Genomic DNA, 115,343 nt, shown 5'->3' on the forward strand with positions numbered 1-115,343 from the left:
GCGTTGTCAGAGAGCGATGTTCACTGATTTGGTCTCGGTGTAGAGATCGATCGCCGAGTTGCCCAGTTCGCGGCCCCAGCCGGACTGCTTGTAGCCACCGAACGGCATCGCGGTGTCGAACCCGTTGTACTGGTTGACCCAGACCGAACCGGCCTTGATGCGCCTGGCTGTCTTGTGTGCCTTGGACAGGTCTCGGGTCCAGATGCCGGCGGCGAGTCCGTAGATCGAGTTGTTGGCTGCAGCCACCACGTCATCTCCGTCGAAGGGCATTGCGGCCACCACTGGGCCGAAGATCTCTTCCTCGACGATCGAGAAACTCGGCTCGACGTCCACGAATACGGTGGGTTCGATGAAGTATCCCTCGTCACCCCAACGCTTTCCGCCGGTCAGCGCCCGTGCTCCGTCGGCAAGGCCCTGAGCGAGATAGCCACTGACCTTGTCGAACTGCTCCTGCGAGATGAGCGGGCCGAGTTCGGTGGTGGGATCGAGGCCAGGCCCGATCTTGGCCTTTGATGCAGCCTCTGCGACGGCAGCGGTGAAGTCGTCGAAGATCGGGCGCTCCACGAAGAGTCGCGTGCCCGCGACGCAGCACTGGCCGTGGTTGAACATCCATGCGGCGACCGAACCGGCCACGGCCTGCTCGAAGTCGGCGTCGGCGAACACGATGTTCGGGCTCTTGCCGCCCAATTCGAGGGAGACCTTCTTGAGATTGCCCTGCGCGGCCGCGACGATTTTCTTGCCGACCTCGGTGGACCCGGTGAACGCGATCTTGTCCACGTCCGGATGTGCCGTCAGGGCGGCGCCGGCGTCACCGAAGCCGGTGACGATGTTGACGACCCCGGGAGGAAATCCTGCCTCTTCGAAGATCTCGCCCAAAAGCAGTGCGGTCAAGGGGGTTTGTTCGGCAGGTTTGAGCACCACGGTGTTGCCGGCCGCGAGTGCGGGGGCCAACTTGAACGACGCCATCAGGAGCGGGAAGTTCCACGGAACGATGAGGCCGCATACCCCGACGGGGTCACGCAGGGTGTACGCGTGGAACTCGCCGCCCGGGACGAAGGGCATCGACACGTTGACCGTTGATCCGAAGATCTTGGTGCACAGTCCCGCGTTGTATCGGAAGATGTCGGCCGACCACGCCGTGTCGACAGCCGCGGCGATACCCGCTGATTTGCCGTTGTCCAAGGCTTCGAGCTGGCCGAATTCCTCCGCGCGTTCGGTGAGCAGATCACCGACCCGCCAGAGCAGACGTTCGCGCTCGTTCGGCTTCATCCGGGCCCATGGTCCGTCGTCGAATGCGCGCCGGGCGGCCCGGACCGCTCGGTCGACGTCGGCGGCGTCGCCGTGGGCGACGTCGGTGATGGGAGCCGTGGTGGCCGGGTCGAAGGTGGTGAAGGTCTTGCCCGACGCGGCACCTGTCCACTCACCCCCGATCAGCATCGAACGGTCGGTGGAAATGAAATCCCTTACCCGCGATGTCAATTGGGGCTCGGCAATGGCGGTCATACATTCTCCTAGCGTCAGCATGCACAGTCGTTTATGTGACTGCGGTCATAGTGCCAACGAAAGGTGGTGCCCAACTGTCCGGAATCTGTACACCCTGCCGGACGCCGAGGATCATCCTGTCGGTCGAACGAGCCTCAGTGATCGATGTCCAGTGCGCGAAGCCGGGTGTACAGCGTGCTGCGACTGATACCCAGCATCTTCGCTGCGTGGACCTTGTTGCCCTCGCTGGCCTGCATGGCCTCGACGATCGCCTGACGTTCGGCCCGGTCGCGTCCGGACAGCCGGTGCGCGCGCGTGGTGGTCTGATGGTGCGCAGGCAGGTCGGCAACCGTGATCACCCGATCCGCGCGGCGGGCGGCGTTGTCGGCCGCGGTTCGCAGAACCATCGTGAGTTCGGTCAGGTTGCCCGGCCAGTCGGACGAGAGCAGGGCCTCGCCGGCTGCCGCACCGAGCACGGCACGAGGCGCGATGCGCGACAACACGTTTCCCGCCAGAGCCGGCAGGTCGATCGTGCGATGGCGCAACGGCGCCAGATCTACCCGGCGTGGACACAGAGCGATGAGGGCGGCGACCGGACCAGGTGACTCGGGCAGCGGGGGAGCGGTCAGCACAACCGGTGGGGTCCCCTCGAGAACCGCCGTCCTGAGCGCGGACAGACTCAGCGGATCAAGAAGATGCACGTTCTCGATGAGCAGGGTGGTCTCGTCGGTTCCGGCGAGATGGCCGATCAGTCCGCCACCGCCCGAGCCGGTCACCAGGGCCGCGGCGTCCACGGCACGGACCGGGCGGTCGCCCAGCAGTTCAGCCGCGGTGCTGGTCCGTCCACTACCCGGTTCACCGGTGATCGCAGTGTTCTCCCACACGCTACGAGGTCGGTCTGTCCGCATGCCCGCGCCGGTCTGCGAGCGCGACTTACGGGCAATCGGCACGCGGGGCAGATCGAGAGGTCGCACCCGGAAGAGGGCGCCACCGGCACTGCCGGACACCCGCCGACCGACGACCTCCACGACGTTGCCCGACACCAGGGCGAGTTGCGTTCGGCGCTCGTCTGCACCCAGATCGGCGGCCAGCGCGCGAAGGGTTCCGAAGTCCGCGGACGCGAGGATGTCGGCGGCAAGGGCATTGGTCAGCAACAGATCGTCACCGACCGCGACCACGGCGACATCGCGCCGGGGCGCGACACGCTGAAACGCCTCCACCACCGCCGTCTGCCGCGCCCTCGACCCCTCCAGGAGACGCTGCTCGATATCGCCCGCGATTCGGTCGACAAACGGCGCGAACAGCGGATTGACGGTCGGTTCGAGGTTGCTCATGCAGACGATCCCCTCCAGCCGCCGGGAGACGGGATGGAGGATGGGCCGCCCATAGCAGCTGATCGTGCGGAACTGCTCGAGGAAGTGTTCGGCGGCATTGATGACGATGCCGTCCCGGATCTCGAGCGGGGTGCCGAGCGCGGTGGTGCCCATCGTGTCCTCGCTGAACTCGGCGCCGCAGACCGCGCCCACCGATTCCAGTGCCTGCTCGACCTGGACCCCGCCGAACGTGCGAGACACGAGCCGGGCATCGGCATCCACCAGCAACAGAGCCGTGTTGGACTCGGCCAATTGATGTGCGATGGCGTCGATGACCGGGCCGGCGGCCCGAAGCAACGGATGCTCGGTCGATGAGATGTCCACAGGCTGCACGTCCGGCGAATCACCTGGCTTCAGCCCACCCAGCAGCGATCGCTGCCACGACTGGGCGATGTCGGGGCGATTCGGCTGGGTGTGCGATCGGCTGTTCATCTGCACCCGCGACGCTACCCCCGCGGTAGGCGAGAGCACTGCGGAATCGGGTGCCTCGGCGGTCGATACGAGGCTGGGGCCACGGGCGGGACGTAGCTGTCGTAGGCCCATCAGGGGACAGGGCCCGACGCTTGCCGGTGCGCTCGAGTGGACCACCCGCGGGCCGACACAGGCGAATAGACTCGCCGGAACCGAGAACTGGTCTGCAGCACCGGCCCGAGATGGAGTCGTGGGAACCGCCTTGACGGATGTATTCGCCCGCTTACCCGGGGTCCGACCGCGCGGCAGTATCGCCGGGAGTAGCTGCGTCCCGACATCACCGCGGGTCTGGTGTTGACCGCGCTGCTGATCCCGGCCGGGATGGGTTACGCAGAGGCGGCAGGGTTGCCCGCGTATGCCGGCCTGTATGCCACCATCGTCCCGCTCCTGGCGTATGCGGTGGTGGGCCCGTCGAAAATCCTTGTCCTCGGGCCGGATTCGTCGCTCGCGCCCCTGATCGCCGCGGCGGTGGCGCCGTTGGCGGTGACCGGCGACCCGGAGACCGCGCTCGCCCTCGCCGGAATCCTCGCTGTCCTCGTCGGTCTCGTCTTGCTCGTCGCCGGTTTCCTTCGGTTGGGGTTCGTCACCGACCTGTTGTCGAAACCCATCCGGCTCGGATATCTGAACGCGATCGCGCTCATAGTGGTCGTCGGCCAGTTGCCGAAACTGCTCGGCTTCTCCGTCGATGCCGACAACCTGATCGAGCAGGGATGGGACACCGCGCACGCCGCACTCGGCGGCGGCATCGACCTCGTCACCGCCGCAATCGGTTTCGGCTCATTGGCGATCATCGTCGTCTTCCGGCTCTGGATGCCTCGCGTGCCAGGGGTTCTCGTGGCCGTTGTGGCAGCGATCGTCGTCTCCGCGACCCTGGGCCTCACCGATGACGTCGGGATGGTCGGCGCCTTGCCCGACGGCATGCCGTTGCCGTCGTTCGGGGGAGTCGGCTGGTCGGACGTGGCCGAACTCGTCGGGCCCGCAGCCGGCATCGCGTTGATCGCTTTCGCCGACACCGGTGTCCTGTCCCGCACGTTCGCGGCCCGCCACGGCGAAGAGGTGAACGGGAGCACGGAGATGAAGGCAGTCGGCGTGGCCAACATCGCCGGCGGCCTCTTCAGCGGCTTCCCGATCTCGGCGAGTGGATCACGCACCCCCGTGGCCGAGCAGGCCGGGGCCAAGACCCAACTCGCCGGAGTCGTCGGGGCACTCGCCGTGCTGGTCTTCGTGCTCGCGGCTCCGGGCGTCACCGCTTACCTGCCCGATGCCACGCTCGCCGCCGTGGTGATCGTGGCCGCCACCGCTCTGGTCGACGTGAGCGGCATGATCCGGATGTTCCGGATGAGCAAGATCGAGTTCGCTCTCGCGGTCGCGGCCTTCGTGGGCGTCGCGCTGGTCGGGGTGCTCGAGGGTGTACTGGTCGCGATCGGCCTGTCCTTTGTCGCCGTGGTCGCGCGGGCCTGGCAGCCCTATCGCACCGAACTCGTCCAGGTCGCCGACCGCCCCGGCTTCCACGACATCGCGCGCCACCCTGGCGGTCGCCGCATCCCGGGTCTTGTCTTGGTCCGCTTCGATGCACCGCTGTTCTTCGCGAACGGCGGCATCTTCGACGACTACGTCCGGTCGGTGGTCTCGGCGGCCGACGACCGGGTCGACTGGGTGATCGTGGCGGCCGAACCGGTGACCGGCATCGACACCACCGCGGTCGACGAACTCATCGATCTCGACACCTACCTGGCGAGCAGAGGCATCCGGCTGGTCTTCGCGGAGATGAAGGGGCCCATGAAAGACAGGCTCATCCGATTCGGCCTGGGAGACAGATTCGGTCCCGACCGTTTCCAACCCACGATCGAGGCCGCGGTGGACGCGTTCAGGGGCCGCGATGGCCGTTGAGTGCTGCTTACGAACAGGCGACAACCTGCAGGATCGTTCCGGTCTGCGGCCGTGCCGGACGATTTTGACCTGCGGTCGCACGGTCGGTAGAGTTGACCGCTGGTGCCCGGCCTCCGCCATATTCTAGATCGGCCGGGTCCATCTGCGTGCCTTCAACTGCCGCTTCGGGCAATTTCGACACGCCCGACCAAGGGGTAGGGAAGGCCACACCTGACCAGGGCGTTTGCCCCGGTGGGGCGTACTGCGGAAGAACCGATCTCATCGGACTTGCCCGGAGCAGAAACCGCAGCAGAGACGAAGAACGCCAAACAAAGGAAGAACTCTCAGTGCCAACTATCAACCAGCTGGTCCGTAAGGGCCGCCATGACAAGCCTGCCAAGCAGAAGACGGCAGCGCTGAAAGGCAGCCCGCAGCGACGCGGCGTGTGCACTCGCGTCTACACAACCACCCCGAAGAAGCCGAACTCGGCGCTCCGGAAGGTGGCACGTGTTCGTCTCACCAGCTCGGTCGAGGTGACCGCATACATCCCCGGTGAAGGCCACAACCTGCAGGAGCACTCGATGGTGCTCGTTCGCGGTGGTCGTGTGAAGGACCTCCCGGGTGTGCGTTACAAGGTCATCCGCGGCTCGCTCGACACCCAGGGTGTCAAGGCCCGCAAGCAGGGTCGCAGCAAGTACGGCGCGAAGAAGGAGAAGGGCTGATGCCACGTAAAGGACCCGCACCCAAGCGCCCCCTGATCAACGACCCGGTCTACGGCAGCCCCGTCGTGACCCAGCTGGTCAACAAGATCCTGCTGGACGGCAAGAAGTCGACGGCCGAGCGGATCGTCTACCAGGCCCTGGAACAGGCTCGTGAGAAGACCGGCACCGATCCGGTCGTCACCCTCAAGCGCGCGCTGGACAACGTCCGTCCGGCCCTCGAGGTCAAGAGCCGTCGCGTCGGTGGCGCCACCTACCAGGTGCCCATCGAGGTCAAGCCGGGCCGTGCGAACACCCTCGCGCTGCGTTGGTTGGTGACCTTCAGTCGCCAGCGTCGCGAGAAGACGATGGTCGAGCGTCTCGCCAACGAGCTGCTCGACGCCAGTAACGGTCTCGGCGCCGCAGTCAAGCGCCGCGAGGACACCCACAAGATGGCCGAGGCCAACCGGGCGTTCGCGCACTACCGCTGGTGACAACGGGCCGCCGGCCCTCCAGGCCGGCGGCTACCACAACTTTCAGGCAATACAGAGTGAGGAATTAAGTGGCACAGGAAGTGCTCAGCGACCTCAACAAGGTTCGCAACATCGGCATCATGGCTCACATCGATGCCGGCAAGACCACCACCACCGAGCGAATCCTCTTCTACACCGGCGTCAACTACAAGATCGGCGAGACGCACGACGGCGCCTCGACGACCGACTGGATGGAGCAGGAGAAGGAGCGGGGTATCACCATCACCTCCGCTGCGGTGACCTGTTTCTGGAACAAGAACCAGATCAACATCATCGACACCCCCGGGCACGTCGACTTCACCGTCGAGGTGGAGCGAAGCCTGCGAGTGCTCGACGGTGCGGTAGCGGTGTTCGACGGTAAAGAAGGCGTGGAGCCGCAGTCCGAGCAGGTCTGGCGGCAGGCCGAGAAGTACGAAGTCCCCCGTATCTGCTTCGTCAACAAGATGGACAAGCTGGGCGCCGACTTCTACTTCACGGTGCGCACCATCGAAGAGCGTCTCGGTGCCAAGCCGCTGGTTCTCCAGCTGCCGATCGGTGCCGAGGACGACTTCGACGGTGTCGTGGATCTCATCGAGATGAAGGCGATCACCTGGCGCGGCGTCGTGCCGACCGGTGCCGAGCCGACCATCGAGGAGATCCCGGCCGATCTGCTGGAGAAGGCCAAGGAGTACCGCGAGAAGCTGATGGAGACGGTCGCCGAGACCGACGAAGCGCTCCTCGAGAAGTACTTCGGTGGCGAAGAGCTCAGCATCGCCGAGGTCAAGGCGGCCATCCGTAAGCTCACCGTCACCCGTGAGCTGTACCCGGTGCTGTGTGGCTCGGCGTTCAAGAACAAGGGCGTGCAGCCCATGCTCGACGCGGTCATCGACTACCTGCCCAGCCCGCTCGACGTTCCCTCTGTGGAAGGTCACGCGGTCGGCAACGAAGAAGAGATCCTGTCGCGCAAGCCGTCGTCCGACGAGCCGTTCGCGGCGCTGGCATTCAAGATCGCCTCGCACCCGTTCTTCGGCAAGCTGACGTTCGTGCGTGTGTACTCCGGACACATCACGGCAGGCACCGGCGTGCTCAATGCCACCAAGGGCAAGAAAGAGCGCATCGGCAAGCTGTTCCAGATGCACGCCAACAAGGAAATGCCGGTCGAGGATGCCACGGCAGGCCACATCTACGCGATGATCGGCCTCAAGGACACCACCACCGGTGACACCTTGTGCGACTCGAATGCACCGATCGTCCTGGAATCGATGAGCTTCCCGGACCCGGTCATCAACGTCTCGATCGAGCCCAAGACCAAGTCCGACCAGGAAAAGCTGGGTGTCGCCATCCAGAAACTGGCCGAAGAGGACCCCACGTTCTCGGTCAAGCTGGACGACGAGACCGGCCAGACCGTCATCGGCGGCATGGGCGAGCTCCACCTCGACATCCTGGTCGACCGCATGAAGCGCGAGTTCAAGGTCGAGGCCAACGTCGGTAAGCCCCAGGTGGCCTACAGAGAGACCATCCGCAAGACGGTCGAGAAGCACGACTACACCCACAAGAAGCAGACCGGTGGCAGTGGCCAGTTCGCCAAGGTCATCGTCAAGCTGGAGCCGTTGGTGGATGCCGAAGACGGCGCCACCTACGAGTTCGTCAATGCCGTGACCGGTGGTCGCGTCCCGCGTGAGTACATCCCCTCTGTGGATGCCGGCGCCCAGGACGCGATGCAGTACGGCGTGCTCGCGGGCTACCCGCTGGTCAACTTGAAGTTCACTCTGCTCGACGGCGCCTACCATGACGTCGACTCGTCGGAGATGGCGTTCAAGATCGCCGGATCGGCTGCGATGAAAGAAGCAGCCAGGATGGCGGGCCCGGTGATCCTGGAACCGTTGATGGCCGTTGAGGTCACGACGCCCGAGGACTACATGGGTGACGTGATCGGCGACCTCAACTCACGCCGTGGTCAAATCCAGGCCATGGAAGAGCGCAGTGGCGCCCGTGTCGTCAAGGCACTGGTTCCGCTGTCGGAGATGTTCGGCTATATCGGAGACCTCCGGTCGAAGACCCAGGGCCGGGCAAACTACTCCATGGTGTTCGACTCGTACGCTGAAGTACCGGCGAACGTGTCGAAGGAGATCATTGCCAAAGCAACGGGTGAGTGATCACTCTCCCGTCGCCTCGGCGATAGCGCCACCGGCGCACAGCAGATAAGAATCGCTTGCCGGCGGGGGACGTGAGTCCCTTGCCGTGCAAGAACTAAACACCCAGTGAAACCCGGAAGATTCCGGTTCACGACAACAAGTCCAGGAGGACAATCAAGTGGCGAAGGCGAAGTTCGAGCGGACCAAGCCGCACGTGAACATCGGCACCATCGGTCACGTCGACCACGGCAAGACCACGCTGACGGCGGCCATCACCAAGGTGTTGCACGACAAGTTCCCGGATCTCAACGCGAGCTTTGCGTTCGATCAGATCGACAAGGCTCCGGAAGAGAAGGCTCGTGGTATCACGATCAACATCTCGCATGTTGAGTACCAGACGGAGAAGCGTCACTACGCCCACGTCGATGCTCCTGGTCACGCGGACTACATCAAGAACATGATCACCGGTGCAGCCCAGATGGACGGCGCCATCCTCGTGGTCGCCGCCACCGACGGCCCGATGCCGCAGACCCGCGAGCACGTGCTGCTCGCGCGTCAGGTCGGCGTGCCTTACATCCTGGTCGCGCTGAACAAGGCCGACATGGTTGATGACGACGAGATCATCGAGCTGGTCGAGATGGAGGTGCGCGAGCTCCTCGCTGCACAGGACTTCGACGAAGACGCTCCTGTCATCAAGGTCTCGGCCCTCAAGGCGCTCGAAGGCGACCCCGAGTGGGTCAAGACCGTCGAAGAGCTCATGGACGCTGTCGACGAGAGCATCCCGGAGCCGGTTCGTGAGACCGAGAAGCCCTTCCTCATGCCTGTGGAGGACGTGTTCACGATCACCGGTCGTGGCACCGTCGTCACCGGTCGTGTGGAGCGTGGCGAGGTCAAGGTGAACGAGGAAGTCGACATCGTCGGCATCCGCGAGAAGAGCACCAAGACCACCGTCACCGGTATCGAGATGTTCCACAAGCTCCTCGACTCGGCACAGGCGGGCGACAACGCCGGTCTGCTGCTGCGTGGTCTGAAGCGCGAAGACGTCGAGCGTGGACAGGTTGTCATCAAGCCGGGCACCACCACCCCGCACACCGAGTTCGAAGGACAGGCCTACATCCTGTCCAAGGACGAAGGCGGACGGCACACCCCGTTCTTCAACAACTACCGTCCCCAGTTCTACTTCCGTACAACTGACGTGACGGGCGTTGTGACCCTGCCCGAGGGCACCGAGATGGTCATGCCCGGTGACAACACCGAGATGTCCGTCAAGCTGATCCAGCCGGTCGCCATGGACGAGGGCCTGCGCTTCGCGATCCGTGAAGGTGGCCGCACCGTCGGTGCCGGTCGCGTCACGAAGATCAACAAGTAAGCAGTACAGAACAAACGGGAAAACGCCCGACCCCATCTGGGGTCGGGCGTTTTTTTGTGTGCCGGGGCCGATGGATACGTGTGACGTGGTTTACAAGTAACTCCGCCAAAGATACGGTTATAGAAATTCGTTTCTTCGGAGGTCGACGTATGCCCACCAAGTTCTCGCAGATCCCTTCCGGGAGTGGCCTCAAAGAGGTCCCCTTCTCGACGCGCAACGGCGTCATGGAGGTCCTGGCCATGCGCCACGACCCGTTCAAGCAATCGGATGAACGGCACGCCAAGTACGGGCGGGTCTCGGGTATCAACGCATTCGGGCAGAAGATCGTCATCGCTTCGGGCCCCGACGCCTGCGACGAGATCCTGATGAACAAGAAGAAAGCCTTCGCGAACGGACCGGCGTGGACCTATCTCATCGGGCCGTTCTTCAACCGTGGCGTCATGCTGCTGGACTTCGACGAGCACCGCCACCACCGGCTCATCCTGCAGCAAGCGTTCAACGCCAAGGTCTTACGCGGATACATGGACGCGATGCAGCCGATCATCCGTGACCGGGTCGCACAGTTCCCGACGGGAAAGGTGCTGCTGTTCCACGAGTTCAAGGCCCTGACCCTCGACGTCGCACTCGAGGTGTTCCTCGGGATGGAGTTGCCCAAGGACGAGGCTGACCGGCTCAACAAGGCCTTCCTGGAGACCGTGCAGGCAGGCGTCGCGGTGATCCGTAAACCGGTCCCCGGTACCCGGTGGTGGAAAGGTCTCCGCTCACGAAAGATCCTCGAAGAGTTCTTCTACAAGCACATCCCCGCCAAGCGGGCGACCGAGACGCCCGACCTCTTCTCCGTGCTCTGTCACGCCGAAAGCGATGAGGGACACAGCTTCACCGACGAGGACGTCGTCAATCACATGATCTTCGTGCTGATGGCCGCCCATGACACCTCCACCATCACGATGACCCAGATGTGTTACCGCATGGCCAAGTCGCCGCAGTGGCAGGTGCGCGCCCGCGAGCAGTCCCGCGAGCTGGGTTCGGAACTGAATTACGACGACCTCGCCGCGCTGACCGACCTCGACCTGATCATGAAGGAGTCGCTGCGGATGTGCACCCCGGTCCCGGCGCATCCCCGGATGACCGTGCAGGACACCGAGATCCAGGGCTACTACCTTCCCAAGGGGACCATGGTGACGGTGCCCAGCATGATCAATCACCTCGACCCCGAGTACTGGAAAGACCCGTGGACCTTCGACCCCGAGCGCTTCAGCAAGGAGCGGGCCGAGGACAAGGTGCATCGTATGGCGTGGAGCCCGTTCGGCGGCGGCGTGCACAAGTGCATCGGGCTGTACTTCGGCCAGATGGAGGTCAAGACGATCATGCATCAGCTGTTGCGCAACTTCGAGTGGTCGGTGCCCGACAGCTATGAGATCCCGATGAACTATGCGTCGTTGCCGATCCCCAAGGACAGTTTCCCGGTCACGCTGCGTCGGTTGTGATATCTATTCACCTCGACAGCCGGTGACAGTTGGGGCCGAGAACCGCGCCCGGGCCGGCGGGGTGAGGGTGCCACAGCATGAGCTTCTTCGGACAGGGTGGTAGTAACCGCGAACCGAGTTTCCTACGGACGTTCGTGCCGATCCTGCTGTTCACGCTGCTCTGCGGAATCGTCGGTCCGATCTTCCTGGTTGCGTATTTTCTCATCGACGACCCGCTCACCGGCTGGATGTTCTACGCGGGTCTGGGAATCACGGTCGCAGACGTGGTCATCGGATACTTTGTCGCACAGTCGCTCTACCGTCGCCGACGCAAACGGTACAACCTGGAACAGAACGGCAGGTTCGGCATCGGCGAGGTGCGCTCGGTGGACCAGACCAACGTGCGCATCAACGGACAGCCGATGATGAAGATCTCGCTGGCCATCTCCGGCGACGGCATCGCCCCGTTCGATGCGACCAAACGCGTGGTGGTGCCGTTCATGTTCTTGCCGGCTCTGCGGTCGCACAGGGTTGCGGTGCTCGTCGACACCTACTCGGGTGAGTTCGACATCGACTGGCAGCGCACAGCACTGCTGGCCGGGACGTCGCCCGCGCGCTTCACCGACACCGAAACCGGCGAGGAGTTCGATCTGTCCGGCAAGAGTGATGCCCTGATCGAGATCATGAGGGTCTTCGCCGAGAACAACATCCCGTTCGGAGGCAGGGTGGACCTGCGATCGAATCCGGTTGTGCGTGACCAGGTGATGGACATCGCGCGACGTCACGGACGTCCGGACGGGTTCGCCCAGCAGGGGCCGCCGGGCCGTCCGACATCGGGGCGTCCGGACATGAGCAAGCCGGCCGCGGCTTCGTTCACGCACCCACCGGCCGCGGCGCCCGGTCCACCACGCACGCCTGGCCAGCGGCTGGCCGAACTCGAGTCGATGCGTGCGGCGGGCACCATCAGCCTCGACGAGTACCGCGCGGTCCGTACCAGGATTCTCAACGATTTCTGACGTTTGCGTTGCTGCCGTGGGCGGAACCGCTCAGGGCTGATCTGCCCTGGGCAGCAACATCTTTCGCTTGCCCCGGGCTGGGTTCACAGTGGGGTCATGAGTGACAACTACGCACCTCCGGCCATCATCGACGACGAATTGCAATCGCGGCTCTTTCACCAACGGGTGATCGTGCTCGGCGATCAGCTCGACCAGAAGCTCGGCAACAGGCTGTGCAGCCAGCTGCTCTTGCTGTCGGCCGACGATTCACGCAAAGACATCAGCTTCTGGATCAACTCGCCTGGGGGATCGGTGCCGGCGATGCTCGCGATCATGGACGTCATGCGGGCCATTCCGAACGACGTCAGCACCCTTGCCCTCGGAATCGCCGCCAGCGCCGGCCAATTCCTGTTGTCGGCAGGGACGCCGGGCAAACGGCATGCGCTGGCGCATTCCCGGATCTTGATGCACCAGGGTTCGTCCGGCATCGGTGGAACCGCGGTCGACGTCGAGTTGCAGGCCGACGATCTGCGGCACACCCGCGACACCGTGCTGGCGTTGATCGCCGAGCACACCGGACAGCCCCCCGAGAAGATCTGGAACGACTCGCTACGGGACCGGTGGTACACGGCGGAGCAGGCAGTCGAGTACGGATTCGTGGACCGCATCGCCGACGGTGTCGCGGACATCTATCCGGCGTCGGCCCGCCCGGTTGCACTGGGGGGCGTCCGATGAGCACGTACACGGTGCCGTACGTGGTGGAGAAGACCGCAGCAGGGGAGCGTTCGATGGACATCTACAGCCGACTTCTCTCCGAGCGGATCGTCTACCTGGGCACCGAGATCGACGACGGGGTGGCCAACGTACTCATCGCGCAGTTGCTGCATCTGGAGTCCGACAGCTCGGAGATGCCGATCAACCTCTACATCAACTCACCCGGCGGGTCGCCGGCCGCGATGCTCGCCGTGTACGACACGATGCAGTTCATCCGGCCCGACGTCGCGACGACCTGCGTCGGTCAGGCCGGTGGTCCCGCCGCGGTTCTGCTCGCCGGAGGTGCGGCCGGACAACGATCCATCCTCCGGCACGGCCGAGTGGTGTTGCACCAGCCGTCGATTCAGGGTCAGGGGTCGATTCCCGACCTGATCATCCACGCCGACGAGGTGGTTCGCGTACGTGCCGAACTCGAGGAACTTCTGGCGCGGCACACGGGTAAGGACCTCGACGCCCTCCGTCACGACACCGACCGTGAGCTCATCCTGCCCGCGGCGGCCGGCGTCGAATACGGGTTGGCCGACCAGGTCCTGGAGTACCGGCCGATGCGGTGACCCCTACGGAATGCCGACGGCCAGGTCACGACGCCAGACGCAGGTGAGCACGGCCCGAAGATGAGACCGGCCGCGACACCGGGGAGGAGGTCCGGGGGAGTCCGTCCACCGCGATGGCCTGGCCGGCTGCATCGTGTGTGGCCCGCTCGATGATTGCGGCGACGCCTTTGGTGATGTCGAGAAGTGTGAGGCCGAGGGCGCCGGCGACCGCCGAGAGGATCTCCGACGACGGCTCTTTGCGTCCGCGCTCGATCTCGGACAGATATTGGGGCGAGACACCGGCTTCGGCGGCAACCCCGGTGAGGATCCGGCCCTGCTCCCCGCGGACATCACGCAGGTACGTCCCGAGGATGTCGCGCCAGAGCGGCTCGGGTTCCTGCGGTTGTTCGCGAGGCCGTGAACGGGCACGGAGGTCGGCGGACGTGGTGTCGGTGATGGTGAGACTGCGGCCCATCTACCGAACGTAGATCGACGGGCGGGCCGTTGCACCGCGAATCTGCTCAGAGCAGAAGGAGCGGTCGGTGTCTGGCCCCGGTTGCATGCAGGCACCTGTTGCAAAGCGAGAACCAAGAATTAGTTCGCGAGTGGCCACTCTCTATGTTATCGTTGCCATAGGTAGTGATGGAGGTCACACATGAGTCTGCAGGCGGACACCACGGCACCGGTCGACGACAACGGACATACGGGAGACGATGCCCCGTACGACATGGTTGTCCGCGGTGGCACCTGGTTCGACGGCACCGGTCAGCCAGGCCTGCGCCGCGACCTCGGAATCCGGAACGGCAGGGTTGTCGCCGTCTCCGCCACACCTCTGCCCGCCGGGCCCGACACGCAGCTGATCGACGCAGCCGGTCAGTGGGTGATGCCCGGATTCATCGACGTGCACACCCATTACGACGCGGAGGTTCTGGTGGCGCCGGGTCTCGGTGAGTCGGTGCGTCACGGCATCACCACCGCGATCATCGGCAACTGTTCGCTGTCCACCGTGTACACGACCCCGGTCGACGCCGCAGACCTGTTCAGCCGGGTCGAGGCCCTCCCGCGCGATCACGTGATCAAGGCGCTCGAAGGCGGCAAGACGTGGACCGATCCTGCGTCCTACGTCGCGGCCATCGAAGAACTGCCATTGGGCCCGAACATCGCCGCCTTCCTCGGTCATTCCGACATCCGGACCGCCGTGATGGGGCTCGGTCGCTCCACCGATCGGTCGCACACACCGAGTAGCGCCGAGATGGACGCCATGCTCGAGGCGGTCAACGACGCGCTCGACGCGGGATTCCTCGGGGTGTCGGGAATGACCAACCCCTGGGACAAGCTGGACGGCGACCGCTACCGATCGCGGTCACTGCCCTCGACCTATGCCCACTGGAGCGAGCGCCGCAAGATCAACAAGGTACTGCGACAACGTGATCGGGTATTGCAGACCATCCCCAACCTGAACACCAAGTACGACATCCTCTTTTTCCTCGCCGGGAGCACCGGGCTCGGCCGCAAGCCCCTGAAGACCTCGGTTCTGGCGGCCGCCGACGCGAAGTCGGACCGGTGGGTGCGGCGCATCTTCGGGCCGATCGCGACAGTGGCCAACAAATGGGGTCGGGGCGCTCTGCGCTGGCAGCATCTGCCGGTGCCCTTCCAGGTGTACAGCGACGGCATCGATCTCGTGGTGTTCGAGGAGTTCGGTTCGGGCCGTGCGGCACTGCACCTGCGCGAGGAGATGGGCCGTAACGAACTGCTGGCCGATCCCGAGTATCGGCGGTGGTTCCGCAAAGACTTCGAGAAGAAGTTCAGCTCGCGCATCTGGCATCGCGACTTCGACGATGCCGAGATCACCGAGTGCCCCGACGAATCCATGATCGGTAAGACGGTGGAAGAGGTGGCCCGCGAACGCGGGGTCCACAGCACCGACATGTTCCTCGACCTCGTCGTGGAATACGGTACGAAGTTCCGCTGGCGCACCGTGATCACCAATGACCGTCCGGAGATCGCCGACTGGTTGATCAATCAGAACGGTGTGACCATCGGCTTCTCTGACGCCGGTGCGCATCTGCGCAACATGGCGTTCTACAACTACGGGATCCGTTTGCTGCAACGCGTGAGAGACGCCGAACACGGCTCGCGCACACCATTTCTCACCATCGAGGAAGCGGTGCACAAACTCACCGGTGAATTGGGGGAGTTCTACGGCCTCGACGCCGGGTTCCTGCGTGAGGGGGACCGCGCCGATTTCGTGGTCGTCGACCCGGCGGGACTGACCGACCAGACCAAGGAATACGCTGAGGCAACCATGACCGAATTCGGGGGGATCAAGCGCATGGTCAATCGTAATGACGACGCAGTGTCTGCGACCGTGGTCGGCGGCCGGTATCTCTACGGTCGCGGCAACTTCGCGCCGGGTTTCGGCACCACGGTCCAGGCCGGCCAGTTCTTGCGTGCGGGGGCGCGCGGGACGGTACGAGAGAGGTCGACCGCGTAGATGGGAGAGGCACGCCGTACCCAGGAGCAGCGCCGGACGGCAACGATGGCGCGGCTGGTGGATGCGTGTGTGGAGTCGCTGTGCGAGCTGGGATATCAGCGCAGCACCATCAGCGAGATCTGTGCGCGCAGCGGAGTGTCCCAGGGTGGGCTGTTCCGGCATTTCCCGACTCGGCTGGACCTGGTGATCGCGGCCGCCGATTCGGTGCGTGCCCGACAGTTCGAAGCCTTTTCGCAGAGTCTGGCGCTGCTGGGAACGGGTACCTTGGCGGACTGCCTCGTGCTTGTCCGGCAAGCGTGCCGGGCGCCCATCAACGGTGCCTGGTACGAACTGCTGATCGCCGCGCGGACCGACGCGGGGCTTCGGGATCGGCTCGCCCCCTTGCTTGCCGAGTACCACGATCAGATAGCTCAGTTCGCGCGGACGGTCCCCGCCGTGCAGGGATTGCCCGACGGGCAGGTCGAACTCGTGGCGCTCACCATCGTCAATCTCTTCGATGGGGAAGCCGTTGCGGCGGCGGTCAATCCGCAGCCAGAGTTGGAGCAGCAGAGGCTCGAACTGGTACTCGGCTGGTTGGCCGGGGCGGCAGATCGGTGAATCGTTCATGACGATCCCCTCCGCGTCTCCGGTCCCGTCTTACGAGGAGATCGCAGAGTCGGCCGTGGTGGTGGCGTTGCCCATGCGCATGCGGTTTCGCGACATCACCACTCGTGAGGTGATGCTGTTCCGGGGTCCGGCCGGATGGGGTGAGTTCGGTGCCTTCGTCGAGTACGACGACGCCGAATCGGCCGCCTGGCTGGCGGCGGGTATCGAAGCCGCCTACCTCGGACCGCCACCCGCGGTGAGGGATTCGGTTGCGGTCAACGCCACCGTTCCGGCGATCCGGGCCGACCAGGTGGACGAGGTGTTGGCCCGATATCCAGGGGCGCACACGGCCAAGGTCAAGGTGGCGCAGGAGGGGCAGACGCTCGACGACGACGTCGCACGCGTGGAGGCCGTCCGGTCCCGCATTGACCATGTCCGGGTGGACGCGAACGGTAAATGGACTGTGCAGCAAGCGATCACAGCGATCCGCGCGCTCGGTGAGCTGCAGTACGCGGAGCAGCCCTGCGTCACCATCGACGAACTCGCTGCCGTCCGGGCCGCCGTCGACACCCCGATCGCGGCCGACGAGAGCATCCGGCGCGCCAGTGACCCTCTCAGGGTCATCGCCGCCGGCGCCGCCGACGTCGCCATCCTGAAGGTGGCCCCGCTCGGCGGCATGCGACGCGTGCTCGATCTCGCCGGCCGGATTCCGATACCGGTGGTCATCTCCAGCGCCCTCGACTCCGCGGTCGGTATCTCCGCCGGAGTGGCCACCGCCGTCGCGTTGCCTTCGGCACCCCCTGCCTGTGGGCTCGGCACCGGCGGACTGTTCGTCACCGACGTCGCCGATCCCTTTGTGCCAGAAATGGGTTCGCTCAGTCCCCGACTGGTCGACATCGATCCGACCGTGCTGCCCCTGGCCGGAGAGGACAGGCGGGACTGGTGGCTGGAGCGTCTGCGTCGCTGCCTGGCGGTACTCGCCGACAACTGAAAACCGCAACCGACTGTGCCTGGACACCGCCAGAAGATACAATTCTGCGAAATCGTTCCAACAGCGGAGGTTCAGCAATGTCGGTCATCCTGGCGGAGGCCCCATCGGGCAGCGGTCTGAAGTCGATCGAGGGTTCCGACACCAACGGAGCGATCCAGATCCTGAAGATGCGCCGCGACCCGTTCGCCTTCAGCGACGCCCAGCAGGCGGCATTCGGTCGTGTCTCCTTCATGAACGCCTTCGGGCAGAAGCTGGTCACCTGCCGCGGACCCGAGGCTGCCGATCAGATCCTGATGAACAAGGACAAGGCGTTCGCGAACGGGCCGGCCTGGAGCTTTTTCATCGGCCCGTTCTTCAATCGCGGTGTGATGCTGCTCGACTTCGAAGAGCACCGCCACCATCGGCTGATCCTCCAGCAGGCTTTCACCCAGCCCGTGCTCAAGGGCTACATGCAAGAAATGCAGCCGATGATCGTCGAGCGAATCAAGCAGTTCCCCGTCGGCGAGGTCAAACTGTTCAGCGAGTTCAAGGCACTCACCCTGGACGTGGCCCTCGAGGTCTTCATGGGTCTGGAACTGCCCAAAGAGGAAGCCGACCGCGTCAACAAGGCGTTCATCGACACGGTCCGCGCAGGAGTCGCGCTGGTTCGTCGGCCGGTCCCCGGTGGTCGCTGGTGGAAGGGGCTGCGGTCACGCAAAGTCCTCGAAGAGTTCTTCATGAGCCATATCGCCGCCAAGCGGGCGGGGGAGTCGCCCGACCTGTTCTCGGTGCTGTGCCACGCCGAGAGCGAGGAGGGCCACCGGTTCACCGACGAAGACGTGGTCAACCACATGATCTTCGTGATGATGGCCGCCCACGACACCTCCACCATGACGATGAGTCAGATGGCTTACCGCATGGCCAAGTCGCCCGAGTGGCAGGACCGTGCCCGCGCCCAGTCCATGGAACTCGGCGCCGAACTCGGCTACGACGACCTGGCGAAGCTGACCGATCTCGACCTGATCATGAAGGAGTCGCTGCGCATGTGCGCTCCGGTTCCCGGGCAGCCGCGGATGGCGATCAAGGACACCGAGGTACTCGGGCACTACGTGCCCAAGGGTTCGATCGTGTCGGTTCCAGGGCTGACCAATCACTACGACGCCGAGTACTGGTCCAACCCGTTCGTCTTCGACCCCGAGCGGTTCACCAAGGAGCGCGCCGAGGACAAGAAGCACCGGATGGCCTGGATGCCCTTCGGCGGTGGCGTGCACAAGTGCATCGGGTTGTATTTTGGGCAGATGGAAGTCCGGACGATCATGCACCAGTTGTTACGCGGTTTCGAGTGGTCGGTGCCGCAGGACTACACGATGCCGATGGATTTCAGCTCGCTGCCTGTGCCCAAGGACAAGCTGCCCGTCACCATGCGGCGCGTGTGATGGCGCGGTCGTCGAGTCCCACCGAAGAACGGGCATCATCGTCGCGCAAGGTGCGTAACACGGCATCGCCGCGTGAGCAAGAAGACGCCATCCTCGAGGCGGCGCGAGGCGAGTTCGAGGACAACGGCATTCGCCGTACCGGCGTCGACGACGTCGCCAAGCGCGCGGGGGTCAGCCGCAGCACCCTCTATCGACGGTTCCCGAACAAGGAGGCGCTGCTGCTCGGCGTGGCCGAACGCATCTACCTCGACGGAATGATGTTGCTCGAGCAGGCCACAGTCGGCCATGGACCGCAGGAAGCGGTCGTCGAGGCGTTCCTCGCCGGTGCGCAGTTGGTGAACAACGATCCGTTGATCCGCCGCATGATGGTCGACGAACGCGACGCACTCAAGGGCATCACCAACTCGGTGACCGGTCTGTTCATCGAAATCGTGACCGGACGGATCATGAAGACGTTGCGGGCGGCCGGCGCGAAGATGCCCGATGAGGATCTGCACGCGGTCACCGAAATCCTTGTCCGGCTGGTGATCTCGTACCTCGACACCCCGGCGATGGATGAGAGCAGATCGGAGCCCGAAGCGGTCCGTGACTACGCGCAGCGCTATCTCGCGACGATGGTGTGGTGAGGCGTCGCGTGTCGAAGGTGAACCATGTGCGTACCGAGTTGGCGGCGGTACGGGAACTGAGGCGCGCCGGTGCGATGCCGGGTGTTCGTCAACTGCCGCAGGTCGCCAGGCTGCGTCGTGCGGCAGGTGAAGCCGCGGGACCCGCGATCTATGCGGCCATCCACGGCAATCGGGTAGCGCTGATCGACCTGCAGGGGCCGGTGACGTACAGCGAATTGGCCGCGATGTGCAACGCGGTGATGAACGGCCTGGGTGCGGTCCTGCCAGGTCAGGGCCGTCCCACCGTGGGAGTGATGTGCCGCAACAGCCGCTTCGCGGTGATCGGTTTGCTCTCCGGCATCGGACTCGGTGCACGTGTGGTGCTGCTGAACACCGATCTCGGCGCCAAACAGATGGCGGAGGTGACCGCTCGCGAGAAGGTCGACGTGATCCTGCACGACGCGGAGTTCGCCGGTGTCCTCGATTTGGTCGACCACAGGGTCCGCCGGTACGTCGCCTGGGCCGACCAGGCTGAGGGTGAGCCAGGACCCGAAACACTCGACCACCTGATCGCGTCGAGCTCGACCGAACTGCCGCGGGCGCCTCAGCACCAGTCGTCGCTGGTGATCCTCACCAGCGGCAGCACCGGAGCGCCGAAGGGCGCGCCGCGCGATGGCGCAGTGTCGATGTCGCTGCCGGCCGGGTTCGTCTCCAAGATCCCGATCCGCGGCTCCGACACCGTGCTGATGTCGGCGCCGGCGTTCCACGGCTGGGGCTTGCTTGCCACGATGGTGTGCCTGCTGACCGGCGCGACCGTGGTCATGGACCGGCGGTTCCGGGCACCGGAGTCGCTGAGTCTCCTGGTCGAACACCGTTGCACCGCAATGATGGTGGTCCCCACCATGCTGCGCCGGTTCATGGACCTCGACGAGGAACAGCTCCGTCGCATCGACCACGGCCGGCTCCGGATGATCGCTTCGGGCGGCGCCAAACTCGACCCATCCCTGGTGCGTGCCGTCGCCGAGCGGTTCGGGCCGGTACTGCACAATCTCTACGGCGCGACGGAGGCTTCGTACGTCACCATTGCGACCCCTGACGACCTCGCGGCCGAACCGACCACCGCCGGGCGCCCACCGCTGGGTGTCGAAGTGGCCATCATCAGAGACGGTGCTCGGGTACCGCCGGGGGAGTCCGGGCAGATCTTCGTGCGGTCGGGCAGCCAGATCAGCAAGTACACCAACGGCACGAGCAAAGAGACACTGCACGGGATGTTGAACACCGGGGACACCGGACGTCTCGATGCCGCGGGAAGGCTGTTCGTCGAGGGCCGCAGTGACGGGATGATCATCTCCGGCGGCGAGAACGTCTTCCCCGAAGAGGTGGAACTGGCGCTCGGCAAGCATCCCGACATCGTCGACGCCGCAGTTGTTGCCGTCCCCGATCAGGACTTCGGCCAACGACTTCGGGCATTCGTGGTGCCGCGTGACGGTGCCGACGTGGCGGCCGCCGACGTGAAGACCTACATCGGTACCGAGCTGTCGCGGTCGCGAGTTCCTCGTGACGTCATCGTGGTTCCTGACCTGCCGCGTGGCGCACAAGGCAAGGTCACAAAAACCACACTCGACGCGCTGGCAGAGGAACACAACACGGCGTAGGTCGGTAGGCCGTGCTTGATGTTCTGGTTGTTGCTCGGTCTGTGGTGCGTGCGTGTGCGGGTTTCGCGAGCGGGCCCGTGGCCCCGCGTGCGACTTTCGTCGTTGCTCGGTCTGTGGTGCGAGCGTTTGCGAGTTTGGCGAGCCGTTAAACGACTTCGCGCGGCGTCCCGATCTGTAGTGCGAGCGTGGGCGAGTTTCCCGAGCTGCCCCGCGGCCCGACGTCCGATTCTCGTCGATGCTCGGTCTGTGGTGCGAGCGTGTGCGGGTTTCGCGAGCGGCCCCGTGGCCGGGCGTGCGATTCTCGTGGTTGCTCGGTCTGTGGTGCGTGCGTATGCGGGTTTCGTGAGCTGCCCCGTGGCCGGGCGTGCGACTCTCGTGGTCGCTCGGTCTGTGGTGCGTGCGTTCGCGAGTTTCGTGAGCTGCCCCGTGGCCCGACGTGCGATTCTCGTCGTTGCTCGGTCTGTAGTGCGAGCGTGGGCGGGTTTCGTGAGCGGCCCCGCGGCCCCGCGTGCGACTCTCGTCGTTGCTCCTCCCGCAGACCGAGCGTCGACGAGTCTCCCGAGCCGACCCGCGGCCCCGCGTGTGCGAATCTTGCGAACGCTGCGCTCCGCAGACCGAGCGTCTACCAGAAACCCGATCATCCACCCAGCGGGTCAGAGGTCACGTTGAGCCTGGAGTGCTTACGGCCGTAGATGAGGTAGTAGCAGATCACCACCGACACCCACAGTCCGAAGAAGACGAAGGTGTACCAGTGCAGTCCCCACAGGATGTACATGCATGCCGCGATGGCCAGAACCGGGGTGACGGGATAGAACGGGACCTTGAACGGCCTTTCCAGATTCGGCTCGCGGCGGCGCAGGATGATCACACCGAGGCTGACGACGGTGAAGGCGGTGAGCGTGCCGATCGACACCATGTCGATCAGGTAATCCAAGGGGATGAAACCGGCCATCAGTGCCACGACGACGGCCACCACAACCGTGTTGTTCACCGGCGTCAGCGTCGTGGCGTTCACCCGCGTGAAGAACTTCGGGAGCATGCCGTCGCGGCCCATCGCGAACAGGATGCGGGTCTGTCCGTACAAGGTGACCAGGGTGACCGAGAAGATGGAGATGACGGCACCCGCCGACAACACGATGGACGGCCAGGTCGACCCGGTCACGTCCTCGAGGATTTGGGCCAGGCCGGCCTCCTGGCCCTTGAACTTGTCTGCCTGCTGGGCGCCGACTGCGGCAAGCGCGACCAACACGTACACAACGATGACGGTGATCAACGCGGCCATCAGGGCCCGGGGCATGGTGCGCTGCGGGTCCTTCACCTCTTCGCCTGCCGTGGACACGGCGTCGAGTCCGATGAACGAGAAGAAGATGACGCCTGCTGCGGCGGTCACGCCGTTGGCGCCGTCGAGGAAAAACGGGCTCATGTTGTCGGTGTTGAAGGCGGAGAATGCGACCGCTGCGAACAGGGCCAGCACCGACAACTTGATGGCCACCATGACCGCGTTGGCGCGGGCGGACTCGCTGGCTCCCCGGATGAGGAGAACCGCGCAGAGGGCCACCAGGATGATCGCGGGCAGATTGACCACACCGGGGTTCTCGTCCCACGGGGCCGCGCTGAGCGCATGTGGGATCTCGGGTAGGTGGATGTAACCGAGGAGTGCGTTGAGATATTGACTCCAGCCGACGGCGACCGCGGCGGTCGCCACCCCGTACTCGAGCAGCAGACAACCTGCGACAGCCATCGCGACAACCTCGCCGAGCGTCGCGTAAGCGTAGGAATACGTCGACCCCGACACCGGCACCGACGACGCCATCTCGGCGTAGCAGATCACCGCGAGACCGGCGGCGATGCCGGCGATGAGGAATGAGATCACCACGGAGGGCCCGGCATCGGGCACGGCCTCGCTCATCACGAAGAAGATGCCGGTCCCGACGGTGGATCCGATACCGAAGCACGCCAGCTGTGTGGTGGTGATGGTGCGTTTGAGGCCGGTGTCCGCTTCCACGAGGTAGCCGGTGGGAACGGGTTTTCGGCGGAACAGGGTGGAGACGGTCAGTGGTGCTTCGCCGGCGGAGGCCGGGTTCTTGTTGACATCCATGTGGGTACCTCAGCCGGGGAAGATGATTGTGGGAACGGTCGCGGCAGCGATGATCTTCGCCGCTGTCGACCCGAGGAATACGCGTTTGACGGAGTCGCGAGGGGTCGTGCCGATGGTGAGGATCTCACCGTGCGGCCATTCGATGCCGTCGAAGGCCGCGTCCCAGTTGTCGCCGGTGCTCACCAACGTCCGGACGCTGTCGTCGATCACGTTGCGGTGCACCAGCTCTTGCATCGACGCCGCCATCTGCTCGCGCCAGGCCTGCATGATGCCGCGTTCGGCATCGAATCCGACCTCGGGCGGGAACATGTCCGCCGGCCGAACCCCGAACGTCGCCACGCGTAGCGGGACGGAGAGTCGTGCGGCGAGATCACGTGCCGAGACGACCACGTCTTCGCCGCGTGAGTCGCCGGAGTACGCGCAGGTGACACCGGTGATGGCGGTGCAACGGTAGCCCCTCGGGGCGAGCGCAAGCGGTACGGAGCTGGAGTGCATCAGGCGACTGGTGGTGGCACCGAGCGACATTCGGCCGTCGTCGTCGCCGTGTGTGGTTCCGAGCACGAGGACGTCCGCGTCCAGGTCGTCGAGAGCCGCATGCAGTGACTTGGACACCGAGCCTTCACTGATGCGGCGAAAGCTCACCGTGGTGCCCGGTGCGCGGGTCCGCAGGTGAGTTCGGGCGGCGGCCTCGGCGTCGTCGCCGTAACGCTGTGCGTACTCGGCGAACTCGGCATCGACGCGGGCCATCGATGGTGTCCTCCACGGCTTGGGGGTGGCGATCACCAATACCAGGCTGGTACCGAGCGCATCGGCGAGGCCGGACCCGAGCTCGATCGTCTCATCGCCTCCGCGCCCGGGCTGATATCCGACGACAACGGTCACTGCAGGGGCCGTGCTGGGTTCATACGTCCGCCTCTTCCGATGATCTCCACGTTCACCCCCGCAAGGAATGTAACCGACCCCGGCGCACCCTGTCGGAATGTCGGGCGGACCGTTCTTGCCGACCGACACGCGCCCGGCGGGCAGAAGCAGGACCCGGACGGTGGCGGGGTCTCTAGGATGAACCGGTGCTCAACGCCCGCGCACTGCTGTCCGCCACTCCGGCGGAAGAGCGTGCCCTCATCGCGAAGGACCGTGCTGCACGGGCAGATCTACGCGCGGCGGAGTCGGCCCTGGCCGCGCTGGAGGTGGAACTCGGCGAGCGTGACCCGATTCGATCGCCGGTGTGGTTCCGGATTCTCGTCGCTGCGGTCGCGCTGGCGGCCGTGGCAGCTGTCGCCGGCGGGTACCGATACGTCACCGCCGACAGCGGGTTCAGTGATGCCGACTACCAACGGGCCGCGCGTGAACGCGTCGAGCTGCTGCTGACTCCGGCTGCCGGCGATGCCGCCGGACGCAGCCGGAAGATTCTCGCCGGGTCCACGGGGACGTTCCGGGACGAGTTCGCCCAATCCGCCGATGCTTATACGAGGTTTGTGCAGCAGATCGGCGCCCAGGCGGCGGGAACCGTTGACGGCGTGGGTATTTCGTCGCGATCGGGCGAGCGGGCGACTCTGCTGGTCACGGCTGCGATCGCCACCCGTACCGAGGTCACCGACGATCCCGCCAACACCGATCCGGGCGGCGGACCGGACGATCGGCGGTTCCGCATCCAGGTGGACGTGGTTCCGGAGGACGGGTCCCTGAAGATCTCGGACCTGGAGTTCTTCCCGTGAGCGTCGGTGCTAAGCGCAGTTCGCCCACCGTTGTCTGGGCCGGGCTGGCGGCCGCGGTGCTCGCGGTGGTCCTGTGCGCCGGTGCTCTCACCTGGGCGTGGCAGGTTGACGGCGACGACGACCGGCTCGCAGCCAATCGCAGCCAGGCACAGCAACAGGCCGGACCGTTGGTGGCTCAGGTGTTCTCGTTCGCACCTGACACCTACGCGCAGGACCGTGAACGGGCGCGCTCACTGGTGACCGATGAGTTCGCCGAGCAATATGCGGCGTCGCTCGATCCGGCGGCGGTGCCCGACTACTCGGTGAGCTGGACGCCGATCGAGACCGGGATCTCCGACGTCGGTACCGATCATGCCGAGCTCGTGGTGTCGGCCGAGGTGGCCCAGACACGCACGGGCACGGACCCGGCGAGGTTCGTCAAGGCAGTCGAGGTTCGGCTGGAGAAGGTCGGCGGCGACTGGAAACTCGCCAGGGCGGACGAGGTGCTGTGAGCGCGCGGACCACAGCCGGCAGTGCGGAGGAGGCGGGCGGGGGCTCTACTCGGCTTCGATTTGCGCTCGAGCGTGTCGCGGAGGCGCGGGCGGCCGCCCACAGCGCTAGGTCTGCTGCGGCGCCCGCATACGCCGCGCGAGACCGACGACGCCGTGGCCGGCTCGCTTTTGCAGGCGGGTGCGCGGCCGCCGTCGCCGTCGTATTGCTGATCGCAGCAATCGTTCTCGCCGTGCAGCACCGCGCCGCCGAGCAGGACCGTGCCCGCGACTCCGCCGTCCTCGACGACACCCGATCGGCGATCGCGACCCTGCTGACGATCGATCCCGCCGAACCTCAGCGGTTCCTCGATGAGGCGCTCGCCGTGACATCCGGTGAGCAACATCAGCGGCTCGTGGACGCACGGCCCCAGGTACTCGAACTCGTCGGTCAACTCGAGGCACCCAGTACCGGCCAGGTGCTCGCCGCCGGCATCACCGGCGACGTCGACGACGACACCGCCCGTGTGTATGTCGTTGCCGAGGGCACGAACCCGGCGCTGCTCGGTGCCGGTGCGGGCCAGAATCGGGTGGCTCTGGTGGCCACCATGAAGGCCGACGAAGGTCGCTGGAAGATCGATCGGACACAGCTGCAATGACAAAACACGACCCGACCGAGCGCGACATGACCGGGCACGACATGAACGGGCCCCGCCACACCCCGCCGGCGTCGCGCCCCGAGCATCTGGGGCGGCGCCGAAAAGCGGTCGCGGCAATTCTGGGCCTCGCCCTCATCGTGCTGCTCACCATCGCCGTCGTGGGGTTCATCGGCCCGCAGACGCGAGGTGACGAACGCGAGGGGCAGCGACGCGAGATTCAAGCCGCCACGTCGGACGCGGTCAGCGCTTTGATGACGTTCACTCCGCAAACGCTCGCCGATCAGCAACAGATGGTGGGACCCCGGCTCACCGGCAGGCTGCTGCTCGATTTCCGAAGTAGAGGGCCTGCGGTGGTACTGCCGGCGGCCGTGGACCTCGGTGCCCAGATGTCGGCCCAGGTGGTGGCGACGGCGGTGAACCGGATGGACTCCGACAGCGCCCGGGTACTGGTGTTCGTCAACCAGGACATCACCGTGCCGACCGCCGACCCCGCTCAGCAGGTGGTGGCTGTCTCGCGATGGGCCGACATGCGTAAGGTCGACGGCAATTGGCTGCTCGCCGGGCTGCAACCGGTGGGACCGGGCTGAAGATGTCGAATCAATGTGCAGGCCGTATCCAGGATGTGAGGTGGCGATGAGCGCCGCGATCGTGATTGTCGGAGCCGGGCTCGGGGGAGCCCGACTGGTCGAAGATCTCCGTAATGAGGGATACGACGGGGACCTCGTACTGATCGGCCAGGAAGAGCACCCGCCCTACGACCGTCCGCCGCTGTCCAAGTCGGTGCTCATCGGCGATCAGGACCGGGTCGACCTCAAGCCGGCTGAGTTCTACGACGACAAGAAGGTGGACCTGCGCACCGGAACCCGGGTCATCGCAGTCGATCCCGCGTCGCACACGGTCACCACCGAACCGGTCGGCGGCGGCGCGGCCGAGACCCTCTCGTACGGCACGCTCGTGCTGGCTACCGGTTTGAACCCGCGCACCCTGCCGTTCGCCCGCGGGAAGGCGGGCGTGCACGTGCTGCGCACGGTCGACGACGCGCTGGCACTGCGTTCGGAAATCGACGGCGCGCGCACAGCAGTGGTGGTCGGTGCCGGCTTCATCGGCTGCGAGGTCGCCGCCAGTCTGCACACCCGAGGTCTCGACGTCACCGTGGTGGAACCGGCCCTCGCGCCCCTCGCGGTTGCGCTGGGTGAGCAGGTGGGCGCGATGGTCGGCAGGATCCACGCCGAACGCGGTGTGGAGATCAAGACCGGGATCGGCGTCTCCGACATCGTCGGCGATGACAAGGTCAGCGCCGTCACTCTCGCCGACGGCACCGAATTACCCGCCGACATCGTCGTTCTCGGCATCGGTTCGACGCCGGTGATCGACTACCTCGAAGGTTCGGGTATCGCGTTCGCCGACGGCGGGGACGGCGGTGGTATCGCGTGTGACGAGACCGGACGAACCTGTGCTCCCGACGTGTACGCCATCGGCGATGTTGCCAATTGGCGTGACGCACAGGGCAAACCGTCGCGGGTCGAGCACTGGAACAATGTCATCGAGCAGGCGGCAAAGGTGGCGTACACGATCCTCGGCACCGAGGCCGATAACCCGCGGCCGTTTGTGCCCTACTTCTGGAGCGACCAGTTCGACATCAAGGTCCAGGCACTTGGCCACCCCTCACCGGGCGACGACGTGCACGTGATCTCCGACGACGGAACCAAGTTCGTGGTCTATTACAGCCGTGACGGGCTGCTCACCGCCGTGGTCGGGGCAGGCAAGGCCGGAGCGGTGATGAAGATGCGTAACAAGCTGCTCGCCCACGCGCCGATCTCCGACGTCCTGGGGTGAGTGGACTCTGAGCTGATGGACACCGCCGGCACTGCCGAAACCCTTTCGGCCGCAGCGGTGATGGCTGCCATCGATGAGGCGGGGGATCCGGATCGGGCCGCGAGTTCGGCGAGGTTCTTCCGGACGGGACCGGGTGATTACGGCGAGGGCGACCGCTTTGCCGGCGTTCCCGTCCCGCAGCAACGCAAGATCGCCAAGAGGTTCCGTGGCCTCGACCGCAGTCAGGTGAATGTTCTGCTGGACAGCGTCATTCACGAACACAGGCTCACCGGGTTGTTCCTCCTGCGCTCGGGTTTCGAGAAAGCACAGAGCGACCAGGACCGCCGCGCTTGGGTTGACCTCTATCTGTCCGCCGTGGGCCGGGGTCGGGTGAACAACTGGGATCTTGTCGACTCATCTGCGGAATACATCCTGGGACAGTGGCTTCTGCGCTGCGACCGGGAGAGGGGCGAGCAGGACCACTCGCTGCTCGTCGGCCTCGCCGCCGACACCGACCTCTGGCGTAGGCGAGTGGCCGTGCTCGCCACCTTCGCATTCATCAGAGCCGGTGATGGCACAACGCTTCTCGCGTTGGCCCCCACGCTGCTCGATGACCGTCGCGACCTGATCCAGAAAGCGGTCGGTTGGATGTTGCGAGAGACGGGAAAACGCGTCGACCGCCGTCTGCTGATCGACTTCCTCGACCAGCATGCCGCCGAGATGGGCCGCACCGCACTGAGTTACGCCACCGAACACCTCACCGCGCAGGAGCGTGCACAGTACCGATCACTGCGGTGACGGATTCGGAAGGCGTGGGTCAGAACTCGATCTTGAGGGTGTCGGACGTGGGCCGGGCCTGACATCCGAGGATGTACCCGTCTTCGATGTCCTCTTCGTCGAGAGCCCCGACATTCTCCATCGCCACGGTGCCCTCGGTGACCGTGCACGCGCACGACCCGCATTCGCCTTCACGGCAGGAGTACGGAACGTCCAGTCCGGCCGACAACATGATGTCCACCAGTGTCCTGCTGCGGGGCCACGACAACTCGTGCACCTCGCCGTCGAGTTCGACCTCCACCGATGCGGCGTCGGCGATCTGTTCCTCGGTGAGTTCTTCGGGCTCGGAGTCTTCGAACGGGTCACCGGAGAGCGACGAGAACACCTCGGCATGCACCTGGTGGTGCGACATCCCGACCTCGGCAAGGGCCTTGTGCACCACGTCCATGAACGGACCCGGGCCGCACATGTATGCGTTGTAGGCCTTCAATGGGCGCAAGAGTGTTGCCAGCTTCTGCATCGTCGGGAGGCCCTGGACCGTCTCCAGCCAATGCACCACGGTGAGCCGTTCGGGGAACTGTTCTTGCAGCGCACGAAGTTCCGCGGCGAAGATAACGTCGTTCTCGCTGCGGTTGGCGTAACAGAGGTAGACGCGCCCGGTGCCCTTGAGCAGGGCGGACTTGAGGATCGACATCACGGGCGTGATCCCGCTGCCCGCGGCGAGGAGAAGGATCGGCGCGCCGAGATCGGCCGGCGTGAACACACCTGAGGGCGGCAGCACCTCGATCTGGTCTCCGGCGGACACGTTGTCGCAGACCCAGTTCGACCCGTAGCCATCTGCGGTGCGCTTGACGGTCACCTTGGGCTTCTCCGAAGCGAACGGGCTCGAGGCGAGCGAGTAGCAGCGAGCCACCGATCCCGTCTGATCACTCGGTATGCGCAACGTGAGGAACTGACCCGGCTTGTAGCGGAAGCGTTCGGCCGACTCTTCCGGGACGTCGAAGACCAGGGACTTGGCGTCGCCGGTCTCGTCGATCACCTCGGCCACGGTCAGCACAATGCTGCGGGTGCTGTGCGGGGACACGGTCACCGGCCTACCTCCTCGCCTGACGGCATAGCGGACGCCACGGACAAAACTGGAACACGTTCTAGTCGAGATTACCAGTGCGTCCGAGTGGCCCCAACTCGCTCGTGAGGCCCACGCTCAGGATATGGCTACCGCGCGTGAGCAGGTCGCCCAGATCGGAGTCGGGCCGGTCCAGCCACTGCTGGTACGCGGCGAGCGCCACGGCGAGAAGCATCCAGGCGACCGTCTGGGGGCCGTGATCGGAGGCGTCTGTGCCGGTGCGCATCGCGACGAACTCGGCGACCACATCGCGCCATCCGGTGTACATCAGCATCGAATGCGCCTGCAGGGCCGGAACGCTCAGCAGCAGGTGCATCCGCCGACGGTGATGTTCGAGGTGCTCGTCCGGGACCTCGTTGAAGGCGAGCAGTGCGGTTCGCAGCGCGTCGGCGACGGGCATGTCGGCGGGGAGGTCGGCGAGCAGCCTGCGCATGTCCTGCAGGTGCTCGTCGAAGTCACCCCACGCGATCGCGTTCTTGGAGGGGTAATAGCGAAACAGGGTTCGCCGGGCGATCCCGGCAGCGGCGGCGACGTCGTCGACACTGGTCTCGTCGAAGCCGACCTCGGTGAACAGGTCGATCGCGGCATCGGTGATCTTTGCCTTGGTGGTGCTCGGCCGCCGTCCGATCTGAGCGGTCACGCCGATCGCCGTCCACTGGGCACGGCTTCACCTCCGGTGCGTCTCGCTGTCGCCGGCGTGCGACATCGCCCATGGTAGATGTCGCGCAGCGGCCTGTTCCTGTTGCCTCAAAGGCTGGCCTATTGCCTCAAAAGGATCTGCCCCCCGGTGCTGATCAACTACGATTGCCCCACTTGCCGGGGCATGAAGTGAACGAGCGTTCCCTTACCTCGACGGCGTGGTCGCGGCACATCGATGCCGCTCTGAATGACAGTGGTCAGACGTGAATGGCGTTGAGAGGGAACACGATGCGTAGAACTGTATTCGAGACAGAGCACGATCAGCTGAGGGAAACAACCCGCCAGTTCATTGAACGGGAGATCGCACCTCATGCCGCACAGTGGGAACGCGAAGGCCAGGTCGACCGGTCGGCTTATCTCGCCGCCGGCAAATACGGGCTGATCGGTTTCAACCTGCCGGAGGAGTTCGGTGGTGGTGGGATGGAGGATTTCCGTTTCAACGCCGTGATCGTCGAAGAGCTGGCGAAGTTCGGGTCCGCGACGCCCGCACTGAGCCTGCAGAACGATGTGGTCGGGCCCTACATGGCCAAACTGACCAACGACGAACAGAAGCAACGCTGGCTTCCGGGTTTTGCCTCCGGCGAGCTGATCGGCGCCATCGCGATGAGCGAGCCCGGCGCAGGCAGCGACCTCGCGGGCATCAAGACGTCCGCAGTGCTCGACGGCGACCACTGGGTGCTGAACGGCTCCAAGACGTTCATTTCCGCAGGCATCAACTCCGACCTGGTCATCGTGGTCACGAGGACAGATCCGAACGGCGGGCACAAGGGCTTCACCCTGCTGGTCGTCGAACGCGGGATGGCGGGGTTCGAACGCGGCCGGAAGCTGGACAAGATGGGCCAGCACGCCCAGGACACCGCCGAACTGCACTTCACCGACGTCCGGGTGCCGGTCGAGAATGTTCTGGGTGAGGTGAACAAGGGTTTCTACCACCTGATGCACAACCTGCCCTCCGAACGGTTGTCGATAGCCATCGGTGCCATCGCCGGTGCGCGCCAGGTCTTCACCGACACGCTGCAATACACCAAGGACCGCAAAGCCTTCGGGCAGCCGATCGGAACGTTCCAGCACAACCGGTTCGTCCTTGCGGAGATGAGCACCGAGCTGGACATCGCAGAGCAGTACATCGATCGGTGCCTGGCTGCAGTGGTCGCGGGAGAGCTGACGGCGGTGGACGCGGCGAAGGCCAAATGGTGGACCACAGAACTTGCCAAGCGAGTGATCGACCACTGTGTCCAGCTGCACGGCGGATACGGCTACATGAACGAATATCCGGTTGCCAAGGCTTACGTCGACTCGCGGATCCAGACGATCTTCGGTGGCACCACCGAGATCATGAAGGACATCATCGGCCGCGACATGGGGCTCTAGTACCTGTCCTTTTGGACGGTTTTCGCAGATTTCCCGCATTGATTCGGGTCAACCCCTGGCGTTTGTGCACTGAGTGCCATTATGGTGATCGTCACACCCACTACAGGAGGTAATCCCCATGACAGCTCAGAATCCTTCGCAGGCGGACGCCACCACCGAGACCGAACTGGTCACCGAATCCCTGGTCGAAGAGGTGTCGATCGACGGCATGTGCGGCGTGTACTGACGTGACTGTCACCGACTCTGGCACCGTCAGCGTCACGGGTCGAGCAACCGCGTTCGACTCCGATCGCGCGTGGGTGCTGAACTCGTCGGTCGCACTGCGCCCCGAGCCTTTCGGGGCGCTGTTGTACCACTTCGGCACTCGTAAGCTGTCGTTCCTCAAGAACCTGACGGTGGTCGAGGTCGTGCAGTCGCTCGGTGATCACGCGAGTGCTGACGACGCGCTGGCCGCTGCCGGCATCGGCGATGCCGACCGGCACCTGTATGTCAGTGCTCTTTCTGCACTGGCTGTTTCGGGAATGATCGTCCCCAACTCCTAAGTCCGGCATGACCGCACGCGTCGCAGCCCGGCGCGTGCGGTCCGGCAAATCCCTGCCCCGGTAAGTGTTCTGTGAGGAACCCCCCATGACTTCTGTTCTCGATCGCCCCTCGGCGTCGCGTCAGCCCGTCGGCCGCCTGGTCGACCAGTTCGAAAAAGGTCTCGATGCACCGATCTGCCTGACGTGGGAGCTGACCTACGCGTGCAACCTGTCGTGTGTGCATTGCCTGTCCTCCTCGGGTAAGCGTGACCCACGTGAACTCGACACCGCGCAATGCAAGGCCATCATCGATGAGCTGCAGCGCATGCAGGTGTTCTACGTCAACATCGGTGGCGGCGAGCCGACGGTGCGGCCCGACTTCTGGGAATTGGTCGACTACGCCACCGATCATCAAGTGGGAGTGAAGTTCTCCACCAACGGCCTCAAGATCGACAAGAAGGTCGCCCAGCGTCTCGCGGCCAGCGACTACGTCGACGTGCAGATCTCACTCGACGGCGCGACCGCCGAGGTGAACGACGCAGTGCGCGGCCCGGGGTCGTATGCGATGGCGATCAAGGCGCTCGAGAACCTGCACGAGGCGGGGTTCGCCGACGCCAAGATCAGCGTGGTGGTGACACGGCAGAACGTCACCCAGCTCGATGAGTTCAAGGCGCTCGCGGACCGTTACGGCGCAACCCTGCGTATCACCAGGATGCGGCCGTCCGGTCGAGGTGCCGACGTCTGGGACGACCTGCACCCGCTACCTGAACAGCAGCGCGATCTGTACAACTGGCTCGTCGCACACGGCGAAGGGGTGCTGACCGGCGACTCGTTCTTCCATCTGTCCGCGTTCGCCGAGTCCGGCCAGGGTGCGCTGCCCGGCCTGAACCTCTGTGGCGCCGGCCGCGTGGTGTGCCTGATCGATCCCGTCGGTGACGTGTACGCCTGCCCGTTCGCCATCCACGAGAACTTCCTCGCCGGAAACATCCTGTCCGACGGCGGGTTCAAGACGATCTGGCAGCAGTCAGACCTGTTCCTCGAACTCCGCGAACCCCAGAATGCGGGCGCCTGCACCAAATGCCAGCATTTCGACGCGTGCCGCGGAGGATGCATGGCCGCCAAGTTCTTCACCGGTCTGCCGCTGGCCGGACCCGACCCCGAATGTGTTCAGGGTTATGGCGAAGAACTGCTGGCCGGCGATCGCAGCGTGCCCTCGGCCAACAAGGACCACTCGCGCGGTGTGCCGCTGACCCTGATGACACGTCCGCCTTCGCGTGACTGCGACGAGAACCCGCTGGCCGGTTTCACTCCGGCGGCCGCGTCGGCCTGCCACTGAACGGCGCGGCTTCACCCGGAGTTGCCTTCGATACCGAAGGTGGACTCCCACACCACAACCCGGCAACGACGCCGGTGAGAAAAGGAATCAACACCCCATGGTCAATCCCTGGTTCGAGAGTGTCGCCGAAGCCCAGCGGCGAGCGAAGAAGCGACTTCCCAAGTCGGTGTATTCGTCACTGATCGCCGGAAGCGAGAAGGGCATCACGGTCAACGACAACGTGGATGCGTTTGCCGAACTCGGGTTCGCGCCCCACGTCGTCGGCGCGCACGCCGAGCGGGAACTGTCGACAACCGTGATGGGTCAAGACATCTCGATGCCGGTGATGATTTCGCCGACCGGTGTCCAGGCGGTCGACAAAGAAGGTGAGGTCGCCGTGGCGCGGGCCGCCGCCGCCCGCGGTACCGCCATGGGTCTGTCGAGTTTCGCCTCCAAGCCGATCGAGGAGGTCACCGCAGTCAACGACAAGATCTTCTTCCAGGCCTACTGGCTCAACTCTCGCGAGGACATCCTCAAGCGCGCCGAACGGGCCCGCGAGGCCGGCGCCAAAGGTCTCATCGTCACCACGGACTGGTCGTTCTCGATGGGCCGTGACTGGGGCAGCCCCGAGATCCCGGAGAAGGTCGACCTCAAGGCCCTGCTGAAACTGGCCCCCGAGATCGCGATGCGACCGCGTTATGCCTGGGACTGGTTCAACAAGGGCAAGCCCATCATCCCCGACCTCACCGCGCCGAACGTGGTGGACAAGGCTCAGCAGGCACCGACCTTCTTCGGCGCATACGGGCAGTGGATGCAGACGGCGCCGCCGCGGTGGGAAGACCTGCAATGGCTGCGCGAGGAGTGGGGCGGGCCGTTCATGGTCAAGGGCATCACCCGCATCGACGACGCCAAACGCGCCGTGGACATCGGGGCCACCGCCATCTCGGTCTCCAATCACGGTGGCAACAATCTCGACGGCACCCCGGCGACCATCCGCATGCTCGGGCCGATCGCCGACGCCGTCGGCAAGGACATCGAAGTTCTCCTCGACGGCGGGGTCCGGCGTGGCAGCGACGTCGTCAAGGCGCTCGCCCTCGGTGCCGATGCGGTGATGATCGGTCGCGCTTACCTCTGGGGCCTGGCTGCCAACGGCCAGACCGGTGTCGAGAACGTCCTCGACATCATGCGCGGCGGAATCGACTCGGCCCTGATGGGACTGGGCCGCCGCAGCATTCACGACCTCACCCGCGACGACATCATCATCCCCGAGGGCTTCGAGAAGCGATTCGGCGAAACCACCTCGTAGAGCCCCGGCGCCTCCGGCAGGTCGATTCGACTAGAACACGTTACAGTTTGTTGTAACGTGGCGTGGTACTCAACCCACGTTCAGATCGACGGAGGCAGTGGCCGATATGGGAGATTTCGACGGCAAGGTCGTCTACATCACGGGCATCGCCCGCGGGCAGGGCCGCAGTCACGCGATCCGATTCGCCGAGGAAGGCGCATCGGTCATCGGGCTCGACGTATGTGGTGAGGTCACCAAGATCGGTTATCCGGTGGCCACCGCCGAAGACATGGAAGAGACCGTGCGCCAGGTCAAGGCCGCGGGCGGCAATATTCTTGCCCGCCAACTCGATACCCGTGACCTGGCGGGCCAGCAGCAGCTCGTGGCCGACGGCGTCGCCCAATTCGGCCGACTCGACTACGTCATCGTCAATGCCGGTGTGCTCACCTGGGGCAGCGTCCACGAGATGACCGAGAGCCAGTTCATGGACGTCATCGATGTCAACGTGAACGGATCCTGGAAGACGCTCAGGGCGACCATCCCGGCGATGCTCGAAGCCGGCAACGGGGGCTCGATCGTGATCATCAGCTCCGTCGCCGGGATCAAGTCGATGCCGATGCAGGCGTCCTACTCGGCGTCCAAACATGCCCTGGTCGGACTGGCGCACACAACCGCAAAAGAGCTGGGCCGCAGCAAGATCAGGGTCAACACCGTTCACCCCTACGGCGTCGAGACCCCGATGTGCATCGAGGACGCCGATGCCTTCAAGGTGTTCGAGATGCCCGAGTACAAAGCGCACTTCGAGCCGATCCTTCCCGGTATGGCCAAGTCCGGCGACATCACCGACGCGGTGATGTACCTGTGCTCCACCCGCGCCAAGTTCATCACCGCCTCCTCCATCGAGGTGGACATGGGCGCCACCAAGGTCTAATCGGCCAACCAGCCGGCGGATACGAAAACGGCCCACCCCGCACGCGGGATGGGCCGTCGTTTCGTGTGTGCGGTCGGTCAGTCCTGCCAGAGCGTGGCGGGGTCGGCTGCGGTGCGGGCCGGTGCGGCGGGTGTGTCGGGCACTGTCCGCGAAAAGCGCGGTGCCACAGAGGCTTGCATGACGCCGTCGATCTCCACCAGGGATCCACGACTGGCCAGGTGCTTGTTCTGCGGCGCCTCTTCCCAGTCGAGAACCGGCGTGGCGCACGCGTCCGTCCCATCGAAGATCGCGGTCCACTCGTCGCGGGTCTTGGACTTGAACACCTCGGCAAAGCGGATCTTCATGGCCGGCCACCGGGGCATGTCGAGTTGGTCGGGGAGTGTCTCGTCATCGGCGAGTCCCATCCCGTCGAGCAGGAGGGCATAGAACTGCGGCTCGATGGCGCCCACGGCGAAGTACTTTCCATCAGAGGTCTCGTAGACGTCGTAGAACGGGGCGCCGGTGTCGAGCAGGTTGGCTCCGCGCTCGTTGCCCCACAGACCCGTGCCGCGGAACGCCCACATCATCTGGCCGAGCACCGATGCACCGTCAACCATTGCGGCGTCGATGGTTTGGCCCTTGCCCGACTTCTCGCGCTCCACGAGCGCCGCCAGGATTCCCTGCACGAGGAACATGGATCCGCCGCCGAAGTCGCCGAACAGGTTGAGTGGTGGGGTTGGCACCTCGTCGGCCCGGCCGACGGCGTGCAACAGGCCGGTCAGCGAGATGTAGTTGATGTCGTGGCCGGCCACCTGCGACAGCGGGCCGTCCTGGCCCCACCCTGTCATCCGTCCGTAGACCACACGGGGGTTGACGGCCGCGACATCATCGGGACCGAAACCGAGTCGTTCGGTGACGCCGGGACGAAAGCCTTCGATGACGACATCGGCCTTGGCGATCAAGTTCATGATCGCCTCTTTGTCCGCAGCATCTTTCAAGTTCGCCTCGACCACCGTGCGGTTGCGCAAGAGCTGGTCGGCGACCTGTCCCTCTTTCGGAAGCTTGCCTGGGCGCTCGATCCGCACGACGTCGGCGCCCAGATCGCCCAGCATCATCGCTGCGTGCGGCCCGGGGCCGATGCCTGCGAACTCGATCACGCGTATTCCGCTCAGCGGTCCGTTCTTTGCCATGTATCGCACCTCATCGTCGAGTGGTCCACCACGCACGCCACCCGGCGGGCGCAGAGCGTCACATCCAAATACTGTCGGGTGCCAAGTAAACCAGGTGCCGAGCGAATGCTCGGGCGGCAAAGCCCTTCGGGGCGAAGCGGCAACGGTCTACCATTGTCCGAATGACACCTTCGGGCGGGCTCGGTTTCCGAAGCTGGACCGAGTTGGATGATCGGTCGGCCACGGTCCTCGTCCCGTTGGGTTCCATCGAACAACATGGGCCACACCTGCCACTCGACACCGATGTTCGGATAGCGACTGCCGTTGCCGATGCCGCAACAGGGTCGGGCTCGGAGCCATGGGCTCAGGGGGCCGACCTGATGGTTGCGCCACCACTCAATTACGGCGCGGCCGGGGAGCACGAGGGATTCCCCGGGACCATCTCCATCGGGCACGAGGTGTTGTACTCGGTGCTGGTCGAGTACGGGCGCAGCGCCTGCCGATGGGCGGCTCGGTTGGTGTTCGTGAACGCTCACGGTGGTAACGGGAGAACGTTGCTGTCGGCGGTGTCGCAACTGCGCACCGAGGGTCGGGAAGTGGCATGGTTCGGATGCGCCTCTCCGGGCGCCGACGCACATGCTGGTTACACGGAAACGTCGCTGTTGCTGCACATCTCGCCGATGGTCGTGCGCGTCGAAGAGATGGTCAGCGGCAACGTGACTCCGGTGTCCGAATTGATGGCATCGATGCGCGCAGGGGGAGTGGCAGCTGTGAGTGACAACGGGATACTCGGCGATCCGATGGCGGCTTCGGCCGCCGAAGGGAGGCGAATGCTCAGCGAGATGGCCGCGCGGCTGGCCGACGCTGTCGGTCGGTGGGAGCCTGACTCGAACGGGATGCTCAGGTGATCGCCGGAAGTCGGCAGGACGAGCGCGAAGACGAAGGTGGGGATCCGGACGGATCGCAGGTCGACGTCCCGGTCGATCCCGACGTCGCGGTCCCGCCGCCCGGATTCCAGGTGCAGCTCGATCCACGCTGCATGATCTCCGACGACCGTCGCCACATCATCGGGGGATCGCCGACCCGGCTCCTGAACCTGTCCGAGCTGGCCGGCGGCCTACTCGACGCCGACGGCCGGCTCACGGTGCACGACCGCACCACCTCGCAACTGGCCAGGAAGTTGCTCGATGCCGGCGTCGGTCACCCACGGCCGATGTTCGGCCCGACCGACACCGACGTCACCGTGGTGGTCCCGGTGCGCGACAATCAGTCCGGAATCGACCGGCTGCTACCGGGTCTGGCCGGGCACAAGGTCATCGTCGTCGACGACGGGTCGGCCGTACCGATCGAGGCGCCAGGCGCCCAGGTCATCCGCCTCGAGCGCAGTCATGGACCCGCAGCGGCGCGTAACAGGGGAGCCGCCCACGCGGACACCGAGTTGCTCGCCTTTCTCGACTCCGACGTCGTGCCGGAGCACGATTGGCTCACCAAGTTGCTCGGACACTTCTCGGATCCCAAGGTCGCCCTGGCAGCGCCACGAATCGTCGCGCTCGAGCCGGGCGGCGGCGCCACCTCCCGGTACGAAGCCCTGTGTTCTTCCCTCGACATGGGCCGCCGAGAAGGCCCGGTGGCGCCCCGGTCGCGCATTCCATATGTCCCCAGCGCAGCAATGATCGTGCGCCGCAACTGCTTTCGCGGATTCGACGAGTCGATGGAGGTCGCCGAAGACGTAGACCTGTGCTGGCGGCTTCATGCGGACGGGTGGTCGCTGCGATACGACCCCATCGCCACCGTCGCCCACGACCACCGGCATCGTCTCTCCAAGAGCCTCGACCGCAAGCGTTATTACGGTACCGGCGCGGCCCTGCTGTCGGGCCGCCATCCGGGCATGGGTGCTCCGTTAGCCCTCACCGTTCCCATGGCGGCAGCGATGGCGGCTCTGGTCACGGGGACGGTCTGGGGGGTCATGGCCGCCCTCGCTGTCTTCGGAGTGATCGGCGGGCGGCTGCACCGCCGGGTGTCGTCCATGCCCGATGCCGCCCGCACGGCCGCCAAACTCACAGCGCAGTCGGTGGGATTCGGGGTGTTGCAGTCGGCGTCTGCGATGTGTCGCCACTATTGGCCGCTGTCGATTCTCCTCGCCTTGGTGTCCAAGCGTTTTCGGTTGCTGCTCCTGACTGTTGCGGTCGGGGAGGCAGCATACGAGTGGGTCCGGCTGGAACTGGTCAATCCCGAGCCGGGCGCCCGCGTCGGCTGGTGGCGGTTCATGGTGCTCAAACGGCTCGACGATCTGGCCTATGGCGCAGGTCTGTGGCAGGGGGCGCTCGCAGGCCGCAGCATCGACGCACTCTATCCGCGGATCAGTAATTCGGTGTCGACCGAAGCGCGCCCTCGCGTCGCCCCTCGATGACCTGATGAGCAGCGCTGCCGATGTCGGCGCGGACGTCATCGTTGTCGGCGCGGGCAGCAGCGGGAGTGTTGTCGCCGAGCGCCTATCCCGAGACCCGGATCGGCGAGTCCTGTGGCTCGAGGCCGGGCCCGGTTCGCCGGCGCCATCCGCGCTGCGCCTGGATCGACTTCCCATTGGACCGGGTTCGGACCGGGTGGCGCGGTATCGCAGCAGGCAGGGGTTCGACCTACCCCGAGGGCGCGGTGTGGGCGGTTCGTCGGTGGTCAACGGCGGATACTTCCTGCGTTGGCATCGTTCGGATTTCACCGGCTGGTCCGAGGAGATCTGGCCGATGTCGGTCATCGCCGACACCTACGACAATCTTGATGGTGGCGCGCAGGGCGGCGGCTCGATGCATGTCTCGGCCTTTGCCGACGATGAGATCGGTGGGTATGCCAAGGCGTTCGAGAGTCATTGGGAGACAGAGGGTCTTGCGCGTATCGCTGCGCCGTGGGCCCATGTGGGGATCAACCGGGTGCGTTCGAATCGGGACGGCCCCTTACGTCGGTCGGCGGCGCACTGGATGGTTGACGATGGCGGCCGGCGTGGCCTGCGTCTGCTCACCGGTGCTGCGGCCACCGAGCTCGTGGTGCGGGGAGGGCGCGTCACGGGAGTCGCCATCGGTGACGATGTGTTCTCTGCTGATGAAGTGATTGTCTGCGCCGGAACCCTGGGGACTGCAGAGCTGCTGATCCGGTCACCCGGCGTGCAGATACAGAGCCTGGATGTGTGGGAGCATCGCGAAGTGCTCGTGCGGTTCGCCCCCGCGCAGCTGCCCGTCGCGAAGCCTTCGGCGTTGCTGCAGTCCGTGGTGCACACATCCGACGGTGTCGAGTTACGTTGTTACGGCGGAGACTTCGCAGATTTCATCGAAGGACTGCCCGCAACGGGACCGGCTTTCGGGGCGGCCCTGATGCGTCCGCACCGCGCCGGATCCCTTTCCTGGGATGCGACGAGCGGCCTGCAGGTCGACCTCGGTGAACTCGACGGCGCCGACACGCGCACTCTCGGCGTGTGGGCCGACCGACTGCGGGCGATGTTCGACAGTGATCACTTCTCCGCGTACGCGGGGAAGGGGAACGCTCAGATCGATCCGGTGCTCAGGACCTCACAGCACGCCTGGGGCACACTGCCGATGGGGGTGGCCACGGACTGGGCCGGAGCGGTGGGCGGGGTCGATGGTCTGAGGGTGATCGATGCCTCCATCTTGCCGACGGCCGGCTCGTCCGGGCCGCACGCGACGGTCATGATGGTCGCGACTCGGATCATGGATCTGATCTACTGATTTACCCAACTGAATGTCCGGTTGTCCTCCGTCAACGCCGGTGGCTACGGTAGGGCCATGGACGAATCTCGGTTGACCGTCGTGATCCCGGCCTACAATGAGGCCGAGACTCTCAGGGGTTGCCTCGACAGCTTGGTACCGCAACTGACCCACCTGTACGAGATCGTGGTGGTGGACAACAACTCGACTGATGAAACGGCTTCGCTTGTTGAGGAATTCGCCTCGAAGTACGGAAAGTTCCGGTCGGTGGTGGCCACCGAACAGGGCGTGATCCACGCCCGCACAGTCGGTTTCGACAACGCCCGGGGTGATGTGATCGCTCGCATCGATGCCGATTCGCGCGTCGGTCCCGGGTGGGCGCAGTCGATCAACGAGTTCTTCGACCAGTACGGTGACGTTTACGAGGCAGGCACCGGGTTGTGCACTTCTCATGATCTGCCGTTCCAGGATCGCTTTCGCCGATCGCACATCGGCATCACCGGCGATGCGCGGGCGAAGCTGGCCGCGATGTCGGAGCGGCCCGGGTCCGAGGGGCCGGATCTTCAGCGGTTGTTCGGGTCGAACATGGCAATGACCAAAAAGGCGTGGGAGCAGGCGCGCTCGTGCAGTTGCATGCGCTCGGACGTGTTCGAGGATCTTGATCTGACCCTGTGCCTCAAGCGGAACGGTGTCCGGATCGGCCTGATCCCTGGCGCCGACGCAACAATCTCCGGCCGACGGTATCTCACCCCGCCCCCGGCATACTTCAGGTACTGCCTGCGAGATCAGCGAACCTTCAAAGTGCATGGGCTGCCCAAGGAGCGAGCAAAGGCGGTGGTGCAGATGCTTGTCGTCGCCATGCCTTTTTATCTCATCAACTGGGTGCCCTTTCGGGCATACGATCCCGCTTCGGAGCGGTTCAGGGTCCGGAACCTGATCCGGCCGCCGCAGACTCGCCTCACTCCTCGCGCCCACCGCTGACCGCCGTCGAACGTTCAAGCCCCGGAAGGACTCACAAACACAGCACGCGGTGCGTGATCCCGCCGCGGATCTTGCCCGCCTCGTGAGCGACGTGATAGATCCAGCGACCGGTGTTCATCCGGGTGACTGCTTGCGGCAGAAGTGGATTGCGAAGGGCGAGCGACGTCACCACCAGCGGGAACAGCAGCGGCCGATTGTATTGGGTGAACCCCATCTCCCGGTAGCGGGCGTGTATCTGCGCCGCGCCCCGGCCGTAGACGTAGATCTGTTTCCCGAGCGACCGGTACGTGTTGCGCAGTCGGTAGTCGAGCAGGGCTTCAGGGCTGTGTGCGAGCACGTACCCAGCCAGTTGTGCGCGCCATACGTAGTCATTGTCCTCGGCCGTGTGGACAAAGGTCTCGTCGAATCCGCCGATACGGTCGTGGACATCGCGCCACACGCCCATGTTCGCTCCGATGGCGGTCGGATACCAGCCCGGTACCGGCCAACCGTCTTCGGGCAATGGGATCGGCCGCCACGTCCGAACCTCAGAGGTGTTGAGCGCCTCGGTGTCGAGGGATCCCGACACGAGGTCGGCGGCTTCTGCGGCGGCCGCCATGCTGCTGAGCCAGTGTGGACGTACCCGGTCATCACTGTCGACGAACGCGAGGAAGTCGCCTCGGGCGGCCTCGGCGCCCGCGTTACGCGCATGCGACGCCCCCGGCACCGCAGAACTGTCTACGTAGACGAGGTGGAGACCGTCGGGGATCGCTGGGCCATCGATGAACCCGCGTAGTCCATCGGTCGAACCGTTGTCACTGATCACCACCTCCCAATCCCCTTGATAGTCCTGGGCGGCAAGGGCTTTCACCTGATCGACCAGGTGGGGCATGCCGTTTTTGACCGGGATGACCACCGAGACACAAGACGGTCTCCGGCGCTGTGATCGTGGAGGGGGCATTGGCCGAGGACCTCAGATGATGGTGGCGCGGTGCGCCTCGAACGACTCGCGGACGATCTGACAATATTCGCCGATGTCGGGCATCACCGCCGAGTCGACCGTGATCGACATGGCGATGTGGTCACCCCGGTCGGAGATTGCGTGAGCCAGAGTTGCACCCGAGCCGACCGGCTGCATGGTGAAGCTGTCCACGATGTTCATCCCGCAGAAACTACCGTGTCTCGCGATCCCGGGCAGGTTGGTGATCACCACGTTGAAACGGGGCGGCGCCACCGACTTCTTGCGGCGCGGCCGCCCGGAACCGAGCAGCCGGAGGACCGGGGCGGGCACGATGTCGATGAACCCCGTCGTGTGTTCTGCCAGCTTCTGTTTGACCCTGTTCTTCTTGCGTGCGGTCTCCGCGGCGATCAGCGATATCCGCATCCGGGGATCCGCTTCGGTGGTCACCAGATCCACGACCACCGGAACGAACTGGTTTGCCGTATCCGCTTCACGCATTCCCCTCGTCGACACCGGTACCAGAGCAGACAGCGACGATGGCGGGGTCTCGTTCCTGCGACCGAGGTAGTCGTGAACAGCCTGTCCGACAATGGACAACATGAGGTCGTTGACCGTGGCGCCACTCAACGAGGATTTCATCTCGAGCACATCGCCGCGGTCGAAGAGTATGTGGCCTACCGTGCGGGGGCCGCGGAAGTCGTGATTGAAGCGGGTGACCGGCCAGACCCGGTGGGGCCGACCACCGCCCGCCTGAGCCCGCCTCTGCTGTCTCGATGCTCGCACGATCCCAATACCCTCGTTTGCGAACCGGGTCCAGAGCGCGGGTCCACGCAGGAGTTCCCGACGGGTCAGCGCCCCGCGAGATGCAGTGTCCTTCCCGACGACCCGGCCCTCTGCACGTGTTGCGTCGCTCACGACACCGTCGTCGAACACCTTCTCGCCCAGGGTCGCCGAGGTGACGCCATCGAAGGCGATGTGATGGAACCGGAACACCACGAGACTGCACAGGCCGGCGTGGCCTGGCACGCCGGTGACGTCGGGGATGACGTGCATCAGCCAGGGTGCGTGGGACAGATCCATCGGCGTCTCTCCGAATTGCTCGACGAGCTCGATCGCCGAAGCCCACGTGCCGACGTTGCGGTGCACCTGCAGGTGGGCGGCCGCGGAGAAATCCGGGTCAGGAACCCAATAGGGGTAACCGATGTCTGATGGCAGCCGGATCATCTTGCTGTTGAACAGATCTGAGATCCAGATCCGTTCGCTGATCCACTCCAGAAGGTGATCCTCGGTGAGCTCGAGCGGTCGGCCGGCGGGGTTCACGACGACCTGGCAGCTGACAACCGTGGCCGTCGCGACTCCGTCCCCGAGGTAGAGGTATGCGGCGTCACGCGCGGTGACCTGTTTCATTCGGCGATCTCCGGTGATGTGCAGGGCGTCCCACGCGATCCCCTGTGGCGCTAGGGGACCGCGATTCGGACGAGCGGGGGACGAACGGTGGGCTGGTCGACCGGCAGTCTCAGCCGACCTCGGCCTGGTGGGTCTTGAACGATTGCTCGAGGATGCGGCAGTACTCGGTGATGTCGGGAAGCGACGCACGATCGGCCGTGATGGACACCGCGAGCTTGTCGGCCCGGTTCGTTATCACGTGAGCCAACGTCGATCCATTGGCCACGGTCTGGACCCCGAAACCGCCCACCACTTCCAGTCCGAAGATCTTTCGTCGTATCTGGGCACCGTTCACGTTGGTCACCACGATGTTGAACGCCGGGGAAGTGGAAGCCGACTTCGACTGCCGCCGCGAGAGAACCCCGAGGAGGCGCAGAAGTGGTGCGGGCATTGCGTCCACTACCGCGACGTCTGCCCGGGTCGCCTCCTCGGCGATGCGCTTCTTCTCCCGGCTCGTCTCGGCGGAGATCAACTGCACTCGCGTGGTGAGATCGGATTCGGCCGTCTGCAGATCAACCACCATCGGGACGAACTGGTTCGCCGAAGCGGACTCACGCATCGCGCGCGTCGACATCGGCACAAGCGCGGACATCGAGGACTTGGGGCGCTCACCCACCTGGGTCAGATAGCGATTGGTCGCCTCTCCGATGACGGACAGCATCAGGTCGTTGAGGGTTGCGCCGGCGACCCGCGACCGCAACTCGAGCACTTCTTGCAGATCGAGCATCACGCCGTCGGCGATACGTGGTCCCCGGAACGGTGCGTTGAACCGGATGACCGGCCAACTGCGACGTTGCCCGGGCTCCGATGTCTTCGCCTGGTTCCGAGTCCGGCGGATTGTCGTTCCGCAGACACGGGCGAAGCGCCAGAAATGAGCTGGCAGGCCGATCAGCTCTCGCCGAGCCACCGCTGCCCGCGTTTCTCCGGCATCCCCGATGAGGCGGCCTGCTGCACGGATTTCGTCGGTGATCTCCAGGTCGCTGAACATGGTGGCCGTCAGGGTGCTGAACAACATCCCATCGAATGCGGCGTGGTGGTAGTGCAGCGCCACGAGTGTCGACAACCCGGTTTGATCCGGTGCGTCGGGGATGTCGGTCATGACATGCATCAGCCACAGCGGACGGGACGGGTCGAGTGGTGTGGCCGCGATGTCTGCCACCAGGTCTCGGGCCGCGGACCAATCCGTCACGTCATGGAACCGGACATGTGCGGCGGGGTCGAATGCTGGATCCGGCACCCAGTAGGGCAAGCCGACGTCGCCGGGGAGATGCATCAGTTTGCTGGTGAACAGATCCGACACATCGAGGCGTCCGCGTAACCAATCCACAGCGGCGGTGTGGTCGATCGTCAGCGGTAGCCCGTCGGGATTGGGCATCAGGTACGACGACACGATGGTCGACGAGTTCACGTCGCCGAGATACAAGTAGGCGGCGTCACGTCCCGCGATCTGCTTCATCGCGTCGGTTTCGGTGGCATAGGTGTTGATCGTAGGCAACAACACCCCAACTCGGCGGTTTTCGAACAGGCCAGACCGGCCGAGGGGACGGTCAGGTCCGCGAGGCTGCGGCTCGTCGGTACCCGCGCAGTGCCGGGTAGGCGAAGATCACGATCGCCCCCACCGCCCAGGCGATCGTCTTGATCAGACTGTCGGCCACCGGTCCACCGATGGCCAGCGCACGCATGGTCTCGATGGCACACGTCATGGGCTGGTTGCGGACCAGAGGCTGCAGGATCTCCGGATAGGCCTCGATCGGTGAGAACCCCGAATTGAAGAACATCAAAAGGCTCGTGATGAGCGACATGATGGGGACCAGGGGGAGGTTCGATGCCGAAACCGCCAGTGTCAGAACGATCGTCGAGTAGGCCGCACCGTAGAGGAGGGCGACCCCGAAGATGCCGATTGCCGGCAGAACCCCTTGGTTGAAGCGCCATCCGATGGCCAGGCCCGCGGTTGTCAGGATCGCTGTACTGACCAGGATCCGGATCAGCTCGACATTGACCCGCGACGTCAGATCCGCCGCCCGGTGTACCGGTAGTACATAGAGGCGGGTCAGCAGTCCTGTTCGCCGCTCGCTGATCAGCCGGGTACCCACGGCGAGCGAGCCGAACATCGCCCCGACCAGGACAACCAGGGGCACCGTGCCGTACGCACTGTTCTGACCCGTGGCCTGTCCGACGGCGTCTCCGAGGACAACCTTGAACATGACCATGCTCAACAGGGGGAACAGCATGCTCTGCATGAGGGTGAGCCGGTCCCGCGTCACGACGAGCAACTGCCGACCGGTGAGGATGCGGGCGTGCCGCAGGAACGCCTTGACGCCGCGTTCACTGGCGTCGGGGTGATCGGCAAATGCTGTCGCGAGGTCCTTGCGGTGATCGCCCGCCGACTCCTGCTCGGCCGCGTCGACGGCCGCAGCAGCAGCGGCGATCTTCCGCACGTCCAGACGAACGGTCTGGGCCTGCTGGAGTTCGGCCGATACGTGGCTGGTGTCCAGAGCGCCCGGATCGGTGAACTGGGTGAGCTGCTGACCTCGGTATGCGGTGGCTCCCGCACGGCCCGACGGGCGAAGGACTGCTTGTTCGGCAGTCCAGTCCGCGGCTGCGGCACCAGGGGACAGAAGTGTCCACGGGCCGACAAAGGTCCGATTGCTGGCAGTGACCGGGGCGTCGTAGTCGCTCTGGTCCGCGTCGCCGCGGTCGAGTCGCTCGAATCGTGTGGTCGGGAGGTCGTCGGGACGGCTTCTGCGTCGCCCGGAGGGGGGCTGTTCGGTGCGCCACCAGTGCTGGAGTCCGGCTGCGTCGCCGTCGCCCCGGTGCCGGGGCCGACGGGGCACCACAGGTACCTGCGGCTCCTGCGGCGAACGTTTGTCTTCGCTCAACGTCGGCTGCTCCGAATCATCACCCAGGCCCCGCCGATGATGGCGACGACCACAACCCCTGTGGCCCACAAGATCGAGGGCAACGCGAGACGCAGGGTCACCTCACCGCCGTCGAATCCCCGCATCAGTTCGGTGAATTGAGAGATCGGCTGATTGCGTGCGAATGGTCTGATCCACTCGGGGAATCGTTCTTCCGGGACAAATCCGGTGGAGAGCATTCCAAGGATCAACTGCGGTAGGGCGAGGGCCTGGCTGGTGGCCTGCGGGTTTCGCGACAGGGCGCCGATCGTGTCGGCGCCGAACGCCAGGATGATGCCGACGACAAGGGCGACGCCGAGGAACCCCGCGAAATTGAGCAGACCCGACTCCGGTCTCCACCCGATCACCAGCCCGGAGATGATGGCCCAGCACAACGAGATGATGAGCAGTACGACGTTCGCGGCCAGCCTGGCCATGAGTGGTACCAGAATGTTCACCGGCATGCTCCGCAGCCGGTTGCTCAACCCGAGGCTGCCGTCGGTGGCGGCCCGCATCGCAGCGGAGGTGGCCACGAATCCCACGGACTGCAAGCAGATCACCGGCATGAGGAACTGGGCATAGTCCATCCCGGGGTACAGATCCATGATCGTCCGCAGCGGGACATAGAAGCAGACGGTCAGCAGTACCGGCGAGACGATGCACAGAAGGAATTGCCCTTCGCGGGCCATCCCTCGGAGAGACCGGTTGGTGAGGGCCAGCCACTGCTGTCCGGGATGCACCGAACGATCGCTCCCGGAGGACACGACCCGATCCGGGGTCAGCGTCGTCATCGGCGGTCCCGGGCTGCCGTGGCGGGAGACGTCGCCTCGGGGGAGCCGCCGGTCGGCGACTCGGTCAGCTTCAGGAACACGTCGTCCAGCGACGGACGACGGAGACCGACGTCGGTGAGTTCGATGCGGGCGGCGTCGGTGCGGCGCACGATCTCCACGAGTGTCTGCGTCGCGTTGATCGCGGGCATCGTTAACGAGGTTCGCGACATGTCGATGCGGATCTGGTCCGGTGGAACCATGTCGGCCAAGAGTTGCTTGAGCTGCTTGAGGTCGTCGGGATAGCTGGGGATCACCTCGCAGAAGGTGCCGCCGACCTCTTCCTTCAGCGCAGAAGCCGTGCCCTCGGCGATCACGCGCCCCTTGTCGATGACAACGATCCGGTCGCTGAGGAGGTCGGCCTCTTCCAGGTATTGAGTGGTGAGCAGCGTGGTGATGCCCTGATCGCGCAGCGACGTCACGATGTTCCAGACATCCTGGCGGCTTCGCGGGTCCAGGCCAGTGGTCGGTTCGTCGAGGAAGACCACCTCCGGCCGGACGACCAGACCGCAGGCGATGTCGATACGCCGCCGCATTCCGCCGGAGAACTTCCCCACTCGCCTCGACGCAGCCTCCACGAGATTGAACGCCTCGAGGAGTTCGTCGGCGCGGCCGTTCGCCTCGCGTTTGCGCAATCCCATCAGCCTGCCGAACAAGATGAGGTTCTCGCGTCCGGTGAGAGATTCGTCAAGGGCGGCGAACTGCCCGGTCAGCATGATCGACTTGCGGACCGACGCGCGATCCTTGACCACGTCGAAACCGGCGATCGAGGCGCTGCCGCCGTCGGGGGTCAACAGAGTCGCCAGCATGTTGACGGTTGTGGTCTTCCCGGCGCCGTTCGGCCCCAGGAGCCCGAGCACCGTGCCGGTCGGCACCTGGAAACTGATGCCGTCGACGGCGGTGAAATCACCGAATGTCTTGACCAGGTCGTTTGCCACCACACTGTGCTGTAGCCGGCCGCCGCCGACCGGCTGCTGGTAGGTGGACGGAGCGCCCGAGGAGGCTCGTACGCCGTCCTGGTCGTCGCTGTTCTGCGTAACTCGGCCCCGCCTCGCCTGCATGTCCGTCCCGTCATCGTCATGGTCGCCATGGCGACGCGATCACACCTGATGATTCGTTACGAACCTATCGCACCCAACGGGCCGTAACGCTACGGCTCGACGCAGCGATATCGTCCGTATGAATGGAATGTTGGGCAATTGGTATTCAATGGCCTGACAATGGCTATGCTTTGGTGACCTGGACGGGGCTATTGCAGGGATCCGACGAATTGCACGGGAAGAACGCATTCGGCGCACGTTTTGAGAGGGAGGGCGTTGTGGTACTGCAGCTCCGCCGTTATGGCAAGGGGTCGTCGGCCCGATCCGACGCACGCGGCTCTCGTAACCGAGAGGATCGCACACTCACGCAACTCGTGATGGCGGCTGCCGATATCGGCCGCGATCGACCGGCAGTGGTGGGCCAGGGTTATGCGGTGAACTTCGGCGAACTCAAGGGACGGGCGCAGGGTGCCGCAATCGCGATGGCGAGCGAAGCGGTGGATGATTCCGCCCTCACCGTCGCGCTCATGACTTCCGTACCCGGGCTGGCGGTGTCGGGCCCGCGCGGCCTCGCCGATACGCTTGCCGGGATACGCATACAGGCAATGATGGTTCTCGCGGAAGCCGAACTGGTCTGATCTGCTGTCCGCCGGCAGTCTGTGCACCCCATGCGGGGTACGGGCCGCCGGCGGTGGTGTGTGTCGACCGTGGTGCACGCGTAACCGAAACAGGAGAAGGGTCCGCTCATGAGCAATCCATTCGACGACGAAGACGGCCGGTTCTTTGTGCTGGTCAACGACGAGAACCAGCATTCGCTGTGGCCGACATTCGCCGACATCCCGGCCGGCTGGAACAAGGTCTTCGGTGAGGCATCGCGCGCCGAGTGCCTCGACTACGTGAACGAGCACTGGACTGACCTGCGCCCGAAGAGCCTGATCGAGGCCATGGAGGCCGATTCTCAGCAGTAGGTGTTCGCCGCGGGCCTGCGGACATACCACCGTAAGGATCATGGTGTCTGTCCGAAACACGCGATGACAATGACACGAATTCGCATCGAATGTTTCATTTTTGATGCCTGCTGCGCGCCCATCTGCGCTGGTCAGAGACCTTGAGCCCGAGGTGTGTCATAGATCACACCTGGATCTTGTAACAGCTGGAATACTTCCCTTCCCTTACTGCCCGGGTACTGTGAATATTAGCTACGCCGACCCATTGAGGGTCGAGGCAGATGCACAGGGTTGGTGAGCAGATGGCTATTTCAACGATTCGGCCGCAACAGCGGGCTATGGCGCCTTCATCTCAGAGGGTGGACCTGCCTGCCGCGGTGGGCGAGATCACTCGAGTGACCCCTGACCGGGTGGTCGTTCGGTACAGATCGCGTGCGCTGACGTACCGCGACCTCACCGGTGCGATCAATCTGATGATGCCGGTCACCCGGAACCAGTACATGGACGACAGATCCGCTGTCGTCGCCGCGATCTTCGCGGGTATCCCGGCTCTCGGTGCAGAAACCGATGGATCGGTTGTCGCCACAATCGTCGACGATGCACTTGCTCAGATCCGCGGTGACTTCGACGAACTGCACACCGCGACGGCACCGCCCCAGCAGCGTGTCACCGCCGGGCGAACGAGTGAGATCGACCTCCGTGTGATCGCCAGCAGGCTCGCCGGCGGGTAGTTCGGCGCCGCCGGCCCTCGCGGCCCCTCAGTATTCGACTCCGGCCCCCTCGCACGCACACCGCGTACGAGGGGGCCGGACTCGTCGGTGCTGGTGACAGTCACCGATCGAACGTCAGCGATGGTGCGCCGGGCCTGGTCTATACTTGATTGCGCTGCCGGAGACGCCCGGCCGACTCGCCAGAACCGCGGTGTCGAGCTGATCCGGGCCGCTGGAGCATCGGTGTAACGGCTATGACAATCTGGTCGATAGGTCACAGAAAGGCATGCCATTCGAGTGGCAGATATCTGCGACTCGCCTGCGTGGTTACTGTCTAAACGACCACTTGCGGGTTGAATGTGAACAACGAAGACACCGCGATTACATTTCGCAGATACAAGTATTCATCGTCACTGAGGCCGAGGCGAGCAAGGGTTCGAGATTGGAGCGGCAAACTTTGAGTGCTGGCCGTTCAGACGTACCAGCAGATGCGCCCGGCGACCCTTTTGAGCTGTCGGCGGCGCAGCGTGGGATCTGGTTCGCCCAGCAGAGTCTGGGCGAGGTCGCGATCAACATCGCCCAGTACGTGGAGCTGGTCGGCCCGGTAGACATCGATACCCTCACCCGGGCGTCGCAGTTCGTCGGCCGCGAGATGGGATCGGGATACCTCGGCCTCGTCGAAACAGACGGTCTGCCCTTGCAGCGTGTGGACGGCAGCATCGATGACACCATCGAGTTCGTCGACCTGGTCGATTCCCCCGATGCCGAGACCGCGGCGCAGACGTGGATGCGCGACGAGTACCGCCGCCCGATTGATCTCCTGCGGGACCGGCTGACCGTCAGCGCCCTGCTGCGCATCAGCCCCGACCACTATTACTGGTACATCCGCACCCATCACATCGCTCTCGACGGCTTCGGCGCGATGGCGATGGTGACGCGCATCGCCGAGGTGTACACAGCCCTTGCTTCGGGTGCCGAGATCCCGCCCGCCAAGGGTGCGGCCTTGCCCGAGATCATCGCCGACGAACGGCGTTACCGGGAATCGGACCGATTCGTCAAGGACCGCGAGTACTGGGCAGAGCGAACGGCGGATCTGCCTGCCGCGCTTTCGCTGTCGCAGCAACGTGCGGTCCCGGGTGAGTTCTCGCGACTGGCTTCGTCCACGCTTCCCGACGACACCGCTGCGCTGCTCGACGAGGCGGCCCGCGATGCGTCGGGCAGCTCGGCGCCCGCGGTGATCGCGGCGTTTGCGGCCTACCTCGCACGGATGACCGACAGCGAAGACGTGGTCCTGAGCCTCCCGGTCTCGGCTCGCAACACGGCCAAGCTCCGCCGGGCCGGGGGAATGGTGTCCAACATCGTTCCGATGCGTCTGACCGTCACCCCGTCGACCACCATCGCCGATCTGGTCCGCACCGTCCAGACCGAGCTGACGGGAGCTCTCCGGCGGCAGTTGTACCGGCACGAAGACATGCGGCGCGACATCGGACAGGGCACGGGACAACGAGGCCTGTTCGGGCCGTCGGTGAACCTCATGATGTTCCACCCGGTGTTGCAGCTCGGCGACGTCGTCGGTCATCTGCACGTCCTGACCACCGGGCCCGTCGAAGACCTGTCCATGAACCTCTATCCCGGGGTTCAGGGATCGAATCTGCGTGTCGACTTCGAAGCCAACCCGCAGACGTACGCCGACGAGGACCTGCAGCGGCACCACCGTAGGTTCACCGACTTCCTCGCCCAGATGTTGCGGGCCGCCCCTGAGACGCCCGTCGGTGCGCTCAATCTCGGTTCACCAGCCGAGATCGCCGCCACGATGGTCCAGTGGAACTCCACGGAACATCCGGTGGCGTCGCACGACCTCATCGAGATGTGGAACCGGCAACTCGCCGCGCGACCTGATGCGATTGCGGTGGTCGACGGCGACCGCCGCTTCACTTTCGCCGAGTTCGATGCGTGGACGAACAAGCTCGCTCGTCACCTGATCGGCGTCGGCGTCGGCCCGGAGGTCCGCGTGGGTGTTGCGCTCCGGCGCTCCGGCGAGATGTTGGCCGCGCTGTACGCCGTCCTCAAGGCCGGCGGCGCCTACGTGCCGATCGATCCCGACCATCCCAGCTCGCGTATCTCCGATGTTCTGCAGACCGCCGAACCACTCTGCGTCTTCATCGCGGACTCTGATCATGCCGTCGTCGACCTCGGCGCGACCGCCACGGTGGATCTGCATGAGTTGGATCTTGATTCACTGCCCGGCGGCCAGGTCGACGACGCCGAGCGCATCGCGCCGCTGCGCCCTTCCTCGTTGGCCTACGTACTGTTCACCTCGGGGTCGACCGGCAAGCCCAAGGGTGTGGCCGTACCCCATCGCAGCGTCGTCAACCAGTTGGATTGGCTCGCAGGGCATTACGAGATCGGGTCGAACGACGTCATCTTGCAGAAGACGCCGACCACCTTCGATGTGTCGGTGTGGGAGCTGTTCGCCCCCACTGTCGGGGCCAGACTTGTCATCGCCGAGCCGGACGGCCACCTCGATCCCGAGTACCTGGCCGGTGTGATCGCGTCCGAGGGGGTCACGGCCACCTCGTTCGTTCCTTCGATGCTCCAGCTCTTCCTCGGTGAGATCGGCCGGATCGAGCCTGGCTCGCTGCGTTTGCTCTTGGTCGCCGGCGAAGCGTTCCCGGCCAAGCTCGCGGCTCAGTCGCACCAGGCCCTGCCCGGTGTGCAGATCGAGAACTTGTACGGCCCAACCGAATTCACTGTGCACGCGACGTATTCGGCGGTCGACGCCGAGTCGGTGCACACCGTGCCGATCGGACGCGCGGTGTGGAACTGCCGGGCATGGGTGCTCGACCGCAGGTTGCGGCCCTGTGTGATCGGTGCGGTCGGTGAGCTGTACCTGTCCGGCGCGCAGGTCGCCCGCGGGTACCTCGGTCGTCCGGACCTGACCGCCGAACGTTTTGTTCCCTGCGTGTTCGGCCCGGACGGTTCGGTCATGTACCGGACCGGGGATCTCGTGCGCTGGTCGGCCGACGGGTCGCTGGAGTACGTGGGCCGTAGCGACTTCCAGGTCAAGGTCCGTGGCCTCAGGATCGAGCTCGGCGAGATCGAATCCGCTGTGCTGGCTGACGATTCGGTCCGCGAGACCGTGGTCGTGGTGCACCACAGTACCCACGGCCAGCGTCTGGTCGCGTACGTGGTGGGCAGCGGTATCGACACCGCTCAATTGATGAACACCGTGCGCGCCCGGGTGCCCGAGTACATGGTTCCGGACGCGATCGTCGAACTCCCGCAGATGCCGCTCGGTGCCAGCGGTAAGATCGACCGAAAAGCACTGCCGGAACCCGATTTCAGTGCTCAGACCGTGACGTTCCGTCCGCCGACCACCGACAAGGAACGTGCGATCACCGACCTGGTCGCCGACCTGCTCGGTCAGCCCCGTGTCGGACTCGACGACTCGTTCTTCGGTCTCGGCGGCGACAGCATCATGTCGATCCAGTTGGTGTCGCGTGCGCGGGCGATCGGTCTGCACTTCTCATCACGAGAGGTGTTCGAGCACAAAACGATCGGTGAACTGGCCGAGGTCGCCCGGGAAGAGAGCTCGACCCTGGTCGCCGAGGAACTCGACGGTGGTGGGGTGGGCGAGGTCGCCCTGACTCCGATCATGAGCTGGATGGCGCAGGAACCGGCGGCCGTCGGGCCGTACTCGCAGTCGATTGTGGTCTCCGCTCCCGAGCCGTTCGATGTCGATGTCCTCCGTCAGGCCCTCGCCGGCGTCCGGCGGCATCATGATGTGCTGCGGTCGCGACTGACGTTCGGCGACAACGGACTACGCCATGTGATCGCACCGGCGGAAGACTCGTCCGAGGTGCCCGTCGACGAGATCACCGTGGCCGCGTCGCGTGGTTCGTCGGCGTTCGACGATGCGATGGAGACGGCGGCAACCGCCGCGACCGATGCCCTCGATCCCGAAACCGGCCGCGTCATGTCCGTCACGGTTGTCGAGGCACCCTCTGGCGCGGGCTCCGAGCGGCGACTGCTGATCGTGCTGCATCACCTCGCCGTCGACGGCGTCTCGTGGCGCATCCTGCTACCCGATCTCGCGACGGCATGGGCTCAGATCTCCTCGGGGGAGCCGGTTGCGCTCGATCCGGTGGGTACATCGATGCGCCGGTGGGCTCATGGTCTGAAGGAGCTGGCGGGCGATCCGGCACTTCTCGACGAACTCGACCACTGGCGATCGGTGGCGTCGGCAATCGACAACCCCAGTCTGACGGTTAAGCCCGATCGGGATCTGGTCCGAACCCTCAAGCACCGGGAGCTCGTGCTCTCGCCCAAGTTGACGGACACGTTGCTGACCCGGGTGCCCCAGGCATTCCACGGTGGCGTGAACGACGGACTGCTGGCCGCATTCGCGTTGGCCGCGACCCACTGGCTGCGGGGACGCGGCGAGTCGGCGACCTCTCTCGTCGTCGCATTGGAGGGTCACGGCCGAGAGGAAGAGCTGCTGCCCGGCGCCGACTTGTCGCGCACGGTCGGCTGGTTCACCACTCTGTACCCGGTGCTCCTGACCACCGACGGAATCGACGTCGACGACGCGCTTGCGGGTGGGCAATCCGCAGGCAGTCTGGTCAAGGCGGTGAAGGAGCAGCTCGCCACCGTGCCGCGGCGCGGCGTCGGCTACGGTCTGCTCCGCTACCTCAATGACCAAGGCGCAGAAGTTCTCTCGGACGCTCCCGACCCTGCGATCACATTCAACTATCTCGGACGCCTGGCAGGAACCGACGGATCTGGTCCTTGGGTCCCTGACGGCGACAAGGCCATCCGCGGTACCCGTGGTGCGGCCGTGCCGGTGCGCACTGCTCTCGACGTCAACGCCATGGTGACCGAGTCGGCGTCTGGACCGCAGCTGTCGGCGACGATCGACTACCCCGCGTCGGTTCTCGACGACGAGTCGGTGGACCGCCTCATCGAGTTGTGGCACCGTGCACTGGAATCCATTGCATTGCACTCGGTCTCGCCAGGGGCGGGTGGTCTGACGCCGTCGGACCTCGAGCTGGTGAACGTGCGGCAGGGTCAGATCGACGAGATAGAGCGGCGATTCGACGACATCGCCGACATCTGGCCGCTCACCCCGTTGCAAAACGGGCTGCTGTTCCACGCCGAATTGGCCGCAGGTGATGTGGATGTCTATGCGGCACAGATGGTCCTGGATCTGTCCGGGGTGGATCCCGAACGCATGCGGCGCAGCGCCGAGTCGTTGATCGCGCGACACCCGAACCTGCGCAGTGCGTTCATGACGGACTCCGAGGGCGCCGCGGTGGCGGTCATCCCGTCGGAAGCGCCGACGCCCTGGACCGACCACGATCTGACCGGACTGGACCCGGCCGACCGTGAGGCCCGGCTGACGGAGCTCACCCACGCCGAGCGCATCATGCCGTTCGCGATGGACCGGCCACCGCTTATCCGCTTCACGCTCATCCGGCAGGGCGATTCGGTCCACCGGTTCGTGGTGACGCTGCATCACATCCTGCTCGACGGCTGGTCGATGCCGATCTTCATGACCGATCTGTTGGCCATCTATCAGGCCGGCGGCAGTGCGCAGACCCTCATCTCGCCCCGCCCGTACCGAAATTACTTGGCGTGGCTGCAATCCCAGTCGCCTCAGGAGTCGCTGGCCGCGTGGTCAGGCGCTCTCGACGGTATCGACGAACCGACCCTGCTCTTCCCGGGCGCCGACACCCACGGCGCAGGCCAGGTGCCGCGTCAGGTGGATGTCGTGCTCGACGAGACGTTGTCGACGAGGTTGACCGAGTTCGTCCGTGAGTCCGGGGTGACCGTCAACAACGTCCTCCAGACCGCCTGGGCGCTGGTACTCGCCCGTCTGACCGGCCGCGACGACATCGTCTTCGGGACCACGGTGTCGGGACGGCCTCCGCAGGTGGCCGGCATCGAATCGATGCTCGGCCTGTTCATCAACACCTTGCCCGTCCGGATCCAGCTCGAAGCTGCCGCCGACCTCGGCAGGCTGATCAAACGTGTTGCGCAGGAACAGGCTGAATTGCTCGACCATCACACGGTCGGCCTCGCCGAGATCCTGGGCGAGACAGATGTCGATTCGTTGTTCGACACCATGATGGTCTACGAGTCCTACCCGCTCGACCGGACTGCGCTGACCGCGGCAGCGGACATCGACGGGATGCGGGTCGACCACGCAGATGTCCTCGACGCCACGCACTACCCGCTGACCCTGATCGCCATGTCCGATCCGGGCCTGCGACTGTCGGCGAAGTACCTCCCGGGCATCGTCGAGCGCGAGCAGGCCGAAGCGATCCTGGACATGATGGTCCGGGTGCTCGAACAGGTTGCTGCCGACACCGGTGTGCGTGTCGGCGATGTCGACATCCTCGATGCCGACCAGCGTGCCGAACTACTGGGTCAGAGCGGTGTGGGAACCACCGGCCTCGCGACGTTGCCGGAGCTCCTCGACGCGGCGGTGGCAGCGGCGGGTGAACGCGACGCCGCGGTCTCTCCGGCCGGGTCGATCACCTACCGCGAGCTGGACGAGCGATCGAATGCCCTTGCGCGTCTTCTGATCTCCCGAGGGATCGGGCCGGAACAGATCGTCGCTCTGGGCATGGGCCGCTCGATCGACTTCATGGTTGGGCTGTGGGCGGTCGCCAAGACCGGGGCGGGTTACCTGCCGGTGGACATGCGCTACCCGGCCGAACGCATCGAGCACATGCTGCGTGACTCCGCGGCGGTCTACGGCCTGTCCACCTCGGCGTGGCGTACAGAACGTCCCGACACCGTCGAGTGGCTGGAGCTCGATTCGGACGAGGCCATCGCGGTGGTCGCTGAACAGTCGACCGCCGTGTTGAGCGACGGCGAACGCGTCGCACCGATCCGCGTGGCCAACACGGCGTACATGATCTACACCTCGGGAACCACGGGAGTGCCCAAGGGTGTGACCGTCACCCACGGTGGTCTCTCGAACCTGCTGCACGAACAGGCGGATCGTTTTGTCCTGACCGAGCACTCGCGCACACTGCACTTCGCATCGCCGAGCTTCGACGCCTCGGTGCTGGAGGTGCTGCTCGCGCTCGCCAACGGCTCGACCATGGTGATCGCGCCGACCGAGGTATACGGCGGCGACGAACTGCACGACTTCCTGGCCCGGTACGGGGTCACCCACGGCTTCATCACTCCGGCCGCACTGGCCTCGGTGGATCCGGCCGGACTCGACGCATTCGAATCGGTTGTCGTCGGCGGCGAGGCGTGCCCGCCTGAGCTGGTCGATCGCTGGGCACCAGGCCGCCGCATGTTCAACGGCTACGGCCCCACCGAGACAACATGTTTCGCGGACATAGCCGGACCCATGCAGCCGGGTGAACGCATCACCATCGGTTCGCCGGTCCGCGGCCTGACGTCGCTGATCCTCGACAACCGCTTGCAACCGGTTCCCGTCGGAGTCGACGGCGAGCTCTACCTCAGTGGCCCGGCAATGGCGCGCGGGTATCACCGCAGGCCGTCGCTGTCCGCTGACCGGTTCATCGCCAATCCCCACGGCGAGCCGGGTGCGCGGATGTACCGCACCGGCGACGTCGTCCGGTGGGTTCGGCGTGATGGCCGACTCGAGGTCGAGTACATCGGCCGCAGCGATTTCCAGGTGAAGGTTCGTGGCTTCCGCATCGAGCTGGGTGAAGTCGACGCGGCACTCGCTGCGCATCCGGGGATCGACTTCGCGGCGACTTCGGGCGCCGCACTGCCCTCCGGTGTGACCGCGCTGGTCTCACACGTGCTTGCCTCACAACCGTTGGACGCCCGGGAGATCCGCGAGTTCGTTGGACAGCGGCTGCCGTCACACATGGTGCCGAGCGCGATCGTTTTCCTAGACGAGATCCCGTTGACGCGTTCGGGAAAGCTCGATCGTGCCGCCCTGCCGGAAGCCGACCTCGAGGCGTTGATCGGCGGCGGTGCCGAGCCGTCCACGGACACCGAGCGGGCTCTGGTGGACATCTTCGCCGAGGTCCTCGGGTTGCCCTCGATCGGTGTCGGTGACTCCTTCTTCGATCTCGGTGGCAACTCACTCGTCGCCACCAAGGCGGTCGCCCGCATCAGCAGCCTCGTCGGTCGGCGTGTTGCGGTGCGCGAGATCTTCGAGAACCCGACCGTCGAGTCGCTGGCCGCACGACTCGACCAGACCGACCCCGGCACTGCGGGCAAGGACGCAACGCCGGCGCTGATGCCGGGGATCGCCGGCGAACGGCCGCCACTGTCGCTGTCGCAGCAGGCCATGTGGTTGCTCAACCGCATGGACGCAGGCTCGCCCGCGTACAACATCGTGCTGCCCCTCACGCTGAAGGGCGCGTTGGACATCGGCGCGCTGCGTGCCGCGATGGGTGATGTACTCGAACGCCAGCAGTCGCTGCGGACGATCTTCCCGGATACGCCGGACGGTCCGTACCAGCGAGTGCTGCCACTGTCAGAAGTGGCAGTCGATCTCGAGCCCGTCGACGTGGCCGACACCGGCGCGATGTTCGCTGCCGCAACCGAGTTCGCGGGCAACGGCTTCGACGTCACGGCCGAGCCGCCAGTGCGCGCCCGGTTGCTCCGGTCCGGCGACGACCACCTGCTCATCGTGATCGTCCACCACATCGTTGCCGACGGCGCGTCGATGGCGCCACTGGCCCGTGACCTGGTCATCGCCTACGCAGCCCGCAGCTCGGGATCCGATCCGCACTTCGAGGCGCTGCCGTTGCAGTACACCGACTTCGCCGCATGGCAACGCGGTGTACTCGGTTCGCCTGACGACCCGGCGACAACGGCAGGCAAGCAGCTCGAGTTCTGGCGGTCGACGCTGGCCGGTGTTCCAGAGGTCATCGAACTCCCGCTGGACCGTCCGCGCCCGATGCGCCGGGAGATGCAGGGTGGCGCCGTGCCATTGGAGATCCCTGCGGACATCGTGGGATCCCTCAACGAACTGGCCCAACGCAACCAGGCATCGCTGTTCATGGTGGTGCACTCGCTCGTCGCCACACTGCTTGCCCGACTGTCCAATTCAGACGACATCACGGTCGGTACCCCTGTCGGGGGCCGCGACCACGCCGACCTCGAACCGCTTGTGGGAATGTTCGTCAACACGGTTGTCCTGCGCACCCGGGTTGACGCCGGCGACCGCTTCGGCGACCTCTTGTCGCGGGTTCGCGCCGCCGATCTGGATGCGTTCGCCAACGACGACATCCCGTTCGAGAACGTTGTCGGTGCCCTCGTGCCCAGGCGACAGAGCTCGCATTCGCCGTTGTTCCAGGTGCTGCTCTCATTCGAGAACAACGAGACAGCGAGGGTGGATCTGCCCGGCCTCAGCGTCGGTGTCGTCTCCGACATGGCCACGGGTGCGAAGTTCGATCTGACCTTCACCCTCGACGACAAGACCGTCGGTGAAACCGGTGAACGCACCCTGACGGGCCGGATCACCTACGCGAGTGACGTCTTCGATCACGACACCGTTTCGACCATCGCAGAACGCCTGGTGATCCTCGCTCGCGCCGTCGCAGAGGATCCCGCGGCCGTGGTCGGCGATGTGGACATCCTCACCGACGCCGAGCGGCTGGACGCCGAACCCGCTGTGGAGCCCGAGCCGACGAAGTACACGGCCCGCGACCTTGCGGCACTCCTCGCTGCGGCTGTCGACATCGACCCCGATGCGGTCGCCGTGGATCACGACGGCACACGGATCACCTACCGGGACTTCAACGAACGCTTCTCGCAGCTGTCGGGTCCGCTGACCGAGCGGGGTATGGATTCCGATGCCATCGCCTCGGTGGTGCTCAGTGGGCTGGTTCCGACGATCATGCTGGCGCCCGAAGGCTTTGCCACCGTCTTGGACACCGTCATCGCCGACGCCGCGCGGTTGGTGGGCGGCCGCTCGCTCGAGCGTTACCGCACGACCATGGCACCCGCGGCAGACAGCGCAGCCGGGCCGGAGCAGGGTCTGGTCGCCACGCCGCTGACCGAGTGGGACGAGCGTGTTCGCGAACATCCGGGCGCACTCGCCGTGCGTAGCCCTGAGGCGTCATACACCCGTCTCGAACTCGACCAGAGTGCCAATCGCCTTGCCCGCGAACTGATGTCACGAGGCATCGGCCCCGACGACGTGGTGGGCCTGCTCACCCCACGGTCGGCGAACTGGGTGCTGGGAATGCTCGCCGCCTGGAAGGCGGGCGCGGCATACCTACCTCTGGACCCGGGTGCGCCTGCTGAACGGGCCGGCTCGGTCATCGAGGACACCGGCGCCACGGTGGTGGTCGCCAGTCAGAACGCCATCACGGACGAACTCCGCACCCGGATCGCGACTACCGGTGCGGTCCTGATCGAATTGGGCGACAGTGCGACCGAGGAGCGGCTGCGGCGGCTGGATGCCGCAGCGCTGCCGGACCGCTGGACCGAACCCGGTGCCGGTAGTCGACTGGGTTACGTCATCACCACGTCTGGATCGACCGGCAGGCCCAAACCGACTCTCGTCCCCGCGGCCGGACTGCTCAACATGTGGAACTGGTATCGCGGACAGGTCACGTTCGGGGACGGTGACACCGTCCTGATCGCGTCATCGCCGCGATTCGACATGACGCAGAAGAACATCTGGCTCGCACTGCGGGTCGGTGGTGTCATCCGCCTGGCGACAGAGGGATTCGATCCCGAGGAGATCCTCGGCATCATCGCGTCCGAGAAGATCGACCTGTTCAACGTCGCCCCCAGTGCGCTCGAGCTCCTGGTGGAGCTCGACGAGCATCGGGTCATCACCACCATCGAGAACGTCACCGCCGGCGGCGAGGTGCTGTCGCCGCGGGCCTACCGGACCTTGCTGGGCACCGACACGCACCTGCTGTCCACGTACGGACCGACCGAGACGGCAGCCACCAGCTCGGCGACGGCCGTCGAGATGGCCGACCACGCACCGAATGTCGGGGACGAGGCCCGCGACATCGGCCCGATCACACTGGGACGATCCATCCCGAACGTGACCCACAAGGTTCTCGACGGTCGGCTGCGGCCGGTCCCGGTCGGAGTGGTCGGTGAGTTGTACATCGGCGGGATCGCTCCCGCCCGCGGGTACGGCGGCATGTTCGACACCACCGCAGCGCGTTTCGTCGCCGACCCCTACGGCAAGCCCGGCGTACGGATGTACCGCACCGGTGACCTGGTCCGCCGGCTACCGAACGGTGACGCACAGTTCATCGGCCGCAGCGACTTCCAGGTGAAGGTGCGCGGACTGCGTATCGAACTGGGGGAGATCGAGTCCGCACTGACAGCGATCCCTGGAATCCGCCAGGCCGTGGTCTCCGCGCACGGCGAGTCATCCGACCGCCGGCTCGCGGCCCACGTCGCAGGATCTGCCGACCTCGATGCCGGCGAGATCAGGGCCGCGCTCGGCAAGGTGCTGCCCGACTACATGGTCCCCGAGGCCATCGTGATCCTCGATGCGCTGCCGCTGAACCCGAACGGCAAGGTGGACCGAAAGGCTCTGCCCGAACCCGAGTTCGGACAAACCCCCGAAGAGTCGTTCGTCGCGCCGCGCACGCCGCTGGAGGAGATCATCGCCGGGGTGTTCGCCGACGCGGTCGGCGCCGAACGGATCAGCGCAACGGCGTCCTTCTTCGAGCAGGGCGGCAACTCGCTGAGCGCAGCGCGTCTCGCCACCCGACTGTCCGATGCCCTCGGCACAGCCGTCGGCCTGCGCGACGTCTTCGAGAAGCAGAGTCCCGCCGAGCTCGCAGAGTTGATCGAACAGCGCCGCACCGACGGTGTGGTCGCGACCGGCCGAGCCCCGGCCCGATTCGTGAAGCCCGAAGGCCCCACGCCCGAACGTATTCCGTTGTCCTTGGCGCAGCAACGGCTCTGGTTCATCAACCGCTACGACCAGGAGTCGGGCGCCTACAACATCCCGATGACGTTGTTGCTCACCGGAGATCTCGATGTGGAGGCGATGGGCGCTGCCCTCGTCGATCTCGTCGAACGGCAGCAGGTCATCCGGACGATCTATCCCGAGAGCCCCGAGGGACCGGAACAGCGCATCATCCCGATCATGGACGCGCTGCCGCCGTTGCGTCTCGATTCGATTCCGCAGGGCGAGGTGTGGGAGCGACTGCAGGCGTTCGCCCGTATCGGTTTCGACGTCACCAAGACCGTGCCGTTCCGGGCGGCTCTCTGGCGGATCGAACCGGAGTCGCCGAAGCCGGGCGCAGCCGAGGAGCACCTGCTGGTGATCGTCGTGCACCACATCGCCTCGGACGGTCTGTCGATGCGGCCTCTGGCCACCGACCTGTTGACCGCCTACCAGGCTCGCCGTGAAGGTCGCGCGCCCGGTTGGGCTCCGTTGGAGGTGCAGTACGCCGACTTCGCGATCTGGCAGCAACAGAACTTCGGCAGCGGTGCCGCGCCGGGCAGCCTGGCGACGACCCAGCTCGATTTCTGGCGGGAGAACCTCGCCGGACTGCCCGAGGTCATCGGGCTGCCCACCGACCGCCCGCGTGCCAACACGCGCAGCGGTGTCGGGGCCAGCCACCTGTTCTTCGTGCCGCCGGGCCTCCACAAGCGCGTCGTGGCGCTCGCCGGTGCCCACGGCCTCTCGAACTTCATGGTCATCCACGCCGCCTTGGCGGTGATGCTCGCCCGTTCCGGAGCAGACAACGACGTCGCCCTGGGCACTCCGATCGGCGGACGCGGAGCCCCTGAGCTCGACGCGCTGGTCGGCATGTTCGTCAACACACTCGTCTTGCGGACGCAGGTACCGCTGGACCGGACCGTCGCCGATTTCCTGACCGAGGTGCGCACACGGGATCTCGACGCCTTCGTCCACAGCGATGTGCCCTTCGAGCAGATCGTCGACGCGCTCACCCCGCACCGGTCGACGGCCCATACCCCGCTCATCCAGGTCATCTTCGGGCTGAACAACAATGCGCGGCCGATCCTCGACGTGGAAGGCCTCACGGTGACCCCCGGTGCGGTGGACACCGAGTTCAGCAAGTTCGACCTCGCCTTCGAGTTCACCGAGCAGTGGGACGACGCCGGGAAACCTGCAGGCATGGCGGGCTTCCTCGGCTACGCCACCGACATTTTCGACGGTTCCACGGCCGCGTCGCTGACCGAACGTCTCGTCCGGGTGCTGGAGGGAATGGTCGCCGATCCAGGTGCGGTACTGGGCGAGATCCCGTTGCTCGACGACCAGGCGATGGCCGATCTGGTACCGGTCCGAGGCGTCGATCCGGTGCCGCCGGCCACACTCGGCGAGCTGCTCGATGCCGCCGTGGACATGAACCCCGACGGTGTCGCACTCGTGTGCGGCGGGCAGAGCATGACCTACCGCGACCTCGACGATCGCTCCAATCGGCTTGCCCGCGAGTTGATCTCGCGTGGTCTCGGCCCCGAAGACGTGGTTGCGCTGGGCATCACCCGCAGCATCGAATCGGTGCTCGCGGTCTGGGCGGTGGCTCGTTCGGGTGCCACCTTCGTTCCCGTCGACCCGAATTACCCGGCCGATCGCGTCGAGCACATGCTGACCGATTCGGGCGCGACGATCGGCCTCACCAGGCGGGTCGATGCCGTCAGATTGCCGCAGACCATTGCCTGGCTCGACATCGACGACCCGGCCCTGCACCGCCATCCGGCCGGCCGCATCGGCGCCGACGAGCGCCGCGCCCCGGTCCTCACGGCCAATTGCGCGTACATCATCTACACCTCGGGCACCACCGGAAAGCCCAAGGGCGTCGAGGTGACCCACGGTGGGCTCGCCGCGTTCAATGCCGAGCAGCATCGTCGTTACAACACCGACAGCAACTCGCGCACACTGCATTTCGCCTCGCCGAGCTTCGACGCATCGATCCTCGAGTTGCTGCTGGCGGCCGGGGCGGGCGCCACCATGGTGATCGTGCCTGCCGGTGTCTACGGCGGCGAGGAACTGCGAGAGCTGCTCGCCGACAACCTCGTGACACACGCCTTCATCACTCCGTCCGCGCTGGCGTCGGTGGATCCGGCCGAGCTGCCGCACTTCTCCGACGTGGTCGCAGGCGGCGAAGCGGTCCCGAGCGACCTGGTGGACCGTTGGGCTCCCGGGCGTCGCCTCTACAACGGTTACGGTCCGACCGAGACCACGATCATGACGAACATCAGCGATCCGATGGTGCCGGGCGAACCGGTCACCATCGGCGGCCCCGTCGCCGGTGTCGAAGCGCTCGTCCTCGACGGCCGCCTACGTCCTGTCCCCGCCGGCGTGCCGGGGGAGCTGTACATCAGTGGACCGGGTGTCTCTCGTGCCTACCGCGGTCGACCCGACCTCACCTCGCATCGGTTCGTGGCCAATCCCTATGCCGGCGAGGGCGTCCGGATGTACCGCACCGGCGACGTGGTGCGCTGGGTCGAGGTGGCCAAGCCCGACGGCCGGACCGTCTTCGAGATCGCCTACATGGGACGATCCGATCAGCAGGTCAAGGTCCGCGGCTTCCGGATCGAACTGGGCGAGATCGACGCGGTACTGGCCGGACATCCGGCAGTGGACTTCGCCGTGACGATCGGTGTGGACGGACCGAGTGGCGACACGGCTCTGGGGGCATACGTCAAACCGACCCCGGGCAGCACCATCGATGCCCGGGACCTGGCCGACTACGCCGGGGGATTCCTGCCGAAGTTCATGGTGCCGTCGTCGATCGTGATCCTCGACGAGGTCCCGCTGACGCCGGTCGGAAAACTTGACAAACGTGCCCTTCCTGCACCCGAGTTCCGCGGCGCCACAGGCGAACACCGTGAACCATCGACTCCGATGGAGCACGCTGTGGCGGCTGCGTTCGCAGACGTCCTCGGGGTGGACACCGTCGGCGCCGACGACTCCTTCTTCGAACTCGGCGGCAATTCGCTGGCCGCCACCCGTGCCATCGCCAGGATCAACGAGATCCTGGGTGTGCGTCTGGGCGTACGGATCCTGTTCGATTCGCCGGTGGTGGCGGATCTCGCCGAAGCGATCGGTGCCTCGCCCGATCTCGACGGCATGCCGATCCGACCGCTCACCCCGCAGAAGCGGCCGGACCGGATCCCGCTGTCGCTTGCGCAGCAACGGATGTGGTTCGTCAACCGGCTCAACCCCGATGCGGCCGACTACAACATCCCGCTCGGCCTGCGGCTGCGGGGCTCTCTCGACGAGAGCTCTCTGACCGCAGCTCTGATGGACGTGATCGAGCGCCAGGAGATCCTGCGTACGGTCTACCCCGACTCGGTGCAGGGCCCATATCAGAAGATCCTTCCCGTCTCGGAGGCTGTGCCGCAGCTGATCACCCGCACGGTGGGTTCCGAGGACGAACTGCTCCAGATGTGCGTCGAACTCGCCACCGAGGGATTCGACGTCACCGCCGCGCCGCCGCTGCGGGCGATGTTGCTCGAGATCGCCCCCGACGACCATGTGGTGCTGCTGGTCATCCACCACATCGCAGCAGACGGGTCGTCCCTGGTCCCGCTCGCCACCGACCTGATGACCGCGTACACGGCGCGGGTTGCCGGTGCGGCTCCTGCCTTCCGGCCGCTGAGTGTGCAGTACGCCGACTACGCGATCTGGCAACGCGGCGTGATGGGGTCTGAGGACGACCCGGATTCGCTTGCGTCACGGCAGATCTCGTTCTGGCGTGAGCACCTCGCGGGAATGCCCGAGCTGCTCGACCTGCCGACCGACCGGCCGCGCACCGACAAGCGGTCGGTTGCCGGTGGCGAGGTCACGTTCACCATCCCCGCCGAGCTCCAGGCACAGCTGCAGGCCCTGGCTCGCGAGAACGACACCACCATGTTCATGGTGGTGCACGCCGCGTACTCGATCTTGCTCGCCCGGTTGAGCGGCTCGGACGACGTCGCCGTCGGCACGCCGACGGCCGGCCGGAACGCTTCGGCGGTCGACGGACTGGTCGGCATGTTCGTCAATACGCTGGTGTTGCGCAGCACCGTCGACATGTCTTCGTCTTTCGTGTCCACCCTCGCGGCGGCCAAGTCGGCCGACCTCGCCGCGTTCAACAACGCCGACCTGCCGTTCGAGCAGGTTGTCGAGGCCGTGGCCCCCACCCGTTCGCGGAAGTACGCGCCGCTGGTCCAGGCGATGCTCACCATGCAGAACATCGAGGTGCCGACGGTGACCCTGCCGGGTCTCGAGGTGAGTGGGCTCGACTCACCGATCCGGTACGTCAAATCCGATCTGGGCCTGACGGTGTCGGAGAACTTCGGCGCCGACGGCCGAGGCCGCGGGATCGATGCGATCCTCGACTACGCCGTCGACATCTTCGACGAGTCGACCGTGCAGACGATGGCCGAGCGCTTCCTGGCGGTGCTGACCGCCATCACCGACGACCCCGAGGTCCCCGTCGGCGACATCGAGATCCTGACCGAAGCCGAGCGTTCGGCAATGGGTGGATCGACGTCGGCAGACGAGGCGGCAGGGTTCGGTTCGGCACTGTCCGACCTGAAGGGCAAGTCACTGGCCGAGCTGCTCGCCACCGCCGCGCGCATCAATCCCGATGGCATCGCGTTGTCGCACAACGGGACCGACGTGACCTACGGAGCACTGCATGCGAAGTCGACCGAATTGGTCGCAACGCTGGCGGCCGTGGGCGTGGGGCCCGAAGCCGCCGTGACGGTCGCTTTGTCCACGCTGCTTCCGGGGCTGCTCGAAGGCGCGGCAGCAGAAGGTTTCGCCGAGCAGTTCGCGGGGATGCTCGCCTCGGTGATCGCCGAGTCGGGCTCTGCCGCGGATCAGGGCGAGCCCACGCTGGCGCGGTTGTTCGAAGCGCAGGTGGAGCGCACCCCCGACGCCCGCGCGCTGGTGTTCGGGGACGCGACGCTGAGCTACGCGGAGTTCTCTGGACGGGTCAGTGCGCTCGCGCGCCATCTGATCGCGGCCGGGGTGGGACCGGAAGTGCATGTCGCCCTGGCGATGCCGCGTTCGTTCGAGCTCTTGATCGGGATGTACGCCGTCATCGAGGCCGGCGCGTCGTACGTGCCGATCGACCTGGCGAACCCCGTCGACCGGATCGCCTACGTGCTCGACAGCAGCAACCCGAAGATGGTGCTCACCACCTCCGAAACCGGGTTCGAGATCCCGGAGGGGACAGCGGCTGATCCCGACATCCTGGTGATCGATGCCCTCGAACTCGATGGCTACGCCACCGGACCCATCACCGACGAGGAACGAACCGCGCCGCTTCGAGGCGACAACACCGCCTACGTCATCTACACCTCGGGATCCACCGGACGTCCCAAGGGGGTGGCGGTCAGCCATCGCTCGATCGTCAACCGGCTGCTGTGGATGCAGGCCGAGTACTCCCTGACGGCCGACGACGTGGTGATGCAGAAGACGCCTGCGACGTTCGACGTGTCGGTGTGGGAGTTCTTCTGGCCCTTGCAGGTCGGCGCCACACTTGTCATCGCCATTCCCGATGGTCACCGCGACCCCGACTATTTGCGGCGGTTGATCGTCGAATGTGGCGTCAGCACCCTGCATTTCGTGCCGTCGATGCTCTCGGCGTTCCTCGCCGAGGCCGACAGTGCCTCGCTGGCGGGCCTCACGCGGGTCTTCGCCAGCGGTGAAGCGCTGCCGCCGGCCACTGCGGCGCGGTTCGCCAAGCTCACCGACGCCGGGCTGCACAACCTCTACGGACCGACCGAGGCAGCAGTCGACGTCACCTATCACCAGTACACCGCCGACGACGTGAACGTGGTCCCCATCGGACGTCCGGTGGCGAACACGGGCGTACACGTTCTCGACGCGCGTCTGCGGCCGGTGCCCCCGAACGTCTCCGGCGAGCTGTACCTCACCGGTGTCCAGCTGGCGCGGGGGTATGTGGGACGGCCGGATCTGAGCGCAGACCGTTTCGTGGCGGACCCGATGGCCCGCGGCGAGCGGATGTACCGGACGGGCGACCTCGTCCGCAGGCGTACCGACGGTGAACTCGAGTACATCGGCCGTACCGACTTCCAGGTGAAGCTGCGTGGCCTGCGAATCGAGCTGCCGGAGATCGAAGCCGCACTGACCGACCACGAGTCGATCGCCGACGCCGTCGTGGTGGTGGTGGACGTGGCCGACGACAAACACCTCGTCGCCTACGTGGTGGCCGAACCCGGACGGTCCGTCGACAACACCGACCTGCTGCGACTGCTACGTGACCGGCTGCCCGCCTACATGGTGCCCAGCGCCATCATGGAACTGGATGCGTTCCCGCTCACCGCGAACGGCAAGCTCGACCGCAAGGCTCTGCCAGAGCCCGAATTCATGGACAGTGCAGCGGAATACATCGCACCGCGCACGGCGGCCGAGGAAGCCGTCGCCAAGGTCTTCGGCGACATCGCCAAGCGGCCACAGGTCAGTGCCACCGACTCGTTCTTCGACATCGGCGGAACCTCGCTGGGCGCCACCCGCGTGGCCGCCCGGGTGCAGGCGGCACTGGGCATCGAGATCAGCGTGCGAGACATCTTCGACCACCCGACTGTCGCCGAGCTGGCCGAGCTGACCACCTCGCGTTCCGGTGGGGCACAGGCACGGCCCGAACTTGCCCCGCGGCCGCGGCCCGAACGGATCCCGCTGTCGCTCGCGCAGTCGCGGATGTGGTTCATCAACCAATTCGACACAAGCTCGCCCGCATACAATCTGCCGCTCCCGCTGCGGCTGTCCGGCGAACTCGACATCGACGCGCTGCGCACCGCCATCGTCGACGTCGCCGAACGTCACGAGTCGCTGCGCACCACGTTCCCCGACACCGCCGACGGTCCGTACCAGCTCATCCATCCTGTGGACGAGGCGGTCAACGGGATCTTCCACGAGGTGGAGGTACGGTCGGATCCAGAGGCAATCGCCGATGAACTGAGGCGCCACGCGATCGCCGGGTTCGATGTGACAACCGAACTCCCGATGCGGATCGTGTTGCTGCACATCAGCGAAACCGAACACATCCTGATGCTCGTCGCCCATCACATCGCCGCAGACGGTGCGTCGATGGCTCCGCTCTTCGGCGATCTGGTGCTCGCCTACGAGGCGCGCCGGGCAGGGCAGGCCCCGGACTACACCCCGTTGGCCGTCCAGTATGCCGACTTCTCGATCTGGCAACGCGAAGTCCTGGGAGACGAAAAGGACGCCGGCTCGATCGCCGCGGAGCAGGTCGGCTACTGGCGAAAGACGCTCTCCGGCTTGCCGGAATCGGTGGAACTACCCACCGACAGGCAGCGCCCGGCCATGCAGTCGCTCCGCGGCGCCGCACTGCCGTTCACCGTCGCGCCGTCGGTCAGGGAGTCGCTGCAGCGCGTCGCGCGGTCTCACGACGTCAGCATGTTCATGCTGATGCACGCCGCGCTGGCCGTGCTCATCGAGCGGTTGACCGGTGAGGCCGACATCGCCATCGGTACCCCGATCGCCGGTCGAGGCGAAGAAGCCCTGGATCCACTGGTCGGCATGTTCGTCAACACCGTCGTGCTACGGGCCGAGGTTGATCCAGAGGTGAGTTTCGTCGATCTGCTGGCGCAGGTCCGAGCCGCCGACATCGACGCGATGGCCCACGGGGACATCCCGTTCGAGCGCCTGGTCGAGGTTCTCGACGTCCACCGCTCCACCGCGCATCATCCGCTGTTCCAGGTCGCGCTGTCGTTCGACAACAACGAGGCACCAGAACTCACCCTGCCGGGTCTGAAGGTGTCGCCGGTCCGCGCCGACTTCGACGTCGCCAAGTTCGACCTGCAGTTGTCCATCGGTGACAACGACGAGCCCGGTGCGCCGATCAACGCCGTCTTCACCTATGCGACCGACCTTTTCGACGAGTCGTCGATCAACACGTTCGCCGAGCGGTTCGTGCGCATCCTCGAAGCTGTCGCCGTCGACCCCGACGTGGTCGTCAGTGACGTCGACGTGTTGAGCGACACCGAACTCGCCGATCTGACCTCCGTCCGCGGCCCTGAAGGTGTCGAACCCCAGACTCTGCCCGACCTCCTCGCACGAGGGGTCGAGGCCAACCCGGCGGGCGTCGCGGTGTCCTACCGTGGCCAGACGCTCACCTACAAGGCGCTCGACCAGCTCACCAACCGCCTCGCCCGGCGGCTCATCGAGCTCGGTGCCGGTCCGGAGACCGTGGTGGCACTCGGTGTCCGCCGATCGATGAGCTCGATCGTCGGCACGTGGGCGATCGCGAAGACCGGCGCGGCGTATCTGCCGATCAACCTCGACTACCCGCTCGAGCGGATCGTGGAGATGATCCAGGACTCGGGTACGTCGTTCGGTCTAACCGTGCTCGGCGACGACGAGGCGCTGCCCGCCTCCGTCGACTGGTATGACCTCGACGAACTCGACGCGCAGACCGGCGACCGCTCCAAAGCCGTTGTCACCGACTCCGATCGGCTGTCGCCGCTTCGTATCGACCACCCCGCGTACCTCATCTACACGTCGGGTTCGACAGGGAAGCCGAAGGCTGTGGTGGTGACCCATCACGGGCTCGCCAACCTCGCCACCGACGTGCGCGAGCACTACGACGTCACCACCTCGTCGCGCTTCCTGCACGTGGCCTCACCGAGCTTCGACACATCGGTCGGCGAATTGCTGGCAGCATTCACCGCCGGCGCAACACTGATCGTGTCGCCGCAGGACGTGTTCGGCGGTAGCGAGCTGGCAGAGCTGATCCATACCGAACGCATCACCAACGTGGTGATGACCCCGACCGCTCTGATGACCGTCGACCCGGCCGGGCTCGACACGGTGCATTCGGTGGTGGTCGGCGGAGACATCTGTCCGCCAGAGCTCACCGAACGCTGGTCCGGTGCACTACGAAATGCCTACGGCCCCACCGAGGCCACGGTCATCGTCACCATCACCGCGCCGCTGTCTGCCGGCACCAAGGTCACGATCGGGTCGCCGCTGCGTGGCGTCACCACCCGCATCCTCGACTCCCGGTTGCGTGTGGTTCCCCGTGGTGTCGTCGGTGAGCTGTACCTCGCCGGCCCAGGGGTCGCCCGCGGGTACCACGATCGTCCGCAGATCACCGCACAACGTTTCGTCCCGGATCCGTACGGTGAGCCGGGCTCGAGGCTCTACCGCACCGGCGACCTCGTGCGCTACAGCATGGACCCCGGCAGGAACGGGCACTCGCTCGAATACGTGGGGCGTAGTGACTTCCAGGTGAAGGTGCGCGGATTCCGTGTGGAGCTGGGCGAGATCGACAAGTTGCTCGATTCGCACCCCGACGTCGATTTCGCGGTCACGGTCGGTACCGCCGGACCCGGTGGCGACACCGTGCTGGCGTCGTACGTGCTGCCCAAGCCCGGACACGAGGTGGATCCGGAAGCGCTCAAACGCAATGTGGGCGAACATCTTCCACAGCACATGGTGCCGTCGGCGGTGACCGTCCTCGACGCCATCCCACTCACCCCGATCGGCAAACTCGACCGGCGTGCGTTGCCCGAGCCGGTCTTCACCGTGGGCGACCGGGTGTTCCGCGCCCCACGTAATCCGGTGGAGACCACCCTCGCCGAGGTGTTCGCAGAGGTGCTCGATCTTCCCGAGGTGAGCATCGACGAGAGCTTCTTCGACCTCGGTGGCAACTCACTGAGTGCCACCAAGGTTGTCGGCCGGGCAGGGGCTGCCCTCGGCGGGAAAATCGGGGTGCGTGAGCTGTTCGCCGCGCCGACCGTCGCCGAACTCGCCGAGCGCCTGGCCTCCGGGACCGGTGTACGTGCCCACCGCCCGCCGCTGGTGGCACGACCACGCCCGGTCCGGATCCCGTTGTCGCTGGCCCAGACCCGCATGTGGTTCCTCAACCGCTTCGACCCGGAATCGGTTGCCTACAACATCCCTGCCGCGGTGACGCTGGTCGGCGATCTCGACGCTGCAGCCCTGCGGCGCGCGATCAACGACGTGGTCGCGCGACACGAATCGCTCCGGACCATCTACCCGGACTCGCCGACCGGACCGCATCAGGTGATCCTGACGGCGGAGCAGGCCGCCCCGGAGATGGAGATGGTCGACGCCACCGAGGACACGCTCTTCGACGAGCTGACCCGGTTCGTGGCACGGGGCTTCGACGTCACCACCACCGTGCCCGTGCGAATCGCGTTGATGCGATTGGACGAACAGCGGCATGTGCTGTCGATGGTGGTGCACCACGTGGCGGCCGACGGTCAGTCGATGGTGCCGTTCGTCGGTGATCTCGCGGTCGCCTACGACGCGCGTTCGGCCGGGCGGGCTCCGGAGTGGGCGCCGCTGCCGGTGCAGTACGCCGACTACTCCATCTGGCAGCGTGAGTTGCTCGGTGACGAGTCGGATCCGACCAGCGTGCTGGCCACCCAGGTCGAGTTCTGGAAGAAGAACCTCGCGGACATCCCCGACCAGCTGGAACTGCCCACCGACCGGCCGCGGCCTCCGGTGCAGTCGCTGCGCGGACGTCAGTTGTCGTTCTCGATCTCTGCCGAGGCCCATCGCGGCCTGGCCGACCTGGCACGTGCAAGGGGTGCCAGTGCGTTCATGGCCTTCCACGGCGCCTTCGCGCTGCTGCTCGCGCGTCTGAGCGGCAACCCCGACATCACCGTCGGTACGCCGGTGAGCGGAAGGGTCGAGAGCGAGGTCGAAGGTGTCATCGGCATGTTCGTCAACACCCTCGCCATGCGGACCGAGATCGATCTCGGCCGTGGTTTCGGTGCGCTCCTGGACACCGTTCGCGATCGTGACGCCGAAGCGTTCTCCCACGCCGATGTGCCGTTCGAACGTCTCGTCGAGGTACTCAATCCGGTGCGTTCGACCGCCCACCATCCGATCTTCCAGGTCGGTCTGTCGTTCCAGAACATCGAGCGCGCCAGCCTCGACCTCGCCGGCCTGCGCATCGAACCTGTCGAGATGCCCGAGGGCGTGGCACAATTCGACCTGCATCTGATCCTGTCGGACAACTACGACGACGACGGACAGCCGGCCGGACTGGACGCGGTGTTCACCTACGCCGACGACCTGTTCGACCCGGAGACGGTGAGCGCGATCGCCGACCGCTTCGTCACGTTGATCGACGAGATCATCGACGAGCCGCTCGTTGCCGTCGGTGACCTGCCGATGCTCACCGGTCGACAGCAGCGCGAACTGGTCCGTGGTCGCAACAACACCGCTGTGGTGCTGTCGCCGGGCACGCTCGCGACCCGCCTGTCGGAGTCGATACGCGACAACGCAGAAGACGTCGCGCTCGAGGCCGATGACGGCACCGCGCTGACCTACGGCGACCTGGCTGTCCGGGTGAACGCATTGGCCCGGATCCTGATCGACCGTGGGGTCGGCCCGGAAACCACTGTCGGACTTGCGATGCCGCGGTCGGTCGACCTGGTGGTGGCGATGTACGCGGTCACCGTCGCCGGCGGCGCCTACCTGCCCATCGACCCGGACCATCCGCTGGACCGCATCTCCTACATAGTCGACAACGCCCGACCCGTACTGACCCTGGTGGCAGGCGTGCGCCCGTCGGGAGTGCCGGAGACGACCCAGACGCTCGATGTCTGTGGCCTCGATCTGGCGGGAGTCTCCTCGGCGCCGGTGGAGGAGGGCGACCGCCTGGCTCCGCTGCGGCCGCACAACACGGCATACATCATCTACACGTCCGGGTCCACGGGCCGACCCAAAGGCGTTGCGGTGCCTCACGCCGCGATCGTCAACCAACTCGACTGGATCGCCGCGCAGTATCGACTGGACGCCGATGACGCCGTGCTCCTGCGCACGCAGGCCACCTTCGACCTCTCGGTGTGGGAGTTCTGGTGGGCTGTGACCGCGGGCGCCCGTCTGGTGATCGCCTCGCCGCAGGGACATCGCGACCCGGCGTACCTGGCCGAACTGATCCGGCGAACCGCGATCACCACGGTCACCTTCGTACCGTCGCTGCTGAACGTCTTCCTGCAGGAGGCGCGGGCCGATCAGCTCAGCACACTGCGGTACGTCCTGTGTATCGGCGAGGCGTTGACCCCGGACGTCGTCTCGCGGTTCCGGGATTTGACGGCACAGGCGTCTTCGGGCGTGGAGATCCACAACTTGTACGGGCCCACCGAGGCCGCGGTCAGCATCACCCATCAGGAGGTGCCGTCCGAACTGGGCTCGGCGGTACCGATCGGCCGACCGGAATGGAACAGCCAGGTCTTCGTGCTCGACAACCGGCTGCATCCGGTACCCGACGGGGTGACCGGTGAGCTGTACCTTGCCGGTGCGCAATTGGCGCGGGGCTACCACCAGCGCAGCGACCTCTCGGCCGAGCGGTTCGTCGCGAACCCGTTCGGCACGCCGGGCAGCCGGATGTACCGCACCGGCGACCTCGCGCGCTGGACCACTGTCGCCGGTGACACCCGGCCGACTCTGACGTACATGGGACGCAGCGACTTCCAGGTGAAGGTGCGCGGCTTCCGCATCGAACTCGGCGAGATCGAACGCGTCCTCACCATGTCGCCACAGGTGGATGCCGCGGTGGTCACCGTCCACAGCGATCCACACGTCGGTGAGCAGCTGGTCGCGTATCTGGTGCCGTCCGCAGGCGCTGCCCTCGACACCCGTTCGGTGCTGTCGACCGCTGCCGAAGAACTGCCGGCGTACATGGTGCCCGCGCTCGTGGTGCCGATCGAGCGGCTCCCGCTCAGTGTGAACGGCAAGCTCGACCGTAAAGCGTTGCCGCAGCCCGAGTTCGGATCGTCGGACAACTATCAGCCGCCGAGCAGTCCGGTGGAGGAGATCGTTGCCGGCATCTTCGCCGACGTGGTCGGCGCCACGATGGTCGGCGCCGGTGACAGCTTCTTCTCGCTCGGCGGCAACTCGCTGTCGGCCACCCGTGTCGTCGCGCAGATCAACGCTGCAGTGGGCTCGAACCTGGCCGTGCGCGACCTGTTCACCGAGCCGACCGTCGCCGGACTGGCACTGCTGGCCGAACGCGCCGACGGGGACCGGGCGCGGCCGGCGCTGCTGGCGACCGCGCGTCCGGCCTTCCTGCCCCTGTCGCCCGCACAGAGCCGCATGTGGTTCATCAACCAGTTCGACACCAGCTCACCGGCTTACAACATCCCGGCCGTGATCGCGATGTCCGGCGACCTCGACGTCGACGCACTTCGCGAGGCCGTGACCGATGTGATCAGCCGGCACGAGGTGCTGCGTACCCGCTACCCGGATGACGGCGACGGACCGCGCCAGCTGATCCTCGACGTGGACGAATTGCCGTCTGCGGGGCTCTCGTTGGATGTGCGGGAGGTGTCGGGCGACGACGAGTTGCACGCGCAGCTCGGTGCTTTGATCGGCGAGGGGTTCGACGTGACCGCCGCCGTGCCGGTCCGCATCGCACTGCTACGACGGTCGCCGTCCGAACACGTCCTGGTGGTGGTGATCCACCACATCAGCGGTGACGGCGCATCGATCGCTCCGTTGGCGCGTGACGTCATGGTGGCCTACACCGCGCGTACCGGGGGCGGTGAGCCCGGCTGGTCGCCGCTGGCCGTGCAATACGCCGACTACGCCCTCTGGCAGCACGAGGTACTCGGCGACGAGAACGATCCCGAGAGTCTGGCCGCGCGTCAGATCGACTTCTGGACCCGTCAACTCGACGGCATCCCGGATGTCATCGATCTGCCGATCGACCGTCCGCGACCGCCGGTGCAGTCGACCGCTGGTGCCTCGTACGAGTTCTCGCTCGATCCCGAATTGCGCAAGGGGCTCGCGCGTGTGGCATCCGGCCACCACGCCACGATGTTCATGGTCTGTCACGCGGCGCTGGCCGTGCTGCTCGCACGATCGGGCACCACGGACGACATCGCCGTCGGAACCGCAATCGCCGGGCGCGGCGAGGCCGAACTCGACGACCTCGTGGGCATGTTCGTCAACACACTCGTGCTGCGTACCCAGGTCAGGCCCGGTGAGCCGTTCAGCGAATTGCTCGCCCGGACCCGCGCCACCGACATCGCCGCCTTCACACACACGGAGGTGCCGTTCGAGCGTTTGGTCGAGCACCTCGCGCCCGAGCGTGAGACCTCCTACGCGCCGCTGTTCCAGGTGGCTCTGGCGTTCCAGAACAACGAGCGGGCCGAGCTCGAGCTGCCGGGCATGCACGTGTCCGGACTCGAATCACCGATCACGACAACCAAGTTCGATCTCCAACTGACCCTTGCCGACGAGGAAGGCGACAACGGCGACACGGGCCTGACGGCGCTGTTCACCTACGCGACCGCGTTGTTCGACCAGTCGACCATCGCCGCGCTGGCCGAGCGTTTCACCGCGATCGCGGCCGCCATCGTGGCCGACGCGGACGTACGAATCGGTGACATCGATCTGCTGACGCCCGCGGAGCGGTCCGAGTTGTCGCCGGTCGCCGGCCCGCCGGATGCCCCGGCGCGCACCATGATCGAGATCTTCGACGGCGCCGTGCAGGGCAACCCCGACGGTGTGGCGCTGGTGTGCGGCTCCGAGACGCTGACCTACCGTGAACTCGACTTCCGGTCGGGTGTGTACGCCGAGCTGCTCGTCGACCGAGGTGTGCGTCCCGGGATGCCCGTTGCGCTGGCGATCAGCCGATCGGTGAACTCGATGGTCGCGTTCTGGGCCATCGTCAAGTCGGGCGGCGCGGTGTTGCCGATCGATCCGAACTATCCGGCAGACCGCATCGAGCACATGGTCGCCGACGCCGACGTGACCATCGGTCTGACCACCGACGAGATCGTCGACCGCCTCCCTCAGTTGGCGAAATGGTTACCGGTGTCCGACGAGACAATCGACCGATATGGCCGTCGCACAGTCGAGACCGGCGGGGAAGCACCTGCCTCGCTTCCGGCGCACGCGCCCGTCCTCGACGACCTCGCGTACGTCATCTTCACTTCCGGTTCGACGGGCCGGCCCAAGGGCGTCGGTGTCACCCATCGAGGTCTGGCCAACCTGTTGGCCGAGATGGGCCCCCGGTTCTCGCTGACCTCGTCGTCACGGGTCCTGCATTTCGCGTCCCCGAGCTTCGACGCATCCATCTTCGAGATCATGATGGCGATCAACGCCGCATCCACACAGGTGATAGCGCCGGCATCGATCTTCGGCGGCGAGGACCTGGCAAGGCTGCTCGCCGAGCAGCGGGTCTCCCACGCCTTCGTGACACCCGCCGCGCTGGCCACCGTGCCCCCGGACGGTCTCGGCGGTGTCGAGATGATCGCTGTCGCGGGCGATGTGTGCCCGCCTGAACTGGTGCGGCGCTGGGCCCCGGACCGTGCGATGTTCAACCTCTACGGCCCGTCAGAGGCGACCATCTGGTCGACGTCCACGGACGCCATGGACCCGTCCCGGCCGGTCACGATCGGTGGTCCGATCACCGGTGTCCGTGCGCTGGTGGCAGATTCACGCATGCAGCCCGTGCCGCCGGGTGTCGCCGGTGAGCTCTACGTGTCCGGGTCCGCCGTCGCGCGGGGATACCTCGGCAGGTTCGATCTGACAGCTCAACGTTTTGTGGCCGACCCGTTCGGCGAACCCGGTTCGCGGATGTACCGCACCGGCGATGTCGTCCGGTGGACGCGGACCGCTGACGAGCGCCTGGAACTGGAGTTCCTCGGCCGAACCGACTACCAGGTGAAGGTCCGCGGCTTCCGCATCGAGCTGGGTGAGATCGACTCCGCCCTCGGCGAACATCCCGACATCGACTTCGCCATCACCATCGGGCACACGCATCCACACACCGGCCAGACCGTGCTGGTCGCCTACGTGTACCCACGGCCCGGCCGCAGTGTCCAGGCGACCGAGATCAGTGCCCGGCTGGGTGAGCGGTTGCCCTCGCACATGGTCCCGTCATCGATCACCGTGCTCGACTCGGTACCGCTGACCCCCGCAGGCAAGCTCGATCGACGCGCACTGCCAGAGCCGGTGTTCGACGGCAACTCCGGTGCCTACCGGGCCCCGAGCACTCCGATGGAGCAGCGGCTGGCCGAGCTCTTCACCGAGGTACTCGGTGTGGAGCGGATCGGTGTCGACGACTCCTTCTTCGCCCTGGGCGGTGACAGCATCGTCTCCATCCAGCTCGTGTCCAGGGCCCGCGCCGCCGGCATCGTGCTGACACCGCGCGACGTGTTCGATCGGCGCACCGTGGCGGAGCTGGCCGAGGTGGCCAAGCTCGCCGCCGACGCCGAGGTCCGCATGCTGGCCGAACTGCCCGGTGGCGCAGTCGGTCCCGTACCGCTGACCCCGATCATGCGGTGGCTCGTCGACACCCGTCGGCACTACCAGCAGTTCTCCCAGGCGAGCTTCCTGACCCTGCCGGCAGATCCAGGCCATGAGCGACTGCTCTCGGCTGTCGGTGCCGTCTTGGACCGCCACGATGCCCTGCGCGCGCGACTGGACGTCGACGACGCGAACCCGGAATTGTCCAGACTGGTCGTTCCTCCGGCCGGCGCCATCGATCCGGCCACGGTGCTGACCCGCGTGGAGTTCTCCGACACCCCCGGCACCCCGGAGTTCAAGGCGATGGTCGCAGCCGCCACCGCGGCGGCAGTCGACCGCCTCGACCCAGCCGCAGGCGTCATGATGCAGGTGGTCTGGTTCGATCCCGTCGACCGCACCGCCACCGGACGGCTGTACGTGCTCATCCATCACCTGGTGGTGGACGGTGTCTCGTGGCGGATCCTGCTGCCCGACCTCGCCATCGCCTGGGGGCAGAGCGAGAACGGCGGCACCCCCGACCTGCCTGCGGTGGGAACGTCCTTGCGTGCGTGGGCAACCGCGCTCAACGAGACCGCCACACAGCGCGATGACGAGATCGACCACTGGTCTGCAGTTGTCGCCACCGACGATCCTGCGCTCGGTGATCGCCGGATCGATCCCGACCGCGACACGGCGTCCACCATCGAACGCCTGGACGTCGAGTTCCCGAACGACGTCACCGAGTCGATGCTGACCGGCGTCACCTCCGCCTATCGGGGCGGTGTCAACGATGCGCTGCTGACGGCACTGGCTCTGGCAGTGCGGCAATGGCGCGCTCGCCGGGGGGTTCACTCGGACACGCTGCTCATCGATCTGGAAGGCCATGGCCGCGAAGAAGAGGCCGTCGGTGGAGCCGACCTGTCTCGCACAGTCGGCTGGTTCACGAGCCTGTACCCGGTGGCCCTCGACCTGACGGGCATCGACCAGGGTGACGCGTTCGCCGGTGGGCCCGCTGCGGGCTCGGCCTTCAAGGCTGTCAAGGAGCAACTGCTCGCGGTGCCCGGTAACGGCATCGGATTCGGCGTCCTCGCTCACGGTGGCGTGCGTCAGGTTCCCGCGCTCGCGGGCTACGAGGGTGCCCAGATCGGATTCAACTATCTCGGCCGCGTCAGCGCCGGGCACGACGACACGGACCCGGTCGCCGACGCCAACGGGTGGCAGCGAGCCACCGACGGTGGGGGATCGGTTGCGGGCGCACAGGATCCAGGCATGGTCGTGCCCGCGGTACTGAGCATCAACGCGGTCACCACCGACCACGCCGACGGTGCCCGGCTGTCGGCCTCCTTCGGTTACGCGGGGGAGATCCTCGGCCACGACGATGTTCGGGAACTCGCCGAACTCTGGGTGTCTGCGGCGACCGCGCTCGCCACCCACGAGCGCAGTGGGAGGGCCGGCGGACTGACCCCGTCCGATGTACCGCTGGTCCAGATCAGCCAGCGCGAGATCGAGGACCTCGAGCGCGATTACCCCGCGGTGCACGACATCTGGCCGCTCTCGCCGCTGCAGATCGGCATGCTCTTCCACGCCGAGGTGGCCGGTCAGCACGTCACGGACGTCTACACCGCCCAGGTTGTCCTCGAGCTGCGAGGGACTGTGGACGAACAGCGCCTGCGTGCGGCGATGGCGACTCTGGTGCGACGAAACCCCAACCTGCGTGCAGGATTCCGGCACATCGGCGATGGCTCGGTTGTCCAGGTGATCGCCGGCGACGTCGACATCGCCTGGGAGGTCGTCGATCTCACCGACGATTACCGGACCGACAGCGCCGCCGCCGACCACGAGGTCGACCGGCTCCTCAGGGCTCACCGCAGCGACCGCTTCGACATGGCCGCTCCGCCACTGATGCGCGCGCTGCTCCTGCGTGTCGCCCCGGGTGCCGACGGCACCCCGCGTTACCGGATGTCGCTCACCAACCACCACATCTTGCTGGACGGGTGGTCCGGACCGCTTCTGATGGAACAGCTGTTCACGCTGTACGCCACCGGCGGCGACGACTCCTACCTGCCCCGCACCCGCTCGTACCGCGACTTCCTGGCCTGGCTGGACCGGCGCGACATGGCCACGGCCGTCGGATCGTGGCAGCACGCCCTCGACGGCCTCGACTCGGCGACCTTGTTGGTCGATGAGCCGGCCGTGGAGAGCGCCGGAGACCAGATCCCCATCGAGCTGGGACTGGACCTCGGTCGCCGGACCGCCGAAGGGCTCGCGGATCTCTCGCGAGACCGAGGCATCACGATGAACACCTTGGTGCAGGCTGCGTGGGGTCTGGTGCTGGCACGCACACTGGGCAGTGACGACGTGGTCTTCGGTGCCACGGTCTCGGGCCGACCGCCCGAGATCCCGGGCGTCGAGTCGATACTGGGACTGTTCATCAACACCATCCCGGTGCGGATCAAGCTCGACGAGCGGGAGACCGTTCTCGGACTCCTCGAACGGATCCAGTCCGAACAGGCAGGCCTCCTTGACGCCCACCATGTCGGGCTGCCCACGATCCAGCGTTCGGTGGGACTGCCGATCCTGTTCGACACGCTCACGGTCTTCGAGTCGTACCCGGTGGACCGCGGCAAGCTCGACGCGCAATCGGACATCGACGGCATGTCGATCGCGGGTGCACAGATCAACGACGCGTCGCACTACCCGGCAACGCTTCTGGCACAAGCAGATCCAGATCTGTCGCTCACGTTGAAGTACCTGCCCTCTCTGGTGCCGGACGACCGCGCACAAGTGCTGGCCGATCGACTGGTCAGGGTTCTGGACACGTTCGCGCAGGCAAGTCTGACCCCGGTTCGCGAACTCGACCTGCTCGACGCCGATGAACTGCACGCGCAACTGGACACCTGGAACGCCACCCGTAAAGAGATCGCCGACCGCACCGCCATGGAACTGTTCGCCGAGCAGGTGGCGGCGACTCCCGATGCCATCGCGTTCATCGAGGGCGAGCGGACACTGACGTACGCGCAGTTCGACGCTCTCGGCAACAAGCGGGCGCGGGCTCTGATCGCCCGGGGTGTCGGACCCGATTCCGTTGTCGCCGTGGCCATGTCGCGCAGCCTCGAGCAGGTCGCGACCGTGTACGGGATCCTCAAGGCGGGCGGCGCGTACCTGCCGCTCGACGTGGAGGCGCCCGACGACCGGTTGCGCACGATCGTCTGGGACGCCGACGTCACCTGCGTGGTGGCCGATCCGTCACAGCTCGCACGACTGCGTTCGGCGCTGCCCGGCGTCAACTGTCTGGACCCGACCGTGCCGGACCTGCAGTCCATCGACGACAGCCCGATACGTCCCGGCGAACGCAGGGGCAGGGTGCGCCCACGATCACTGGCGTACGTCCTGTTCACCTCTGGATCCACCGGCAGGCCCAAGGGCGTCCAGATCTCTCAGCGGGCGCTGGTCAACCAGCTCCGGTGGATGGCATCCGAACACGGATTCGGAGCGCAGGACGTGGTTCTGCTCAAGACGCCGTTCACCTTCGACGCCTCGGTCTGGGAGATGTTCGCGCCCACCATCGTCGGTGCCACCACCGTGATCGCGGGTCCGCAGGCACATCGCGAAGCCGATGAACTGGTGTCGCTGGTACAGCAGCACGACGTGACCGTGGTGCAGTTCGTGCCGTCGGTGCTGGCCGTGTTCGCGGAGTCGGCAGAACCCGGATCGCTGAAATCGTTGCGCACCGTGTTCAGTGGTGGCGAGGCCCTCCCGTTGTCGCTTGCGCAGCGTGTGGCCGACATCGCCGACGCGCAGGTGGTGAACCTCTACGGGCCCACCGAGGTCACCGTCGATGCCACCTCGCAGGTCGTCGCCGTACCGGGGACGGACCTGAACGGGCACGCAACCCGTGCCGACGCGGCGCCGATCGGCCGGCCTGTCTGGAACACCCGCAGCTTTGTCCTCGACCGGTGGCTTCGGCCCTGCGCGGTGGGTGCGGTGGGTGAGCTGTACCTGGCCGGTGACCAGCTGGCACGCGGGTACCTCGGGCGTCCCGACCTGACTGCCGAACGTTTTGTCCCGAGCGTGTTCGGACCTGCCGGGTCGCTGATGTACCGCACCGGTGACCGGGTACGGCGCCTCGCGGACGGCACACTCCAGTACCTCGGCCGAGTCGACTTCCAAGTGAAGGTCCGCGGTTTGCGCATCGAGCTCGAAGAGATCGAATCTGCTCTGGCACAGCATGACTCAGTGGCCCAGGCTGCCGTGGTGATGCACGAGGACGGGGGACGACAGCGTCTGGTCGGGTACATCACCGGACACGACGCCGATCCACAGGCGGTCCGTGCCCACGCGGCACGCACCCTCGCGCCGTACATGGTGCCCGAGGTCATCGTTCCGCTGGAGGAGTTCCCGCGCAGCCGGTCGGGCAAGATCGCACGACGTGAACTGCCACTACCCGAGGCCACTCTGGCTGCGGGCCGGGCACCGTCGACCCCGACCGAGGAAGTTCTCTGTCGCATCGTCGGCGAGCTGGTGGGTGCCGAGTCTGTGGGTGCCGACGACTCGTTCTTCGAACTCGGCGGCGACAGCATCCTCGCGATGCAGCTCGTCAGCCGGGCGCGGTCAGCCGGAGTGCACTTCACCGCCCGGGATGTGCTGGAGCACCGCACGATCGTCGCGCTCGCTGCTGCGGTGGATCGTGCAGCCGCCGCGTCCGACACGGATGAGACGGCGGCCGCGAGTGCTGAACCCGTTGCCACGCTCGGCGATCCGACGCTGGCCCCGCTCAGTCCCGCCGCAGCGCGCATGATCGAACGCGGCGGAGACACCCGCAGGTTCGTGATGCCGATGGTGGTGAACCTTCCTGCCGACGTGACGGCAGACCAGATCGCGGCCACCATGGGCGCGGTCATCGACACCCACGACATCCTGCGGTCCCGCCTTGATCGCGAGGCCGAGGCATTGCTCATCGGTGCACCCGGAAGCGTGAACGTGCACTCGTTGCTGCGTCGCGTGAACCTGTCGGACGACAGCCGCCCGGGTGCGCCTGAATACCAGAACGCCCTGCGCGAGGCGCTGTTCGAGGAGATGGACCGGCTCGCCCCTGAGGACGGCGTCATGCTGCGACTCGCCTGGCTGGACGCGGGGCCGGGTGTGGCCGGCAGGCTGCTGATCGTCGCCCACCACCTTGTGGTGGACGCGGTGTCGTGGCGAGTCCTGGTGGCGGACATCGCCACCGCGGGCTCGCAGATCTCAGCAGGCGCTCCCGTGGAGCTTCCCGACGCGGGAACGACGTGGCGGGACTGGACTGCGGGCCAGCATGCGCGAGTCGCGGACCGGCGAGGCGAGCTCGAGTACTGGACGTCAATCCTCGACGGTGACGACCCGGATCTGGGCAGTCGCCGACTCGACCTCGACCGTGACCGGACCGACCTGCTCACCAGGACCTCCGTCGAGATCCCGGCCGACATCGTCGAGCCACTGATGAGCGCCACGGGCGACGGGACGACAATGGCCGATCAGCTGGTTGCAGGCCTGTCCGCAGCGGTGGTCGGTTGGCGACGGGACCGCGGCATCGAGGTGCCCAGTGCACTGCTGACCCTCGAGGGTCACGGACGTCAGGAAGACGTGGTGCCCGGTGCTGACCTGTCCCGGACGGTCGGCTGGTTCACGTCGATGTTCCCCGCGAGGATCGACCTGTCCGGCATCGACATGGCCGCGCTCTTCGAACGGCCCGACATCGCCCGCGAGGTGTTGAACCGGACCAGCGAGGCGATGGCGGCGAACCCGGACCGGGGCATCGGTTACGGCATGCTGCGCTATCTCGACCCGGAATCGGCTGCAACTCTGGCTGCGCTGCCCGAGCCGCAGATCGTGTTCAACTACATCGGGACCGTCCCGGGCGGCGACATCGCCGACGAGATCGCGGCAGCGCCGTGGTTCCCGGACGTGCGCGGGCCGCAGTTGGGCAGCACGGACAGCGATGTGATGGCACGAGGGAACAGGATGCCGGCGCAGGCCGAGATCGACATCCAGTCGATGGCCACCGACACACCGGATGGGCCGGTCGTGCGCGCCTTCGTCACGTATATCGCCGATGCCATCGACCCCGAGGACCTCGACGAGTTGATGGAGCACTGGCTGTTCGCTCTGAGGAGCCTGGCCGGTCGCTGAGCCAGACGGCGGCATCCGGGGGTGTCGCCCCCCGCTCGGTCTGTCGGCTGAGCGTGGGCCGGTAGGGCGAGCGCTCCCGACGCTCGGCTCGCGAAACTCGCAGTCGCGTCCTCTGCAGACTGAGCTTGTGCCGGTAGGGCGAGCGCACCCTACGCGCGGCTCGCGAAACTCGCCGTCGCGTCCTCCGCAGACCGAGCGTGGGCCGGTAGGGCGAGCGAACCTTACGCGCGGCTCGCGAAACTCGCTCTTGCGACGTCTGCAGAGTGAGCTTTGGCCGGTACGGCGAGCGCACCCGACGCCCGGCTCGCGAAACTCGCCCTTGCACTATCTGCAGGGCGAGCTTTGGCCGGTACGGCGAGCGCACTCCTCGCTCGGCTCGCGAAACTCGCGCGCGATCTGCGGCGGCCGCGTCGATATCCGTACGTTCATACGAGCGTTAGGCGAAATGCGGGGCAATTACACGTGCATCCCCTAATCTCGTAAAGTGAGTCCCGACGCGCATTTGTTTTGCGCGCCGCTTTTCAAGAGATGCATGGCATGTGGAGCATTGTGCAGCCAATTGTCTATTGAGGTCGTCGAGGCGAGGGGGAGCTGTGTCCATTTCAGTGGTGATACCAGCATTCAACGAGGAAGTTTCGATCGGTCGGTGTCTGGACAATCTCGTCGAACAAATCGACGACATTGCGGAGATAGTTGTGGTCAATAACAATTCGACCGATAAAACAGCCGACGTAGTGGCCGCTCATCAAGCGACCGTCCAGAAGATCCGACTACTCGACGAGAGTCGTCAGGGGATCGTGCCCGCTCGCGACCGCGGGCTGGCGTCGGCCACGAGCGAGGTCATCGCACGGATCGACGCGGACACTATCGTCGAGCCGGGGTGGGCCGCTGCGATCGATACGTTCTTCGCGTCCGCGGGCCCCGAGTTCGGCGCGGCCGTGGGCCCGTTCACCCAGTACGACATGCCTCTTCAAGGGGTGCACCGCGCTCTGATGCGGATCGCGACCACGTCGCGGAAAGGGGAGGGTGAGGAGATCAAACAGTCTCCTGGCGTGTATGGGGCCAACATGGCGATTCGGCGCGAGGTGTGGGAGCAGATCGGGTCGCTGACCCATGACGAGCCGGGGATTTGGGAGGATCTGGACATCTCGATCGCGTTGGGTGCTGTCGGTCGGAAGATTGCCGTGATCGAGGGCATGCGGGTGCAGGTGTCCGGTCGGCGGATGCTGACGAGCCGAAAGTTGTACTGGCAGTTCACCCGGGGCGTTCCCCGGACATGGGAGCTGCACGGGGACCGGTCACGAGCCCGGGCGTCGTGGATCAATGTGTGGATCGCGCGGACGATGTATCTCGCGTTCTGGGTACCCACCCGTACGTACGATCCGGTGACGCGCAAGCACAGCATCAGGCGACTGTTCGCCGATCGAGAAGACCGGCCGATCGCCTGATACCGAAACCGTCCACTCCGGCGCCGCCCGAGGGGGCAGGCCCCTGACAGAAGGATGTCCGCGTGACGACAGTTGTAGACCAGATCGAACAGGAGACCGCAGACATTTTGCGGGCGGAGATCCCGGGTGATCGGGTGGCCGTTTTGGACTACCCCAATCACTTCAATTCCGGTGACCTCCTCATCTATCGCGGGCAACTGGCGTACCTCGACCGGCTGGGGATCGATCCCGCATATGTCTGTGCGACCCACACCTATGACCGCGCCGCCCTGTCGCGTCGACTGCCGACGGGCCCGCTGTTGTTGCAGGGTGGTGGGAATTTCGGGGACCGGTATGACCGATTCCAGCTATTTCGTGAACGGGTGATCGAAGAGAATCCTGACCGGAAAATCATCCAGATGCCGCAGACGATCGACTTTCTCGACAAATCTGCGCTGGAGCGTGCGCAGGCCGTGTACTCGCGGCATCGGGATCTGACACTGATGATCCGCGACAGGGTGGGCTGGGAGATGACCCGCGAATTATTTCCCGATAATCGGGTGGTTTACTGTCCCGACCTGGCATTTGGAGCCGGACCGCTGCCACCGGTAGGGAAACCGAGTCGCGACGTCGTGATGCTCAAACGTCGGGATCAAGAATCAATGCACGAGAAAGACGATGTCGGCCGGGCGTTTGCGGGTGTGCCGCGGACCGAGTGGCATGCATCGGTAGCGGACAACTTCAAGTGGTGGCCGGTCAGCCTGGTGAACTCGGCGATCCACAAGGTGCCGCGGGTCCGGGTGCGGGCCTATCCGTTCGCCCGGTGGGCGTTCGATTACCAGTGCGATCTGATCATCCGCAACGCGGTGGACATCCTGTCCGAGGGCAAGGTTGTGGTCACCGACCGGCTCCACGCAGCGGTCTTCTCGGTTCTGCTCGACAAGCCGGTGGTGATGGTGGACAACGCCAACAAGAAGATCTCGGCCATCTACCGGGACTATCTCGGATCTGCTCCCGGCACCCATCTCGCACGAGACTTCGACGAGGCCGCGCAGATCGTCACAACCCTGCTCTGACGTCTCTCCCGGCGCGGGTCATCGGTCTGGCATCAGGGGCACGGTGCCGGATGTGTCGGCGCATATCCCGGGTCGAGGGCGGCGAGGGTGATCCACACCGAACGTGGGCTGCTGGTGACCTCCATGTGGTCGGCCTCAGCGCTCTCGCAACCGTCCTGCACCCACACGTTCTTCACGGTCGCGCCCGGAACCGGCTTGAGGAACGAGTGCTCCGGTGGCGTCACCATAGTGTCCTGCTTGGTACCGACCGCCACGTAGTCGACCCCGGGACGGGTGTCCCCGCCGGCGGCCAGTTCGCGAAGGAACGGCGAGCCCGCCATCTGCTCGATGTACGAGGGCCCCACCGTTGCGGCGGCAAGCTTGACCACCGGGATTCCGAGCATCTCGGCGATCGCACCGAGCTGTTGATTGATGCTGAAGCTCGTTCCTTGGTTGGTGCCGGCAAGGCTGACCAGGGTGTGGACGATGTTGCGTTCAGGACGAACGGCATCGGAGCCACCGCCCGACTTCAGGTACGACCGCGCGACCAGTGCGCCTTGGGAGTGCCCGACCACATCGACCTGCGGTGCCCCGGTCGCGGTGCGTACGCGGGACACGAAATCGCCGAGACTGCGGGCCGACCGCTCGATGGTGTCGCCGCCGACGAGATCGAGGAGATTCTGGCGCGTGCCAGGCGCCCTTGTTCCGTAGTTGAGAGCGAAGACGCAGTACCCCTCGGCCTTGAGCGCCGGAGAAAGCGCCTTCCATGTCGTCGCCATATCGGCCCACGTCCCGTGGACCAGGACAACCGGACGGGGATGTGCCGCGCTGGGGTTACAGGACCAGTCATTGGCACCCTCGGGTGATTCGCCGGTAGCCGTCGGTGCAGGTGCACCCGTCGCAGGCGCTGCGAGTGCGGTCGACCCCAGCCACATCATTGCCACGCATACAAGGACGATTCGTCCCGTCAGCCATCGTCGATCCAGCGTTCGCAGCAAACCCAGCCCCTCATCCGATCGTAAAGTCTCAACTTCTCATTGAGAGTTTACGCGATGATGCCGGGATGCCACCAAACGCCAGGTGGTCAGGACGACGCGTACGGAAGGACCCGCGTCTTGTGTTTGGAGAACAGCTGTTTCAGCGAGTACCGGCCTTTGACCGGGTCCCAGGCGCGTGACGGCAACCAGAAGATGCGATGCAGCACCCGCATCGTCCGGACGTTGGCCACAGACCTGCGAGCTTGCTCGTGCATGCCGCGCGCCTCGTAGGTGGCGGGCATGTAGTCGGTGAACTTGCGGTACACCTCCACGCTGGAGAGCATGCGGCGCCCCGAGGCGCTGATGTCCATGCCTGGGACGAACACGCTGCGCTGGCCGACCTCGGTCACACACAACGTGATGTCGAGGTCGTCGAAGATTCCGTTCTGGTCGAGCAGGATCGGGCGGATCTGCTCCCAGGTTGTCCGACGGATTGCCATGTTCGCACCGAACAGCGACGGAAGGTCGCCGCCCTTTTTGTCGGCCGATTTCAGCGCGACGGTCAACAACTTCCTGTGCACCCATTGCAGGGGCATGTCGTATTGGTCGAAGAAGCCGGTGCCCGCACCGATTGTCTCGTCGGCAGTTGCGAAGAACTCGCGGACCGCGCGGGCCCAACCGGGTTTCGCTCTGGCGTCGGCGTCGATCCTTCCGATGATGTCGCCGGTCGCGCTGTCGAAACCTGCATTGCGCGCGGCGATGACGCCTGGCCGTTTCTCGGTGACGACACGCAATTGGGCGATGCGGTCGGTGAACCCGGCGACGATCTGCGGCGTCTCATCTGTGGAGTTGTTGTCGACGACGATGATCTCGTCGAGCTGGTCCAATTCGGTCATCAGGGACTCGAGTAGCCAACCGATCGAATCGGCTTCGTTGTACGCAGGAATGACCAGCGACAAGGTGGGGGAGGTCATGAATCAGGAGTATTACATGTCAATCCGGCAGTGGCGTCTGTTCATTCGCGAATGCAAACAAAAAGCAAAGCGCGAAATTGACCGTGACGCTCACTTATTTAGATCCTCGTGAAGTTCAGCGGCAACTCTGTCACCTGCAGTGATCAAGGTCATAAATAGACAAGGTGCCTGCGCAATGAACAGCCCATCCGACATTTCTGTGCGTGTGGCACCCTTAATCCACCTCGCCACCGGCGAGAGAAGAGCGAAAGCGGAGATCCTCGTGAGCGATACGATTTCGGCGTCCGAACGTCCGGCGGAAGCGGGTGTTCCCGCACTCTCCGTCATCGCGAAGACCGCGGCAAGTGTGCCGGATCGAGTGGCCGCGCAATACGGTGGAAGCCGTGTCACCTATGGACGCCTCCACATGGTCGTCGAGGAATATCGCTTGTTGACCGCTGAGCTCGGTCTCGACGACAACGCAGCGGTGTATGCGGCCGTGATGCACACTCTTCCCGGCCTCGGCGTGATCGACGATCCGTATGAGATGGCGGGTGTGGTCACCGCATTGCTCTCGCGCATCGTCGACACGGACCTCACGCCGTCGATCAACTGATCGCACCACGCCCGAAAGGCTCGAGCAGGCCGTTGTAGACCTTCGGGATCGGCGGTGCGAGCTCGCCCGTGTTCCGGGGTCGCAGACTCATGGTGACCAATGACTGGACCAATAAGGTGCCCGCGGCAACTCCGTCGACAACAGGAATGCCGATCTTGGCGCTGATGACCTGTGCGAGATCGGCCATACCGGCACAACCCAAGACGATCGCGTCGCTGCCGTCCGTTTCGGCGGCCGAACGGCACGCGTCCACCAGGATGCCTGCGGTGTCCGGATTGGTCTCGAGTTCGAGCACCGGGATCTCGCACGCGTGGATGCCGCGGCAGCGGCCAGCGAGTCCGTACCGTTCGGCGAGCTCCTCGGCGCGACCGATCGTTCTGCCCAACGTGGTGACCACCGAGAAGGTGCGACCGAGCAACGACGCGGCGTGCATCGCGGCTTCGGCGATACCGACCACGGGAACGGAGGCCACTTCGCGGGCTGCATCGAGTCCGGGGTCGCCGAAGCAGGCCAGCACGTAGGCGTCGGCGGGATGCTCGCTGCGCTCACTGCGCACAATTGCCTCGATGACGCCGGGAACGGACAAGGCCTCGTCGTAGTGCGACTCGATCGAGGCGGGCCCCATCGAGGACGTGACGCCGACGATCTCGGTTTCCGGCGCCGCCACCGACCGCGCCGCGGCCGCGATCTGCTCGGTCATCGACACGGTCGTATTGGGGTTTATGACGCTGATACGCACGACAACCAGTATTCCTGTCCCGGCACGAGGACCGCCCGGGTGACCGGCTGCCGACGCAGCCGGTCACCCGCGATCGAAGGATTGGATCGGTTCGACCCGGTCAGATGGCGGGTGCCTCGGACGACTCGGTCGCCGGGGTCCGTGTGCCATAGATCAGCTCGGTGGGAAGCAACTTCATACCCAGCATGTAGATGACGAATCCGATTGCCGCACCGATGAACCAGGTGAAGCTGGCCTGGTAGCTGGTGCCCCAGATGACCACGCCGATGGGGACCAGCGCCGCGACGATGGTCGCCACCACCGCAACCGGGTTCACGCCTCCGCGGAAGTAGTACATCGAGTTCTCGTTCATCGTGAACAGGTCGTCCACCTCGATTCTCTGTTTCTTGATGAGGTAGAAGTCGGCGATCAGGATCCCGAACAGTGGCCCGATGACCGCGCCCAGGGTGTCGAGTGTGTAGTGGATGGCGTCGGGATTGTTGTACAGGTTCCACGGGGTGATGAGGATGGAACCGACCGCCGCGATCATTCCGCCTGCTCGCCAGGTGATCTTGGTCGGCGCCACATTCGAGAAGTCGAATGCGGGGGAGACGAAGTTGGCGACGATGTTGATCCCGATGGTCGCGATGGCGAATGTCAGCACACCCAGGACGGCAGCAGTGGTGTTGTCGATCTTGTCGACGATGTGCACCGGATCGGTGATGATGTTGCCCGCGTCGTCCGTACCGATCACCGTGGCGCCCGCGGACACGGTGCACACCACCAGGATCGAGAAGAACAAGAAGTTGACCGGCAGTCCCCAGAAGTTGCCCTTCTTGACCTCGCTGTAGGACTTGCCGTAGCGGGAGAAGTCGCCGAAGTTGAGCATCGGGCCCGAGAAGTACGACACCACAAGGGCGATGGCACTGATCAGAGCGGTGATCGATGCCCACCCTGTTTTGCTGGGGCCGACCGACAGATCGAAACTGACGTTGTCCCAGCCGGCCTTCCAGATGAGGTAGCCGGCGAGGATGACCATGACCACATAGACCGCGGGCCCGCAGAAGTCGATGAACTTACGGATGGTCTCCATGCCGTTCCAGAAGACGATCGCCTGCAGGACCCACATGAGCATGAAGCCGGCCCAGCCGAGTGGCGACAGACCGAGGAAGGCCATGTCGCCACTCTCGCTGTACTTCTCGAGTGACGGCCAGAACTTGAGAGCGAGGAGACCGAACGCCACCGAGGCGAGATAGGTCTGGATCCCGTACCAGGCCACTGCGATCAGACCGCGGATGATGGCCGGGATGTTGGCGCCGCGGACACCGAAGGCAACGCGGGTCGTCACCGGATAGGGCACGCCCGCCTGCTGGGACGGTTTGGCGACGAGATTGCAGAGCAGGTTGACGATCACGATGCCGATCACCAGGGCAACCAAGACCTGCCACGCGGCGATGCCCAGCGCAAACAGGCTGCCCGCGAAGACATATCCACCGACGCTGTGCACATCGGACATCCAGAACGCGAAGATGTTGTACCAGGTCCACGTCTGGTGGCGCAGTGGCGCTAGATCCTCATTGGTGAGGCGCTGGTCGTAACCGAGCTTGATGACGCTCTCGCCCGCTGCATTGTTGTGATTGGTCGGTATCTCGGGTTCAGAACCTGGAGTCTTGACGTTTGTCATGGGCGGCATCCTCGAGTCGTTTCGAACCGTTTCGGAGTTCCTGTGCGGCTGAGAAAAACCTAAGTTCGCCGTGTTGCACCCTGATTACGTACGTGACAAATCGGCCGGGACAACGCCAGGGAATGCGATATATTCTGCGAGCACCGACCGAAAACGCTCTGGTAGAGCGCCAATTGCGGGCGAATCAGCGAACCGGTGGTTGATCCTCACGAGCCACGTTCAGCTCGGCGGCGGTCTCGATGATCACCGATTCGAGCCGGCGATGGTGGGCCTGTGCGATCGAGATCAAGCCGTCCGCGTCACGCCTGGCCATGGCGTCGATCATCTTCTCGTGGTCGCTGTGCAGTTGCAGCTGGGTGGGCCCGGTCGCGCGCTGCATCACCTGGAACGGTTCGGTGATGTCCCATGTGGAGTCGAACATGTTGAGCAGGCGAAGCATGCCGCACGGCGCCGCGAGTGCTCGATGGAACAGACGCGAATGCACGTGGTACGCGCGCCTGTCGCCGGCGATGGTCGCTTCCTGCAGTGCCTCGTGCTGTCTGCGTGCGCGGTCCAGGTCGTCGTCGGTGGCCAGCTCGCATGCTCGGCTCAGGGCGGCCTGCTCGAGGACACCCCGGACGAAGTAGATCTCTTTCAACTCGGTGAGGGTGAGCTGCGCGACGAAGTAACCTCCGCCGGTCTGATGGCCCACGAGGCCTTCGCCGATCAAGGTCTTGAGCGCCTCACGCACCGGGATCGCGCTGATACCGAACAGATCTGCCACCTCACCGACCGGGATGGCGGTACCCGGCGCTGCGCTGCCGTCGAGGATCACCCGCCGCAGATCGCCAAGCACACTCGCCTGCGCCGACCCCGAGCGCTCGCCGCTCAGGTACGAGACCAACGGTGGCTGCGACTGGTGTGTGGACACGGTTTCCTCTGTGACGGGTGGCTAGCGGCTACCGGCTACCGGCTATCGGTGCCGGGTGAGCCGGGTGTGGCGAATGCGTCGAGCACCCAGTCTCGCAGGGCCTCGGTGAGCACACGCTGATTGTCCCGTTTCACGATTTCGTGCCCCTCGTCGGGGAAGAGGATCAGATCGGCCTTCTGCCCGTGTGCGCGAGCGGACTCGACGACCTGCTCGGATTCACTGACCGGGACGTTGGTGTCGTGTCGGCCATGGATCACCAGCAGCGGCGCACGTAGCTCGGAGATGCGATGAATGGGCGACAGGTCGCGCAACAGTTCCCGGTCGGCGTCGGGATGTCCGTACTTCGTGTAGGCGGCCACCGCGATCCATGGTTCGGTGTTCTCGTAGAACGACTGAAGGTCGCTCATCCCGCAGATCGCCACGCCGGCCGCGAACGTCTCGGCGTGGAAGGTCAGACATGCCAAGGTGAGGTATCCGCCATACGACCTTCCCGCACAAGCGATCCGGCTCGGGTCGGCATAACCTTCGCGGATGAGGAAAGCCGCGCAGTCCGCGGCATCGTTGATCCCGGCATATCTGCCGTACCGGTCGTCCGCGTGGGCGAACAGCCGGCCAGAACCTCCCGAGCCGCGCACGTTCGCCGCGAGGACGGTGATGCCTGCCTCGAGTAGGGCGGGGAACAAGAAGCTGTAGTCGGGCCGGGCCTGGGCTTCGGGTCCGCCGTGGAAGTAGATGAGTGCCGGTTGTGCGCCGGAGCCCCCATCCTGGCCCGCCCGCCGCGCACGAGCGGCCCGGGACGCCGACTCATCCGGGTGATAGAGCCAGCCAGACAACGGCATCCCGTCGCGGGCGAAGAACTCGACGTGGTCGGGCTGGTTTGTGCCGCGGTGATCCGTGGCGCTGTGGTTGTTGGCGGCATCGGGGTGGTCAAGAGGAGTCCAATGCGCCTCACGCCAGTTCACCAGACCCACCTCGGGAGGGAGGTCGGGTCCCTGCACGGTCATCGCGATCAGGGAACCCGTTGTACTGATCGACAATTCGCTGACGACCGCACCGGGCAACTCGATTGGTGGGTGCAGCGTGCGGTCGGGCAACGTCATCACCTGTAACTCGCTGCGGCCCTTGTTGTTCCACAGGATGGCCAGGGTGCTCTGGTCGTAGCTGAGCGCGAACTCGTCCAAGCCGCAGTCCGGCCGCTCGGCGATGACCGCGAACCGGATACCCTCCCGCGCGGACTCGATACCGAGCAGTCGGGGGAACTTGGCGTCGAAGTCGCTGCGCACCAAAGCCTGCACGCTGTCGAGGTCCTTGTGAAGCTTCGGCAGGCCGAGGCCGGGGAAGAGCAGGGACGAGTGCTGGTAGCCCTGGTCGAGAATCACACCCCGGTCGGTCGTCGCCCCGGTGTCGTTGGGGAGCAGCGGGGTGATGGTCGTGGCGTGCGGATCGGACTGCGCCGAACGCCGATTGTCTCTGCGCAGCAGCAACATGTCCCGATACCCGCGTGGTCCCACCCGCAGCAGGGCGGCGTCCTTCCACGAATCGACCAAGTGCCCACCCACCCGGGCATCGAGGTCGATGACGTACTGCGACAGAGGATCGGCGATGAGAGCGTGGGCGGTTCCGTCGGCCTCGGTCGCGGTGAGTTGCACCCGGTTCACGTCCCACCCGATCAGCTCGACCGTCGCGTAGTCGTCGGCGGCCGCCACCCGGTGGGCGGCGGTGTCGTGGGGATCGGTGGTCACCACCCACACCTGATGGTGTTCGCCGCCTCCGGGCGCGACCTCGCACGCCAGCCAGTGCCCGTCCGCGGAGTGGATCAGTGTGCGTACCGGCCCGGTGCACGGCAGATCGACCATCCGCAGCGGTCCGGCGCCCGCCCTGCTGAGAGATCGCTGCACTGCCCGCGGGTACCCAGTGCCGTCGTCCAGGATGTAGGCGAGCGCCTTTCCTCCCGGCGACACCGACGCACCGTAGCTGTGGCGCTGACGGGTGTCGTCCGAAGTCGTCGCAGCCGACGTGCCCTGCGCAGAGCTGCCTGTGACCGCCGGTGTCACCTCGACCCCGGCGCGCCTGTCATCGACTCCATGGTTTGTAGCCACATCTCCAGCATGGCTACCTGCCACAGCGCGTTCGAGCCCAGGGTGGTGCGAGTCCGATTCGGGGCAGCCAGCAGCGCGGCGACGGCGTCGTCTTCGTACAACGCCCGACGACGCGCCGACTCGGCGCGCAAGGTGTCCTGGACCAGGTCGAGGACTCCACCGTCGAGGTGGCGGATGCCGGGGACAGGGAAGTACCCTTTCGTGCGGTCGATGACCTCAGCAGGCAACAGGGCGCGGCTGGCCTCCTTGAGTACCCCTTTGCCGCCGTGCGCCAGTTTGAGCCCCGGTGGGCACGTGGCCGCGAGTTCGACGAACTCGTGATCGAGAAAGGGGACGCGACCTTCCAGACCCCACGCCATGGTCATCGAGTCGACGCGTTTGACCGGGTCGTCCACCAGCATCACGGTGGTGTCGAGCCGTAGGGCCGCGTCTACGGCTGTGGCGGCGCCCGGGGCGTTCTGATGCTCGGAGGCGAACTGCCAACTGGGGTCGTGTTCCAGGCGATAGTCGCTGCGCAACAACGTGTTCAGCTCGTGGTGTGAACGGTCGAAGAACACCGAGGCGTAGGCCTTCGTGACATCTTCACGCGGAGTGTTCTCAAGAGGCGGATACCAGTCGTAGCCGCCGAGGATCTCGTCGGCGCCCTGTCCCGACTGCACCACCTTGATCGACTTGCTGACCTCCTGGGACAACAGGTAGAACGCCACACAGTCGTGGCTGACCATCGGCTCGCTCATCGCGGCGACGGTACCTCCGATGGCGGGGAGCAGACGGTCGGTGCCGATGTGGATCTTGTGGTGGTCGGTTTTGAACGTGCTCGCGATGAGGTCGGAGTATTCGTATTCGTCGCCGGATTCTCCACCGGCCGAGTCGAATCCGATGCTGAACGTCGCGAGGTCGCGCTGTCCCTGCTCGGCGAGCAGCGCGACGACCAGCGACGAGTCGATACCGCCCGAGAGCAGCACGCCGACCGGGACGTCGGCGACCATCCGCCGGCGAACCGCCACCCGCAGGGAGTCGATCAGGGCTTTGCCCCATTGCGCTTCGTCCCAGTCCGCGCGATCCGGATGAGGCTCGAAAACCGGTTCCCAGTACCGCTTCTCGGTGGACGTGCCATCAGCCCTGATGGTGCGAACCGTGGCGGGCGGCAACTTGCGGACACCGGCATACATGGTGTGCGGCGCGGGCACCACCGAATGGAACGTGAAGTAGTGGTGCAACGCGACGCGGTCGATCGAGGTGTCGACGCCTCCGGCGCGCAGCAGTGCCGGGATGGACGATGCGAAGCGCAGCCGCGACGCTGTCTCGCTGATGTACAGGGGTTTGATGCCGAGGCGGTCGCGGGCCAGCGTCAGCTCACCGGTGTCGGTGTTGACGATCGCGAACGCGAACATGCCCTTGAAATGCTGGACGCAGTCGGCGCCCCAGCGATGGAACGCCTTGAGGATCACCTCACTGTCGGCGGTCGAGAAGAAGGAGTAGCCGTGGCCCGTGAGTTCATCGCGCAGCTCGCGATAGTTGTAGATGCAGCCGTTGAACACCAGCGACAGACCCAGAGCGGTGTCGACCATGGGTTGTGCACCTCGGCCGGAGAGGTCGATGATCTCCAGTCGCCGGTGTCCGAGGGCCACGTTGCGGTGGAGGTAGGCACCCTCGCCGTCGGGTCCGCGGGCGGTCATCGTCTCGGTCATGGCTGCGACGGCCGCGAGGTCGGGCCGCTCGCCGCCCCAGGTGATCTCCCCGCTGATGCCGCACATTCGCTACCGCCTCTCGGTTGGGGTCTGCGGGCACGCATGGTCCCGCGACGATCCGCTGAGAATCCACGTGTCCTTGCCGCCTCCGCCACGGGAAGAGTTGACGATCATGCTGCCCGAGGGGGCGACCCTGGTGAGGGCCGCCGGCGCCATGTGGGCCGAGACGTTGCCGTCCCCGTCGGCCCGTAGATGAACGAACGCACGGAGGTCCACGTGGTGCGGGTAGAGCCCCTGGCCGTCGAATGTCGGGTGGGTGGACAACCGGACAACGTCTTGTGCGACAAACCTTTCCGGGTGCCCGATCAGGTCTTTGCGCCGCTCGGCCAGCTCCTGTTCGCTGGCCTCGGGTCCGATCATCACCCCTGAGCCGCCGAGGCCGTCGATCGGTTTGACGACCATCTCGTCCAGGCGGGAGAGCACGTGGTCGCGCTGATCGCGCTCGGCACACAGCCAGGTGGGGATCTGGTCGATGGCCGGCTCCTCACCCAGGTAGTACCGGATCATCGCCGGGACGAATGCGTACACGGCCTTGTCGTCGGCGATGCCGTTGCCGAGCGCGTTGGCGATCGCGAGCGTTCCGGCTCCGAGCGCGCGGAGGAACGGGTGCCGCAGGGGTGCACCATCGGATCCTGTCGACGAGAGCAGCATGTCTTCGTCCATGCGGGCGTAGATGACGCTGAGCGGCACGTCCTTACCGTGGATCCGCGCCACGATCCGGTTACCGTCACCACGTAGGTCGCCGGTGTCCACCACGGCCAGCCCCGCGCGTTCGGCGATCATCGTGTGCTCGAACCACGCCGAGTCCTCCCACCCGGCGCTGAGGACCACGATCGCGCCGTTCGGATCGCCGCGTGGTGGACGCGCGGCGCCCAGGGTCTCGGCGATCATCTGCGGCATGGTGTCGACCGGCAGGATCTCGTCGTGACACCTGATCTCGCCGAGGAACCGCGTCATCAGAGCGCGGTTTGAGATCGCGTAGGCGACGCCCGAGGGCACCCGCAGGTTGTCCTCCAGGACACAGAACTCGCCCGGTCCGGTCGACACCAGATCGGTCCCGCTGATGTGGGTCCGAACCCGTTGCCACCGTGGGGCATTGCCTGCACTTCGGTACCCAGGGGCCCGGTCCAGGATCTCCGGCGGGATGACGCCCTCGGAGATGATCTCCTGGTCGCCGTAGACGTCCAGGAGGAAGGCGTTGAGGGCGAGCGCGCGCTGTCGCAGCCCCTTCGACACCCGCTCCCAGGTGTCGGCCTCGATGATCCGGGGCGCCGCGTCGAGTGAGAAAATCTGTGCTCGGTTCTGGCCGCTGACCCGGAAGGTCATCCCGCCCGCGCTCTGCTCGCTCTCCATGTGGTGTTGCCGGTTACGCAGGGTGACCGGGCCCAGGGTGGTCAGCGTGTCGAGGACCCCGCGGTAGGCGCGCCGTACCCGGCCGTCGGCGTCGAACACCTCGTCGTAGAAATCGGGTTGGGGGTTGTCGTGGCGTGCGGCGTAGCTGTGGAGCATCGGGTTGGCGGGATCGGCGACGGTCGGCGGGGGTGGGGCGGCCCCGGCGGTCTCGGTGATCAGACTGTCCACCACGTCCGACAGATGTCCACGCCGCCGCAGCGCACGTCGTTGCCTGGCTGACGAGCTGCCGACCCCGATCGCCTGGTCGATGAGCTCGGTCACGGTCTCCCAGTCGCCGCAGGACTCCAGTTCCGGCTGCAGCATCGACGCCAGTTCGCGCACCATGTCCTCGGCCGGACGCGGTTTGGCGGCGACCATGTCGACGAGGTCTCCCTCCAAGCCGGACCGCGCAGCCTGCCACAGCGCCGCCCGATAGATCGTGGGTGACACCTCGACGCCGGGTTCGCCGTGGGCCATGGCGGTGATCTCGTGCTGCACCAGTGCCCGGAACAGGCCGGCGACGAGTGCGACGGTGTCGACGGATGGACAGCTGTCGCAGACCCTGAGTTCGAGTGTCGGCTGCCTCGCCGAGGGCCGCACGTCGTAATAGACCATTCCCGGGTCGGTGATGACCCCGGTGTCGATCAAGCGTTGGATCTCTGCGTCGTAGTGAGCGGCGGAATCGAGACGGAGAAACGGGCCGGTGGTGGGCCAACGTTGCCAGACGAGTGTGCGTGAGCTGGCATAGCCGGTGTCGGTGCCGTCGGCCCAGAACGGTGAACTCGCGGACAGCGCCAGCAAGGTCGGCACGTGTGGCGACAGTCGCCACGCGACCTGGACCGCCTGGTCGCGATCGGCGACATCGACGTGGACCTGGGTTCCGCAGATGAGCTGTTCCCGGGCGAGAAGTTGGTAGTCGGCCAGCATCTGGCGGTAGCGCGGGGTCTCGGTGACCTGGAGTTCGGTGGGGACCGCCAGTGGCATGGCGCCCGCGGCCACCACTCCGATCCCGAGTTCGCGGGCCGTGTCCGCCAAGACCGCACGGTGCTCACGCAGATCATCACGCAACGACGAGAGCCTGCTGAACACAGCGCTGTTCACCTCGATGACGCAGCGCTGCAACTCCTCCACATAGCCACCCGTATGCGGCAGGGCCTCGAGCAGTTCAGGTGCTCGTGGAGTCAACCGGCGGGTGCGGAGATCAACGAGGTGGAACTCCTCTTCCACCCCGATATTTCTCGGCTGACCGTTCATTTGAGAAGCCTAAGACCAATTTCGGCAGTCGGCACGGCGACGGAACGCCAGAAGCGGTCACCCGAGGTTCATGACGGCGTCACCCAAGTGGTGATGGTGCAGTGGACCACTTCGACGCCGTCGTGGTCGGTGATCGTGATGTCCACCGGCACCTCGCATCCCTCGGTCAATTCCGCGAAGTCGACGGGCTCGGACAGTGTCGCGACCGCATGCAGACCGGTGGTGGCCTTGGCGAGGTAGCGACTCTCCATCCCTTTCGGGATCCAGCGGTGCGTGCTGGGCACGGTGGCCTCCATCAGCATTCCCATAGCGACCTCGGCGAGATTGCACGCCGCGATGGCGTGGAACGTACCGAGGTGGTTGTGGACGCCGAACCACTTCGGCGCGACGACCTCGCATCTGCCGGGTTCCATCGTCTTCACGAACGGGACGATGGTCGCGAAGTAGGGGACCCGCACACACATCCCGATCGAGAACAGCACCGAGCCCAGCCGCCCTGCGGGGAGCTTCTGACGGAAACGATGGGTGGGGCTGCTTCGAGGGGGCTGGACGGGAGATGTCATGACGGCATCTTACCGGCGAGTAAGTTAGCGGGGCGCGCAGCTGACCGGGGCAGCGACAGAACCTGGCTCGCGGCGTACAAGTGCTTCGCGCGCCTCGTGTCGTCCCACATTGAATGCCGTGGGTCCGTGTTCGTCCGCAAGGTCGCGCCCGATGCCACGCAGGACGCACTCGTGGAGGTCGACGGGCAGCCCCAGCAGCGCTTCGGTGGCATCGGGGGACAGGTTCGCCAGGTAGGTCAGGTCGACCTTGCCGGTTCGCTCGAAGCGGTCGACGTTGGCCTGCGCGATTTGTTCGTCCGGGTTGTAGGCCGCGAACGACAATGCGGCGACGATGGTGAGAAACCCCAGAGCTCTTGGCAATTGGCGGGTGCCGAGGCCGGCGCCGGCAATGACCAGGGCAACGAGGACGGCTCCGAGCCACAGCTCTGTTGCCATCACACCCACGCGCAGCCGGGTGGCGCCGAAGGTGTCCATGTAGAGGTTCATCCGGTGCAACGCCGAGGCCACGACGGCAAGCGCCGCGATGCAGAGTCCGCCGAGGATCGTCCGCATCAGTACCCGCCCGGCGGACGTGCTGCGGTCCGCGCGTTGCCAGGCGATCGACACGACCAGGATGGTGAGCGCCGTGACGGCGAAGAGTTGCCAGAATCCGGTGCGCGCGTAGTCCGCGTAGGTCAGTCCCGCCGTCTCCTGCACGTAGTCGTCGCCACCGAACATCGCCCGTGCCTGGGTGATCAGAAAGACGATGTACAAGACGAGCACGGTGCCGGTGGGAACGGCCCACATCCACGGCTCGGCCGACGTGCGCGGCGACCGGTCCGCCAGACGTGGTCGGGCGTAGCGCAGGTAGATCCCGATCGCGGTGGCTCCTCCGATGACAAGACCGATGACGACACTGGGGCCCACCTCGGTGTCGCCGACGTCCGGCAACACAGTGCTCAGCAACGACTCGAACGTCGCGTCGGCGCCGGCGAACAGGGCGCCGAACACCACCAAGAGCACCACTGTCACCACCGCCACCTGGATCATGGCCCCCAGGTTCTTCACCGGACGGTCCCGTGCGCCGTCGGCGATTCCGCGCCCCAGCCACGCGGCAGTCGGGATGAGGGCGACGATCGGCGCGACGACGGCTGCGGCCATCTCGCGAATGGACTGGGCACCGACAACGAGCGTCCCCGTGGCCAGGATCGCGATGGCCGTGCAGACTGCGGCCAGCCATCCGGCGCTGCGCCATCCCGAGACGAGTAGTAGCGCAACGATGCCGGCGGCGGTGATCAGCTCGGTCACGGTGGGCCGCTCGGGCGACGCGGCGAAGACGGCTGCCAGCACCGCGACGCCGGTCAGTGCGATGCCGATCCCGATCGCGTCGGTCGGCACCAAGCCCATCGCCAGAACGATGGTGATGGCAACTGCCACAACAACTTTCAGTGGTGCAGTCCCAGGCAACGCCGTGGAGAGCGTGACCCGGTGGATCTTGGCCGGTTCCTTGGTCAGCACCACCGATTGGTAAGCCTGAGGAGCATCCGAACTGTGGGTCTTGGGCATGGGTGTAGCACCTCTCGGAGACGATGGAGCAAAAATGGTGCCGCGATCTGCGGCGATGCTGTGCGCGTTCGAGCAGTCGTCAGTCGGCGGGCACGAGCGGTAGACGGATCCGGATCCGGCAGCCCTCAGGGACGTCGACCACACCGATGTCGCCGGCGTGCAGTGTGATCACCCACTGGGCAATGGCCAGACCCAGACCTGTTCCGCCGTCGCGTGATCCCCCTCGACTGAACCGCTCGAAGATGCGCAGCCGCTCGGCGGGCGCGATACCCGGGCCCCGGTCGGCCACGTCGATGACAACCACCTCGCCCTCCCGCCAGGCACTGACCTCCACGACGCCGCCGGGCGGGGAGTGGCGGGCCGCGTTGTCGAGAAGATTGGCGAGCACCTGATGCAGACGACCCTCGTCGGCGTGGACGTGTAGCGCCGCCGCGACGTCGATCGCAAACGAGATGTCGCCCGGTGAGCGAAGCCGGCATTCGGCGACGGCGGTCTCGGCGAAGCATGCGATATCGATGCGCTGGTGGTCTAGCTGGGCGACGCCGCCTTCGATCCGGGACAGATCCAGCAACTCGGTGATCAGCCGCCCCAGCCGGTCCGTCTGCGAGAGCGCCAGTTCGAGGGTCTCCTGGTCCGGCGTCCGTACCCCGTCGACCATGTTCTCCAACACTGCGTGCAGTGCGGCGACCGGTGTACGTAACTCGTGGGCGACATTCCCGGTGACCTCGCGGCGATAGCGGTCCTCGCCGGCGAGGTCATCGGCCATCTGATTGAAAGCAGTTGCCAGCGTGCCTATTTCGTCGCGGGACGTCGCTCGGACGCGGGCGGTGTAGTCGCCGCGGGACATCCGGCGCACCGCCCCCGTCATCTCGCGCAGCGGAGACGTCATCCCGTGGGCGAGCACAAACGTGACGACTATCGCGACGAGCAGTGCCATCAGCAAGGCGTACCGGAACTGCCACTGCGCGGTGATCCAGAAGGACACGCTGGAGGTGAACAGTGCGCAACCGACCACAACCGCGGTCTTGAACTTGAACGAGTGCAGCGGGTCCAGCGGCCGGGGCAGCATCACGGCGGTCCCTCGGTTCCCGACACCGCGCGGACCTCGAGTGCGTAGCCGATGCCGTGCACGGTCCGGATCCGAGACGAACCCACCTTCTTGCGGAGGGAACGGATGTGGCTGTCGACCGTGCGGGTCTCTCCGGCGGCGGGCCAGTGCCAGACCGCGTCGAGCAGCTGTTCCCGACTGAGCACGGCGCCGGGGTGGCGGACCAGGAACGCCAGGAGGTCGAACTCGGTGCGGGTGAGATGTACCTCGTGCCCTTCGACCGTCACCTGCCGGGCGGCCTCGTCGATGCGCAGACCGTCCCTCACCTCGCCGGCCGGATCCGGTGCCGCGGGCTCGGCGGCAGAGTCGGCGAACGGGCCGTAGCGTTCGGCACGTCGGAGCAGAGCGCGGGTGCGCGCCACGAGCTCGCGCATGGAGAACGGCTTGGCCAAGTAGTCGTCGGCGCCCACTCCCAGTCCGATGACGAGGTCGGTCTCGCCGGAGCGGGCGGTGAGCATCAGTACCGGGGTCGCCATATGTGCCTGGATCCGCCGGCAGACCTCCAGGCCGTCCATCCCCGGAAGCATCAGATCGAGGATCACCGCATCCGGATTGGTGCTGCGATGAGCGTCGATCGCAGCAGGCCCCGTGTCGGCCGTGGTCACCGCGAAGCCCTCCGCGCCCAGGCGGTCCGCGATCGACTGACGGATCAGTGGCTCGTCGTCGACGACCAGCACCGATGGCGTCTGCGGGTGTGGGGTCATGACTGCGACGGTAGTGCTCCGATGTCCGCACCCTGCGCAGATGTTGTGAAGAGTCTGCGAAGGTTTTGTGCGGAGAATGCGCGGTCGTGACGGCAGGGTCGTGACCTGGGCCGGGGCAATTTGGACCTGGGCCGGATCTATTGCATACTTGTCGGGTTGCCTTGATCGGCAGCGCGGCCCTGTATGTCTGTCGTCTGTGCGTGCGAACGTCCAGACCAGGTGACAGGCCCCCGTCGATCAGAGAGCATCACCGGACGAACTAAGCGGTCACGAACTGGTTCGAGCTTCCGTTGTGGTGCACAACAAGCAAGTACGACCCGCGTCCACCTGGACGCACACCGGCACCACGGGTTCTGCGCATGCGCAGAGGTATGTGTAGCGAATGCGACACGCCCGACTGCGTGGACCGGACGGGCCTGCGGAAGCAGGCACTGAACAACGACAGATGAACAGCGTCGATCACCACCGCAAGGTTCTGGTCACGGGGATGCGACTACACAGTTGCGTCGTTCGAGGTGTTCATCTGTGCAGCCGAAATTGACGGAAGAGGACACAGCGTGGCGGGACAAAAGATCCGCATCCGGCTCAAGGCCTACGACCATGAGGCGATCGACGCGTCGGCGCGCAAGATCGTGGAGACCGTGACCCGTACGGGTGCACGTGTGGTCGGCCCTGTGCCGTTGCCCACCGAAAAGAACGTGTATTGCGTCATCCGCTCGCCGCACAAGTACAAAGACTCGCGCGAGCATTTCGAGATGCGTACACACAAGCGACTGATCGACATCCTCGACCCGACGCCGAAGACCGTTGACGCCTTGATGCGCATCGATCTGCCGGCGAGCGTCGACGTCAACATCCAGTGAGTGGCGGGAATCATCAGATGACTCAAAGAAATGTGAAGGGAATCCTGGGCACGAAGCTCGGGATGACCCAGGTCTTCGACGAAGACAACCGGGTGATCCCGGTGACCGTCGTCAAGGCCGGACCCAACGTGGTCACCCAGATCCGCACCGAAGAGACCGACGGTTACACCGCCGTGCAGCTCGCCTACGGTGCCATCGACCCGCGCAAGGTCACCAAGCCTGTCGCCGGTCAGTTCGCCAAGGCCGGGGTCACCCCGCGCCGGCACCTGACCGAGATCCGCGTCCACGACGTGTCCGACTACACCGTCGGACAGGAACTGACCGCCGAGATCTTCGCCGACGGAGCACTGGTCGACGTGACCGGTACTTCCAAGGGCAAGGGCTTCGCCGGTGTCATGAAGCGCCACGGCTTCAAGGGCCTGGGCGCCAGCCACGGCGTGCACCGCGTGCACCGCGCTCCCGGTTCCATCGGTGGCTGCGCCACCCCCGGTCGCGTGTTCAAGGGCATGCGGATGGCCGGACGGATGGGCAACGACAAGGTCACCACGCAGAACCTGAAGGTCCACAAGGTGGACGCCGAATCGGGCCTCCTGCTGATCAAGGGAGCAATCCCCGGTCGCAAGGGCGCGGTTGTCATCGTTCGCGACGCAATGAAGGGTGGTGCATAGCCAGTGAGCGTCAACACTGAGAAGCAGCAGACCCGCACGATCGACGTGAAGAGCTTCGGCGGCAAGACCGACGGAACCGTCGAGCTGCCTGCCGAGATCTTCGACGCACCGGCGAACATCTCGCTGATGCACCAGGTCGTCGTCGCGCAGCAGGGTGCCGCACGCCAGGGCACCCACGCCACCAAGACGCGGGCCCAGGTCCGCGGTGGCGGCGCAAAGCCGTACCGCCAGAAGGGAACCGGTCGCGCCCGCCAGGGCTCGACCCGCGCCCCGCAGTTCACCGGTGGTGGCACCGTCCACGGCCCACAGCCGCGCGACTACAGCCAGCGCACCCCCAAGAAGATGAAGGCAGCCGCCCTGCGCGGTGCCCTCTCCGACCGGGCCCGCAACGACCGCATCCACGTGATCACCGAACTGGTTTCCGGGCAGGCCCCGTCCACCAAGTCGGCTCGTCAGTTCCTCGAAGAGCTGTCCGATCGTCGTAAGTTCCTGCTGGTCGTCGGACGTGAAGACGTCGCCGCATGGAAGAGCGTGCAGAACCTGCAGCATGTTCTGCCCATCGCACCCGACCAGCTGAACACCTACGACGTGCTCGATGCCGACGAGGTCGTCTTCAGCCGCGAGGCACTGGGCGCATTCGTCGACCAGAACAAGAAGGAGGCCTGAGTTCCATGACAGTTCAGGCAAACCCCCGCGACATCATTCTGGCGCCGGTCATCTCCGAGAAGTCCTACGGACTGATCGAGGACAACGTGTACACGTTCTTCGTGCACCCGGAGTCGAACAAGACCCAGATCAAGATCGCCATCGAAGAGATCTTCGGCGTGCAGGTCTCGAGCGTGAACACCGCCAACCGTCAGGGCAAGCGCAAGCGCACCCGGTTCGGTTACGGCAAGCGCAAGGACACCAAGCGCGCGATCGTGACACTGACCGCAGACAGCAAGCCCATCGAGATCTTCGGAGGCCCGGTCGGCTGACGCCGCTCGGACTCCACCGAAGAAGTAGAGGACAAGAAGACTCATGGCTATTCGTAAGTACAAGCCGACGACCCCCGGTCGTCGTGGCGCTTCCGGCGCGGACTTCTCCGAAGTCACTCGTGACACCCCGGAGAAGTCGCTGGTTCGTCCGCTGCATGGTCGCGGTGGACGAAACGCCCACGGCCGCATCACAACCCGTCACAAGGGTGGTGGCCACAAGCGTGCCTACCGTCTGATCGACTTCCGTCGCCACGACAAGGACGGCATCAACGCCAAGGTCGCTCACATCGAGTACGACCCGAACCGCACTGCGCGGATCGCGTTGCTGCACTACGTCGACGGCGAGAAGCGGTACATCATCGCGCCCAAGGGACTCAAGCAGCACGACGTGGTGGAAAGCGGCCCGACCGCCGACATCAAGCCGGGCAACAACCTCCCGATGCGCAACATCCCGACCGGTACCCAGATCCACGCTGTGGAGCTGCGTCCCGGTGGCGGCGCCAAGATGGCTCGTAGCGCCGGTGCCTCGATCCAGTTGCTCGGTAAGGAAGGCCCCTACGCCACGCTGCGTATGCCTTCCGGTGAAATCCGTCGCGTCGACGTGCGCTGCCGCGCCACCGTCGGCGAGGTCGGTAACGCCGAGCAGAGCAACATCAACTGGGGCAAGGCCGGCCGTATGCGTTGGAAGGGCAAGCGCCCGACCGTCCGTGGTGTCGTGATGAACCCGGTCGACCACCCGCACGGTGGCGGCGAGGGCAAGACCTCCGGTGGTCGCCACCCGGTCAGCCCGTGGGGTAAGCCCGAGGGCCGTACCCGCAAGAACAAGGCCAGCGACAAGCTGATCGTCCGTCGCCGGCGCACCGGCAAGAACAAGCGATAACAGGAGGGAGTTAGAGAATGCCACGCAGCCTCAAGAAGGGCCCCTTCGTCGACGACCACCTGTTGAGCAAGGTCGACGTTCAGAACGAAAAGGGCACCAAGCAGGTCATCAAGACCTGGTCCCGTCGGTCCACCATCATTCCGGACTTCATCGGTCACACCTTCGCCGTCCACGACGGCCGCAAGCATGTGCCGGTGTTCGTCTCGGAGTCCATGGTCGGTCACAAGCTCGGCGAGTTCGCGCCGACGCGCACCTTCAAGGGACACATCAAAGACGACCGGAAAGCGAAGCGTCGGTAGATGAGTACTGAAACAACCAATCCGACCGCCAAGGCGACCGCGAAGTTCGTGCGTGTCACGCCGATGAAGGCGCGTCGTGTCATCGACCTGGTCCGCGGCAAGAACGTGGACGAGGCCCTCGACATCCTGCAGTTCGCGCCCCAGGCTGCGAGCGAGCCGGTTGCCAAGGTGCTCGCCAGCGCCGTGGCCAACGCGGAGAACAACCTCGACCTCGACCGTCGCACCCTCGTGGTGTCGCAGGCGTTCGCCGACGAGGGTCCGACCATGAAGCGGTTCCGTCCGCGCGCCCAGGGGCGTGCCTTCCGGATCCGTAAGCGGACCAGCCACATCACCGTCGTGGTGGAAAGCATCGCCAGGAGCGACGCGGCCGCCGGCCGCAATCGCCGGAAGGGAGCTCAGTAGTGGGCCAGAAGATCAACCCGCATGGCTTCCGTCTCGGTATCACCACGGACTGGAAGTCCCGGTGGTACGCAGACAAGCAGTATGCGGAATACGTCAAAGAGGATGTCGCCATCCGCAAGCTCCTGGCCACCGGCCTCGAGCGCGCCGGCATCGCCAAGGTGGAGATCGAGCGCACCCGTGACCGGGTTCGCGTCGACATCCACACCGCCCGTCCGGGCATCGTCATCGGTCGCCGCGGCGCCGAGGCCGACCGGATCCGTGGCGACCTGGAGAAGCTGACCGGCAAGCAGGTCCAGCTGAACATCCTCGAGGTCAAGAACGCCGAGTCGGAAGCTCAGCTGGTGGCACAGGGTGTCGCCGAGCAGCTCAGCAACCGCGTGGCTTTCCGCCGGGCGATGCGTAAGGCCATCCAGTCGGCCATGCGTCAGCCCAACGTCAAGGGAATCCGGGTCCAGTGCTCGGGTCGCCTCGGCGGTGCGGAGATGAGCCGCAGCGAGTTCTACCGCGAAGGTCGGGTGCCGCTGCACACGCTGCGCGCAGACATCGACTACGGCCTCTACGAGGCCAAGACAACCTTCGGCCGTATCGGCGTGAAGGTGTGGATCTACAAGGGCGACATCGTCGGTGGCAAGCGCGAGGCTCTGTCCTCGTCGGCTGCTCCGGCTGAAGATCGTCGTCCGCGTCGTCCGGCCCGCCCGAAGCGGAGCGGTTCGTCGGGTACCACAGCGACCAGCACCGAAGCTGGACGCGCGGCCACCGCGACCGCAGATGCACCTGCGGCTGTCGACGCTCCAGCGACAACGCCTGCCCCCGCGCAGGCCGAGAACCAGGAGGGCTGAGGCATGTTGATCCCTCGTCGGGTCAAACACCGCAAGCAGCACCACCCCAGCCTGAAAGGTCAGGCCAAGGGCGGCACCAAGGTGACGTTCGGTGACTACGGCATCCAGGCACTGGAGTCCGCCTACATCACCAACCGTCAGATCGAGTCAGCTCGTATCGCGATCAACCGGCACATCAAGCGTGGCGGCAAGGTGTGGATCAACATCTTCCCCGACCGCCCGTTGACGAAGAAGCCCGCCGAGACCCGCATGGGTTCCGGTAAGGGTTCGCCCGAGTGGTGGGTCGCCCCGGTCAAGCCGGGTCGCGTGCTGTTCGAGATGAGCTACCCCAATGAGGAGACCGCTCGCGAGGCCCTGCGTCGCGCGCAGCACAAGCTCCCGATCAAGACCCGCATCGTGACCAGGGAGGAGCAGTTCTGATGTCTGTCGGAATCGCCGCCGCCGAGCTCCGCGAGCTCAGTGACGAAGAACTGGTCGAACGTTTGCGTGAGTCGAAGGAAGAGCTGTTCAACCTTCGGTTCCAGATGGCCACCGGTCAGCTCGACAACAACCGCCGGCTGCGTACCGTGCGTCGCGAGATCGCGCGCGTGTACACCGTCATGCGGGAGCGCGAGCTCGGCCTGGCCGCCGGACCCGATAACTCGGACGGTGACGACGCATGAGTGAGGACCAGAAAGTGACTGAAACGTCCACCACCGAGGAGCGTGCACGCCGCAAAGAGCGGATCGGGTACGTCGTCTCGGACAAGATGCAGAAGACCATCGTGGTCGAGCTGGAAGATCGTGTGAAGCACCCGCTTTACGGCAAGATCATCCGCACCACCAGCAAGGTCAAGGCTCACGACGAGAACGAGACCGCCGGTATCGGCGACCGCGTTCGCCTGATGGAGACCCGTCCCACCAGCGCCACCAAGCGCTGGCGTCTGGTCGAGGTCCTCGAGAAGGCCAAGTAAGCCAAGCAGTTTCACGAAAGCGGCCCGTCCCTTTGTTGGGGCGGGCCGCTTTTGTTGAGATGACGCCTTCCTAGGGGTGCTACCGGTGAAAACTGCTGTTACTCTGCACAATGTCGGACCTCCACGATGCTTCGCGGACACCATCCGGCGACGGGTAACTCGTTACTTCAACTGGGAGTCGCATGATTGCATCGTGGAGCACGATCTGCTCGTACCCGAAGACGGGCAGGACTTGGATTCGCTTCATGTTGGCTGAGTACTTTAGCCTATCTTACGATCTGAATGTGGATGTCAATCTGCTAAATGTATATACATTGATTCCGAACATCGATACAAACGTTCACGGTCGAGGGCGAGACTCAATCAGAGCGGAACTTCGAGAACGCCAGAAGGTTGGGATGCAGCATTCGTGGAGCGATTCCAGGTTCATGAAGTCAAATGACACAGTGGTGCTCGTCCGCGGTTTCGAAGACACTCTCGTTTCGCATTGGATGCACGCGCGATTTCACTATCAGGCCGAAGGAAGAAGTATTTCTGAGTTTATCCGATCGGCCGACACTGGATTGCCGCAGATACGTTTATTTGCTGAGTACTGGGCGCCGAGATTCGATGATCCAAATGTATCGTTCGTCTCGTATGAAGCGATGATTTCCAGGCCGTTGGAGACATTCGAGTTCTTGCTCGCAGCGCTGGGGGTACCTGTTGAACGGCAAATTGCTCAACAGGCGGTCGAGAAGTCAACATTTGAACGAATGCAGCGGATAGAAGTTGAAGAAGGAATGTTGGGGATACGCTATGACCGATCAAACCCAGAAGCGCTCAGGGTGCGAAAAGGAATAGTTGGCGGCTTTCGGGAGGTGCTCTCGCCTCACGACTGCACCTATATCGCAGCAGAGGTAGCGAAATCGGAAGAACTCAAGGAGATTTCTTCCTTGATTGCGGGTCAATGCCGAATGAGCTAACGAACTCATGGGAATCGAAGGTTCCGCGCTGGGTTCGTGAAAATGAACCGCGTTGGGTTCTTGAAAGGTCGCATCAGTCATACCGACCTGACACTAAGGTTCGAAGAAGATGTAAGGTTGTCTACCTCTTAGATGGTCCGCTCTTTCCGATTGGCGACGGAGGTAGTCACGTCAAGAACGGGATCATATCTGCCCTGGGCAGGTCCGATTTCGAGATCATGGCTGTTGCAGCACTCTGGCCCTTTATGGACGAGAACCATTTTCGCGATCTTGGTATCGAAATACTGTGGGCGTCGCCGGATCAGTACTTTAGCGATGAATGGCTAGGTTCGATTCTAAATGAGTTGGGCTGCGAGCTCGTTTTCGGCGACAGTATTGAGACCTTGGAGCGACTCGATAGGACTGTCGGTACACCGAAAATTGCAGCGTTCTTCCTAGACGATTTCGCCGAGACATCGAAGATGCGCGGTGACAGTGAAACCCAGGCTGTAACTATACGTCGACTTCAGGGCCGTCTGCTAAGGGAAGCGCCGGTCGTCTTGCTGAGGGGAAACGGAATGGAGTTGAGCGCCAGAAATTCGGACGGTCTTATTACTCATGTGACTTATGGAGTCTCCCGCTTTCGTCAAATAGACGTCTGTCAAAGCGGCCCAATTTTGTACCTGGGAAACTTCTTTTATCCTCCAAATCGATCTGCCCTGCGAAGGGCGGCTATGGCGTGCGAAGGTCTTCGAAAGTTGCGTGTCGTCGGACCGATTTCATCAGAAGGTGCAAGTTTCCTGCGCAAGCACGGTCAGACCGATATTGTGGGGTGCGTTGACTCAATCGAAGAAGTGGCCGATGGTTGTTGCGGCGCCTTGGACCTAGCTCAGAGTGGTTCGGGAACAAGCACGAAGATTCTTACGTACGCAAAGTTGGGGCTGCCGGTAATTTGCACCCCATTTGCCTTGCGCGGCATCAACGATTGCCTCGGCGAACTGTGTCGTGTCGTGGAGTCAGAGGATCAGCTGAGTAAATCGATCTGCTCGATTCCGGACGACTTTGAACTTTCTGTCGTAAACTCAATTGAAGCTCGAAACATCGTGATGACTCGATACGATCTGGATGCAGAGGCTTCCGCTTTGGTAAATAGCCTAACGAACTATTTTCGATTGGACGAGTAGTGATCATTTGGTTCAATGGATGCCCGGGAGCCGGAAAAACTTCGGCCGCCGAAGTCCTTCACGGACTAACGGGAGTGCACACAATTAATCTGGAGAAGATAGGTCGAATGCTTCAGAGGTTCACTGGCGTGGATGACTATCAGTATTCAGCGATTTGGCAGACTATTGCTCGCCGAGCTCCCGTAAGTATGGCCCGTCTCTTCGGGCACGTGGTCGTCGACATGACCCTACTCGATCCTGGCGTGCGGCTGCGAACTATCGATGTTATCAAAGATGCTGATGAGAAATTAGTAGAGATATTTCTTCATGCTGATCGAGAGAATTTGTCTAGCCGAATACGAGATAGAGGCGGAGTCAGCGTGGATTGGTGCCTTTCAAATCTGGAGCGGTTCATGGCCTATGGAATACCAGCTTGTGCTGAGATCGTGTTGGTTACCGACGATCTTGAGCTCAAAGACATTCGAACAGTCGTCGCGGATGCGTGTACCCCTTTGCTTTCCCGATCCGGTTCAGCGAATCTAGCAATACGTCACTCCAGCTTGCAGGAAAGCATTGGAGGATTAAGTGGTTGAGATTGAGGGGGGCCCGAAAGGCTATACCCTAATCTGCGGAACTGCCGGTGTGCAACTGAGCAAGACTACTGTCGAGATCGCTACATACCTCGCAAACAAAAACGGAAGTTCTGAGGTCTCGTACAGCGAGGGCGAAAAAGAAAATCAAAAGAATATTCTGTCGTGGGTCGTCGGCCCGCGACCTGAGGCAATTCGAATATGGAATACCAATATCGCAGACTCGGTGCAAAGTCTAGACGAAACGAAACGGTTTCGGTTTATGTCTTGTCATCTGACGCTATTTCAGCATAATCGCAACGTGATGTTTGCGCCAGCTCTTACGGAATCGTTTAAGTCTGAGCGTCTCGTGCCGAACCGGATCGTGGTGTTAATCGACGATGTTTATGACGTATACAAAAGACTTTCTGAATCGGGCGAGAATGCACTCTGGTTTGAGGCTGATGCTGAAAAGAGCATGGAAAGGCGTCTCTTGCGTTCCGCTGGTTTTGAGGATGGCACACGTGAGTTCTCGAACGAAGAACGTCTTCTCAATTTGGGTATTACACGCATAACTGGAATCCAAAGACTGATTGCTTGGCGTCGAAGTGAGATGCAGTTTGCCGAGAATCTTGCGGCGCAGCTTGGCGTTGCCGAACTGTATCTGATTGCAGTGAAGCATCCGATGAGTGTGATGGAACAGCTTTTAAACCAGAATCAGCCCCCAGTAGCAACGTACGTCTCACATCCGATCGCCAGACTGAAACAACAATTCGAGGAAACGGGGGGTGAGGAATGGCCTGATTATGTGCGACGCGTTACCGAACTTCCAATCCGATTGCTTGAGCATGCTGGAAGCGTGGTTGGCATCTCGCCAACGACGATCGACGAGTCTAGGTTCAAGCCTCCGGAGCGCGAACATGTGCACATGAGAACTGGCGGGATGACTAAACGATGGCCGGTTCATACTAACAATCGTCGCATTAATGATTCGAATGCAGTCACGGATGACAAATACGGGTACAGTGACGATATTTTCAGTAGCAATGTAGCGATATCCTCGGGCTACGTGCGCACACTAAACGCTATGTTGTCTGACGAAGTTCCTTTCCGTGACCACTACATAATAGTTCACACTCCTAACCTGTTGCTTTACCAACCGAGGGAGGATGGATTGCCAATCTCTGCGGGAGTTGGCTATGAAGTGGACCATTTCGCTGAGCTTGCGGATCACGGATCGTCGCGCAAAATGGTTGCTGTCCACGATATCGCGGACGTTCACAGCATCATGTTCGGTGACGAGCGTTCGGTTGATGTTGGATTGCGAAGACTCTCGCTCGGTGACGCCTGTATAGCGATGAATGGCGCTGCAGTAGAAAGTCGCGTTCAGACTATAAATGAGAGGGATGCTGAAGGTATTCTTAAGGGTGTGGAACCCGTGGACTCATTTCTCGGACGGCCAATCCCGGATGCGGTTTTGGCAAGTATTAAGAATACTGGCTACCATGCACTTGCGTGTTCATATCTATATCGAACACTTACCGGACTTGACAGTGTAAGGGATTGGGCGTTGGTGATTATCGCAGATTTGTCCAGCAACGGATATCTACCCTTGGTGGGTGAGTGGTTACGGACGGGTCGCACGGCAGACGCGCGTAGACTTTGCGGCACTGGTGCATGCGCAGGGGCGTTAATAAGTGGCCTGTCCGATGTTCGGCAGATGGGTTCAATCCCGTTAGAGGATTGGGCGCGGGAGTTTCTTGTGGAAGAAGGTGATCGTCGTGCCCGATGACAGTGCAGACGGTGAAGGTGGCAGGCTTGCAGAAGGATTAGAGCATGCGTGGGCCTGGTTCTCTGTCCACGCAACTCAGCGTATGCAGCTCGTCAATTATTTCATTGTGGCATGTGCATTTCTGGTCGCCGGGGTAATTGCCTCGGTCGGTGCCGATGTGCCTGTCGGAGGCTGCATTGTGTCGTTGTTTGGAGTCTTTACTGTCGATAGATTTTGGGATTTGGAGAAAAGGACGAGATCGTTGGTGCGTATTGGTCGTTCAGCGCTAATCGAATTGCAGCATCGCCTGGCGTCCGACTGTGCGATTCCCGCGCTGGAATTGGCAGCTCTCGCCGAGGCTGACACTGCAAACTCAGGGCACTACTCACGGTCCATTTCGTCGCTCTATGCTGGAATGGCTCTGCTTTTTGGGTCTTTAGCATTTCTGTGCGCCGTCTTAGCCGCCATGCAGATCCTATGAGACCTGCAACTTGCGGTATTCTCGTTGAATGCACGAGATTTCCGTGGATGCTGTGACGGCGTCAAAATTGTGCGAGAACAAGCCCATCGAGTCCGTTGCCGAAGTAGCTTGTTCTGGGCGACCAGCTTGTCATAGCGGGTATGCCCTCGGGGCCGCTGTAGGGACGAATGTGGTTGAAGGTCACGTGCGAGTGGGCGCAACGACTTCCTCGGCCGAGAGCGGGGAAGACCGGTGGAAGCTCAGGCACATCGGGGTGTTCGCCTTCTGGAACGGTGCGCCATCGGGGGCTGCGTAGAATTCTTCGGTACCCAGGCGCCCGATGTCGTTGATCCGGCTGCCTTGGCAGAAGAAATCTCGTTCGCGGCGGTTATCTGAACTGGCGTGTTGACCCGTCCGAAGAACTGGGTCGAGGCGGTGCCGACGATCTTGGCATCGATGTCCTTGGGTGCCTGCGTCGCGAACACCAATCCCGATCCGTATTCTCGCGCCTGCGCGCTAGGCCAACGGTGGTCGCGTACACTGTCACTCGTCCCGACGGGACCAGGTCTGGGCTTCATCCATGACGAAGAGTGCACCGCGAGGTCGATCGCCGGGTGGGTTCTTCTTGATCCAGGTGA

80 protein-coding genes and 1 pseudogene (1 of these 81 only partly in view) are annotated in these 115,343 nt (G+C 65.0%); 54 read left to right on the forward strand and 27 right to left on the reverse strand.

The window, feature by feature from the left end; genetic code table 11:
* Positions 1-6: 6 nt before the first annotated feature.
* Both CSW57_RS17405 and CSW57_RS17410 read right to left on the reverse strand, forming a co-directional pair.
* On the reverse strand, positions 7-1,503 hold the full coding sequence (locus CSW57_RS17405; protein ID WP_099383906.1) for an aldehyde dehydrogenase family protein: 1,497 nt from the start codon (positions 1,501-1,503) through the stop codon (positions 7-9).
* A gap of 134 nt (positions 1,504-1,637) precedes the next feature.
* On the reverse strand, positions 1,638-3,287 hold the full coding sequence (locus CSW57_RS17410; protein ID WP_099384569.1) for a sigma-54-dependent Fis family transcriptional regulator: 1,650 nt from the start codon (positions 3,285-3,287) through the stop codon (positions 1,638-1,640).
* Positions 3,288-3,528: 241 nt separating this feature from the next.
* On the opposite strand from CSW57_RS17410, the pseudogene CSW57_RS17415 reads away from it, so the two are divergent.
* The 9 genes and pseudogenes from CSW57_RS17415 (at position 3,529) to CSW57_RS17455 (ending at position 13,698) form a co-directional block, all read left to right on the forward strand.
* A pseudogene (locus CSW57_RS17415) lies at positions 3,529-5,216 on the forward strand (SulP family inorganic anion transporter).
* A 326-nt stretch (positions 5,217-5,542) separates the two neighbouring features.
* Positions 5,543-5,917 (forward strand): 30S ribosomal protein S12, encoded by a 375-nt coding sequence (rpsL, locus tag CSW57_RS17420; RefSeq protein WP_023956148.1) that lies wholly within the window; start codon positions 5,543-5,545, stop codon positions 5,915-5,917.
* On the forward strand, positions 5,917-6,387 hold the full coding sequence (rpsG, locus tag CSW57_RS17425) for a 30S ribosomal protein S7 (protein ID WP_023956146.1): 471 nt from the start codon (positions 5,917-5,919) through the stop codon (positions 6,385-6,387). The genes rpsL and rpsG overlap by 1 nt, the downstream gene beginning before the upstream one ends.
* A 68-nt stretch (positions 6,388-6,455) precedes the next feature.
* Entirely contained in the window at positions 6,456-8,561 is a 2,106-nt protein-coding gene (gene fusA / locus CSW57_RS17430; RefSeq protein ID WP_023956144.1) for an elongation factor G, read from the forward strand.
* A gap of 157 nt (positions 8,562-8,718) precedes the next feature.
* Positions 8,719-9,909, forward strand: coding sequence for an elongation factor Tu (gene tuf / locus CSW57_RS17435; RefSeq protein WP_023956142.1), 1,191 nt, complete (start codon positions 8,719-8,721; stop codon positions 9,907-9,909).
* A 149-nt stretch (positions 9,910-10,058) separates the two neighbouring features.
* Positions 10,059-11,396 carry a cytochrome P450 gene (locus CSW57_RS17440; protein ID WP_099383908.1) on the forward strand — a complete coding sequence of 446 codons (1,338 nt, stop codon included), beginning with the start codon at positions 10,059-10,061 and terminating at the stop codon, positions 11,394-11,396.
* Positions 11,397-11,473: 77 nt separating this feature from the next.
* Positions 11,474-12,391, forward strand: coding sequence for a hypothetical protein (locus CSW57_RS17445; protein WP_099383909.1), 918 nt, complete (start codon positions 11,474-11,476; stop codon positions 12,389-12,391).
* 96 nt (positions 12,392-12,487) lie between these two features.
* Positions 12,488-13,105: a ClpP family protease gene (locus CSW57_RS17450; RefSeq protein WP_099383910.1), complete on the forward strand. Its 618-nt coding sequence runs from the start codon at positions 12,488-12,490 to the stop codon at positions 13,103-13,105.
* On the forward strand, positions 13,102-13,698 hold the full coding sequence (locus CSW57_RS17455; RefSeq protein WP_099383911.1) for a ClpP family protease: 597 nt from the start codon (positions 13,102-13,104) through the stop codon (positions 13,696-13,698). The genes CSW57_RS17450 and CSW57_RS17455 overlap by 4 nt, the downstream gene beginning before the upstream one ends.
* A gap of 25 nt (positions 13,699-13,723) precedes the next feature.
* Here the strand turns inward: CSW57_RS17455 and CSW57_RS17460 are convergent, their stop codons facing one another.
* Positions 13,724-14,152 carry a helix-turn-helix domain-containing protein gene (locus CSW57_RS17460; RefSeq protein ID WP_099383912.1) on the reverse strand — a complete coding sequence of 143 codons (429 nt, stop codon included), beginning with the start codon at positions 14,150-14,152 and terminating at the stop codon, positions 13,724-13,726.
* 252 nt (positions 14,153-14,404) lie between these two features.
* On the opposite strand from CSW57_RS17460, the gene CSW57_RS17465 reads away from it, so the two are divergent.
* From CSW57_RS17465 to CSW57_RS17490, 6 genes are all read left to right on the forward strand, one after another.
* Complete coding sequence (locus CSW57_RS17465) at positions 14,405-16,171, forward strand: N-acyl-D-amino-acid deacylase family protein (protein WP_223249402.1); 1,767 nt, start codon at positions 14,405-14,407, stop codon at positions 16,169-16,171.
* Complete coding sequence (locus CSW57_RS17470; RefSeq protein WP_099383914.1) at positions 16,172-16,768, forward strand: TetR/AcrR family transcriptional regulator; 597 nt, start codon at positions 16,172-16,174, stop codon at positions 16,766-16,768.
* A gap of 7 nt (positions 16,769-16,775) precedes the next feature.
* Complete coding sequence (locus CSW57_RS17475; protein WP_099383915.1) at positions 16,776-17,747, forward strand: o-succinylbenzoate synthase; 972 nt, start codon at positions 16,776-16,778, stop codon at positions 17,745-17,747.
* Positions 17,748-17,824: 77 nt separating this feature from the next.
* Positions 17,825-19,162: a cytochrome P450 gene (locus tag CSW57_RS17480; RefSeq protein WP_099383916.1), complete on the forward strand. Its 1,338-nt coding sequence runs from the start codon at positions 17,825-17,827 to the stop codon at positions 19,160-19,162.
* Positions 19,162-19,788, forward strand: coding sequence for a TetR/AcrR family transcriptional regulator (locus CSW57_RS17485; protein ID WP_023956124.1), 627 nt, complete (start codon positions 19,162-19,164; stop codon positions 19,786-19,788). Before CSW57_RS17480 ends, CSW57_RS17485 begins: the two co-directional genes overlap by 1 nt.
* Before the next feature lie 26 nt (positions 19,789-19,814).
* A complete protein-coding gene (locus tag CSW57_RS17490) occupies positions 19,815-21,422 on the forward strand; it encodes an AMP-binding protein (RefSeq protein ID WP_223249327.1) in 1,608 nt (535 codons plus the stop codon).
* A 637-nt stretch (positions 21,423-22,059) separates the two neighbouring features.
* On the opposite strand, the gene CSW57_RS17495 is transcribed toward CSW57_RS17490, so the two are convergent.
* Together CSW57_RS17495 and CSW57_RS17500 are read right to left on the reverse strand one after the other, a co-directional pair.
* Positions 22,060-23,520 carry an amino acid permease gene (locus tag CSW57_RS17495; protein ID WP_099383917.1) on the reverse strand — a complete coding sequence of 487 codons (1,461 nt, stop codon included), beginning with the start codon at positions 23,518-23,520 and terminating at the stop codon, positions 22,060-22,062.
* Positions 23,521-23,529: 9 nt separating this feature from the next.
* Positions 23,530-24,402 (reverse strand): universal stress protein, encoded by an 873-nt coding sequence (locus tag CSW57_RS17500; protein WP_143696562.1) that lies wholly within the window; start codon positions 24,400-24,402, stop codon positions 23,530-23,532.
* A 185-nt stretch (positions 24,403-24,587) separates the two neighbouring features.
* Between CSW57_RS17500 and CSW57_RS17505 the strand changes: the two genes are divergently transcribed.
* From CSW57_RS17505 to CSW57_RS17530, 6 genes are read left to right on the forward strand one after another with little or no spacing between them, the layout of a single operon-like run.
* Positions 24,588-25,235, forward strand: coding sequence for a hypothetical protein (locus tag CSW57_RS17505; protein WP_223249328.1), 648 nt, complete (start codon positions 24,588-24,590; stop codon positions 25,233-25,235).
* Positions 25,232-25,726, forward strand: a complete 495-nt coding sequence (locus tag CSW57_RS17510; RefSeq protein ID WP_099383919.1) for a hypothetical protein — start codon at positions 25,232-25,234, stop codon at positions 25,724-25,726. Before CSW57_RS17505 ends, CSW57_RS17510 begins: the two co-directional genes overlap by 4 nt.
* Positions 25,723-26,361 carry a hypothetical protein gene (locus tag CSW57_RS17515; protein ID WP_143696563.1) on the forward strand — a complete coding sequence of 213 codons (639 nt, stop codon included), beginning with the start codon at positions 25,723-25,725 and terminating at the stop codon, positions 26,359-26,361. Before CSW57_RS17510 ends, CSW57_RS17515 begins: the two co-directional genes overlap by 4 nt.
* A complete protein-coding gene (locus CSW57_RS17520; RefSeq protein WP_099383921.1) occupies positions 26,358-26,948 on the forward strand; it encodes a hypothetical protein in 591 nt (196 codons plus the stop codon). Before CSW57_RS17515 ends, CSW57_RS17520 begins: the two co-directional genes overlap by 4 nt.
* A gap of 46 nt (positions 26,949-26,994) precedes the next feature.
* Positions 26,995-28,197 carry an NAD(P)/FAD-dependent oxidoreductase gene (locus CSW57_RS17525; protein WP_099384572.1) on the forward strand — a complete coding sequence of 401 codons (1,203 nt, stop codon included), beginning with the start codon at positions 26,995-26,997 and terminating at the stop codon, positions 28,195-28,197.
* 60 nt (positions 28,198-28,257) lie between these two features.
* A complete protein-coding gene (locus CSW57_RS17530) occupies positions 28,258-28,974 on the forward strand; it encodes a DNA alkylation repair protein (RefSeq protein WP_099384573.1) in 717 nt (238 codons plus the stop codon).
* A 19-nt stretch (positions 28,975-28,993) separates the two neighbouring features.
* Here the strand turns inward: CSW57_RS17530 and CSW57_RS17535 are convergent, their stop codons facing one another.
* Together CSW57_RS17535 and mftR are read right to left on the reverse strand one after the other, a co-directional pair.
* Positions 28,994-30,043, reverse strand: a complete 1,050-nt coding sequence (locus CSW57_RS17535; protein ID WP_099383922.1) for a ferredoxin--NADP reductase — start codon at positions 30,041-30,043, stop codon at positions 28,994-28,996.
* Between the two features lie 58 nt (positions 30,044-30,101).
* Positions 30,102-30,719, reverse strand: a complete 618-nt coding sequence (mftR, locus tag CSW57_RS17540) for a mycofactocin system transcriptional regulator (RefSeq protein ID WP_030164881.1) — start codon at positions 30,717-30,719, stop codon at positions 30,102-30,104.
* Between the two features lie 287 nt (positions 30,720-31,006).
* On the opposite strand from mftR, the gene CSW57_RS17545 reads away from it, so the two are divergent.
* From CSW57_RS17545 to CSW57_RS17570, 6 genes are all read left to right on the forward strand, one after another.
* On the forward strand, positions 31,007-32,149 hold the full coding sequence (locus CSW57_RS17545) for an acyl-CoA dehydrogenase family protein (protein ID WP_099384574.1): 1,143 nt from the start codon (positions 31,007-31,009) through the stop codon (positions 32,147-32,149).
* A 118-nt stretch (positions 32,150-32,267) separates the two neighbouring features.
* A complete protein-coding gene (gene mftA, locus CSW57_RS17550; protein WP_099383923.1) occupies positions 32,268-32,375 on the forward strand; it encodes a mycofactocin precursor MftA in 108 nt (35 codons plus the stop codon).
* Position 32,376: 1 nt separating this feature from the next.
* Complete coding sequence (gene mftB, locus CSW57_RS17555) at positions 32,377-32,691, forward strand: mycofactocin biosynthesis chaperone MftB (protein WP_099383924.1); 315 nt, start codon at positions 32,377-32,379, stop codon at positions 32,689-32,691.
* Between the two features lie 85 nt (positions 32,692-32,776).
* Positions 32,777-34,006, forward strand: coding sequence for a mycofactocin radical SAM maturase (gene mftC / locus CSW57_RS17560; RefSeq protein ID WP_099383925.1), 1,230 nt, complete (start codon positions 32,777-32,779; stop codon positions 34,004-34,006).
* 97 nt (positions 34,007-34,103) lie between these two features.
* Positions 34,104-35,291 (forward strand): pre-mycofactocin synthase MftD, encoded by a 1,188-nt coding sequence (gene mftD, locus CSW57_RS17565; RefSeq protein ID WP_030164868.1) that lies wholly within the window; start codon positions 34,104-34,106, stop codon positions 35,289-35,291.
* Positions 35,292-35,397: 106 nt separating this feature from the next.
* Complete coding sequence (locus CSW57_RS17570) at positions 35,398-36,201, forward strand: mycofactocin-coupled SDR family oxidoreductase (RefSeq protein ID WP_099383926.1); 804 nt, start codon at positions 35,398-35,400, stop codon at positions 36,199-36,201.
* Positions 36,202-36,278: 77 nt separating this feature from the next.
* Here the strand turns inward: CSW57_RS17570 and CSW57_RS17575 are convergent, their stop codons facing one another.
* Positions 36,279-37,370, reverse strand: a complete 1,092-nt coding sequence (locus CSW57_RS17575) for a CaiB/BaiF CoA transferase family protein (protein ID WP_099384575.1) — start codon at positions 37,368-37,370, stop codon at positions 36,279-36,281.
* A gap of 161 nt (positions 37,371-37,531) precedes the next feature.
* Here CSW57_RS17575 and mftE point away from each other — a divergent pair, with 161 nt between their 5' ends.
* The 4 genes from mftE to CSW57_RS17595 are packed head-to-tail and all read left to right on the forward strand — an operon-like array spanning position 37,532 to position 42,043.
* A complete protein-coding gene (gene mftE / locus CSW57_RS17580; RefSeq protein WP_099383927.1) occupies positions 37,532-38,257 on the forward strand; it encodes a mycofactocin biosynthesis peptidyl-dipeptidase MftE in 726 nt (241 codons plus the stop codon).
* Positions 38,254-39,759, forward strand: a complete 1,506-nt coding sequence (mftF, locus tag CSW57_RS17585; protein ID WP_223249329.1) for a mycofactocin biosynthesis glycosyltransferase MftF — start codon at positions 38,254-38,256, stop codon at positions 39,757-39,759. The genes mftE and mftF overlap by 4 nt, the downstream gene beginning before the upstream one ends.
* A gap of 4 nt (positions 39,760-39,763) precedes the next feature.
* Positions 39,764-41,083, forward strand: coding sequence for a mycofactocin system GMC family oxidoreductase MftG (gene mftG / locus CSW57_RS17590; protein WP_099383928.1), 1,320 nt, complete (start codon positions 39,764-39,766; stop codon positions 41,081-41,083).
* Positions 41,084-41,140: 57 nt separating this feature from the next.
* Positions 41,141-42,043, forward strand: a complete 903-nt coding sequence (locus tag CSW57_RS17595) for a glycosyltransferase (RefSeq protein WP_099383929.1) — start codon at positions 41,141-41,143, stop codon at positions 42,041-42,043.
* 31 nt (positions 42,044-42,074) lie between these two features.
* On the opposite strand, the gene CSW57_RS17600 is transcribed toward CSW57_RS17595, so the two are convergent.
* The 6 genes from CSW57_RS17600 to CSW57_RS17625 form a co-directional block, all read right to left on the reverse strand.
* Entirely contained in the window at positions 42,075-42,983 is a 909-nt protein-coding gene (locus tag CSW57_RS17600) for a glycosyltransferase (protein ID WP_099383930.1), read from the reverse strand.
* Positions 42,984-42,995: 12 nt separating this feature from the next.
* The gene (locus CSW57_RS17605; RefSeq protein WP_099383931.1) at positions 42,996-44,390 is read right to left on the reverse strand and encodes a WS/DGAT domain-containing protein; all 1,395 of its coding nucleotides are present in this window, start codon (positions 44,388-44,390) and stop codon (positions 42,996-42,998) included.
* 109 nt (positions 44,391-44,499) lie between these two features.
* Complete coding sequence (locus tag CSW57_RS17610) at positions 44,500-45,924, reverse strand: wax ester/triacylglycerol synthase domain-containing protein (protein WP_143696564.1); 1,425 nt, start codon at positions 45,922-45,924, stop codon at positions 44,500-44,502.
* 52 nt (positions 45,925-45,976) lie between these two features.
* Complete coding sequence (locus CSW57_RS17615; protein WP_031331715.1) at positions 45,977-46,858, reverse strand: ABC transporter permease; 882 nt, start codon at positions 46,856-46,858, stop codon at positions 45,977-45,979.
* 446 nt (positions 46,859-47,304) lie between these two features.
* Positions 47,305-48,117, reverse strand: coding sequence for an ABC transporter permease (locus tag CSW57_RS17620; protein WP_099383933.1), 813 nt, complete (start codon positions 48,115-48,117; stop codon positions 47,305-47,307).
* The gene (locus CSW57_RS17625) at positions 48,114-49,214 is read right to left on the reverse strand and encodes an ATP-binding cassette domain-containing protein (protein WP_099383934.1); all 1,101 of its coding nucleotides are present in this window, start codon (positions 49,212-49,214) and stop codon (positions 48,114-48,116) included. Before CSW57_RS17625 ends, CSW57_RS17620 begins: the two co-directional genes overlap by 4 nt.
* Positions 49,215-49,471: 257 nt before the next feature.
* Here CSW57_RS17625 and CSW57_RS17630 point away from each other — a divergent pair, with 257 nt between their 5' ends.
* From CSW57_RS17630 to CSW57_RS17655, 6 genes are all read left to right on the forward strand, one after another.
* Positions 49,472-49,831 carry a hypothetical protein gene (locus CSW57_RS17630; protein WP_143696565.1) on the forward strand — a complete coding sequence of 120 codons (360 nt, stop codon included), beginning with the start codon at positions 49,472-49,474 and terminating at the stop codon, positions 49,829-49,831.
* A gap of 108 nt (positions 49,832-49,939) precedes the next feature.
* Positions 49,940-50,161: an MbtH family protein gene (locus CSW57_RS17635; protein ID WP_023956070.1), complete on the forward strand. Its 222-nt coding sequence runs from the start codon at positions 49,940-49,942 to the stop codon at positions 50,159-50,161.
* A gap of 338 nt (positions 50,162-50,499) precedes the next feature.
* Positions 50,500-50,871, forward strand: a complete 372-nt coding sequence (locus CSW57_RS17640) for a hypothetical protein (protein WP_143696566.1) — start codon at positions 50,500-50,502, stop codon at positions 50,869-50,871.
* Positions 50,872-51,307: 436 nt separating this feature from the next.
* Positions 51,308-85,165 carry a non-ribosomal peptide synthase/polyketide synthase gene (locus CSW57_RS17645; protein WP_223249330.1) on the forward strand — a complete coding sequence of 11,286 codons (33,858 nt, stop codon included), beginning with the start codon at positions 51,308-51,310 and terminating at the stop codon, positions 85,163-85,165.
* 608 nt (positions 85,166-85,773) lie between these two features.
* Positions 85,774-86,613, forward strand: a complete 840-nt coding sequence (locus CSW57_RS17650) for a glycosyltransferase (RefSeq protein WP_223249403.1) — start codon at positions 85,774-85,776, stop codon at positions 86,611-86,613.
* Positions 86,614-86,675: 62 nt separating this feature from the next.
* Positions 86,676-87,668, forward strand: a complete 993-nt coding sequence (locus CSW57_RS17655) for a polysaccharide pyruvyl transferase family protein (protein WP_099383938.1) — start codon at positions 86,676-86,678, stop codon at positions 87,666-87,668.
* 32 nt (positions 87,669-87,700) lie between these two features.
* On the opposite strand, the gene CSW57_RS17660 is transcribed toward CSW57_RS17655, so the two are convergent.
* Entirely contained in the window at positions 87,701-88,585 is an 885-nt protein-coding gene (locus CSW57_RS17660) for an esterase/lipase family protein (protein WP_099384578.1), read from the reverse strand.
* A gap of 146 nt (positions 88,586-88,731) precedes the next feature.
* A complete protein-coding gene (locus CSW57_RS17665) occupies positions 88,732-89,598 on the reverse strand; it encodes a glycosyltransferase (RefSeq protein WP_099383939.1) in 867 nt (288 codons plus the stop codon).
* Positions 89,599-89,860: 262 nt separating this feature from the next.
* Between CSW57_RS17665 and CSW57_RS17670 the strand changes: the two genes are divergently transcribed.
* Positions 89,861-90,193: a hypothetical protein gene (locus CSW57_RS17670; protein WP_099383940.1), complete on the forward strand. Its 333-nt coding sequence runs from the start codon at positions 89,861-89,863 to the stop codon at positions 90,191-90,193.
* Here the strand turns inward: CSW57_RS17670 and CSW57_RS17675 are convergent.
* The 10 genes from CSW57_RS17675 to CSW57_RS17720 all read right to left on the reverse strand — a co-directional run bounded on the left by CSW57_RS17675 (position 90,186) and on the right by CSW57_RS17720 (position 103,891).
* Positions 90,186-90,932 carry an aspartate/glutamate racemase family protein gene (locus tag CSW57_RS17675; RefSeq protein ID WP_099383941.1) on the reverse strand — a complete coding sequence of 249 codons (747 nt, stop codon included), beginning with the start codon at positions 90,930-90,932 and terminating at the stop codon, positions 90,186-90,188. The genes CSW57_RS17670 and CSW57_RS17675 overlap by 8 nt on opposite strands.
* Positions 90,933-91,032: 100 nt before the next feature.
* Positions 91,033-92,595: an NCS1 family nucleobase:cation symporter-1 gene (locus tag CSW57_RS17680; RefSeq protein WP_099383942.1), complete on the reverse strand. Its 1,563-nt coding sequence runs from the start codon at positions 92,593-92,595 to the stop codon at positions 91,033-91,035.
* Between the two features lie 184 nt (positions 92,596-92,779).
* On the reverse strand, positions 92,780-93,505 hold the full coding sequence (locus CSW57_RS17685; protein ID WP_099383943.1) for a GntR family transcriptional regulator: 726 nt from the start codon (positions 93,503-93,505) through the stop codon (positions 92,780-92,782).
* Positions 93,506-93,540: 35 nt separating this feature from the next.
* Positions 93,541-95,559: an alpha/beta hydrolase family protein gene (locus CSW57_RS17690; RefSeq protein ID WP_099383944.1), complete on the reverse strand. Its 2,019-nt coding sequence runs from the start codon at positions 95,557-95,559 to the stop codon at positions 93,541-93,543.
* The gene (locus tag CSW57_RS17695; protein WP_099383945.1) at positions 95,556-97,361 is read right to left on the reverse strand and encodes an N-acetylglutaminylglutamine amidotransferase; all 1,806 of its coding nucleotides are present in this window, start codon (positions 97,359-97,361) and stop codon (positions 95,556-95,558) included. The genes CSW57_RS17690 and CSW57_RS17695 overlap by 4 nt, the downstream gene beginning before the upstream one ends.
* 3 nt (positions 97,362-97,364) lie before the next feature.
* The gene (locus tag CSW57_RS17700) at positions 97,365-100,001 is read right to left on the reverse strand and encodes a carboxylate--amine ligase/circularly permuted type 2 ATP-grasp protein (protein ID WP_189339305.1); all 2,637 of its coding nucleotides are present in this window, start codon (positions 99,999-100,001) and stop codon (positions 97,365-97,367) included.
* Positions 100,002-100,069: 68 nt separating this feature from the next.
* Positions 100,070-100,564, reverse strand: a complete 495-nt coding sequence (locus CSW57_RS17705; RefSeq protein WP_099383946.1) for a hotdog fold domain-containing protein — start codon at positions 100,562-100,564, stop codon at positions 100,070-100,072.
* 24 nt (positions 100,565-100,588) lie between these two features.
* Positions 100,589-102,109 (reverse strand): DUF4153 domain-containing protein, encoded by a 1,521-nt coding sequence (locus CSW57_RS17710; RefSeq protein ID WP_099383947.1) that lies wholly within the window; start codon positions 102,107-102,109, stop codon positions 100,589-100,591.
* A gap of 79 nt (positions 102,110-102,188) precedes the next feature.
* Entirely contained in the window at positions 102,189-103,178 is a 990-nt protein-coding gene (locus CSW57_RS17715; protein ID WP_099383948.1) for a HAMP domain-containing sensor histidine kinase, read from the reverse strand.
* Complete coding sequence (locus tag CSW57_RS17720) at positions 103,178-103,891, reverse strand: response regulator transcription factor (RefSeq protein ID WP_223249406.1); 714 nt, start codon at positions 103,889-103,891, stop codon at positions 103,178-103,180. The genes CSW57_RS17715 and CSW57_RS17720 overlap by 1 nt, the downstream gene beginning before the upstream one ends.
* Before the next feature lie 587 nt (positions 103,892-104,478).
* Between CSW57_RS17720 and rpsJ the strand changes: the two genes are divergently transcribed.
* The 16 genes from rpsJ to CSW57_RS24325 all read left to right on the forward strand — a co-directional run bounded on the left by rpsJ (position 104,479) and on the right by CSW57_RS24325 (position 114,726).
* Positions 104,479-104,784, forward strand: coding sequence for a 30S ribosomal protein S10 (gene rpsJ / locus CSW57_RS17725; protein ID WP_003938093.1), 306 nt, complete (start codon positions 104,479-104,481; stop codon positions 104,782-104,784).
* A gap of 17 nt (positions 104,785-104,801) precedes the next feature.
* Positions 104,802-105,452, forward strand: coding sequence for a 50S ribosomal protein L3 (rplC, locus tag CSW57_RS17730; protein ID WP_030164774.1), 651 nt, complete (start codon positions 104,802-104,804; stop codon positions 105,450-105,452).
* Between the two features lie 3 nt (positions 105,453-105,455).
* On the forward strand, positions 105,456-106,118 hold the full coding sequence (gene rplD / locus CSW57_RS17735; protein ID WP_099383950.1) for a 50S ribosomal protein L4: 663 nt from the start codon (positions 105,456-105,458) through the stop codon (positions 106,116-106,118).
* A 5-nt stretch (positions 106,119-106,123) separates the two neighbouring features.
* Positions 106,124-106,429 (forward strand): 50S ribosomal protein L23, encoded by a 306-nt coding sequence (rplW, locus tag CSW57_RS17740; protein ID WP_023956032.1) that lies wholly within the window; start codon positions 106,124-106,126, stop codon positions 106,427-106,429.
* A 43-nt stretch (positions 106,430-106,472) separates the two neighbouring features.
* Positions 106,473-107,309 (forward strand): 50S ribosomal protein L2, encoded by an 837-nt coding sequence (gene rplB, locus CSW57_RS17745; protein ID WP_023956030.1) that lies wholly within the window; start codon positions 106,473-106,475, stop codon positions 107,307-107,309.
* Positions 107,310-107,326: 17 nt separating this feature from the next.
* Positions 107,327-107,608: a 30S ribosomal protein S19 gene (rpsS, locus tag CSW57_RS17750; protein ID WP_030164768.1), complete on the forward strand. Its 282-nt coding sequence runs from the start codon at positions 107,327-107,329 to the stop codon at positions 107,606-107,608.
* Positions 107,609-108,010: a 50S ribosomal protein L22 gene (gene rplV, locus CSW57_RS17755; RefSeq protein WP_023956024.1), complete on the forward strand. Its 402-nt coding sequence runs from the start codon at positions 107,609-107,611 to the stop codon at positions 108,008-108,010. It begins immediately after the preceding gene.
* Positions 108,010-108,849 (forward strand): 30S ribosomal protein S3, encoded by an 840-nt coding sequence (gene rpsC, locus CSW57_RS17760; protein ID WP_023956022.1) that lies wholly within the window; start codon positions 108,010-108,012, stop codon positions 108,847-108,849. Before rplV ends, rpsC begins: the two co-directional genes overlap by 1 nt.
* A gap of 3 nt (positions 108,850-108,852) precedes the next feature.
* A complete protein-coding gene (gene rplP / locus CSW57_RS17765; protein ID WP_023956020.1) occupies positions 108,853-109,269 on the forward strand; it encodes a 50S ribosomal protein L16 in 417 nt (138 codons plus the stop codon).
* On the forward strand, positions 109,269-109,511 hold the full coding sequence (gene rpmC, locus CSW57_RS17770) for a 50S ribosomal protein L29 (protein WP_099383951.1): 243 nt from the start codon (positions 109,269-109,271) through the stop codon (positions 109,509-109,511). The genes rplP and rpmC overlap by 1 nt, the downstream gene beginning before the upstream one ends.
* Positions 109,508-109,801 (forward strand): 30S ribosomal protein S17, encoded by a 294-nt coding sequence (rpsQ, locus tag CSW57_RS17775; RefSeq protein ID WP_023956016.1) that lies wholly within the window; start codon positions 109,508-109,510, stop codon positions 109,799-109,801. Before rpmC ends, rpsQ begins: the two co-directional genes overlap by 4 nt.
* Before the next feature lie 182 nt (positions 109,802-109,983).
* Positions 109,984-110,763, forward strand: coding sequence for a sulfotransferase domain-containing protein (locus tag CSW57_RS17780; RefSeq protein WP_099383952.1), 780 nt, complete (start codon positions 109,984-109,986; stop codon positions 110,761-110,763).
* Positions 110,764-110,981: 218 nt separating this feature from the next.
* The gene (locus CSW57_RS17785; protein ID WP_143696567.1) at positions 110,982-111,926 is read left to right on the forward strand and encodes a hypothetical protein; all 945 of its coding nucleotides are present in this window, start codon (positions 110,982-110,984) and stop codon (positions 111,924-111,926) included.
* Positions 111,926-112,498, forward strand: coding sequence for an AAA family ATPase (locus tag CSW57_RS24790; RefSeq protein WP_189339306.1), 573 nt, complete (start codon positions 111,926-111,928; stop codon positions 112,496-112,498). The genes CSW57_RS17785 and CSW57_RS24790 overlap by 1 nt, the downstream gene beginning before the upstream one ends.
* Positions 112,491-114,266 carry a hypothetical protein gene (locus CSW57_RS24320; protein WP_189339387.1) on the forward strand — a complete coding sequence of 592 codons (1,776 nt, stop codon included), beginning with the start codon at positions 112,491-112,493 and terminating at the stop codon, positions 114,264-114,266. Before CSW57_RS24790 ends, CSW57_RS24320 begins: the two co-directional genes overlap by 8 nt.
* Positions 114,256-114,726: a hypothetical protein gene (locus tag CSW57_RS24325; protein WP_143696570.1), complete on the forward strand. Its 471-nt coding sequence runs from the start codon at positions 114,256-114,258 to the stop codon at positions 114,724-114,726. Before CSW57_RS24320 ends, CSW57_RS24325 begins: the two co-directional genes overlap by 11 nt.
* 522 nt (positions 114,727-115,248) lie before the next feature.
* Here the strand turns inward: CSW57_RS24325 and CSW57_RS17800 are convergent.
* A protein-coding gene (locus tag CSW57_RS17800; RefSeq protein ID WP_143696571.1) for a hypothetical protein crosses the window boundary here: on the reverse strand, positions 115,249-115,343 show its end. It continues 229 nt past the right edge of the window; 95 of the gene's 324 nt are visible here — the last part of the coding sequence; its start codon lies beyond the right edge, outside the window; its stop codon occupies positions 115,249-115,251.

The sequence above is a fragment of the Williamsia muralis genome (genome assembly GCF_002735905.1).
Taxonomy (GTDB): Bacteria; Actinomycetota; Actinomycetes; order Mycobacteriales; family Mycobacteriaceae; genus Williamsia; species Williamsia muralis_A.

Bases quoted from the DNA above. Each gene is read 5' to 3' on its own strand.
- CSW57_RS17405 (WP_099383906.1), bottom strand. From the start codon at position 1,503: ATGACCGCCATTGCCGAGCCCCAATTGACATCGCGGGTAAGGGATTTC.
- CSW57_RS17410 (WP_099384569.1), bottom strand. From the start codon at position 3,287: ATGAACAGCCGATCGCACACCCAGCCGAATCGCCCCGACATCGCCCAG.
- rpsG (WP_023956146.1), top strand. From the start codon at position 5,917: ATGCCACGTAAAGGACCCGCACCCAAGCGCCCCCTGATCAACGACCCG.
- CSW57_RS17440 (WP_099383908.1), top strand. From the start codon at position 10,059: ATGCCCACCAAGTTCTCGCAGATCCCTTCCGGGAGTGGCCTCAAAGAG.
- CSW57_RS17445 (WP_099383909.1), top strand. From the start codon at position 11,474: ATGAGCTTCTTCGGACAGGGTGGTAGTAACCGCGAACCGAGTTTCCTA.
- CSW57_RS17450 (WP_099383910.1), top strand. From the start codon at position 12,488: ATGAGTGACAACTACGCACCTCCGGCCATCATCGACGACGAATTGCAA.
- CSW57_RS17455 (WP_099383911.1), top strand. From the start codon at position 13,102: ATGAGCACGTACACGGTGCCGTACGTGGTGGAGAAGACCGCAGCAGGG.
- CSW57_RS17460 (WP_099383912.1), bottom strand. From the start codon at position 14,152: ATGGGCCGCAGTCTCACCATCACCGACACCACGTCCGCCGACCTCCGT.
- CSW57_RS17465 (WP_223249402.1), top strand. From the start codon at position 14,405: ATGGTTGTCCGCGGTGGCACCTGGTTCGACGGCACCGGTCAGCCAGGC.
- CSW57_RS17470 (WP_099383914.1), top strand. From the start codon at position 16,172: ATGGGAGAGGCACGCCGTACCCAGGAGCAGCGCCGGACGGCAACGATG.
- CSW57_RS17475 (WP_099383915.1), top strand. From the start codon at position 16,776: ATGACGATCCCCTCCGCGTCTCCGGTCCCGTCTTACGAGGAGATCGCA.
- CSW57_RS17480 (WP_099383916.1), top strand. From the start codon at position 17,825: ATGTCGGTCATCCTGGCGGAGGCCCCATCGGGCAGCGGTCTGAAGTCG.
- CSW57_RS17485 (WP_023956124.1), top strand. From the start codon at position 19,162: ATGGCGCGGTCGTCGAGTCCCACCGAAGAACGGGCATCATCGTCGCGC.
- CSW57_RS17495 (WP_099383917.1), bottom strand. From the start codon at position 23,520: ATGGATGTCAACAAGAACCCGGCCTCCGCCGGCGAAGCACCACTGACC.
- CSW57_RS17520 (WP_099383921.1), top strand. From the start codon at position 26,358: ATGACAAAACACGACCCGACCGAGCGCGACATGACCGGGCACGACATG.
- CSW57_RS17525 (WP_099384572.1), top strand. From the start codon at position 26,995: ATGAGCGCCGCGATCGTGATTGTCGGAGCCGGGCTCGGGGGAGCCCGA.
- CSW57_RS17530 (WP_099384573.1), top strand. From the start codon at position 28,258: ATGGCTGCCATCGATGAGGCGGGGGATCCGGATCGGGCCGCGAGTTCG.
- CSW57_RS17545 (WP_099384574.1), top strand. From the start codon at position 31,007: ATGCGTAGAACTGTATTCGAGACAGAGCACGATCAGCTGAGGGAAACA.
- mftA (WP_099383923.1), top strand. From the start codon at position 32,268: ATGACAGCTCAGAATCCTTCGCAGGCGGACGCCACCACCGAGACCGAA.
- mftC (WP_099383925.1), top strand. From the start codon at position 32,777: ATGACTTCTGTTCTCGATCGCCCCTCGGCGTCGCGTCAGCCCGTCGGC.
- mftD (WP_030164868.1), top strand. From the start codon at position 34,104: ATGGTCAATCCCTGGTTCGAGAGTGTCGCCGAAGCCCAGCGGCGAGCG.
- CSW57_RS17570 (WP_099383926.1), top strand. From the start codon at position 35,398: ATGGGAGATTTCGACGGCAAGGTCGTCTACATCACGGGCATCGCCCGC.
- CSW57_RS17575 (WP_099384575.1), bottom strand. From the start codon at position 37,370: ATGGCAAAGAACGGACCGCTGAGCGGAATACGCGTGATCGAGTTCGCA.
- mftE (WP_099383927.1), top strand. From the start codon at position 37,532: ATGACACCTTCGGGCGGGCTCGGTTTCCGAAGCTGGACCGAGTTGGAT.
- mftG (WP_099383928.1), top strand. From the start codon at position 39,764: ATGAGCAGCGCTGCCGATGTCGGCGCGGACGTCATCGTTGTCGGCGCG.
- CSW57_RS17595 (WP_099383929.1), top strand. From the start codon at position 41,141: ATGGACGAATCTCGGTTGACCGTCGTGATCCCGGCCTACAATGAGGCC.
- CSW57_RS17600 (WP_099383930.1), bottom strand. From the start codon at position 42,983: ATGCCCCCTCCACGATCACAGCGCCGGAGACCGTCTTGTGTCTCGGTG.
- CSW57_RS17605 (WP_099383931.1), bottom strand. From the start codon at position 44,390: ATGAAACAGGTCACCGCGCGTGACGCCGCATACCTCTACCTCGGGGAC.
- CSW57_RS17620 (WP_099383933.1), bottom strand. From the start codon at position 48,117: ATGACGACGCTGACCCCGGATCGGGTCGTGTCCTCCGGGAGCGATCGT.
- CSW57_RS17625 (WP_099383934.1), bottom strand. From the start codon at position 49,214: ATGCAGGCGAGGCGGGGCCGAGTTACGCAGAACAGCGACGACCAGGAC.
- CSW57_RS17635 (WP_023956070.1), top strand. From the start codon at position 49,940: ATGAGCAATCCATTCGACGACGAAGACGGCCGGTTCTTTGTGCTGGTC.
- CSW57_RS17660 (WP_099384578.1), bottom strand. From the start codon at position 88,585: ATGATGTGGCTGGGGTCGACCGCACTCGCAGCGCCTGCGACGGGTGCA.
- CSW57_RS17665 (WP_099383939.1), bottom strand. From the start codon at position 89,598: ATGACCTCCCCCACCTTGTCGCTGGTCATTCCTGCGTACAACGAAGCC.
- CSW57_RS17680 (WP_099383942.1), bottom strand. From the start codon at position 92,595: ATGACAAACGTCAAGACTCCAGGTTCTGAACCCGAGATACCGACCAAT.
- CSW57_RS17695 (WP_099383945.1), bottom strand. From the start codon at position 97,361: ATGTGCGGCATCAGCGGGGAGATCACCTGGGGCGGCGAGCGGCCCGAC.
- CSW57_RS17700 (WP_189339305.1), bottom strand. From the start codon at position 100,001: ATGAACGGTCAGCCGAGAAATATCGGGGTGGAAGAGGAGTTCCACCTC.
- CSW57_RS17705 (WP_099383946.1), bottom strand. From the start codon at position 100,564: ATGACATCTCCCGTCCAGCCCCCTCGAAGCAGCCCCACCCATCGTTTC.
- CSW57_RS17710 (WP_099383947.1), bottom strand. From the start codon at position 102,109: ATGCCCAAGACCCACAGTTCGGATGCTCCTCAGGCTTACCAATCGGTG.
- CSW57_RS17715 (WP_099383948.1), bottom strand. From the start codon at position 103,178: ATGCTGCCCCGGCCGCTGGACCCGCTGCACTCGTTCAAGTTCAAGACC.
- rplC (WP_030164774.1), top strand. From the start codon at position 104,802: ATGACTCAAAGAAATGTGAAGGGAATCCTGGGCACGAAGCTCGGGATG.
- rplW (WP_023956032.1), top strand. From the start codon at position 106,124: ATGACAGTTCAGGCAAACCCCCGCGACATCATTCTGGCGCCGGTCATC.
- rplB (WP_023956030.1), top strand. From the start codon at position 106,473: ATGGCTATTCGTAAGTACAAGCCGACGACCCCCGGTCGTCGTGGCGCT.
- rpsS (WP_030164768.1), top strand. From the start codon at position 107,327: ATGCCACGCAGCCTCAAGAAGGGCCCCTTCGTCGACGACCACCTGTTG.
- rplV (WP_023956024.1), top strand. From the start codon at position 107,609: ATGAGTACTGAAACAACCAATCCGACCGCCAAGGCGACCGCGAAGTTC.
- rplP (WP_023956020.1), top strand. From the start codon at position 108,853: ATGTTGATCCCTCGTCGGGTCAAACACCGCAAGCAGCACCACCCCAGC.
- rpmC (WP_099383951.1), top strand. From the start codon at position 109,269: ATGTCTGTCGGAATCGCCGCCGCCGAGCTCCGCGAGCTCAGTGACGAA.
- rpsQ (WP_023956016.1), top strand. From the start codon at position 109,508: ATGAGTGAGGACCAGAAAGTGACTGAAACGTCCACCACCGAGGAGCGT.
- CSW57_RS17780 (WP_099383952.1), top strand. From the start codon at position 109,984: ATGATTGCATCGTGGAGCACGATCTGCTCGTACCCGAAGACGGGCAGG.
- CSW57_RS17785 (WP_143696567.1), top strand. From the start codon at position 110,982: ATGGCTGTTGCAGCACTCTGGCCCTTTATGGACGAGAACCATTTTCGC.